This is a genomic window from Helicobacter marmotae (genome assembly GCF_003364255.1).
Classification (GTDB): Bacteria; Campylobacterota; Campylobacteria; order Campylobacterales; family Helicobacteraceae; genus Helicobacter_C; species Helicobacter_C marmotae.
In genome coordinates this window covers 1-83,453 of record NZ_NXLR01000007.1, presented here as the reverse complement: position 1 = coordinate 83,453, position 83,453 = coordinate 1, and the positions used below count along the sequence as shown (strand labels likewise).

77 protein-coding genes and 1 pseudogene are annotated in these 83,453 nt (G+C 39.5%); 43 read left to right on the top strand and 35 right to left on the bottom strand.

Going from position 1 to position 83,453, the window contains the following annotated elements:
* A pseudogene (locus tag CQA63_RS05085) lies at window positions 1-1,195 on the bottom strand (methyl-accepting chemotaxis protein); the annotation flags it as partial.
* Window positions 1,196-1,612: 417 nt separating this feature from the next.
* On the bottom strand, window positions 1,613-3,469 hold the full coding sequence (gene htpG / locus CQA63_RS05080) for a molecular chaperone HtpG (RefSeq protein WP_104700591.1): 1,857 nt from the start codon (window positions 3,467-3,469) through the stop codon (window positions 1,613-1,615).
* A gap of 230 nt (window positions 3,470-3,699) precedes the next feature.
* Between htpG and CQA63_RS05075 the strand changes: the two genes are divergently transcribed.
* The 9 genes from CQA63_RS05075 to efp all read left to right on the top strand — a co-directional run bounded on the left by CQA63_RS05075 (window position 3,700) and on the right by efp (window position 13,532).
* Window positions 3,700-4,932, top strand: a complete 1,233-nt coding sequence (locus tag CQA63_RS05075; RefSeq protein ID WP_104700592.1) for a patatin-like phospholipase family protein — start codon at window positions 3,700-3,702, stop codon at window positions 4,930-4,932.
* Complete coding sequence (locus CQA63_RS05070) at window positions 4,929-5,840, top strand: radical SAM/SPASM domain-containing protein (RefSeq protein ID WP_104700593.1); 912 nt, start codon at window positions 4,929-4,931, stop codon at window positions 5,838-5,840. The genes CQA63_RS05075 and CQA63_RS05070 overlap by 4 nt, the downstream gene beginning before the upstream one ends.
* A gap of 137 nt (window positions 5,841-5,977) precedes the next feature.
* On the top strand, window positions 5,978-7,114 hold the full coding sequence (locus tag CQA63_RS05065; RefSeq protein WP_104700594.1) for an Opr family porin: 1,137 nt from the start codon (window positions 5,978-5,980) through the stop codon (window positions 7,112-7,114).
* 20 nt (window positions 7,115-7,134) lie between these two features.
* Complete coding sequence (locus CQA63_RS05060) at window positions 7,135-8,409, top strand: hypothetical protein (protein ID WP_104700595.1); 1,275 nt, start codon at window positions 7,135-7,137, stop codon at window positions 8,407-8,409.
* Window positions 8,410-8,586: 177 nt separating this feature from the next.
* Window positions 8,587-9,027, top strand: coding sequence for a protoporphyrinogen oxidase HemJ (gene hemJ, locus CQA63_RS05055; protein ID WP_104700596.1), 441 nt, complete (start codon window positions 8,587-8,589; stop codon window positions 9,025-9,027).
* Window positions 9,028-9,036: 9 nt separating this feature from the next.
* Window positions 9,037-10,461, top strand: coding sequence for an argininosuccinate lyase (gene argH, locus CQA63_RS05050; RefSeq protein ID WP_104700597.1), 1,425 nt, complete (start codon window positions 9,037-9,039; stop codon window positions 10,459-10,461).
* 13 nt (window positions 10,462-10,474) lie between these two features.
* Window positions 10,475-11,206 (top strand): bifunctional demethylmenaquinone methyltransferase/2-methoxy-6-polyprenyl-1,4-benzoquinol methylase UbiE, encoded by a 732-nt coding sequence (gene ubiE, locus CQA63_RS05045; RefSeq protein ID WP_104700598.1) that lies wholly within the window; start codon window positions 10,475-10,477, stop codon window positions 11,204-11,206.
* A 189-nt stretch (window positions 11,207-11,395) separates the two neighbouring features.
* A complete protein-coding gene (gene mqo / locus CQA63_RS05035) occupies window positions 11,396-12,880 on the top strand; it encodes a malate dehydrogenase (quinone) (RefSeq protein WP_104700600.1) in 1,485 nt (494 codons plus the stop codon).
* Window positions 12,881-12,968: 88 nt separating this feature from the next.
* On the top strand, window positions 12,969-13,532 hold the full coding sequence (gene efp, locus CQA63_RS05030) for an elongation factor P (protein ID WP_104700601.1): 564 nt from the start codon (window positions 12,969-12,971) through the stop codon (window positions 13,530-13,532).
* A 40-nt stretch (window positions 13,533-13,572) separates the two neighbouring features.
* On the opposite strand, the gene CQA63_RS05025 is transcribed toward efp, so the two are convergent.
* Window positions 13,573-13,881, bottom strand: a complete 309-nt coding sequence (locus tag CQA63_RS05025; protein WP_104700602.1) for a hypothetical protein — start codon at window positions 13,879-13,881, stop codon at window positions 13,573-13,575.
* A 136-nt stretch (window positions 13,882-14,017) separates the two neighbouring features.
* Here CQA63_RS05025 and rpmE point away from each other — a divergent pair, with 136 nt between their 5' ends.
* The 10 genes from rpmE (at window position 14,018) to CQA63_RS09795 (ending at window position 21,116) form a co-directional block, all read left to right on the top strand.
* Complete coding sequence (gene rpmE / locus CQA63_RS05020; protein ID WP_034369766.1) at window positions 14,018-14,221, top strand: 50S ribosomal protein L31; 204 nt, start codon at window positions 14,018-14,020, stop codon at window positions 14,219-14,221.
* 14 nt (window positions 14,222-14,235) lie between these two features.
* Window positions 14,236-15,081, top strand: coding sequence for a 16S rRNA (cytidine(1402)-2'-O)-methyltransferase (rsmI, locus tag CQA63_RS05015; RefSeq protein WP_233706672.1), 846 nt, complete (start codon window positions 14,236-14,238; stop codon window positions 15,079-15,081).
* Complete coding sequence (locus CQA63_RS05010; protein WP_233706673.1) at window positions 15,078-15,776, top strand: TrmH family RNA methyltransferase; 699 nt, start codon at window positions 15,078-15,080, stop codon at window positions 15,774-15,776. The genes rsmI and CQA63_RS05010 overlap by 4 nt, the downstream gene beginning before the upstream one ends.
* On the top strand, window positions 15,766-16,863 hold the full coding sequence (locus tag CQA63_RS05005; protein WP_104700605.1) for a hypothetical protein: 1,098 nt from the start codon (window positions 15,766-15,768) through the stop codon (window positions 16,861-16,863). The genes CQA63_RS05010 and CQA63_RS05005 overlap by 11 nt, the downstream gene beginning before the upstream one ends.
* Window positions 16,857-17,669 (top strand): hypothetical protein, encoded by an 813-nt coding sequence (locus tag CQA63_RS05000; protein WP_104700606.1) that lies wholly within the window; start codon window positions 16,857-16,859, stop codon window positions 17,667-17,669. The genes CQA63_RS05005 and CQA63_RS05000 overlap by 7 nt, the downstream gene beginning before the upstream one ends.
* Window positions 17,670-17,691: 22 nt before the next feature.
* Window positions 17,692-18,900: an LL-diaminopimelate aminotransferase gene (locus CQA63_RS04995; protein ID WP_104700607.1), complete on the top strand. Its 1,209-nt coding sequence runs from the start codon at window positions 17,692-17,694 to the stop codon at window positions 18,898-18,900.
* 9 nt (window positions 18,901-18,909) lie between these two features.
* Window positions 18,910-20,211 (top strand): homoserine dehydrogenase, encoded by a 1,302-nt coding sequence (locus CQA63_RS04990; RefSeq protein ID WP_104700608.1) that lies wholly within the window; start codon window positions 18,910-18,912, stop codon window positions 20,209-20,211.
* A gap of 4 nt (window positions 20,212-20,215) precedes the next feature.
* On the top strand, window positions 20,216-20,545 hold the full coding sequence (locus CQA63_RS04985; protein ID WP_104700609.1) for a YraN family protein: 330 nt from the start codon (window positions 20,216-20,218) through the stop codon (window positions 20,543-20,545).
* 21 nt (window positions 20,546-20,566) lie between these two features.
* Complete coding sequence (locus tag CQA63_RS09450) at window positions 20,567-20,788, top strand: hypothetical protein (RefSeq protein ID WP_147288729.1); 222 nt, start codon at window positions 20,567-20,569, stop codon at window positions 20,786-20,788.
* Window positions 20,789-20,972: 184 nt separating this feature from the next.
* Window positions 20,973-21,116 (top strand): hypothetical protein, encoded by a 144-nt coding sequence (locus CQA63_RS09795; protein WP_170128376.1) that lies wholly within the window; start codon window positions 20,973-20,975, stop codon window positions 21,114-21,116.
* Between the two features lie 158 nt (window positions 21,117-21,274).
* On the opposite strand, the gene CQA63_RS04980 is transcribed toward CQA63_RS09795, so the two are convergent.
* The 9 genes from CQA63_RS04980 to acnB all read right to left on the bottom strand — a co-directional run bounded on the left by CQA63_RS04980 (window position 21,275) and on the right by acnB (window position 32,837).
* On the bottom strand, window positions 21,275-22,423 hold the full coding sequence (locus tag CQA63_RS04980) for a hypothetical protein (RefSeq protein ID WP_104700610.1): 1,149 nt from the start codon (window positions 22,421-22,423) through the stop codon (window positions 21,275-21,277).
* Window positions 22,424-22,575: 152 nt separating this feature from the next.
* Window positions 22,576-23,136 carry a GTP cyclohydrolase I FolE gene (gene folE / locus CQA63_RS04975; protein WP_104700611.1) on the bottom strand — a complete coding sequence of 187 codons (561 nt, stop codon included), beginning with the start codon at window positions 23,134-23,136 and terminating at the stop codon, window positions 22,576-22,578.
* 22 nt (window positions 23,137-23,158) lie between these two features.
* Complete coding sequence (gene htpX, locus CQA63_RS04970) at window positions 23,159-24,088, bottom strand: zinc metalloprotease HtpX (protein ID WP_104700612.1); 930 nt, start codon at window positions 24,086-24,088, stop codon at window positions 23,159-23,161.
* 128 nt (window positions 24,089-24,216) lie between these two features.
* Window positions 24,217-25,146, bottom strand: coding sequence for a catalase family peroxidase (locus CQA63_RS04965; RefSeq protein WP_104700613.1), 930 nt, complete (start codon window positions 25,144-25,146; stop codon window positions 24,217-24,219).
* 234 nt (window positions 25,147-25,380) lie between these two features.
* Window positions 25,381-27,537 (bottom strand): flagellar hook protein FlgE, encoded by a 2,157-nt coding sequence (gene flgE / locus CQA63_RS04960; protein ID WP_115511833.1) that lies wholly within the window; start codon window positions 27,535-27,537, stop codon window positions 25,381-25,383.
* A 115-nt stretch (window positions 27,538-27,652) separates the two neighbouring features.
* Window positions 27,653-28,345: a hypothetical protein gene (locus tag CQA63_RS04955; RefSeq protein WP_104700712.1), complete on the bottom strand. Its 693-nt coding sequence runs from the start codon at window positions 28,343-28,345 to the stop codon at window positions 27,653-27,655.
* Between the two features lie 52 nt (window positions 28,346-28,397).
* Window positions 28,398-29,390, bottom strand: a complete 993-nt coding sequence (gene selD / locus CQA63_RS04950) for a selenide, water dikinase SelD (RefSeq protein WP_104700713.1) — start codon at window positions 29,388-29,390, stop codon at window positions 28,398-28,400.
* A gap of 76 nt (window positions 29,391-29,466) precedes the next feature.
* Window positions 29,467-30,084 carry a sulfurtransferase-like selenium metabolism protein YedF gene (gene yedF, locus CQA63_RS04945; RefSeq protein ID WP_104700714.1) on the bottom strand — a complete coding sequence of 206 codons (618 nt, stop codon included), beginning with the start codon at window positions 30,082-30,084 and terminating at the stop codon, window positions 29,467-29,469.
* A 173-nt stretch (window positions 30,085-30,257) separates the two neighbouring features.
* Window positions 30,258-32,837 (bottom strand): bifunctional aconitate hydratase 2/2-methylisocitrate dehydratase, encoded by a 2,580-nt coding sequence (acnB, locus tag CQA63_RS04940; protein WP_104700715.1) that lies wholly within the window; start codon window positions 32,835-32,837, stop codon window positions 30,258-30,260.
* Window positions 32,838-33,123: 286 nt separating this feature from the next.
* On the opposite strand from acnB, the gene CQA63_RS04935 reads away from it, so the two are divergent.
* The 4 genes from CQA63_RS04935 (at window position 33,124) to CQA63_RS04920 (ending at window position 39,477) form a co-directional block, all read left to right on the top strand.
* The gene (locus CQA63_RS04935) at window positions 33,124-34,548 is read left to right on the top strand and encodes an aminotransferase class V-fold PLP-dependent enzyme (protein ID WP_104700716.1); all 1,425 of its coding nucleotides are present in this window, start codon (window positions 33,124-33,126) and stop codon (window positions 34,546-34,548) included.
* A gap of 85 nt (window positions 34,549-34,633) precedes the next feature.
* The gene (gene typA / locus CQA63_RS04930) at window positions 34,634-36,436 is read left to right on the top strand and encodes a translational GTPase TypA (RefSeq protein ID WP_104700717.1); all 1,803 of its coding nucleotides are present in this window, start codon (window positions 34,634-34,636) and stop codon (window positions 36,434-36,436) included.
* Window positions 36,437-36,464: 28 nt separating this feature from the next.
* Window positions 36,465-37,088 (top strand): NAD(P)H-dependent oxidoreductase, encoded by a 624-nt coding sequence (locus tag CQA63_RS04925; protein WP_104700718.1) that lies wholly within the window; start codon window positions 36,465-36,467, stop codon window positions 37,086-37,088.
* Between the two features lie 13 nt (window positions 37,089-37,101).
* On the top strand, window positions 37,102-39,477 hold the full coding sequence (locus CQA63_RS04920; protein WP_104700719.1) for a ribonucleoside-diphosphate reductase subunit alpha: 2,376 nt from the start codon (window positions 37,102-37,104) through the stop codon (window positions 39,475-39,477).
* Between the two features lie 168 nt (window positions 39,478-39,645).
* On the opposite strand, the gene CQA63_RS04915 is transcribed toward CQA63_RS04920, so the two are convergent.
* From CQA63_RS04915 to rpsT, 3 genes are read right to left on the bottom strand one after another with little or no spacing between them, the layout of a single operon-like run.
* Window positions 39,646-40,653: a glycosyltransferase family 10 domain-containing protein gene (locus CQA63_RS04915; protein WP_104700720.1), complete on the bottom strand. Its 1,008-nt coding sequence runs from the start codon at window positions 40,651-40,653 to the stop codon at window positions 39,646-39,648.
* Window positions 40,654-41,718, bottom strand: a complete 1,065-nt coding sequence (gene prfA, locus CQA63_RS04910; RefSeq protein ID WP_104700721.1) for a peptide chain release factor 1 — start codon at window positions 41,716-41,718, stop codon at window positions 40,654-40,656.
* Window positions 41,719-41,761: 43 nt separating this feature from the next.
* A complete protein-coding gene (gene rpsT, locus CQA63_RS04905) occupies window positions 41,762-42,034 on the bottom strand; it encodes a 30S ribosomal protein S20 (RefSeq protein WP_104700722.1) in 273 nt (90 codons plus the stop codon).
* 87 nt (window positions 42,035-42,121) lie between these two features.
* Between rpsT and glmM the strand changes: the two genes are divergently transcribed.
* From glmM to CQA63_RS09790, 8 genes are all read left to right on the top strand, one after another.
* On the top strand, window positions 42,122-43,477 hold the full coding sequence (gene glmM / locus CQA63_RS04900; protein WP_104700723.1) for a phosphoglucosamine mutase: 1,356 nt from the start codon (window positions 42,122-42,124) through the stop codon (window positions 43,475-43,477).
* Between the two features lie 9 nt (window positions 43,478-43,486).
* A complete protein-coding gene (lspA, locus tag CQA63_RS04895) occupies window positions 43,487-43,975 on the top strand; it encodes a signal peptidase II (RefSeq protein ID WP_233706678.1) in 489 nt (162 codons plus the stop codon).
* 266 nt (window positions 43,976-44,241) lie between these two features.
* Window positions 44,242-44,658 carry a hypothetical protein gene (locus CQA63_RS04890; protein ID WP_147288728.1) on the top strand — a complete coding sequence of 139 codons (417 nt, stop codon included), beginning with the start codon at window positions 44,242-44,244 and terminating at the stop codon, window positions 44,656-44,658.
* Window positions 44,659-44,750: 92 nt separating this feature from the next.
* Complete coding sequence (locus CQA63_RS04885; protein ID WP_233706679.1) at window positions 44,751-45,722, top strand: restriction endonuclease; 972 nt, start codon at window positions 44,751-44,753, stop codon at window positions 45,720-45,722.
* A gap of 49 nt (window positions 45,723-45,771) precedes the next feature.
* A complete protein-coding gene (locus CQA63_RS10215) occupies window positions 45,772-51,054 on the top strand; it encodes a type ISP restriction/modification enzyme (RefSeq protein WP_115511832.1) in 5,283 nt (1,760 codons plus the stop codon).
* A gap of 124 nt (window positions 51,055-51,178) precedes the next feature.
* Window positions 51,179-51,301 (top strand): hypothetical protein, encoded by a 123-nt coding sequence (locus CQA63_RS10400; RefSeq protein WP_280524191.1) that lies wholly within the window; start codon window positions 51,179-51,181, stop codon window positions 51,299-51,301.
* Between the two features lie 184 nt (window positions 51,302-51,485).
* Window positions 51,486-51,761 carry a hypothetical protein gene (locus CQA63_RS09445; protein ID WP_147288727.1) on the top strand — a complete coding sequence of 92 codons (276 nt, stop codon included), beginning with the start codon at window positions 51,486-51,488 and terminating at the stop codon, window positions 51,759-51,761.
* Window positions 51,704-51,880: a hypothetical protein gene (locus CQA63_RS09790; RefSeq protein ID WP_170128373.1), complete on the top strand. Its 177-nt coding sequence runs from the start codon at window positions 51,704-51,706 to the stop codon at window positions 51,878-51,880. The genes CQA63_RS09445 and CQA63_RS09790 overlap by 58 nt, the downstream gene beginning before the upstream one ends.
* 186 nt (window positions 51,881-52,066) lie before the next feature.
* Here the strand turns inward: CQA63_RS09790 and CQA63_RS04875 are convergent, their stop codons facing one another.
* The 11 genes from CQA63_RS04875 to CQA63_RS04825 are packed head-to-tail and all read right to left on the bottom strand — an operon-like array spanning window position 52,067 to window position 61,114.
* A complete protein-coding gene (locus CQA63_RS04875; protein WP_104699689.1) occupies window positions 52,067-52,264 on the bottom strand; it encodes a DUF5408 family protein in 198 nt (65 codons plus the stop codon).
* Window positions 52,261-53,073 (bottom strand): metal ABC transporter permease, encoded by an 813-nt coding sequence (locus tag CQA63_RS04870; protein ID WP_104699688.1) that lies wholly within the window; start codon window positions 53,071-53,073, stop codon window positions 52,261-52,263. The genes CQA63_RS04875 and CQA63_RS04870 overlap by 4 nt, the downstream gene beginning before the upstream one ends.
* Complete coding sequence (locus CQA63_RS04865; protein WP_104699687.1) at window positions 53,074-53,904, bottom strand: metal ABC transporter ATP-binding protein; 831 nt, start codon at window positions 53,902-53,904, stop codon at window positions 53,074-53,076. It lies immediately after the preceding gene.
* Between the two features lie 2 nt (window positions 53,905-53,906).
* Window positions 53,907-54,767, bottom strand: a complete 861-nt coding sequence (locus CQA63_RS04860) for a metal ABC transporter solute-binding protein, Zn/Mn family (protein WP_104699686.1) — start codon at window positions 54,765-54,767, stop codon at window positions 53,907-53,909.
* Window positions 54,764-56,113 (bottom strand): SH3 domain-containing C40 family peptidase, encoded by a 1,350-nt coding sequence (locus CQA63_RS04855; RefSeq protein WP_104699685.1) that lies wholly within the window; start codon window positions 56,111-56,113, stop codon window positions 54,764-54,766. The genes CQA63_RS04860 and CQA63_RS04855 overlap by 4 nt, the downstream gene beginning before the upstream one ends.
* 8 nt (window positions 56,114-56,121) lie before the next feature.
* Window positions 56,122-56,496: an arsenate reductase family protein gene (locus tag CQA63_RS04850; RefSeq protein WP_104699684.1), complete on the bottom strand. Its 375-nt coding sequence runs from the start codon at window positions 56,494-56,496 to the stop codon at window positions 56,122-56,124.
* A 46-nt stretch (window positions 56,497-56,542) separates the two neighbouring features.
* Window positions 56,543-57,022, bottom strand: a complete 480-nt coding sequence (locus CQA63_RS04845) for a low molecular weight protein-tyrosine-phosphatase (RefSeq protein ID WP_104699683.1) — start codon at window positions 57,020-57,022, stop codon at window positions 56,543-56,545.
* A complete protein-coding gene (gene mqnF, locus CQA63_RS04840; protein WP_104699682.1) occupies window positions 57,019-58,278 on the bottom strand; it encodes an aminofutalosine deaminase family hydrolase in 1,260 nt (419 codons plus the stop codon). Before mqnF ends, CQA63_RS04845 begins: the two co-directional genes overlap by 4 nt.
* Window positions 58,278-59,093, bottom strand: a complete 816-nt coding sequence (mscS, locus tag CQA63_RS04835; protein WP_104699681.1) for a small-conductance mechanosensitive channel MscS — start codon at window positions 59,091-59,093, stop codon at window positions 58,278-58,280. The genes mqnF and mscS overlap by 1 nt, the downstream gene beginning before the upstream one ends.
* A gap of 32 nt (window positions 59,094-59,125) precedes the next feature.
* The gene (locus CQA63_RS04830) at window positions 59,126-60,355 is read right to left on the bottom strand and encodes a metal-dependent hydrolase (RefSeq protein ID WP_104699680.1); all 1,230 of its coding nucleotides are present in this window, start codon (window positions 60,353-60,355) and stop codon (window positions 59,126-59,128) included.
* An 18-nt stretch (window positions 60,356-60,373) separates the two neighbouring features.
* The gene (locus tag CQA63_RS04825; RefSeq protein WP_104699679.1) at window positions 60,374-61,114 is read right to left on the bottom strand and encodes a cytochrome c biogenesis CcdA family protein; all 741 of its coding nucleotides are present in this window, start codon (window positions 61,112-61,114) and stop codon (window positions 60,374-60,376) included.
* A 159-nt stretch (window positions 61,115-61,273) separates the two neighbouring features.
* On the opposite strand from CQA63_RS04825, the gene CQA63_RS04820 reads away from it, so the two are divergent.
* Window positions 61,274-62,824: a DEAD/DEAH box helicase gene (locus CQA63_RS04820; RefSeq protein WP_104699678.1), complete on the top strand. Its 1,551-nt coding sequence runs from the start codon at window positions 61,274-61,276 to the stop codon at window positions 62,822-62,824.
* Window position 62,825: 1 nt separating this feature from the next.
* Window positions 62,826-63,413 (top strand): hypothetical protein, encoded by a 588-nt coding sequence (locus tag CQA63_RS04815; protein ID WP_233706582.1) that lies wholly within the window; start codon window positions 62,826-62,828, stop codon window positions 63,411-63,413.
* On the opposite strand, the gene CQA63_RS04810 is transcribed toward CQA63_RS04815, so the two are convergent.
* The 4 genes from CQA63_RS04810 to CQA63_RS09785 all read right to left on the bottom strand — a co-directional run bounded on the left by CQA63_RS04810 (window position 63,414) and on the right by CQA63_RS09785 (window position 67,717).
* Window positions 63,414-65,315, bottom strand: a complete 1,902-nt coding sequence (locus tag CQA63_RS04810) for a motility associated factor glycosyltransferase family protein (RefSeq protein ID WP_104699677.1) — start codon at window positions 65,313-65,315, stop codon at window positions 63,414-63,416.
* A 10-nt stretch (window positions 65,316-65,325) separates the two neighbouring features.
* Window positions 65,326-66,870, bottom strand: a complete 1,545-nt coding sequence (locus tag CQA63_RS04805; RefSeq protein WP_104699676.1) for a flagellin B — start codon at window positions 66,868-66,870, stop codon at window positions 65,326-65,328.
* A gap of 130 nt (window positions 66,871-67,000) precedes the next feature.
* Complete coding sequence (locus CQA63_RS09440) at window positions 67,001-67,408, bottom strand: hypothetical protein (protein ID WP_147288726.1); 408 nt, start codon at window positions 67,406-67,408, stop codon at window positions 67,001-67,003.
* A 102-nt stretch (window positions 67,409-67,510) separates the two neighbouring features.
* Entirely contained in the window at window positions 67,511-67,717 is a 207-nt protein-coding gene (locus CQA63_RS09785) for a hypothetical protein (protein ID WP_170128372.1), read from the bottom strand.
* Window positions 67,718-68,036: 319 nt separating this feature from the next.
* On the opposite strand from CQA63_RS09785, the gene topA reads away from it, so the two are divergent.
* The 3 genes from topA (at window position 68,037) to CQA63_RS04790 (ending at window position 71,848) form a co-directional block, all read left to right on the top strand.
* Window positions 68,037-70,262, top strand: a complete 2,226-nt coding sequence (gene topA, locus CQA63_RS04800; protein WP_104699675.1) for a type I DNA topoisomerase — start codon at window positions 68,037-68,039, stop codon at window positions 70,260-70,262.
* 123 nt (window positions 70,263-70,385) lie between these two features.
* Window positions 70,386-70,997: an outer membrane beta-barrel protein gene (locus tag CQA63_RS04795; protein WP_104699674.1), complete on the top strand. Its 612-nt coding sequence runs from the start codon at window positions 70,386-70,388 to the stop codon at window positions 70,995-70,997.
* Window positions 70,998-71,242: 245 nt separating this feature from the next.
* Complete coding sequence (locus tag CQA63_RS04790) at window positions 71,243-71,848, top strand: outer membrane beta-barrel protein (protein WP_104699673.1); 606 nt, start codon at window positions 71,243-71,245, stop codon at window positions 71,846-71,848.
* 30 nt (window positions 71,849-71,878) lie between these two features.
* Here the strand turns inward: CQA63_RS04790 and CQA63_RS04785 are convergent, their stop codons facing one another.
* Both CQA63_RS04785 and CQA63_RS04780 read right to left on the bottom strand, forming a co-directional pair.
* Complete coding sequence (locus tag CQA63_RS04785; RefSeq protein ID WP_104699672.1) at window positions 71,879-72,766, bottom strand: YihY family inner membrane protein; 888 nt, start codon at window positions 72,764-72,766, stop codon at window positions 71,879-71,881.
* A gap of 9 nt (window positions 72,767-72,775) precedes the next feature.
* On the bottom strand, window positions 72,776-73,621 hold the full coding sequence (locus tag CQA63_RS04780) for a biotin synthase (protein ID WP_104699671.1): 846 nt from the start codon (window positions 73,619-73,621) through the stop codon (window positions 72,776-72,778).
* A 99-nt stretch (window positions 73,622-73,720) separates the two neighbouring features.
* Here CQA63_RS04780 and xseA point away from each other — a divergent pair, with 99 nt between their 5' ends.
* From xseA to CQA63_RS04750, 6 genes are all read left to right on the top strand, one after another.
* Window positions 73,721-74,989, top strand: a complete 1,269-nt coding sequence (gene xseA / locus CQA63_RS04775) for an exodeoxyribonuclease VII large subunit (protein WP_104699670.1) — start codon at window positions 73,721-73,723, stop codon at window positions 74,987-74,989.
* Between the two features lie 36 nt (window positions 74,990-75,025).
* The gene (locus CQA63_RS04770) at window positions 75,026-76,150 is read left to right on the top strand and encodes an FAD-binding protein (protein WP_104699669.1); all 1,125 of its coding nucleotides are present in this window, start codon (window positions 75,026-75,028) and stop codon (window positions 76,148-76,150) included.
* Between the two features lie 62 nt (window positions 76,151-76,212).
* Entirely contained in the window at window positions 76,213-76,887 is a 675-nt protein-coding gene (locus tag CQA63_RS04765) for an outer membrane beta-barrel protein (RefSeq protein ID WP_104699668.1), read from the top strand.
* A gap of 10 nt (window positions 76,888-76,897) precedes the next feature.
* Window positions 76,898-77,737 (top strand): outer membrane beta-barrel protein, encoded by an 840-nt coding sequence (locus CQA63_RS04760; RefSeq protein WP_104699667.1) that lies wholly within the window; start codon window positions 76,898-76,900, stop codon window positions 77,735-77,737.
* Window positions 77,737-78,954, top strand: coding sequence for a CCA tRNA nucleotidyltransferase (locus CQA63_RS04755; RefSeq protein ID WP_104699666.1), 1,218 nt, complete (start codon window positions 77,737-77,739; stop codon window positions 78,952-78,954). Before CQA63_RS04760 ends, CQA63_RS04755 begins: the two co-directional genes overlap by 1 nt.
* 117 nt (window positions 78,955-79,071) lie before the next feature.
* A complete protein-coding gene (locus tag CQA63_RS04750) occupies window positions 79,072-81,414 on the top strand; it encodes a TonB-dependent receptor (protein WP_115511831.1) in 2,343 nt (780 codons plus the stop codon).
* 90 nt (window positions 81,415-81,504) lie between these two features.
* On the opposite strand, the gene CQA63_RS09780 is transcribed toward CQA63_RS04750, so the two are convergent.
* Complete coding sequence (locus CQA63_RS09780) at window positions 81,505-81,675, bottom strand: hypothetical protein (RefSeq protein ID WP_170128371.1); 171 nt, start codon at window positions 81,673-81,675, stop codon at window positions 81,505-81,507.
* Between the two features lie 40 nt (window positions 81,676-81,715).
* On the opposite strand from CQA63_RS09780, the gene CQA63_RS04745 reads away from it, so the two are divergent.
* Window positions 81,716-82,168 (top strand): hypothetical protein, encoded by a 453-nt coding sequence (locus tag CQA63_RS04745; protein WP_104700243.1) that lies wholly within the window; start codon window positions 81,716-81,718, stop codon window positions 82,166-82,168.
* 182 nt (window positions 82,169-82,350) lie between these two features.
* On the opposite strand, the gene CQA63_RS04740 is transcribed toward CQA63_RS04745, so the two are convergent.
* Both CQA63_RS04740 and CQA63_RS04735 read right to left on the bottom strand, forming a co-directional pair.
* On the bottom strand, window positions 82,351-82,785 hold the full coding sequence (locus CQA63_RS04740; RefSeq protein ID WP_104700242.1) for a hypothetical protein: 435 nt from the start codon (window positions 82,783-82,785) through the stop codon (window positions 82,351-82,353).
* A 173-nt stretch (window positions 82,786-82,958) separates the two neighbouring features.
* Window positions 82,959-83,438: a hypothetical protein gene (locus CQA63_RS04735; RefSeq protein ID WP_104700241.1), complete on the bottom strand. Its 480-nt coding sequence runs from the start codon at window positions 83,436-83,438 to the stop codon at window positions 82,959-82,961.
* Window positions 83,439-83,453: the final 15 nt, after the last annotated feature.

The window sequence follows — 83,453 nt, the reverse complement described above, 5'->3', positions numbered from 1 at the left end:
CTACAGATTGTTCTACGGCTTTGGCATCTTGCTCTAAGCCTATTTTGGTTTGTTGTATGTTTTCATTAATGGCTAATCCCATTTGACCAAGTTCGTCTTGGGCTATAATCCTTAAAGGCTCAGGTGGTGTTTGTCTCTTATGATTAAGGTAATTAAAGAATTCAAAGAGTGTGTGGGAGATTTTATTCATACGATCAACAAGAGTGCGATTAACAAAAATATATGTGATAAACAGAATGAGTAAGAAAGTGATAAGCGCAGATATAAAAATGGTGAGCGTGATTTCAGTTGATGGTGCAAAAATAGAAGATTGAGGAGCAGATATAATAACACTCCAATAGCTATCAAGCCCGCGCCATATTTCAAATGTAGAAATAGCAGTTAAGGCATCTAAGTTTTTGAGATTTGTTATTTCAAAAATGCCATCGGTGCGATTTTTTTGTGCGTTGGCGATATTTTGTGCTCTAGGGTCTGCATTGACTTCTACAAAACCTTTCCCAAAGAGATCCATATTCTCATGGACAGCCACGGTGGCATTGGGTGCAAGAATGCCGATGTAGTCATTTTCAAAAATGCTATTTTCTTTGTTTCTCACAATGTTATTAATAATTAAATCTAAGTTTATGCTAAGCCCGAGTATGCCTATTAGCTTACTTCCTTGAAATAATGGAACAACAGCATTCACACTATAGAAAGTTTCATTATTTAATGTAATTTTTACAGGTATGCCAAAAATGGATTTTTGCTCTTTAATGGCATGAATCACTGCAGGGAAATCTAATATCGTAGATTCGGTTTTAATAGCACTTACCCCGCCAGCGTTGCTTACATCACCATCGTGGTATATGGTGAGATAGCCGCTCATACCATTTTTAGAGACATAATTGGCTTTATTGCCATTAGGCATAAACGATTCTAGCATAAAGACATAGGCATAATTTGCCCAATTTGAGCCATCAAGGAGGGTTTTCATACCGCTATCTATTGTCGCGGGGTCTAGGGCTACACCAGCATTGAGAAAGTTGTTGATTATGCCTTGTGTGTTTTCTAAAATCGCAAAACTTTCATTGAAAATGGGAGAAATTTTGTTTGCTTGACGTTGGGCGGCGTTGATTAAAAGCATTTTTGCCTCTTTTTCAAAGGCATTACGCGATTGTTTGGTAATAATCATTGCCATAGCACCAATACAAACCAAAACAATTAATGAAAGAACAATATTTAATTTGATTCCAAATTTTAGATGAGAAAACCACGATAGCATTATAACCCTCCGTAATGAGAAATTAAAAAATGAAAAAAGTGAATTTGTTGCTGATTTGAGTGATAAAACAAGGAATTCTATTTACTTTTTTGGTAAATTATCTATAAAATGAATGTAATTTTCATAGAATTATTGATTTTTGTTACAAAATATAACATTAATAAAAAATTAACACTTTAAAAATGAGAATAATATATAAAAATGAGGTTTTTGCATTGAATTTTGCATAATTATAAATTAATGCTTCTCTCTAAATAGCCTCTATTAGGCTTATACTAGGCAAATGTAGAATCAAAAAAAAAAAAACAGAATGATAAATAATAAATAAAAGGTAAATATGCTCAAAGCCTATTAAAGGCTTTGAAGAATGAGCTCATTTAGATTTGTGCTAAAGGCTTTTGCATTTTCTGGAGTTCCTCCCTCTAGCACAAGTGCAGCTCCAAAAAGCAAGAGGGCAGTTTGTGTGATTTTTTGACTTTCTGCGTTTTTAAGTTTCTCAAAAATGGGGTGGGTGATGTTAAGCTGAAGTGTGGGCTTAGATTCTGGCATTTTTTGCCCCATTTGTGCCATAAGATTTGCCATCATTGGATTAGCATCTTCTTTGATAAGTGCTAGAGGAGCATCTCCAAGTGAAGAGAGCTTAATATCAGCAATTTGCTCTCCCAAGGCTTCTTTAAAGCTTTGTATGAGTGGTTCAAAAGCTTTCTGTGTGGCTTCGTCTATGCTGTCCTCTCCTAGCTCCTCTAGGGCTTCTTTGGAATTAATGCTTCGCAAGGGCGTTTTGTCAAATTCGCCTATCATTGGTATCACTACCCCGTCAATCTCATCGCTTAAAAGCAGCACATCAAAGCCCTTTTGTGCGAATTTCTCAAGTAATGGGGCATTTTTAAGCGTTTCTTTATTTTCGCCTAGTATATAGTAAATGCTTTTTTGCTCGCTGCTCATGGCATTTTTATAGGCTTTGAGTGAGAGGTTTTCTCCCTTAAAGCTATCAAAGCGTAAAAGCTCTAAAAGCTTTTCTTTATTTTCATAGTCGTTGTATAAGCCCTCTTTAAGCACTTTGCCAAATTGCTCATAAAATGCTTTATATGCCTCCTCATCTTTAGCGATAGAGGCAATTTCACTGAGAATCTTCTTTGTCGAGGCGGATTTGATATTGGCTAGGATTTTGTTTTGTTGGAGGATTTCTCGGCTTACATTAAGCGGTAAATCTTCACTATCAATCACACCGCGCACAAAGCGCAAATATGGAGGCAATAGCTCCTTGTCATCATCGGTAATAAATACGCGCTTGACATAGAGTTTTACCCCTGATTGATAATCTACGCGGTATAAATCAAATGGTGCTTTTTGCGGGATATAAAAGAGAGTGGTGTATTCAAGATTACCCTCAACTTTAGTGTGAATCCACCGCATAGGTTCGTTATTATCATGCGAGAGGGTGGCGTAGAATTCTTTATAGTCCTCATCTTTAAGCTCCGCTTTTGGGATTTTCCAAAGAGCTTTAGCTGTGTTAATTTGAGAGGTTTTGTCTTCTTTGATTTCCTTTTTATCATCACCCTCTCCTTCAAAGCGGGATTCACTATAATGGAGATAGATAGGAAATGCGATATGCTCTGAATATTTATGGATAATGCTTTCTATCTCCCATCTTTGGGCATAGTGGAGCTCGTCTTCGCGGAGATAGAGTGTGATTTGTGTGCCTTGAGATTCTCTAATACATTCACCGATTTCATATTCTCCCTTGCCCTCGCTGACCCAAGCATAGGCTTTGTCTTCTCCTGCTTTTTTGCTTTGCACAACTACGCGGTGGGCTACCATAAATGCCGAGTAGAATCCTACGCCAAATTGCCCAATGAGAGCAGAATCTTTTTTCTTATCGCCACTTAATTGTGCTAAGAAGCTCTTTGTGCCTGATTTAGCAATAATCCCTAAATGCTCTTTCATATCTGCTTCATTCATACCTATGCCATTGTCTTCTATGGTTATGGTTTTTTTTGCTTCATCAAAATATATATCAATACGTGGGGTAAAAGAGAGGGATTTAAGCTTCTCGTCTGTAAGCGTGAGATAAGAGAGTTTATCAAGTGCATCAGAAGCATTACTGATAAGCTCTCTTAGAAAAATCTCTTTATGAGAATATAAAGAATGAATCATCAAGTCTAAAAGCTGTGTAATTTCGGTTTGAAATTGATGTTTTGTTGCCATAAGTTCTCCTTAAGGTAAGTTTAAAATTAGCAATCATAGCAGATAAATTTAAATTTTGTATAAAGTTTATACTAATATTATAAAGTTTAGTGAGTTTATATATATAAAGAAATCTTAGTATATTAAGCTAATTTAAGAGTCTTTTTGCTTGTGGCTTGCTTCATTTAAGATGTGTTATAATCCTTGCTTTATGCCTTGTGTTGGGTAAATTTGGATTTGAAAGGAATGATATGAAGAGGGCTATTGTGCTTGGTGGGGGTGGCTCAAAAGGCGCGTATCACATAGGAGCGTGGAAAGCCTTAAGAGAGCTTGGAGTGGAGTATGAGATTATCACAGGGACAAGCATAGGGGCGTTTAATGGTGCTATGATGGTGCAAGATAGCTATGAAGAGGCGTTATGCTTATGGAATGCAATTGATATTGATAAAGTCGCACTTAATGGACTAAATCTCCGCACAGATTTAAATTATTATAGAGAAAATAGCGATAAACTCATTCCCTTTCTTAAAAGCTATGCTAATAATAAGGGTATGGATATTACGCCGCTTAAAAATATTATAGAATCTGCAGTGCATTCATCATTTTTTACCTCTAGCGTTGATTACGGGTTGGTGAGTGTGAAGTTTCCTTCTTTTATGCCTGTCCAAAAGCCTAAAAGTGAGCTTAATATGGATAATCTTGCGTTGTGGTTACTTGCTTCTGCCTCGTGTTTCCCTGCTTTTCCTGTATGCAGAATTAATGGAGAAGATTATATTGATGGGGGTTATTATGATAATTTACCCATAAACTTTGCTTTTGAGCTTGGAGCAGAGGAGGTAATAGCCATAGCGCTTAATCCCAATCCTCATATTTATAGCACACACCCGCTTGTGAGGACGATTCAGCCTATAATGCCCTTAGGGGGTATGCTTGATTTTGATAAAGCAAGTATGAGTGAGAATATGGAGCTTGGCTACCTTGATGTGTTAAAGAGTTTTGGGAAGTTGTGGGGCAGGGCATATAGCTTTCATATCTCTCAAACATTTATGCAAAAGTCTGCCTTTGCAATTAAGAGGGCATTTTGTGCCTTATTGCATAATGAGTTATCAAATGCTAAAGCTTTGCCCTTTAATCTTCATAAGGCATTTGAGATTTTTACTCCTGCCTTACAGGATAGAATCTTAAAGCTTTTAAGCGGAGATTCGCCTTATATCTCGCATATTGAGCGCTTATGCACAGAGGAGAGGGATAATATCCATAACAACAGCCCTTATCTTTTAAGCCTGCATTTAATAGAGCGCGTTATGGAGTATTTTGGAGCATATAAACACCATAGAATCTATGAATTTGAAGAGGTGTGCCAAACTTTGAGTAAATGTGATTTCGCCCCCTTGCTTTCTTTGAAGGAGAATGTCCAAAATGATGATAAAGCATTGCTTGGTGCGTTTTTCGCGCTTTTTTTAAGCTATCTTTATAAGAAATGAAAGCATTTGAGAAAATTTATATTGAAATAAGTGATTATTGTGCCCTCTCTTGTGGGTTTTGCCCAAGTAGCGAGCGTAAAAGCCATAGAGGAGTTATGCCTTTAGCACTTTTTGAATCTATTTGTGCGCAGATTCAAAATGATGTCAAACGCGTATGCTTGCATGTGTTGGGAGACCCGCTTAGTGTGGCAAATTTTGAAGATTATGTGAAAATTTTAGAGCATTATCATTTAAAGGTAGATTTAGTAACTACGGGCTTGTTTTTAAAGCAGCGGCATTTTGGACTTTTAATGCAAAAGCCATTTGTGCAGATTTCCTTTTCTTTAAGCGCATTTTTGGCAAACCCCGCTTCGCTCCACAATGCGCATTTATATAGAATCTTAGAGTTTTGTAAGTTTCATATGCGCTATAAATCATCTCCCTTTATTAATCTGCGCTTTCATCAAAATGATATTGCTAAAGATGGCACTCTATATAAAGAGATGATGGCAACTATTGGCGCATTTTTTGATATAGAGCCTGCTTTTTTGCTTGCGAATTTAAAACATAAACGCATAAGACTCGCGCCAAAGATTATCCTTAAACCGATGCCCTCTTTTGAGTGGGAGAGCACAAATCCCAAACAAGAGAGCATAAAAGATAAGGGAGAGTTGAGCGGCTTTAAGGATAATAAAAGTGAGAGAATCTTCTGCTATGGGGCTTTGAAGCAATATGGGATTTTGAGTAATGGTGAGCTAGTGCCTTGCTGTATTGATTATGCTGGGAGGGCGAGCTTTGGCAATGTAGGGGAGCAGAGCATAAGAGAGATTCTGCAATCTGTAGCTTTTAGGGAGTTTGGAGCGCAGCTTAAAAGGGGGCTTGCTCCGTGTGAATTATGTGAAAAATGTGGTTATAGAATGATTTTATAATATTTACTGCGAAGAGATGTTTTAGCATAAAGCCCTTTAGGTTGATGAGTGGAATTATTTTTGCTAAGTTGGTTTTGGTATGTGCATTCCTTAAAAAAGAGATAATGCAGGGATAGCTTTGATATAAAAGGGATTTTATGAGAAGAATATTTTTCATTTTTGCGTATGTGCTGGGTTTGCTTGGGCTTTCATATGCAAATGATATATCTCGTTTGCTACTCACAGGAATGCCTAGTGGGCATATGGGGCTGTATTATCAAGGTATGACAGGCGGGGCTCCTAGCTTTGTAGATGCAAATGTCTCATTAGCGTATAAAACTCAACGTCTTAGAGGTATTGGCTTTGGGACTTCAGTATGGGCGGCGACAAAGATATTTCAATCCCATGTGGGGGACTTTGCTAAAGTGAAGGATAATTTTGTTTTCACAGAATTATATGCGAGCTTTGAGAATCCTAATCGTATCAGTATGTATGCGGGACGTTTTAAGACAGATACAGAGTGGATTAAATACTACACGCAAGGGGCGATGGTAAAATATGAAGATATAGAAAATGTAAAGATTGATTTTATTTGGGCAAATAAGAATGCGTATGTAACAAATTATCGTATGGATGGTTTTTATAATCCTTTTGGGAGTATAGGGGTTATTTATTTGGGAGCGACTATTGTGCTGCCAGATTCTCCATTGCAAATTACGCCTTATTTATATGCAGCTCCCAATGACTTCACTTCATTTGCCCTTAAAGTGCTTGTGGTAGTCCCTGCAGGGAATGCGAGATTGTATGGGAAAATGCATTTCCTCTCATTTGTGGGGAGAAATGATAAGGAGATTGATCATTCTGTAACAGATGGAGATGGGGGGTTTGTATGGCTAGAGGGTGGAGCGAAGTGGCTTGGAATGAATGTCGGTGGAGGGGTGATTTCTGTGGCTTCAAATGGTGCTAGGGGGATTGATTCTTTTGGGCAGAGTAGCTATTTTGAGAGGCGCGAAGGGCTATTTTATAATAATGCGACAACGCTTTATGGGTTTTTGGAATATGATTTGAGGCGATATGTGCAATTTGATTCGGCTATTCGCTATACATCTATTGGGAGTCAAAATATTTTCAATTGGGAAGCGGGATTTGTCTCAGAGCCGCAAAAAGATATAAAAATAGGCATAAAAGCTATAGGAATGATAAATAATGCCGATTTCACACTTGATAATTCTATTTTCGCCAATGACGGCAGGAATTATTTACTAATCCGTCTTTTTGGGCAGGTTAGTTTTTAACTTAAAATAAGGAGCAGTTCATGAAAAAGCTTTATGTTTCATTTGCACTCGCTGGTGCTTTAGCCGCAAGTGCAAGCGCAGTGGAGGTAACACCCTTTGGTCATTTGGGTGCATTCTATCATCAAGGGTTTGGCGGATTGCCTACACATGATAAAAATGGTAAAGAAGTGCAAGCCGCTTATGGTGATGTCAATGCGAGAATTGGTATTGAAATAGGCTTAGGTTCAAATGTGAGTATAGGTGTTGGTGGCTGGGGTGGCTATCCATTCTATAGCACAGGCAATAGCGACTTAGGTGATGTGGGCGATAAGGCTTTCCCTAAAAAAGGTGATGTATCTGATGCGTATTTCCGCTATGATGGAGGAAGACTTAGCTTTGTGCTTGGACGCTTTGATATAGGGCAATTCTATCTTGGCAAAGATGGGAAAAACTATACCGGTGTAGATTGGATTTATGGTAATGTGCAAGGTGGTGCGCTTAATGTCGATGGTGGGTCTGTAAGCTTATGGGCTTATTGGAGAAATTCTCAACTTGGCACTTCACAAGCATATAATAGACAAGGATATGAGCTTTCAAGCTTTGATACTTATCAAAACTATAAAAACACTAGCAAGATAGGTGAGCTTTTTAGCGGTGGGATAGATTTAAATTTCGGCGCATTTAAGCTTTCACCTTTTGTAGCATTTTTGACAGATGCAAATACTGAAGATGAAAATTTGAGCAGAACAGAAGATATACTCAATGCTGGTGCGAAAGCTCAACTTGACTTAGGCAGTGGTAGTTTGAGATCAATCACTACTTTAAGGGCAGTGTATGGTAAAAGCAATCTTATCAGCGATAAGGATGGCACAGATGGCTTAACTTTATGGGCTGATGAAGAAATCCGCATTGATGAAATTTGGAAAATCGGTGCAGGGTATATTAGTTTAGAAAAGACTACTAACTCAAAAGCTCCAAATCTCCTTAACTTTGGTGATAGAGCGAGATTCTATGGCTATCGTGGAGGTTTGAGCGGTCCTCATAACTTTGGCGCTGATTTAGGCAATGCAGAATCAACTTGGTATGTATTTGGTGGAATGGACGCTAAACGTGTAGCTATTGATCTTCTCTATGCAGGTGGAGACTATGAAGAAATGTCTGCGGTGGGCTCACTTAAAGTATGGGAAGGAAGTAATGATATGTACTTCACACTTGGGGCTGGATATGTAGGCACAAAAGCACAAAGCCGCACTGGCTATGTTAAGCCTGATGCGTATCAACACTCTGCCTTTGCTTTTGCTAAATTTGGATTCTAATCTCTAGAGCCAATGCTAGGGGTTAATCCTCTAGCAGCTTTTACTCTCTTTCTACATTTTTAAACGCATTTAAACACAACTCTTCACTTATTTAGCACTTGGTACTTCCTAAAACTTCCTCAAACTTAATGTATAATAGCGGCTTATTTAGATTATATTTAGATTACAGGAGCAGCTATGGAGTATATGTATATTAAAGCCTTTCATGTGATTGCATTGGTTTCTTGGATGGCTATGCTTTTTTATCTCCCCCGCTTATTTGTCTATCATGCTCAATATAGCGATAATAAAGCCTATATAGAGATTGTTAAGATTCAAGAGATTAAGCTTTATAAATATATAGGCACTCCTGCTTTAGTGCTTACTTTGCTCACAGGTTTAGTGATGATAGTACTTCACCCTAGTTTAATGAAAGTGGCAGATTCTGGTGTATGGCTACATATAAAGCTTGTATGTGTGATTATGCTTGTGGTATATCATATATGGTGTGGATACTTTATAAAGACATTGGCTAATGGCTCTTGTGAAAAAACTCATAAGTTTTTTCGCTTTTTTAATGAAATCCCCACATTGCTGCTTATAGTTATTGTAATCTTAGCAGTGTGCAAACCACTATAGGAGTGAGAAATGGCAAAGTTATGGGGAGGGCGATTTAGTTTAGAATCAAGCTCACTTTTAGAGGAATTTAATGCGTCTATATTTTTTGATAAAGCCTTATGGCGTGAGGATATAGAAGGCTCAAAAGCCCATGCACAAATGCTAGGCAAAATTGGTGTATTAACACCTACAGAAGTGGAGAGTATCATTAATGGATTAGACCAGATTGCCTCTTGTATCCAAAAGGGTGAATTTACCTTTAAGGCGAGTGATGAGGATATACATATGGCTATAGAATCTGCCCTCATAGAACGTATTGGCGATGTGGGGAAAAAGCTTCATACCGCGCGAAGTCGTAATGACCAAGTAGCACTTGACTTTCGCCTCTATGTCTTGAGATATAATCGCAAGATACGCACCTCCCTTTTGGAGCTTATGGAGATTCTTTTAGGCATTGCAAGTGAGCATACTCAAAGCATTATGCCGGGTATGACACATCTTCAGCACGCTCAACCTGTGAATTTTGGCTTTCATTTGATAGCGTGGGTGTGTAATTTTAAGCGCGATATAGAACGTCTAGAAGATGACTATAAGCGCAATAATTTTTGCCCTTTGGGAAGTGGGGCATTGGCGGGGACGCCTTATAATAATGATAGGATTTATCTTAGCCAAACTTTAGGATTTGCCGCTCCTACGATCAATGCTATGGATTCTGTAAGTGATAGGGATTTCGCACTTGATATGCTCTATAGTCTCTCTATGATAATGATGCATATATCTCGCATAGCCGAAGAACTTGTGTTATGGAATACGCAGGAATTTGCCTTTATTAGCTTAAGCGATGCGTATGCTACAGGAAGCTCCATTATGCCACAAAAAAAGAATCCCGATGTGCCTGAGCTTTTACGCGGAAAAAGCGGGAGAGTGTATGGCTCTCTTATGGGGTTATTAGCGGTGATGAAAGGCTTGCCTTTAGCGTATAATAAAGATACACAAGAAGACAAAGAAGGTGTCTTTGATGCACTTAAAAATGTCAGTATATGCTTGCAAATTGCAAAAGAATGTTTAAAGAGTATGACTATTAGAGTGGATAATATGTACAAAATGGCAAAACGTGGGCATTTGAGTGCCACGGATTTGGCGGATTTTTTAGTACGCCAATGTAATGTGGCATTCCGTGATGCACATCATATTACCGGGCAGGTGGTGGCTTTAGCTGAAGAGAGAGGAGTGGATATTAGCGATTTGGAAGAAGAAGAGATTATGAAAGTAGATTCCCGTATTAAGGCGGGTGTAAAGGCAGTTTTATCTTTAGAATCTTCAATGAACGCAAGAGATACACTCGGAGGCACTTCATCTAAGCAAACACAAGCACAAATACAGGTATGCAAGGACTTTATACAACAAGCCGCTTCAAGGCTTTGTGAGAGTGAGAATCTATCTAAAGGGGCTTAAAGGGGAGTATATAATGAGCGAGAAGCAAGAAAAAATTGTAAATATGTTTAATGCAATTGCGCCAAGCTACGATAAAGCCAATCGTGTGATGAGTTTAGGTATAGATGTAAGCTGGCGTGTAATGGCATGTACTAAGGCGTTTGAGGCATTAGGTAAAGATAAGATAGAGCGCGTGCTTGATGTGGCTTGTGGCACGGGTGATATGCTCTGGCATTGGGATAATCAAGCCAAAAAGATGAATAAAAGCATTACCCATTTGCAGGGTATTGACCCAAGCGATGGCATGCTAGGGGTAGCAAGGGAGAAACTAGCTCCTTTGCTTACTAAGGAGCATTTAAGCCTTGAAAAAGGGGAGGCAAAGCAATTAGGAGTAGAAACTTGTAGTGTGGATATTGTATCTATTGCATATGGTCTGCGTAATGTTGTTGCCCTTGATTGCGCATTGAGTGAGTTTGCTCGGGTACTAAAAAGCGGGGGAGTGCTTGTGATTTTAGAGTTTATGAATAATCAGCATAAGGGTATTTTAGCCCAAATGATGAGATTTTATACGCGTAAGATTCTGCCTTTAGTTGGGGGATTGCTTTCACGTAATTATGCTGCATATAAGTATCTGCCAGATTCTATCAAGGATTTTGTGAGTATTGAATGCCTGCAGGCAAAGCTTGAGGGGCTTGGGATTAGGAGTTATTTTGTTAAAGGATATAGTGCGGGTATTTCTACACTTTATGTGGGTGTCAAATCTTAATTATTGCAAAGAATGTAACATAAAGGATAAAAAAAATATTTTTGATAGCAAAGTATCATTTTATTTTACTTTTTATAGGGAATATTTACAAAAATCTTTTACTATAGATTGCAAATTAAAGCGAGGATTTTTGGATTTAAGCCTAATTGTGCGATTTGTATGGATTTGTATGAAGGAAGGAGAAAGCAAATGAATGAAGATTCGGAAATAGTTTTGGTTGGTGGGGGCGTGATGAGCCTTACTTTAGCTGCGATGTTAAAGGAGCTTCAACCTTCTGCACATATTAGTATTTATGAAATGCTTGATGATGTCGCACTGGAGAGTAGTATGACATGGAATAATGCAGGGACAGGGCATCAAGCCTTGTGTGAGCTAAACTACACGCCTAAGCAAGCAGATGGAAGTATTAATATTACAAAAGCACTAAAAATTAACCAACAATATGAATTAAGCAAGGAGTTTTGGGCATATTGCGTCCAACAAGGTATTTTAAAGTCTCCTCGTACTTTTATTAACCCTGTGGCGCATTTGAGTTTTGTCGTGGATAATATCGTGCCCTATTTGAAGCAACGTTATCAAACATTGCAAACTTCGCCACTTTTTACGAATATGCAATATTCTGAAGATAGAGAGCAGATTAGGCAATGGGCGCCACTTTTGCTAGAGGGTAGAGATGAGAAGCAACAAATGGCAGTTACCTATATGGAAGAGGGAAGTGATGTTGATTTTGGTGAAATTACTCGCCAATTTAGGGATATGCTAAGTCAGAAAGATAATTTTAATGTCTATCTTCATCATAAGGTATATGATCTCAAAAAAGAGGGCAGTAGCTGGCGTTTATATATACGAGACACAAAAAGCGGTGAGAAAAAGCAAGTCAAGGCAAAATTTGTATTTTTAGGAGCTGGCGGTGGCTCATTCCCATTATTACAAAAAAGTGGCATACCTGAGGGTAAAGGTTATGGTGGCTTTCCCGTTGGCGGTTTGTGGCTTGTGTGTAAAAATCGTGAAATCATTGATAAACATCATACAAAAATATATGGTAAAGCCTCCATTGGTGATCCGCCAATGTCTGTTCCACATTTAGATACGCGTATCATACAAGGCAAGAAAGAATTACTTTTTGGTCCTTATGCGGGGTTTAATACGAAATTTCTCAAACATGGGAGTTTGCTTGACTTTCCTTTATCGGTTCGTTTGAGTAATTTTACTCCTATGCTTCAAGCAGGGATAGATAATGTACCCCTTACGATATATCTTATTAAGCAAATTTTGATGTCAAATAACCAACGTATGGATAAACTCCGAGTGTTCATACCTAATGCAGAGCTTAAAGATTGGGAAGCGAAATTTGCAGGGCAAAGAGTGCAGATTATTAAAAAAGATGCCAAAGGAAGAGGGAGTTTGCAATTTGGCACAGAAGTTATCACTTCTCACGATGGCTCTTTAGCTGCACTTCTTGGGGCTTCACCGGGGGCTTCTACGGTTGTGGATATTATGCTACAGGTTTTAGAACGTTGTTTTGGTCAAAATATGGCTTCAGATGAATGGAAGGCAAAATTAGCTCAAATGGTACCTTCTTATAAGCGAACTTTAGAAGAGAATATCGCTCATTTTAATCAATGTCGTTTAAAAACAGCCCAAACATTGCAAATGCCATTTCATAGCATTTAGGGATTGAAGGATTTGTTTGAGTAATACCCTCTTTGTGCGGGGTTGTTTGCTATAATGGCGACTTTATTTTATTCATAAAGGAAATATAATGGCAATTGGAATGAGCGAACTCAAAAAAGGCTTAAAAATAGAAATTGATGGGATTCCATACAGAATCACAGAATATCAGCATGTCAAACCCGGTAAAGGTGCTGCGTTTGTGCGAGCAAAAATCAAGTCTTTTATCGATGGCAAAGTGATTGAGAAGACATTTCATGCGGGTGATAAATGCGAAGAGCCAAATTTACACGAAAACACTATGCAGTTTCTTTATCATGATGGTTCTACATTTCAGTTTATGGATACAACGACTTATGAGCAAATTGCTTTGAGTGATGAGCAAGTGGGTGATGCTGCAAAATGGCTTATTGATGGGCTAAATGTGCAGATTCTCTTCCATAATCAAAAGGCGATTTCTGTTGATGTACCCCTTGTTGTTGAGCTTAGCATTGTTGAGACTGCCCCTAACTTTAAAGGCGATACAAGCAGTGGTAGCAAAAAACCTGCTACGCTTGAGACGGGAGCGGTTGTACAAGTGCCTTTTCATGTCTTAGAGGGTGAAAAAATCAAAGTCAATACTGAAACGGGTGAATATCTCGAGAAAGTGAAGTAGTGTAAGAAGTTATTGTAGCCCGATATAGGGCTTACAATAGTTATTTTTTCTGCGATTCATAAATAGCAGAGCCTATGCCGCCTGTTGTTTCTTGGTCAATTTCTTTTAGCTTTGTTTCTGCCTTTTCTTTCGTGGTAGTTTTGATGTTTTCTTTCACATTTTCTTTTACTTCATCTAAACTTTTACCTTGTATGAGACCAATAGTAGCTGCTGTGGTGGCTTGATTGATAATATCTTGCCCTTCTGCCTGTATGCCCGCTTGGTTTATTGAACCTGCTTGGCTGCAGCCAAATAAGCCAAAGCCAAAGATTCCAGCAAAGAAAGTATTGCGCATAAGTGTTTTATACATGATGATGTCCTCCAAACTAATTTTGTGAGTGCAATTATTAAGTTTTTTAGCTTACAATTTGCTGTAAGCGGGAATTAAAGCAGGGCTTGCTATAATCAATGCTTTTATTTACACACAAATACACAAAGGATAGTTTATGAAAAAAGGCATTCACCCAGAATATGTCCCATGTAAGGTAACTTGCGTAACAAGTGGCAAGCAAATTGAGGTATTAAGCACTAAAAGCGAGCTTCGTATTGATATTTCAAGCTTTTGCCATCCATTTTATACAGGGAGCGATAAAATTACAGACATTACAGGGCGAGTTGAAAAATTCCGACAAAAATATAATATGAAATAATCGTGCTAATCCTTGTGCCAACCCCGATAGGGAATCTTTGGGATATTACCCTTAGGGCGTTAGAGAGCTTTCAAAATGCAGAGATTGTTTTATGTGAAGATACGAGGGTAACGAAAAAACTCTTCTCTCTTCTTATAGAGCGGGGCATTTTAAATACCCAAGGTGTAGAGGGCAGAGATTTTATAGAATCTAAGCAATTTCAATCTTTTCATTCGCATAATCAAGAAAGCTTCATAGAGAGTATAAGCAAGGATATGTTTGATAAAAATGTAGTCTATGTCAGCGATGCAGGAATGCCTTGCATTAGCGACCCGGGCTCTAAACTTATCTCATATGCGATTAGGCATGATATTGCTTTTGATGTTTTGCCCGGAGCATGTGCCCTTAATGTCGCCTTTGCAAGTAGCGGCATAGAATCTACCCCCTTTATTTTTGCAGGATTTTTGCCACATAAGCAGCAAGAGCGTCGCACAAAGCTTATCTTGCTATCTCAACTTGATATTGGAGGGGACTATAGCGTGATTTGTTATGAAAGTCCTCATAGAATCTTAGATACCCTTAAAGATATAGCGAGTCTTTTGCCTTCTGTGTTTATAAGCGCACACAAGGAGCTTACAAAACTTCATCAAAAACGATATGAGGGCAGAGCAGAGGATATAATAGCTAGACTTGAGGGGCATAATCTTAAGGGAGAATGGGTGATTGTGCTAAAAATCGCAGAGAGTATCAAGCAAAAGCAGGCACTTAGCTATGAAGAAGTGCTTATGCTTGATATTCCACCTAAGATTAAAGCCAAGATTCTAAGCAAAATAAGCACTAAAACGATCAAGCAGTGTTATGAAGAGCTACTGCAGAAGTGAGGGCTAGAGTGATCATATATGGTAAGCAACCCGTTTTTTATGCCCTGCATACATGCCCATCGCGTATAGAAGAGATTTATTTCACTAAAGAAGTGCCAAAAGATATATTTAAGCAATTTGCGAGCTTAAATAAACCCATAAAAAGGCTTGATTTTAAAAAGGCTCAAGCTATGGCACATGGGGGGAATCATCAGGGTATCCTTGCATATATCAATCCCCCCTTACCCATGTGTTTAGATGAGTTAAAGCATTTAAAATCCCTTATTGTGCTTGATGGCGTAAGTGATGTGGGGAATATTGGCTCAATTTTTCGCACGGCTTATGCTTTGGGCGTAGGGGGTGTGGTGATTTGTTTGCCAAGTCTTAGTCAAAAAGCGTTACAAAGTATCGCCCGTCTCTCTAGTGGTGCCTTTTTGCATATGCCTTATGGAATCTTTGCGCGTCCTTTTGATATTCTCAATGAGTTAAAAAACGCTCACTTTACGCTTATAGGTGCAGATATGAATGGCTGTGGTGAGCTTAGGGTGGGAGAAAAGTGGGCTTTATTTTTAGGAAGTGAAAATCAAGGTTTATCAGGTCGATTGAAGCACAAACTTGATACAATATTTTCTATTCAAATGGCACATAATTTTGATTCACTCAATGTGGCTGTGGCTACAGGAATTTTAATAGATAGGATTAATCATGCAAGATAAAATAAACACTCAATTACTCGATTCAGAACTTAGTAAATTAAAAGCTATCGGTTTAAAGGAAATGAGCAAAAGCACGAAGTTAGCAAGCTCAAAGATTGAAGATATTTTAGAAAAACGTTTTGATAAGATTGATAGAGTGAGGGCGAAAGGCTTTATTGCCATTATTGAGAGGGAATATAATGTAGATTTGCGTGATTGGATTGCCTTGCAAGAGCAGACTCAAAAGCAAAATATAAGGAGCGTTTCTGAAGTCATTAGTAGGCAAGATGAGGAGCAACGTAGCAAAAGATTAGAAGAGAATATCCTCAAAGAGCAAGAAATTGCCAAAGAAAGAGAAGAAAAAAGAAACGCACAAAAAAAGCGCGACACGCAAGTGCTTGATTTAGCCCTTAAAAATAAACCCATAAATAAATCCAATGCAGAAACTTATACTTGGTTATATGTGGTGTTAGTGGTGATACTTCTTGTTTTGATAGGGTATTTTGCATATAAGGCTTTTATCCAAGATTATCAAGGAGATATACCTAAAACTCCGACAATAGAGGCAGATTCTCAAGGAAATAATGAAGAAAATACCTATGATGGTATGTTTTTTGACACGACTAATCCCCAAGATTCTCAAACTCCCCAACAAAGCATAGAGGGCGGCATACAAGAGCGCACACAAGATGAGAAGCAAACGCAAGAGATTACATCTTCAGACATACTCCAGCCTAAGATAAATGTAGAACGTTCGCAAAATTCTCCTGAGGGGAACTTTTTCTTCAAGCCTCCTTATGGCAGCACATCGGCACAAACTATCAATGATAATATCTTGCATATTCAATCTGAGCATGAATTATGGTTAGGCGTAATTGATTTAGAAAAGGGCACTAAGGAGCAATTCTCCTATAAGAAAGAATATGACGTAAAACTTAGTAACCAAATGCTATTGATTATGGGGCATAGCAGCTTTAAACTCACTCTTAATGGTAAAGAAATCCCCCATAGCACAAAGCACCCTGTGAGAATGTACTATGATGGCACAACTTTAAGTGATATAGGCTATGGGCGCTTTAAGCAACTTAATGGTGGCTTAGAATGGTGAGATACCTTATACTTGCCACTCTTTTATGCGTTTATATACACGCTGATGTATTTGATGATAAAGTCCGCAATCTTATGGGCGAGCAAAATTATCAACTTAATGAGAACTTTATTAATAGAATCTTTGCCAATAAAACGATGTATTACACAAATGGGCGTCTCCATATAGCAAAGATTATCTACGCACTTAAAAGCAATGGCTTGCTTGAATCGCGCTTTGGTCAGCCTAGCGAAGTGAAATTAAACTTTTCTGCCCGCACAAGCCCTGTTTTGCTTACAAAAATTACAAATGGCATTCTTACCACCATGGGATATTCTTACTTTGTCATCTCTAAGGCAGAGTTTTCTCAAGGTTTATCAAGTGTGGAATTTTCTTTTAATACCGAGCATAGCCCAGATATTGGCATTATTATTGATGAATTAGAGAAAAGAGGATTTACATGCCTTGATATTAATCGCCTAAACGCGCGTCATTGGGAGTATGTTTTAGAAATCAATGAGCCACGACTAGCAAATACAAAATTCCTCTCTAAACGTGCCGTGCTTGATTTACGCGAGGTATCTGGAGAATATTGGCTTACTTTAAATGCAAGCGGGGAGCTGCAAGTGCATATGAGCAATTTTGCTCGGTGGAATCCCCGTGTAGTTCTTTATGATAAGAATCTAAGAATTGTGGATATGGTGAGTAATACAGGCTCAAATAGCACATTTAAGATGAAAGTACCCCAAGGTGTGAAATTTGTAATGATTACAGATTATGACAATCAAGAAAACCTAAAAACCGGTATTTCTGTTACTCTAAAGTAATCCCCAAATAGAAGGAGAGTGAATGTTTGATGAAATTGAATTTGACAAAATAAAACGTTTGCCCAAATATGTCTTTGCTGCGATTAATGAAATTAAACTTGAAATGCGACGCAATAATGAAGATGTGATTGATTTTTCTATGGGTAATCCCGATGGCAAAACACCAGCCCATATTGTCAAAAAGCTTTGTGAAGCAGCGCAAAAAGAGAAAAATCAAGGCTATTCTGTTAGCCGTGGAATCTATAAGTTGCGTTTGGCTATTTGTAATTGGTATAAACGTAATTATGGCGTAGAGCTAGACCCAGAGAGCGAAGCGTGCGTAACAATGGGAAGTAAAGAGGGGTATGTGCATCTTGTGCAGGCAATTGCAAATCCGGGTGATAATGCCATTGTAGCCGAGCCCGCTTATCCGATACATTATTATGCCTTTATCCTCAATGGAGCGAATGTTTCTACCTTTGGCTTGAAGTGGAATGAGCAAATGGAGCTTGATGTTGAAGATTTTTTTAGTAATCTTAAACGCGTGCTAAGGGAGGTTATGCCTCGTCCAAAATTTGTTGTTGTGAATTTCCCTCATAATCCTACAACCATTGTCGTATATAAGGAGTTTTATGAACGTCTTGTAGCAATGGCAAAGCAGGAAAGATTCTATATTATTTCAGATATTGCTTATGCAGAGTTGTGTTTTGATGGGTTTAAAACCCCAAGTATTTTGCAAATACAAGGGGCTAAAGATGTCGCAGTGGAAAGCTACACACTCTCAAAAAGCTACAATATGGCTGGTTGGCGTGTAGGCTTTGTAGTGGGGAATAAAAAAATCATTCAAGCCTTGCAAAAGATTAAAAGCTGGATTGATTATGGTATCTATACGCCATTGCAAATTGCTGCAACTATCGCACTTGAGGGTGATCAAAGCTGTGTTAGGGAGATTACATCTCAATATGAAAGACGCATGGAAGTGTTGATTAAAAGCTTTGGTGAGGCAGGTTGGGAAATGCACAAGCCAAAGGCAAGTATGTTTATTTGGGCGAAACTTCCTGCATGTGTGGGGAATATGGGGAGTTTGGAATTCTCTAAAGCACTTCTTAAAGAAGCAAAGATTGCAGTAAGCCCCGGAGTAGGGTTTGGCGCATATGGTGAGGGGTATGTGAGAATAGCACTGATTGAAAATGAAAAACGTATCCGCCAAGCTGCACGGAATCTCAAAGTATTTTTGAAGCAATTTCAATAGGAATAAAGTATGTCAAAATTAATTGTAGGTATGGTTGGCTTTGGTGTAGTTGGAAGCAGTGTATGCAAGACATTGCTGCAAAATCGCGCCATTATTAATGCAAGGGCAGGCAAAGAGATTGTTTTAAAAAGTGTTGTTGTTCGAGATAAAGCAAAGGCAGAAGAGAAACTCAAAGCATTAAATGCACAGCAGGTGAAAGTCAGTGATAATATAGATGATATTTTAGAAGATAGTGAGATTGAAGTAGTGATTGAACTTATGGGCGGTGTGGAGTTTGCCTATCAAATCGCTCAAAAAGCCCTTTTAGCAAAGAAAGCTTTTATCACGGCTAATAAGGCAATGCTGGCATATCATCGTTATGATATAGCTCCGCTTGCAAAGGGCTTGCCTGTGGGCTTTGAGGCAAGTGTTTGCGGAGGGATACCCATTATTCGCGTGCTTAAGGATGGCTTGAGTGCAAATCATATTATCGCCATTGCTGGTATCTTAAATGGGACAAGTAATTATATCCTCACTCAAATGCAGCAGCATAATAGAGACTTTCAAAAGGCATTGCTTGAAGCCCAAGCGCTTGGCTATGCGGAGGCTGACCCCACGCTTGATATTAATGGAGGTGATGCGGGGCATAAACTCCTTATACTTGCTTCTCTTGCATATGGAATCCACGCTATGCCTGAGGATATTCTCATTGAGGGTATTGAGGGTATTAAGCCTGATGATATAGCATTTGCTAAAGAATTTGGCTATGTGATTAAGCTGCTTGGCATTGCTAAAAAGCAGGATAATCAAGTAGAGTTACGCGTTCATCCTTGTATGATTAAAAAGGGTGCGATGATAAGCAAGGTTGATGGTGTGATGAATGGCATTAGTGTAGTGGGGGATTGCTTAGGGGAGAGTATGTATTATGGTGCTGGAGCTGGAGGTGAGGCGACTGCAAGCTCTGTAGTGAGTGATATTATAGCCATTGCTAGGGGTGAGAGTGCCGCAATGCTAGGGTTTGAGCGCACACTTGATGATACCAATCATCTTAGGCTGAAAAATAAAGATGAGATTTACTCGCGCTACTATATACGACTTTATGTGAGTGATAAGCCCGGGGTGCTTGGGCAAGTCTCACAAATTTTAGGGAAGCATAATATTTCTATTAGCACATTTTTGCAAAGACAGAGTGATGAGGAGCAAAATAATGTAGCAAAAATGCTTTTTTCAACGCATCATTGCTATGAAAAGGACATCAATGGCGCACTTGCTGAGCTTGTAAAATTTGATTTTATCATACAAAATCCCTATAAGATACGCATTGAAGACTAAGTAAATGAGCAGAGAGAAAGGCGCACTTGCTGAAGAGAGGGCATGTGAGTTTTTAACCCAAAAAGGCTTTGAAATAGTAGAGCGGAACTTTTTTGCTCGATATGGTGAGATTGATATTATTGCTTCTAAAGATAATATCTTGCATTTTATTGAAGTAAAGAGTGGTGCGGGCTTTGAGCCTATTTATAACATTACTCGTGCTAAGCTTAGCAAACTTGAGAAAGCTATTAACTTTTATTTAATGACGCATAATATTACTCAAGCCTTTTGCCTTGATGCACTGATTATTAAAGATGATAAATATGAATTGCTTGAGAATATTACCCTCTCTTAAGGGGTAGAATCCCCCCTCAAAATGACTGATAATTCTACTCTTGTTATTCTTCGCCCCTTATCAGGGGTTCGTGATGACAACAAAACCCACGTGCATAGGGAGTCCAAAGAGTTTCTGTTGGAATCACCAACAACTCCGTTAGTTTGTCATGTCCGGCAAAGCCGAAGAATTGCTCTCCAAATCACTAGAAATGCTTTTAGATTCTTTTTTTATAAGGCGGAGGGGCTTAGCAGAGTTTTATAAAATAATTGGGTTCATAGCTTGGCTTGTGTGCGAAGTCTAACATATAATTAATGCTCTTGCCCCTTATATATCCCCCACAAGGGCAGCGCTTTTAAGGGTGGTACTTTGTGCGATTTAATTTTATCTTAGATGAGAGTCTCACGGACAGAAGACGTTGGGGACTTCCTCCATAGGGGTAATGAGTTTGTCATGTCTAGAGGGAGCACGAAGTGGAGGCGAAGAATTTCTGTGGGAATCACTAGTCGCACTTTTTGGTAATTCTAAGGGAGATTTTTTGCTTATTTGCGAAAGTAAAGAAGCGATAATAAGCCTTCTTAAAGAAAGCTAAGGAGATATGCAAATGCTCTTATATGGGCTTTGAAAATTATGTGAAAGGGGGATTGGGTAATGCTAGGCTTTATAGGGTAAGGGAGCTTCCCCCTAGCAATTCAAAATAGTAGGGGGAAGCGAGTTATTCTTTAAAAGATACTTAAGAGACATTTAGGCTTAGAAGTCCCATTTTACTCTCACGCCAGCTACAACACTCCCTTGCTTATTGCCTCCATTTACTAAGTTTGAAGTCTTTTTGCCTTGTGTGTTGTAGTAGGCTACTTGAGGAGAGAACTCAAGATTTGCATTTGCCTTGTAGGGGAGCTGTAGGAATGCAGCATAACTATGGATAGCCCCGCTGTTGTCATTTGTCCCATCATTAATTTGATTTGTTCCTTTGAAAGTGGCTTGATAGCCCGCCCCAAAGATAAAGGATAGCTCATTGCTTAGCTTTGAGCCAAATTCTATCTTTGCCCCAGCGATTTGTGCATCTAAGCCCACTACACTTGCTGAATTACCATGTGTATAGCCTCCCTTGCTATATGCCCCAGCGGCTTGCTCGCCATAGAGGTAGCCGTTTTTGCCATATTGGGCTACAAGTGAGATAAATGTATTGCCAAATGTAGGACGCAAGCCCGCCCATATATGATACGCACTTGTGCCAGCGGGAGCTACATTGTTTGTAGTTGAGGCGTTGTTGTAGTATTTATATGAGCCGGCGATTCTGAAAAATGGCTGATTTTTTTCATTATTGATCGTGTAGTTGGCAGCAATACGAGGTGATTCTTGATTAGTATTGGCATTCCAACCATCGAGATTAGAATCTTCAAGCACACCTATGCTAAAGCCAGCAATGCTGTATTGGAATTGAACATGACGTTTTGCTGTAACGACGCCACCAAAGCCCACCATACCGCTATCGATATTAAGCCAGTTGCTAGAAAAGGCATTATCAAAGCTTGGGGAATTGGTTTTCCCAAAGAGAAATACTCCATACCCACTATCATAAGAACCCCAATATTGTCTATAGGGAGTTGTGCTTTGAGCAGTGCCTGCATATGGCACAGCATCAGCCTCTCTTGCACCAAATTCTATATTCGCCTTGAACTTACCTGATTGCACTCTTACACCAAATTGTGAGTTACTTTGCAAGCCAAAGAGATAGCCCGCTTGATCCCCAGCTCTTGTACTTTCACCATAGCCCATAAAGCCGCGAATTGAGGCATATATCTCTGCTTTTGTTTCATCAGCATTATAAATTTCTAATGCTTGCCCCGGTATAGCGAGCATACTCGCCAAAGCACTACTTATAGCTAATTTTTTCATTTTAACCTCCTAAAAGTTGTACGTTCTATTGAAAGATACGTGCTGCATTGTGAATGAAATAGTGAAGTTAGTCAATAAAAAATTTAAACCATAGGATAATAAAATATCTAGTGAGTGTAGAAATAACTCAATTTGTTACTTTTTGATAATATTTATTCTTTGATAAGTTGCATAAATTCGAATCTTGTTTTTGAATCTCTTTTAAAAAGCCCTAGCAATGTGGAAGTGATAATATGGGACTGCCTTTGCTCTCCTCTCATTTCAAGGCAGAGATGTCTTGCCTCACATACGACCATAACACCCTTTGGCTTGAGCTCTGCTTCAATAGCATGGGCGATTTCCTGGCATAATCGCTCCTGAATCTGCAGGCGATGTGTGAAGATTTCAGCGAGTCTTGCTAAACCACTAATGCCTGCAAAATGCTTATTGGGGATATAGCCAATCGAGAGAGTGCCAAAAAATGGCAATAAATGGTGCTCACACATAGAATAAAATGGCAGCTTTTTAAGCACTATCATTTCATCATACGCCCCCTCTTCAAATACACTCCCTAAAGCTTCTTTGGGGCTTTTAGTGTAGCCATCAAGCATTTGAGTAAAGCTGGTAGCAATACGTGAGGGGGTTGTCTTTAAGCCCTCTCTATTTATATCTTCACCTATCTTTGCGCATAAAGCTTTAAAAAAGCCTTGTGAGAGTTGCTCTAATGTCTGCATATAAACACCTTGAAAAGATTTACTAAAAGTGCATACCCAGCAGGGATTTAATGCGATTTTGTGTGCTAGGGTGCGTGCTTAGAATCTCCCCCATATCAAAGAGATAGGCGTTTGCGCGTGTGGGGTTAGATTCTTTAAAATCATTTTGGGCATAGCTTTGAGTGATTTTTTGCAAGGCAAGAATCATTGGCTTGCTATCCCTCATTAAGTATGCCGCTCCAGAATCTGCCATATACTCGCGATTACGACTAATAAAAAGGCTAAGCACAAGTGTTAAAAGGGGGAGGATAAATTGTAGCGCTAAAAGTATGCTACGTGCTAATCTCGCTCCTTGTGAGTTTGACTGAGTAAAAAAGAAAGCAAAGATATTCACTCCTAAAAGCATAATATTGCTTAAAATCCCTACACACATCGTAAGCCGTACATCTCCGTGCCGTATATGGCTAAGCTCATGGGCTACTACAGCCTTAAGCTCATCTTCATTGAGATTATCAAGCAAGGCTGAAGTTACTGCTATCATGGAATTTTGGGGATTCCACCCGCTGGCAAAGGCATTCATATAAGGAGCTTCCATAATATAAAGTGCTGGCTCAAAGGGGCAATTGGCTCTTTTTAGTAGGTCTTGGAGGATTCCATAAAGGCGAGATTCCTTACGTGAGAGGACCACAGAGGGATTTATGCGTTTGTATTGATTACCACTAAGCATAATGCGGGAGGATTGAGAGAGGCTAAAGATAATAATCACGCAAGCAAGCAAGCTTGAAAAAAAGGTGATAAAAGGGAATTGTTTTAGTGTAAGTAAGCTATACAATCCTCCCTCTAATGTGGGGGCATTAAGGCGGATAATATCAGCTAAAAGTCCAATAAAGAGAAAAATCATCACATATACACATAAGACCGCATAGGTTTTGTATTGATTATAAGCAATGATACGTTCAAAGCGGGAAGTCATATACACTCCTTTATTGTTCTCTCTACTATTATGGCAGAGTTTTGCTAATTAATATTTGAAGCAAGGGATAAATGAGTATGTGCTGATTAGATAGAAGCATAAGGCTCTAGCCTTATGCGTGTAAGGGGCTATTGTCTTCTACCAAAAGTAATAGCATAAGTGCTATCACGCAAGCCAAATAATGGATCTTTTGGTTCTCCTATACCGCTAGGGAGTGTGCCGGGCATAAATACATCGCCATTGCAGTCTGTGCCATTGTATTTACTTACTTTTAAAGTCCCAATTTCAAGCTCTTTATGCTCTCCGCTCCAAAGCGCGGTGGTATCATCAAGTTTATCATTAGTATTAGCAAATACCAGCACAAGCTTGTATTCTATAGGCTTTTTAGCTACCTTAGCCTTGAAATCAGATGCTAAAAAATCATCTCCAAGTTTGCTAAGCTCTTCTTGTGTGAGATATGCTACACCATTTGTGGGCACAAACTTAAATCGCGCAGGAAGCATTTTGCCATTTTTGCTATCTTTAAAATAGAATGTATGGATACTATGATAGAGAGTATTTGCCACACTGCCTGTAATGCCTATTTTGCTTAAATATGCCTCAAAATTTGCATACGATGGCACTTCTTTTGTACGTTTTTGGATATTTTTATTATCTACCTTGCCATTTTTAGGCACTTTCATAGCAAAAAATTCATAAAACTCCTTAGGATTTTTAGCAAAGTTAATTTCAGTATTAAGCATAACTAATTCCCAACTCTCACTCTTACCCTCCATTTTGATAGCAATGCCTCTAGGCTTTGATTTATCGCTTGCTTGGGGATTACCTCCACCTAAGGAGTAGCGGATTTGTGCGGGGATAGAGCTTTCCTTGAGTAGGGGGATTTGAAGCTTTTGGGTGATATTTTTTGCGGGCTTAAATTCACCAATGGCACAAAAGCCCTTAGCGTGGTTGATTTTTTTATGAGGGTTGTTTGTATCTCCATTGAGTGCGTAGAATACATCAGCTATTTTTTCAGCGTCATATTCACTCTCTTTGGTTTGAGCTTGTAAAAGCATGGCAGATGAGCATATACTGAGTAGTAGTATTTTTCGTATGTCCTTTAGCATTTTCTTTCCTTATTGTGAAATAGGGCAGAATGCTAGAATTTTTATGTAAATATTATCTAAATATAAAATTTTCATTTTTATGCTTCAAATGCCTTGTGCAAGGGGGACAAGGAGGGAATGGTAGGGAATCTATATCCATAATGCTAGGGCTAACCCATAGCCTAAGCTAAGGGTTATAAGAAATTATTGTTTAAGGTTAAGGAGTGTGTTTAGAATTTGGTCTGAAGTGGTTACGGCTTTGGAATTAGCTTGGAATCCTCTTTGCACAACAATGAGTTGCGTTAAGCTACGGCTTAAATCCACATTGCTCATTTCAAGCTTAGAGCCAGATACACCGCCTCTTCGCCCTGTATTTGCCGCTCCAATCATCGGCTCTCCAGAGTTTCCTGTGCGTGAATACACATTCCCGCCCTCTGATTGCAAGCCTGTGTTATTAGCAAAGTTTGCAAGAGCGATTTGAGCAAGGGCTAGAGAGCGCCCATTGCTAAATGCCCCAAGGAGCGAACCATTACTATCAAAGCGAATATCCATTAAATCTCCTGCTTGATAGCCATTTTGATTAATCGCATAAGTTTCTGAGATTTTATCCACGCTTGTTAATCCCCCAAAGCTCTCATTTGCCCCGAAGTTAAGCTCAAGCCTCTGCGGTCCTTTACTTCCATTTTTAGGGTCAAACTGCAAGACGGGAGGATTCATACCTGAGAGCGAGCCATCACTATTAAATGTCGCCCTCCCACCTTCAAATACATTAAGACGACCGGGTGAGCCTCCTATAAATTGCGCTGGTTCGGGGACAACAGCCCTCCAACTCCAAACCGCATCTCCTGTTTTCCAAAATTCAAAACGGATATTATGCTTACTCCCTAAGCTATCTACAATATCTACACTTGTGGCGTGAGAGGCTTTGACAATCTTACTTGTGCTTACAGATGAGCCACCCTCAATAAGTGAAGAAGTATTGAGGGCTTTCATTGTCTCTTTAAAGAGCACATTGTTTGTTACATTATCAGAGAAATGGCTTGTAACAAAAAGGCTAAGGTTGCGTTGCTCATCATCGGCATCATCGTGATTTGTGATTTCAAACATACCCCAACGATTGAGCGTTACCCCAACAGAAGCGGTGCTTTCATAATAGGCTTTTTCTGGGTTTTTAATCATATTTGCATCATATTGCATAAGTGCGCGTAAATCCTCGGTAGTTCTAAATTGCCCTGTGGTGGAATCTGCATCTTCAGACTTTGTGTAGCGGTATCTAAAGGCAGTAATGTCTTCTTCACCTTTTACGAAGTTTTGAAATACACCTGTGCCATCTGCGGTAATGCGTATGTTTTTAACCTTTTCTCCACCATCCATTTGATTGCGATTTTCAAGTCGAAGCTGCCCTGCATCGACATAGGCGTGAATGCCTATTTTGCTACTTATGGCATTAATGGCATTTTGTGCTGCTACAGCAGAGCTTACACCGGTAATAGCGGAGTTGTTTGTAAAGCTTATTTTCTCACCATTAAGCCCAATGGTACTCACTTCATCAGTATTAACGGGGTCATGTCGTATCGTGGCTGTTTTATAGCTTATCCAAATCCCTTGATTTTCATTTAATGCAAATGCGTTGCCATCATCATTAAAGAGTATGCCCATATCTTCACCTACTTGTGTAAGCACACCTCGCGAGTCATATACAGGAGTAATGCCATCTGCAGATGTACGTGTGGTGGAATCAAGGGCAGCAACATCTTGCATTTGCTCGATATGTCTTCCTGCATTGAGATTGGCACGTAGTGTAATGGTATTAGTCGCACGTGCAGGCATTACCATACCCGGGTCTATTTGGATATTTCTTACTGGTCCTGTGTTATCTACTTTAAAGAAGTCAAAGTCGCTCATGGTGCTAGATTCTGCGTTTTCTAGTGGTGGGCGCACCCAGCCTTGCACGACATATCCACCTGTGGTTACGAGATTCCCATTTGCGTCAAAGAGAAATTCGCCATTACGTGTGTAATTATGCGTTATACCCCTATCTGGTGAAATAATAAAGAATCCATCGCCTTCAATGGCAATATCTGTTTTGACATCGGTATTTTGTGTATTGCCTTGTGAAAATACTTTAGTTGTGGCATTAATGCCAACGCCTAAGCCGATTGAGAAGTCATTTTGCCCTCCTAATCCGTTTTTATAAGGAGAGCTTGCAATAAGCTTGATTTGTGAGAGCATATCCACAAAAGAAGCCCTTGAATATTTGAATCCCACCGTATTAACATTAGCAATATTATTACTTTCCACATCAAGTGCGATTTGATGTGCTTGCATACCGCTCACACCTGACCACAGAGATCTTAACATATCGTATCCTTTCTCAATAAAATCTGCGATTTATCATTACAAGGATAAGCAATATATATTCCAAAATATGAATACTAGAAGTAAAAGTTGAAGATAAAGAGGAGTAAGCTTGTGCTTAATGCACACCCCCCACAGAGGTAAAACGTGTCTTGCTGCGAAAGGCTGGAATGGCATTCCAAATAGAGAGGAGGAGGAATTTATAGGCATCTTGAGGCTCTATGAAATGATATTGAAGGAGCACTTGAGAGACAAGAAATTCATAATATGACTTGCCTATGCCCTTATCATCAAGGTATGCCCTCTCAAAATCTCCGCCAAAATACCGAGCTACATTACTTATGCTAATTTCTTTACTGCTGAGTGTTTTGAGGTAATCTTTAGGCGAGGTATTGCTAGGGAATTTGCTTACACGTGAGGTAACAAAAGTGAGGAGTTTATCTTGGAGATTCTCTATAAGTTCTAAGAAATGCACGCTATTTTTATCAATATGTTCTCTTGTGTGGATAGCCTTTTGCAGAGCTTGGGGTTTGGAGCCATCAAGGAGGATAAGGGCAATTTGTGTCATTTTGGGCTCAGAGAGAATGTTTGTAACACTTTGTTTTTTGCTTGGAGTGCTTGTGTAGGCATGCTGGATATAATCAACAGCCTTTTGTATATCATCAGATTCAAGTATCATATTTAGCATCTCAAATTCTTCTTGTGATAAGAGATGTTCTAAATTTTTGAGATAAGTTTGATTAGCTATAAAACCCTCTTCTTTTAATATAAACAACTTCCGCACTAACGTATTAAGCATATTAAACTGCATAAACACCCCTTAGAATAATATTAAGGATATATCGGTAAAACGCCTATAATGCTTAGCCTAAAATAATCGCCCTCTGGGCTTTGGGGACAATCTCACCTATAATACTTGCTTGCTCTATGCCGGCTTGATGAAGGCTATTAATAAAATCTTTTACTTGCTTAGAGGGGAGGGCAAAGAGCAAACCCCCTGAAGTTTGCGCATCATAATAAAAAATATCATCTTCTAGTGTGCATTGCAAGGCGACTTTATCTTGGAGAGATTTTTTATTTTCATAAGAGCCACCGGGGATAATGCCATTTTGCGCAAGTGTTTGTACGTGATGAAATAATGGAATCTGCTGGGTATAAAAGAGTATGCTTTTTGGGGGAGTATGCTTTAGCCCTTCACACATTTCAAGCCCATGCCCTATTAGCCCAAAGCCTGTAATGTCAGTGCAAGCGTGGATTTCATATGCTTTGGCTATATTAGCCGCATAGAGATTTAGCGTTTGCATTGATTGGATAACCTCAGTGCTCTCTTTAAGCATATCTGCTTTAATTGCAGTCGTTAGGATACCGCTTCCTATGGGCTTTGTTAAGACTAATACATCACCAATTTGCCCCGTGTGGTTACGCCATATATGAGATTTATGCACCATACCATTTACAGAAAGTCCATATTTTTGCTCTTTATCTTTAATCGTATGACCACCAAGTAATAATGCCCCTGCCTCTGTGATTTTATCTAATCCCCCTCTAAGGATAGCATTTGCTATGTTGGTATCAAAATGCGCATTATCCCACATTAAAAGATTGAGCGCACTTATCGCACTCCCACCCATGGCAAAAATATCGCTTAAGGCATTGGCTGCAGCAATTTGCCCATAGATATAAGGGTCATTAACCACAGGTGTGATGAAATCCACGCTTGATAGCATAACATTTTCACTTTGGTTTGATAAAAGCATAGCCCCGCAATCTTCATTACTCTCAAAGCCCGCTATTAAAAGAGGGTTTGGCTTTTGCTCAAGTCCGCTAGCAATTTGTGATAAGTCTTCCAGACCCACTTTAGCGGCTCAACCTGCGCATTGAATATATTGGGTGAGTTTGTGCTCTTCCATAACTTACCTATCTATAGTTTATTTAGAGGGAGATAAGATTCTCACTTGATAGCATATTTTGTATGCCCTCTAACGCATTGCCTATCATACCGACCTTCACTCGCTCTGTTAGGGCAAAATAGCTTAGACATGAACCACACGAATATATTTCAACTCCTTGTTTTTCAAGCTCTTTGAGTGCTTCGACGATTTCGGTATTATCTACTTCATCATTATCTGTTGTGAGGAGCACACCGCGATTAATAAATAAAATTTTTTGTGGGAGCACATCAGAATGTAGCAAGGCTTTAATAAAGCCATTAGTAAGCATACCCCCTAACTCTCCCTCGCCCACTCTATCATTTTTAAAAAGCATCATTTTGGGCACTATTTTATCTTTACCTATTTTGCCATCTTTGCTTGTTTTACCCTTAAGGATAATCATAAATTGCTCATCTCGTCCAAATCCCACTTCAAACTCAAAACCCTCTGATTTTAAGAAACGCGAGAGATTCTCTTTAGAAGAAGATGTATTGCCAATAATTTCATAAGAATGGAGTCTTAAGGAATGTTCATTTACACCCAAAAGTGCTTGTTTTGCCTTAATAACCGGCTCTGGGCAAGGTAAATCGCGCACATCAATTTGTATAGTGTTATTCATTATGTGTCCCTTAGCGTGAGTTTCTAAGATATGAAAGCATACACGTATGATAATACACTCTTATGAATTAAAATTTCTTTAAGAAATGCGTAGTTAAGCTTAAGAGATTATGAGGAGGTTTAGCCCCCTCCTTAAAAATAAGCAAGGCTTAGTATGAGGAGGGGGAGGAGGTGTTAGAGTGTGAAGTCTGGCATAAGATTGAAGTTAAGATAAGTATAAATATTATCTTTTTTAGATTCAATCTTCTTTGGAGCGATTTCAAGATATTCTTGCGTAGTTGGCAGGCGTCCTAGCATTGCACATACACCGCCAAGCTCTGCACTTCCTAAATATACCTGTGCTCCTTTACCCATGCGGTTGTCAAAATTACGTGTTGAGGTAGAAAACACTACAGCATTATCCCTTACACGTGCTTGATTCCCCATACATAAACTACAGCCGGGTGCCTCTAGTCTTGCGCCTGCAGCACCAAAGAGTGAGAGATACCCCTCTTTTGTAAGCTCTTTTTCGTCCATTTTGGTGGGAGGGGCAATCCAAATTTGTGTTTTGCTTTGTCCTTCATTTTTGACAATTTCACCAAATGCTCTAAAATGCCCAATATTTGTCATACAGCTACCGATAAACACTTCATCGATATTTTTTGGACGTTTGGGATTAGCATGAATTTCACTAAGTGTAGCGACATCATCTGGGTCATTTGGACAAGCCAAGATAGGCTCTTTAATATCAGCTAAATCAATTTCAATAATAGCTGCATATTCTGCATCACTATCTGGCTCTAAAAGCACAGGATTAGCAATCCACTCTTTCATTTTATCTGCTCTTCTTTGCAAGGTTTTTGCACTTTGGTAGCCATTGGCAATCATAGATTCTATGAGTTTAATATTTGAGCTTAAATACTCTATGATAGGCTCTTTGTTGAGCCTTACACTACATGCTGCTGCACTTCTCTCTGCGCTTGCATCGCTTAGTTCAAAGGCTTGCTCTACTTTTAAGTCTCCTAAGCCCTCAATTTCTAAAATCCTTCCGCTAAAGATATTTTTCTTGCCTTTCTTTTCAACCGTTAAAAGTCCTTGCTTAATAGCATAATATGGAATGGCATTGACTAAATCACGCAAGGTAATGCCGGGATTGAGTTTGCCCTTAAAGCGCACAAGTACAGATTCTGGCATATCAAGGGGCATAGAGCCTGTAACAGCCGCAAAAGCGATAAGCCCACTCCCTGCTGGGAAGCTAATGCCAATAGGGAATCTTGTGTGAGAATCTCCACCTGTCCCAACGGTATCAGGCAAACACATACGATTAAGCCATGAGTGGATAACGCCATCTTTAGGATGAAGTGCCACCCCGCCACGTTCAGATATGAAGTTTGGTAAAGTTGCATGTAAGCTTACGTCTGCTGGTTTTGGATATGCTGCTGTGTGGCAGAAGCTTTGCAATACAAAATCTGCACCAAAATTAAGTGCAGCAAGCTCTTTAATCTCATCGCGCGTCATCGCACCTGTGGTATCTTGACTACCAACGGTTGTTGTTTTAGGCTCACAATATGTCCCCGGGCGCACACCTTCTACGCCACAAGCCCTGCCTACCATTTTTTGCGCTAATGTATAGCCTTTTGTGCTAGAGGCGGGTTGTTTTGCTTCTTGGAAGACATCGCTTTTGCCAAGCTTTAAATATTCTCTTGCTTTAGCAGTGAGACCTCTGCCTATGATGAGCGGAATTCTCCCGCCTGCACGGATTTCATCAGCAATTGTGCGAGGGTTTAGCGTAAATGTGGCGACCACCTTTCCATCTTTACTAATCTCACCTTTATTGGTATTAATTTCAATAATATCGCCATCTTTAAGCTCGCTTACATCAGCGACAATGGGCAAGGCACCGCTATCTTCACAAGTATTGAAGAAAATAGGCGCAATCACACTTCCAATGACAATACCGCCACTTTTTTTATTAGGGATATAGGGAATCTCTTTACCAAAGTGCCACAAAATGGAGTTACACGCGGATTTACGGCTACTACCTGTACCGACAACATCGCCCACATACGCCACTACTGCGTTGTGTTGTGCTGCCTTTTGCTTGGCAGATTCTATACGTTGCTCAAAGTTCTCAATACGGCTTTTCAGCATGGCTTTCGCATGGAGTGGAATATCACTTCGTGTAAAGGCATCACCTGCTGGGCTTAAATCATCTGTGTTAGTTTCGCCATCAACTTTGAACACACATACCTTAATCACTTCACTCAAGCCCTCTTTATTTTTAAACCACTCTGCATCTGCCCAAGATTGAAGTATTTCTTGTGAAAGCGGGGTATTAAGTGCAGTGATTTTCTCAAAGTTATCATAAATTAAGAGTGTATGTTTAAGGGCTTGTGCGCAAGCTTTTGCAAGTGTGCTATCACTTAAAGAAAGCCCTTGAACGAGTGGTAGGACATTATATCCTCCAAGCATGGTACCTAGATATGTTATGGCTTCGATGGGTGTGAAACCCCAATCAAGCTTATTGTTAAGCAAAATGTCTCCAAAAAACTCTGCCTTGAGTTTTGCTGAAGCATCAACGCCGGGATTTACCCTGTGTATAAGCAGCTCTTTGGCGAATGCTTTTTGCTCATCATTTAGGCTTGAATCTTTACACATATTGATAATACATTGTGTCTGCGATACATTCAGCGCTAGAGGTGGCACTCCTTGAGCGGCTCGCTCTTCTACATGTGTCTTATAGTCTTTAATGAATTGTTCATACTCTTCCCTCATCGTGTTCTCCTTGCTAGTTTGTGATTTATTGTTGTTATAGAAACCAAAACCCTATATAATGGTTTGCTTCAATTGTATAATAAAAATACTAAATGGGATAGAAAGTAAAATGAAAGTTGTCTAATTTTCTACTTTGAAACTTCCCAATGACAAATATATTTTTAGTTTTTCTTGTTTTGCATACTTCGCGGAAAGATAGCATATAAGGGAATCTTGCCAAGATATTGCTTCTTAAAAGATACATAAAGTAACAACTAGGGGCATTATTTTATTTTGAGGAGAAATTATGTCTGTTATATCATCAAAGAGTGAGAAACTTATCAATCGTTTTTTTGCTCCATTACTTGATAAGGTAGATAGTAATGATGATATACTCTCTAGCGTTCGCGCAAATACCATTCTTGCACCCAAACACTATTATTTTGACTTTACCGCTTCAGGGCTTGCTTATAGGGCGATTAACAAACGTATAGAATCTATTCTGCCTTATTATGCAAACACGCATTCTAAAATCTCTTCAAGTGCTGCATTGATGAGCACACTTTATGAATATGCAAAAGAACGTATAGCCCATATACTGGGTTTAGGCGATGATTTTGTGCTTATTAGTGGAGGAAGTGGGGCGAGTTTTGGTATTAAAAAGTTTCAAGAGCTTATGGGTATTTATATATCGCCGCATTCTTTGGGGCATTTGGGGGCTTTGATTGAGCCATATTGCACACAAGGCATACATAAGGATACTCAAGGCTTATTGCAAGGGATAAAAGCCTATGATGTAGCGACAAATGCACTAAATCTCCCTCATGTGCTGATGAGTGGCTTTGAACATCATTCCAATGAAATTAGTTATAAAGAGGGGCTATGCCATGTGCATAAAATTGCCTTTGATAAGCAAGGTTTGCCAGATTCACAAGATTTAGCCCAAATCTTAAAAACACTAAAAGGTAAAAAAATCATCGCAAGCTTGAATGTGGCTTCTAATGTTACGGGGATTTTCACACCTTTAGAATCTTTTTCAAAAATATTGCGTGATTATAAGGCGATAATCGCCCTTGATATGGCAAGCTCCTCGCCTTATATGGTTGTGGATAGTTCTTATTTTGATTCAGCCTTTCTTGCTCCTCATAAACTTTTAGGAGGGGTTGGGGCATGCGGGATTTTAGCTATACGCAAATCATTGCTTGATAGCACCTTACCGCCTAGCTTTAGTGGGGGAGGTGTGATTGAATATGCTAATGATGATATACATTACTTCATTGATGATATTACTTTGCGCGAAGAAGCTGGAACGCCCCCTATTTTGGGCTTACTTTATGCGGCATTAGCCTATCAATTACGTGATGAGATAGGATTAGATTTTATTATGCGTAGGGAGAAAATACTCACAGAAGTTTTTTTACATGAATTAGCCAAGATACCAGCGGTGAGTATTTATGGAGATTTATCGCTAAATCGATTAGGTATAGTGAGTTTTAATATTGGCTCTATTTCTCCCCTTGATTTATGCGCACTTTTGAGTAAAAAATATGGCATACAAACGCGCGCAGGTTGCAGTTGTGCGGGACCATATGGGCATTATTTGATACCTGATGGCTCATTGCAGAAAAAGCCCGGATGGCTACGGGTAAGCATTCACTATAGCCATAGCGTGGCTGATATAGAGTATTTGATCGCTTCCATTAAAGCATGTGTAAAAATTTTGCGCGGGTAATATTTATAGCATATAAAGATAGTTTTAAAGATAGGATTTATATAATCGCTTCTTTTTTAATCCCAAATAAAGCAGAGAACTCCCCATGCAAAATATACGAAATATAGCTGTTATCGCCCATGTCGATCATGGAAAGACCACTTTAGTCGATGGGCTCTTAAGCCAATCAGGCACATTTAGTGAAAGAGAGCAGGTTGATGAGCGGGTTATGGATTCTAATGATTTAGAAAGAGAGCGGGGCATTACTATACTTTCTAAAAACACAGCCATTCACTACAAAGGCACAAAGATTAATATCATCGATACTCCCGGGCATGCTGATTTTGGCGGTGAAGTTGAGCGTGTGCTAAAAATGGTCGATGGCGTGCTTTTGCTTGTAGATGCGCAAGAGGGTGTTATGCCTCAGACAAAATTTGTGGTCAAAAAGGCTCTAAGCTTTGGAATCCGCCCCATTGTGGTAGTAAATAAAATTGACAAGCCTGCCGCAGAACCTGATAGAGTGGTTGATGAAGTGTTTGATTTATTTGTAGCTATGGAGGCGAGTGATTTTCAATTAGATTTTCCTGTGATTTATGCAGCAGCCCGTGATGGCTATGCGATTAAAGAGCTAGGAGATGAGAAAAAGAATCTTGAGCCCCTCTTTGAGGCGATTTTAGAGTATGTACCTGCCCCTAGCGGAAGTGCGGATAATCCACTGCAAATGCAAATTTTCACATTAGATTATGATAACTATGTGGGGAAAATCGGTATAGCTAGGGTGTTTAATGGTGTGATTACAAAGGGTGCGAATGTTATGCTTGCTAAAAGTGATGGCGAGAAAGAAACTGGGCGCATTAGTAAGCTTATAGGCTTTTTGGGCTTAGCACGTACGGAGATAGAATCTGCCCAAGCCGGCGATATTGTGGCAATTGCTGGATTTAATGCCATTGATGTTGGGGATTCTATCGTGGATATAAATAATCCTATGCCCCTTGATCCTATGCATTTAGAAGAGCCCACGATGAGCGTGTATTTTGCGGTAAATGATAGCCCTTTGGCAGGCTTAGAGGGCAAGCATGTAACAGCAAATAAAATTAAAGATAGGCTTTTAAAAGAAATGCAAACCAATATCGCTATGCGTTGTGAAGAAATGGGCGAGGGGAAGTTTAAAGTAAGTGGGCGAGGGGAGTTGCAAATTACTATTTTGGCAGAGAATTTACGAAGAGAGGGATTTGAGTTTAGCATTTCTCGCCCTGAAGTGATTGTTAAAGAAATTGATGGCGTGAAATGCGAGCCTTTTGAGCATTTAGTGATTGACACGCCACAAGATTTTAGCGGGAGCATTATAGAGAAGCTCGGACGTCGCAAGGCAGAGATGAAAGCCATGAATCCTATGAGTGATGGCTATACGCGTTTAGAGTTTGAGATACCTGCACGTGGGCTTATTGGCTATAGAAGCGAGTTTTTAACCGATACAAAGGGCGAGGGTATTATGAATCATAGTTTTTTAGAGTTTAGAGCCTTTAGCGGCAGTGTGGAATCTCGTAAAAATGGTGCGCTTATTAGTATGGAAAATGGTGAGGCAACGGGCTTTTCACTCTATAATATCCAAGAGCGTGGGGTGCTGTTTGTCTCTCCGCAAACTAAAGTATATGTAGGTATGGTCATAGGTGAGCATAGCAGGGATAATGACCTAGATGTGAATCCTATTAAAAGTAAGCATTTGACTAATATGCGTGCTAGCGGGAGTGATGATGCCATTAAATTAGTGCCACCAAGAGAGCTGACATTAGAGAGGGCGTTAGAATGGATAGAAGATGATGAAATCCTTGAAATAACGCCCCTAAATGTCCGTGTACGTAAAAAAATTCTAGAGCCTAATATGCGCAAACGTGCTAAGGCAAAATAAAGATTAAAATCAACAAAGGAGTATGAATATGAATCAATTTTTAGAATCTGTGCATTTTCGCCATGCGTGCAAGCTTTTTGATGAGAGTAAAAAGATCCCTAAAGAGACTTTTGAAGAAATCTTAGAAGTTGGGCGACTTGCTCCTAGTTCTTTTGGTGTAGAGCCTACAAGGCTTATTGTTGTACGTAGCGATGAGGGTAAAAAGGCTTTGCGTCCATTATGCTGGGATCAGCCTCAAATTACTACAGCAAGCGAAGTGGTGGTTTTTAAGAGTTTGCAAAATGATGTCATTCCTCCAAGTGAATACATTAAGGCAAACACATTTAGACGGAAAATGAATCTTAATGGCTATGAAACTTTCTGTAATCGTTTGGGCGGCTATCTTCGCACACGTGGGTTTGTGGAGGATAAAATTGCCCATTGGAGTGCATTGCAAGCTTATATTATGGCGACTTATATGGTCGCTTATGCAAGTTATTTAAAGATTGATACATGCTATATCGAAGGCTTTGATAAGCAACAAGTAGAGAAACTTTATGGCTTAGATCCATTTAAAGAGCAAGTAAGTTTGATTGTTTGCTTTGGGTATCGTGCAAAGCCCCAACAAGAGAGATTTAGAATTCAATTAGATGAATTAGTGCAATACAAATAATAAGGAAAGAGGTATGCTAGATACGATTACGGTTACAAAAAGAAATGGGCGCATTGAACCGCTCGATATTGCAAAAATACAAAAACACACTCATGCAGCCGTGGAGGGACTAGAAGGGGTGAGTCAGAGTGAGCTAGAAGTAGATGCAAAGATTCTTTTTAAGGATAAGATTACAACTGAGGAAATTCAGCAAACACTTATTAAAACTGCAGCGGATAAGATAGATGTGCATACTCCTAACTGGACATTTGTAGCGGCTCGATTGTTTTTATATGACTTATATCATAAAGTAACAGGCTGGACAGGATATAAAAAACTTGAAGATTACTTTATACAAGGCGAAAAAGAGGGCAGACTTGTATCTGGTTTGAAAGAAAAATATGATTTGAATTTTTTAGATTCTCATATCAAGCCCGAACGTGATTTGCAATTTACATATTTGGGTATTAAAACGCTTTATGATAGGTATTTATTGAAAGATTCTCATAATCACCCCATTGAATTGCCTCAGCATATGTTTATGGCTATTGCGATGTTTTTGGCTCAAAATGAGCGTGATTGCAATGGCTGGGCGGTGAAGTTTTATGACATGATTTCAAAGTTTGAAGTGATATGTGCTACCCCGACATTAGCAAATGCAAGGACACCACGACATCAGCTAAGCTCTTGCTTTATTGGAAGCACACCAGATAATATCGAGGGGATTTTTGACGCCTATAAGGAAATGGCGCTTTTAAGTAAATATGGTGGTGGTATAGGCTGGGATTTTAGCCGCGTGAGAGGGTTAGGAAGCTATATTGATGGGCATAAAAATGCTGCGGGTGGGGTTGTGCCATTTTTGAAGATTGCAAATGATGTGGCTATTGCCGTAGATCAGCTAGGTACGCGTAAAGGAGCGATTGCTACTTATTTGGAGATATGGCATAACGATATTAATGACTTTATTGATTTGCGTAAAAATAGCGGTGAAGAGCGAAGACGCACACATGATTTATTCCCTGCGATATGGATTTGTGATTTATTTATGAAACGCGTTTTGGCAAATGATTTTTGGACACTTTTTGACCCTTATGAATGCCCAGAGCTTACAGAGCTCTATGGAGAGGAATTTGAGAAAAAATACATAGAGTATGAGCAATCAGATGCTATTTTAAAGTCTCGTGTTTTGGCAAAAGACTTGTGGAAAAAGATTTTGATGAATTATTTTGAAACCGGTTTGCCCTTTTTGTGCTTTAAAGATAATGCAAATCGTGCTAATCCTAATGCGCATGCAGGTATTATTAGAAGTTCAAACCTCTGCACAGAGATTTTTCAAAACACAAGCCCTAATCATTATGTAGTGGAAGTGGAGTTTGAAGATGGCTCAAAAAGCATATATAATGAGGGTGATAAGGTTTTGCTTGATAATGGCATTACTAAAGAGGCAAAGAAAATCACAAGTATAGATTCTATTGGTGGCAAGAGAGTTTTTATGACTTCTCGCAGCCCACAAGGCGGAGATACAGCGGTATGCAATCTAGCAAGTGTGAATTTAAGCAAGATTCACACAAAAGAAGATATAGAGCGAGTGTTGCCTATTGCTATAAGAATGCTTGATAATGTCATTGAGCTTAATTTCTATCCTAATCGTAAGGTTAAGGTTACCAATTTGCGTAATCGTGCGATTGGCTTAGGCATAATGGGTGAGGCTGAAATGCTAGCAAGGGCGGGCATTGTCTGGGGGAGCGATGAGCATTTGTGTAAGATCGATGAGATTATGGAGTTTATTAGCTTCTATGCGATTGAATCAAGCTCAAACCTCGCGGCTGAAAAGGGAGTGTATCCTCAATTTGAGGGAAGTAATTGGAGCAAGGGGATTTTCCCCATAGATTTGGCAAATAAAGAGACTTTAAAGCTTGTGGATAGGGGAGGGCTCTTTTCGGATCATTGTGATTGGGAGGGCTTAAGGGCAAAGGTAAAAAAGCAAGGTATGAGAAATGGCTATCTTATGGCGATTGCCCCTACGAGTTCAATTAGCATTTTGGTAGGCACTACGCAGACTATCGAGCCAGCATATCGCAAGAAATGGTATGAAGAAAATTTAAGTGGGCTTATCCCTGCGGTTGTGCCTCATTTGAATCTTGATACATGGAAATACTATGTATCAGCATACGATATTGACCAGACTTTAATTATCAAAGCCGCTGCAGTGCGTCAAAAATGGATAGACCAAGGGCAGAGCATAAATATTTTTATGAGGCTTGATAAAGTAAGCGGTGGAATATTGAATGATATTTATATGCTCGCGTGGAAATTAGGGCTAAAAAGCACATATTATTTGCGCTCTCAAAGTCCAGATGCCCAAGAGCAAGTAATGGATAGAACGATAGAATGCGTGAATTGCCAATAAAGGCGATTCTACACTTTAAAAGCATCTTGATAAGAATCTTTAGCGTTTTGTTTTTTGAAATTGACAAACTTTGTTGCGACTTAGAGTTGGGGGTGTGAATGCTTTTGCTTGGAATAGCAAGAGGGGGGTTTGGATTCTTAAAGAGGCTATATGGGATGGCTTTATGTGCTATTTTAGCCATTGATAGCATAATTTAAATGGTTTGAATACCTTTTTGAAGCTATTTGCAATGGTATTGCTTATTTTGCGAGTTTTTTGAAACTTACAATAACGTTTTTCAAGATTACATCGCCATTGCCCAAAACCTCTACGATAAGCTAATTCAATGGGTTGATTAAAAATATTAAGTAAAAACGATTCAAGCTTATTATCAAAATATACTTCATGTGTGTCATCTAAGAAGCTTGGTTGTGAGAGCATATCTAAATACGCTTGCTCATTTTCATCAAGGTATTGGATTACTTTTAGAATCTCTTCAAAGCTCTCATAATTATGGCAGTTGATAAAAGCCCTTGGATTTATGCCACCGCCATTAGATTCCAAAGGTTTGCTTACTTGTGTATCTCCCCAATAAATAGGTATAGTTTGCGCACCAAGGGCTTGGATTAGCTTTTCAGTGGTGTAGCCATTTGTGCTTGAATTCTCAAATGCGATATTAAACTTCCCCTCTTGGAGAAAGGCAAGTTTATCCTTCACACGCTTGCCTATGTTGTTTTGATAAGCTCCACCGCTATGGACTTTTTTATATTTAGAGAGAAAGGTAAAAAATTGTGCGCGTTTTTCATCTGCTTTGCCATTACTTACTACAAAAGTGCAAAAACGCGTTTTGCTTTTAAGAGTCTTAGCATTAATATTGCGGTGTTTATTGCTAGCTTTTGCCATTTCTTCTTCATTATGCAAATAGAGCGGGTAGCGCAAATATCTATCTTCAAATTGCATATAATCAAAGCCAATAGCATAATCACAAAAGTTAAAATCAGCCCGCACATTCTCACCGCAGCTAAAGATTCTAATGCCCTTATAATTGATATGCTCCTCTCCCATAACGGAGTAGAATACATAATCAGGGTCTTTTTGCGTGTATATGAGCTCATAGTGTTTGGAGAGTATTTTAGGGATTTTCCCCTGCAAGGCACCATCGCAAAAATACACTTTCTTAATGGGTTTATGTGCCATTTATTCTAATGCTCCCATAACTTGGCTTTGCGCATGGGCAATAAGCGGGTTAATCACTTCATCAAGCAAGCCACCTAGCATAATTTCCTCTAAACTATAGAGTGTTAAGCCAATGCGATGATCTGTAAGGCGATTTTGTGGGTAGTTATACGTGCGGATTCTCTCGCTCCTATCCCCGCTTCCTACTTGTGTTTTACGAGTTTCTTTATTTTGGGCATTTTGTGCTTCAAGCTCAGCTTCATAGAGACGTGCTTTGAGAATCTTAAGGGCTTTGTCTTTGTTTTTATGCTGGGATTTCTCATCTTGCATAGATACGCTAATACCTGTGGGGATATGCGTAATCCTCACAGCTGAATCTGTAGTATTAACGCTCTGTCCCCCGTGCCCTCCACTGCGGAATACCTCAATTTTTAAGTCATTGGGGTTAATGTCTATTTGCACATCATCAACTTCAGGCATAATCGCAACGGTGATGGCTGAAGTATGGATACGACCTTGAGATTCTGTCTCGGGGACGCGCTGCACGCGGTGAGTGCCTCCCTCGTATTTGAGCTTAGAATATGCCCCTTGCCCCTTAATAAGGGCGATGATTTCTTTATAGCCGCCTACATTATTCTCACTTGAGCTCATAATCTCTACTTTCCACTTTTGTAAATCTGCATAACGGCAATATGCCTTAAATAAATCCCCTACGAAAATCCCCGCTTCATCTCCTCCCGTGCCTGCGCGAATTTCTAAATAAATGTTTTTCTCATCATTGGGGTCTTTAGGGATAAGTAAGATTTTAATTTCTTCTTCTAAAAGATTTTTTTGCGTTTCTAATTCTTTAAGCTCTTCTTTTGCGAGTTCGCCTAATTCTTTATCTTCGAGCAGGGCTTTGTTGTCTGCGATATGTTGGAGGATAAGGAAATAGCTTCTAGCTTTCTGTACGATTGGCTCTATGTCGCTTTGTTCTTTGCTGAGTTGCGTGAGCTGCTTGACTTGAGAGAGGGTAGATTCTAAAGTGAGGAGGTTTGAAATCTCATCATAACGTGCCACTATGGGCTTTAGTTTATCGACAAGCATTCAAAACTCACTTGCAAATCTCACTTATGTATTAAAAAGAGTGCTATGCACCTTGAGCGATTTTTTTCACACTCGCATTTAAACGTGATACTTTTCTTGCGGCAGTATTTTTGGTTAAAATTCCTTTGCTGACATATTTATGCAATTCTTTATTGGCAATTTTCAGTGCTTCTTGGGCTTTTGGGAGGTCTTTTTGAGCGAGCGCTTCTCTCAAGTTACGCACGATATTTTTAATACGCGTTTTATAGTAGCGATTGCGTTCAGTTCGGGTTTTGGTTTGTCGGATACGTTTTTGCGCGGATTTGTGATTTGCCATGCTTTGTTAGTCCTTTTTAAAAAAAATTAAGGCAAAATCATGCCAAAAGTTTATTTAAATGCAGTTTAAAGCCTTTAAGGAGTGGGTATGAAAGAAAAGAGAGCAAAGCTTTTTGGAACCGATGGTGTAAGAGGACGTGCAGGAGAGGTTATTACGCCATCAAGTGTGATTGCTTTAGGTGCGAGTGCGGGCATACACTTTCGTAATCACTCCCTTACAAATAAAATCTTAGTAGGCAAAGATACCCGCCGCAGTGGCTATATGATAGAAAATGCCCTTGTCTCTAGCTTTACATCGGTAGGATATGATGTAATACAAATTGGTCCTATGCCCACACCAGCGGTTGCCTTTCTCACAGAAGATATGCGCTGTGATGCAGGGGTAATGATCAGTGCGAGCCATAATCCTTATGATGATAATGGCATTAAATTTTTCAATCATCGCGGTTATAAGCTTGATACACAAGAAGAGGAGAGTATAGAATCATATTATTATGATAGTAATGCCCTAAGTGCTGCGCTAAAAAGTGGGCAAGATATAGGCAGCTCTAAACGTATTGATGATGTCGTGGGTCGCTATATTGTGCATATTAAAAGCTCCTTTCCAAAGCACCTTACCTTGCATGGGCTAAGAATTGTATGTGATTGTGCTAATGGTGCAGCATATCGTGTCGCCCCTGTGGTGTTAAGGGAGCTAGGGGCTGATGTGATTGTTATTAATGATGAGCCCAATGGCTTTAATATTAATAAGCAATGCGGGGCAATGCACCCTGAAGGCTTAGCTCAAGAAGTGCGCACATATCGTGCTGATGTGGGATTTGCCCTTGATGGTGATGCAGATAGACTTGTTGTAGTGGATAATGAGGGGAATATTGTTAATGGTGATAAGCTTATTGGTGCGCTGGCTTTGTATCAAAAAGAGCGAAATATGCTTAAAAATAATGCCATTGTCGCTACTTTGATGAGTAATTTAGCCCTTGAAGAATTCCTCAAGGCTCATCAAATAGGCTTGTATCGATGTAATGTTGGTGATAAATATGTATGGGATATGATGCAAGAGCATGAGCTAAATTTTGGAGGAGAGAATAGCGGGCATATTATTTTTAGCGATTATGCAAAGACAGGAGATGGCTTAGTCAGTGCGTTGCAGGTTTTGGCACTTTTATTGCAAAGTAAGCAAGATTCACATAAGGCACTTAATCCCTTTGAAATTTATCCTAGCGAGCTAGTCAATCTTAAAGTGAATTACAAAAAGCCCCTTGAGCAAATCCCCGCCTTGCAAGAGAAGCTAGATAGCATTAGCAAAAGTGGAAATCGCCACCTTGTGCGCTACTCTGGCACAGAGAACAAGCTCCGAATCTTAGTAGAGGGCAGGGATAAAAAGCTTGTTAGTTCGCAGGTGAAAAAGCTTGTTGGATTTTTCCAACAACATTTAAGTATGTAATTTCTGCTTATGTTTATGTATGTGTATCATCTCAAAAAAAGCCAGATTTTCCTATCCTTTGTGCTTTTTGTGCTAAGTGTGGGCTTTGACCAATATATCAAGTTTATTATGCTTGGGGGCTTTGCGTGGGAGAGTGAGGCTCTCACTATAGGCGGGCGGGCGCTTGTCTATAATAAGGGCGTGGCATTTTCTATGTTTAGCTTTTTAGATGAATATTTGAAATATTTGCAAATTGCGTTGCTAGCTATAGTGCTTTTTTTGGCTTTATGGAGCGATTTTTTTAGCAAACATTATGCCCCGCTAGGTATTTTACTTGGCGCTGGGGTATCAAATATTATTGACCGCTTTATCCATGGGGGTGTTGTGGATTATATATATTGGCATTATTGGTTTGATTTTGCCATTTTTAATGCCGCTGATGTGCTGATTGATATAAGTGTCGTGTGGATTTTATGGCAAATGCTACAGCGCCAAAAGTTGGAAAAACGCTCTTCATAATTTTAAGGGGTAAGATAGGTTACCTCCTCTTGGGGGCGGACGTAGCGAAGGCAAAGAATTGCTTTACAAAGCCACTAGACAATCCCAATCCTATTGTCATGTCTAGAGCCCCCATTACAGAGGGCGAAGAATCTCTGCCCGAATCACCAGCGACTCCGTTATTTTGTCATGTCTATAGCGAAGCGAAGAATCTCTTAACGAGTCACTAGTCGCCAACAGAGATTCTTCGCCTGCTATGCAGGCTCAGAATGACAAAATAATTTCCCTTGCGGGTAGCCAAGTTTGTCATTCTGAGGGAGGGCGTGAGAGCGACCGAAGAATCTCTCTCATTTACTAAAGACTCTTTAACAGAATCGCTAGAAAGGCAGTTAGTTTGTCATTCTAAGCCCCCAATAAAGGGCGAAGAATTGTTTTCAAAAACACCAAAAGGCACGACTAGTGATTCTTGCAGAGATTCTTCGGTCGCTACGCTCCCTCAGAATGACAACGGGATAAAATCTACTAGAAATCCAAAAAGAGATGATTCACAGAAAGCCCACAGAGATTCTTCGGGGCTGAAGCCCCTCAGAATGACAATAAGTCTGACCCGCAAGAGAAACCCACACATAATAAACACCTATAAAGCAAAGAAGTTTGTCATATTCACGCTTTGCAAAGCCAAAGAGCCTCTGTGGGGCTTTTGAGTGAGTAGTGAGTATAAATTAACTTTGATATGAAAAAGCGAGGAGTTAATAAAAGTTTGCTATAAAGCTAAACTTTACTTTGAATGAGAGTTATGGAGGAAATTATGGGATTTGCTGAAGTGGTGAATGCGTTATTGAGTGAATCGCAAAGTAATGCACAGCAGGGAAAGAAGTTTGAGAAGTTGATTAAAGCCATTTTGCAAAGGGAAATGGTGTTGCAAAATACATTTCATATTAAAAAAGTCTATTTATGGAGTGAATTTAGCGATAAGTATCATATTAATCGAGCTGATTTTGGCATAGATATAATGATTGAGACCCATAATGATGAGTTTATTTCTGTGCAGTGCAAGGCGTTTAAGCCAGAACATACGTTAAGTCTTGGTGATGTAAAGAATTTTTTAGGCATTAATAGCATTCTTAATAATAAGGGCGATGCAGTGATTAAGATTTCTCAATCTCTGCTTTTTTGCACTTGCAAAGGTATAAGTAATGAAGTGTTAAAGGCATTAGAAACTAATGCAAACGCCGATAAAGCCAAGGGGCAAGCTTATGGCTATAATGAACTCCAAAATTTAAGTATTAATTGGGAGGCTTTGGAGCTAAATAATATTGAAAATAGCATACAAATTAAAGGCAAAAAATCGCTACGTCCTCACCAACTTGAGGCGTTTGAAGCCATTAAAAGCCATTTTTTAGAGCAAGAAAATGAGCGAGGCAAGGTTATTATGGCTTGTGGCACGGGTAAAAGTTTGCTTGCTATTCGTAGCATTGATTATATAGTCCAAAGTGGCGAGATAGCACTTTTCCTCACGCCAAGCTTGGCTTTGACTAACCAAATAATCAAAGAATTTTTCTCCCAAAGTGAAAGTAAGCATTATGAAGTATTTGCCGTATGCTCTGATAAAAAAGTAGGTTCAAAGATAGATAATGAAGATGCAAAGAGTAATGAATTATGTATTGCTCCTACAACAAACGCCCTCACTCTAGCAAATAAAATAGCGCAACTAATCCCACAAAACACCAACCACAAGGAATTTATGCCCCCCCCCCCATGTATCTAAAAATAATAACGCTTTAAAGCAAGAAACTAGCGATCTAAAACCCCCCAAAATTATCATCTTCTCTACCTATCAAAGTATAGATGTACTCATAGAGGCGCAAAAATATTTTAAACACCAAATTAAGTTTATCATTAATGATGAGGCTCATCGCACCGCAGGCGTGCAAAAGCTTGATGGAGAGGGAGAGAAGCGCGAAATAAGCGTATGGCAAAAAACGCATAATAATGCCCTCTTAAACGCCAAATACCGCCTCTACCTCACCGCCACACCCAGAATCTACTCCCCAGAAGCAAAAAACAAAAAAACAGACCAAGATTTACTCCTTTTCTCAATGGATGATGAGAAACTCTTTGGAAGTGAAATTTATAATTTAAAGTTCTACCAAGCCATACAAGAGGGGCTTTTAAGCGATTTTCGCGTGGTTATAAGCTATATCAGTGAAGAATATATAAGCAAATTTCTAAGCGAGTTATCAAAGCAATCAAAATTAGATGAGCACAAAAACCTAGACATAGAGCGGACCGGAAAATACGTAGCCCTAAGCCACGCGCTTAAAAAGCAAAATTTGCATTTTATTAACACCGATGGCACAAGAGAGGAGTTTAAAGAAGATGGCATTCCCTTAAAACGTGCTATAGCCTTCCACCGCTCTATTAGAGATTCTAAAATTATGGAAGAGCACTTCCCTAAGGTATCCCCGGAGATAGATGTAAAGCATATCGATGGCACATTTAATGCCTATGAGAAGGCTGAGAAACTTGCGTGGCTAAGTGATGGGGGCAAGGGCTGCTTAGTGCTAAGTAATGCCAAATGCCTAACAGAGGGCATAGATGTGCCAAATTTGGATGCTGTGTGCTTCCTTGATAAGAGGGATTCTGTGGTGGATATAGTCCAAGCTGTGGGACGTGCGATACGCAAGAGTGAGGGTAAGAAATATGGCTATATTATCTTGCCCATCCTTTTAAGTGAAAAAGAAATTCAAAATTATGACGCCACATTAAGAAACAACAAAAAGTTTAAAATCGTGTGGGACGTCCTAAAAGCCCTAAGAAGCCACGATGAGCGACTTGTAGATGAAGCACGTATTAATGAAGTATTAATGGAAGCTTATATGCCACAAGAAGCAAATATGCCAGAGGGTGGGCTATTTGGGCTAGATGAGCTCCTAAGTGCTATGCACAATGCCATTCCCAAACACTTAGGTGATTTGCAATATTGGGAGAATTATGCCCCTGATGTGGGTGATAGTATAGAACGCTTAGGTCTAAGGATCACCACACTCACGCAAGAAAATGCCAATATCAAAAAGCTTTTTACGCATTTTTGTAAATCATTGCAAAATAGCTTAAATGCCAGCTTTGAGGAGAGTGAAGCTATCGCCCTTATAGCCCAGCATATCGTTACAAAGCCTATTTTTGAGCATATTTTCCCTCATGTGAATTTTGCGACCTTTGATAAAGTGAGTGCTGAGCTAGAAAAATTCTATGAAAAGCTCCTAGCTATGGGCTTAGGTGCCGAGAGGGAGAGCCTAGAGAAATTTTATATGAATGTAAAGAGTAGAGCGGAGTTTGCCCAGAGTGATAAAAGCAAGCAAAATCTCATTAAAAACCTCTATGATACACTCTTTAAAAAAGCCTTTAAAAAGGATCAACAAAAGCTAGGTATCGTCTGTACGCCACTAGAGGGTGTGGATTTTATTATCCACTCTATTGCCTACGCGCTAAAAAAGCATTTTAATAAAAATTTAAGTGATAACAATGTGCATATTTGTGATCCTTTCACAGGCACAGGGACATTTATCACGCGCTTAATTCAAAGCGGCTATTTGGATAGTAATTTAGAATCAAAATACAAAAAGGAGCTATGGGCAAATGAAATAACGCTTTTAGGGTATTACATTGCACAGATTAATATAAGCGCTAGCTACCATGAACGTCTTTTAAAACTTAGGGAAACTTCAGCTTTGGGTAGGCATTCAAGCGATTTAGAAAATTTTGAGGGTTCGCAGGCACACAGCCTAGCCTCACCCCCAAAATTTTCTAAAAACCCTCAAAGCCCCACCGCAAATCTTAGAAGCTTAGAATCACAAGCAGTTTTGCAAAGCAAAGACTTTCCACTTGAGCAACACAACCCCAAAAATTCATCTACAACCTTAGAATGCCAAAACATTAACGAAATGAACTTGCATGATTCTCAAAGCCCTTTTTGTCATTCTAAGCATTGCGAAGAAACTTCGCCCGAATTACCAGCGACTCCGTTAGTTTGTCATTCTGAGCGAAGCGAAGAATCTCTCTCTGAATCACTAGTCGCTAAAAGAGATTCTTCACCCCTTGCAGGGGTTCAGAATGACAAAATAATTTCCCTTGCGGGTAGCCAAGTTTGTCATCACGAGGGCGGGCGTAGCCCAACCGAAGAATCTCTCTTATCTACTAAAGACTCCTTAACAGAAACACTAGAAAGGCGGTTACTTTGTCATTCTGAGCGAAGCGAAGAATCTCTAAAGGAATCACTAGTCGCCCACAGAGATTCTTCGGTCGTTTCACTCCCTCAGAATGACAATAGTGGCAGAGTTTCTAGCAATCCTAAAAGCAATTCTTCGCTTGAGAATCAAGCGAAGAATGACAAAATCCCTAACCACATAGGAGACTTGGATAAAGCAAATCCACAAGAGCAAGATTATATCCTTATGGATAATCTCCTTTTTACCGACACTTTTAATACCTACACGCCAGATTCTAAGGGCTTTAAGGTGCATATTGCTAAGCGAGAGAGTGAGAGTTATCAGGGAGAATATTTTAAAAAAAATTATCAAAAAATCACAGAATTTAAAAACACCGATTTTAAAGTCTTTGTAGGGAATCCTCCATATTCGACCGGGCAAGAAAGTGCCAATGATAATAATCAAAATACAGAATATCCATATTTAGAGCAAAGAATCGCAGAGACTTATCAGCAAGAATCTATTGCAACAAGCACAACAAATGCAAGTTATGATAGCTTTAAACTTGCTATACGTTATTGTAGCGATAGAATTGGTGAGAGCGGAGGGATTATAGGCTTTATCACAAATGGTAGCTTTATTGATAACAACACTGATGATGGCTTTAGGGCGTCTTTAGCATCTGAATTTGACTATATTTATATCTTTAATTTACGGGGGAATGCAGGAACAGCAGGTGAGCTTAGAAAAAAAGAGGGAGGAGGATTCTTTGATTCGGGCTCTAAGACACCTGCGGCTATTGTGCTACTTATTAAAAGTGGATGCGAAGAATTGCTATTTGATTCACCAGAAATTTTCGAAGTTTGTGATTCTTCGCTTTCACAAGAAAGCGAAGAATCTCTTAAAGAATCACTAGTCGCTAAGAGAGATTCTTCGGTCGTTTCACTCCCTCAGAATGACAAACTTTGCTACCCGCAAGGGAAATTACTTTGTCATTCTGAGGGCTTTATGCCCGAAGAATCTCTACCCGAATCACTAGTCGCCAACAGCAATTCTTCGCTTGATTCTCAAGCTCAGAATGACAAAATGACGAGCCATTCTAAGGGAGTACCTCATTCCAAAGCAGCAATTTATTACTATGATATTGGGGATTATAAATCTAGGGAAGAGAAACTAAATACTTTAAACACCCTTAAGTCTATAGAAACTTTAGATACGCAAGGGCTTTGGAGTAAAATAGAGCCCAATAAAGATTATGATTGGATTAATCAGCGAGATTATAGCTTTATGGCATTTATGCCTATAGGGAATACTGATAGCAAACTCAAATCTCTGCAAACACTTAAGAATATAAAGAATAAAGATAAGCTAGATTCTGAACTCTTGCAAGAGGATTATGTAGATATTTTTGAAATGTTTTCTGCTGGTGTTAAAAGTAATCGCGATTCTTGGATATATAACTTCTCACGCAAAGAACTAGAATCTAATATGCGTTTTATGATAGCAAATTACAATGCGGAGGTAGCTAAAAGGGAGCAAGATGCTGGTTATCAGCCAATTATGGATGAGACAAAGATTAAATGGACAGATAATCTTAAAAGCAGCTATAGTAAGAATTTTAGAATTGTGTTTGATTCTGAAAAGATTCAAAGTTCATTTTATCGCCCATTTTGCAAAATGCCAACATATTATGATAAAAGTTTATTTCATAGCACCTACAAAATGTCCCTCTTGTATCCTAGTTGTAATTTATTAAATTTAACTATTTGTGTAGTAGGCAGAGGAAGCAATAAAGAATTTTCGGCTCTTATGACTAGCTATATAATAGAATATGCTCTTTTGCAAAATTCCCAATGTTTCCCCCTCTATTATTATGAAGAGCTTGATTCTATAATCTCTAAAGAAGAAGCTTTGCTTAAGGGCATAAGTGAGGCTACATACAAGCAAATGCAGGATAATCCACAATCAAGCTTTTATCACCGCAAAGACGCGATAAGAGATGAGGCGTTAGCTAGATTTAGGGAAGTGTATAAAGCATTTTGGGAAATTCACCCAGAGTATAAAGCACCTTGCAATGCAGGGGATTCTACTTTGCTTTTATCACAGATGAGAAATTGTAGTTTTACTAAAGAAAGCAAAGCTTTTCAAGCTCGAGGCGAAGGGAGTTTAGTAAGCCTAAATGACCGAGCCGAGAGTGCAGAATCTGCAATTTATCGCTGTGAGATAAGCAAAGATTCTATATTTTATTATATTTATGCCTTGCTTAACCACCCCACTTATAAGGCAAAGTATAAAGATAATTTGAGCAAGATGCTGCCTAGAATTCCTTTTATGAAAGACTTTTTTGGCTTTGAGAAAGCAGGGAGGGAGCTAGCAAGCCTGCATTTAAACTATGAGGCTTGGGTAGAAAAGGGCGATTTTAGCGCTCCTTGTGGGGCTTTTGCGTGTTTGGCAAAGGATTTAAGAGAATCAAAAGAGAGTGCTAAGGGGCTATTTGCTAACAATGTGAGAGAGATGGCAGCAGCAGAGTTAGCGAATCTAGGCGAGAATGACTTTAGGATAGATAAGTTGAAATTTCGCACAAAAGGTATCACAGATACTATTCTCTTTAATGAGAAAATTGCTATTGTGAATATCCCCCCAAAGGCGTATGAATATGTAGTGAATGGCAAAAGTGCGATAGAGTGGATAATGGATCGCTATGCAGTGAGTGTTGATACTAAAAGCGGGATAGTTAATGACCCGAATTTATATGTGAGCCAAGAGGGGGCATTAGCTGGGCTAAAAGGCGGGAGATATGCGCTTAACTTGCTTTTAAGCGTGATAGAGATGAGTGTAAGGAGTGTGGAGGTGATAGGGGGTATGCCTAAATATGAGGTGCTTGAAGTTTAAAGGGGGGAAACTTCAGCTTTGGGTAGGCATTCAAGCGATTTAGAAAATTTTGAGGGTTCGCAGGCGCACAGCCTAGCCTCACCCCCAAAATTTTCTAAAAACCCTCAAAGCCCCACCGCAAATCTTGGAAGTTTTAGAATCACTAGAAAGGCAGTTATTTTGTCATTCTGAGCGTAGCGAAGAATCTCAGCCCGAATCACTAGAAAGCCCACAGAGATTCTTCACCCCTTGCAGGGGTTCAGAATGACAAAATAATTTCCCTTGCGGGTAGCCAAGTTTGTCATTCTGAGGGAGGGCAGAGCCCGACCGAAGAATCTCTCTTATCTACTAAAGACTCCTTAACAGAACACTAGAAAGGCAGTTAGTTTGTCATTCCAAGCCCCCAATAAAGGGCGAAGAATTGTTTTCAAAAACACCAAAAGGCACGACTAGTGATTCTTGCAGAGATTCTTCGGTCATTACCACTCCCTCAGAATGACAATAGTGGCAGAGTTTCTAGCAATTCTAACAGAGATTCTTCGCCTGCTATGCAGGCTCAGAATGACAATAAGTCCAATCTGCAAGACAAAATTACCTTACAAAGGAAATTAGTTTGTCATTCCAAGCATTGTGAAGAAACTTCGCCCGAATTACCAGCGACTCCGTTATTTTGTCATGTCTCGCGGGCGGGCAAAGCCCAACCGAAGAATCTCTACCTGAGTCACTAGTCGCTAAAAGAGATTCTTCGGCTTTTACAAAGCCTCAGAATGACAATAGTGGCAGAGTTTCTAGCAATTCTAAAAGCAATTCTTCGCTTGATTCTCAAGCTTTAGACATGACAAACTAACAGCCTTTACTAGAAAGCCCACAGCAATTCTTCAGGGCTGAAGCCCAAAGATATGACAATGAATCCAACAATTCTAACAGCAATTCTTCACCCTCTTGCAGGGGTTTGTGATGGCAAAGAGGTGGAGTCGCTGGTGAATTTAGCAAAGATTCTTCGCTCGCTACGCTCCCGCTAGATATAATCATACTATTGCTGGCTTTTGTTTTCACTGGTATTTAAGCGCTCTTGCAAGGTTTTAATTTCTTTGCTCATCGCGGCTGTGGCGGTAATTTGGTTAATAAGCACATAAAGTGTGATAAGGCTTAAAAGCAATGTAGTAAAAACGCAAAATAATGCGATTTTCACAGCCCTTTTGGCGATTTTTGAACTTTCTTCTTCTTTCATTTTGCACTCCTTGTGTATTTGTGGATTATTATAGCAATGCCCATAGCAAGGCTAAGAAGCACTACGATACACGCTCCAATGCTTACATTACACCAATAGGCTACAAAGAATCCTGCCCACATAAAAGTAAGTGAAATAAGCCAAGAGAAGCACATCATCATAGCAAGGCTATGGCAGAAGAGATTGGCTATATATGCGGGGATGGAGAGAATGGCTAAAACTAAAATGAGCCCGCCAACACTCATTGAGAGTACTACCCCTATGGCAATGCACACAAAGATAATGCTTGTCCAAACATAGACATTTAAGCCCTTAAGCGTGCAAAACTCACTATCATAAAATAAGGCTAATATCTCATAATAATATAAAGCGATAAAGCCAATTAAAAATACATCAAAGCACATCATAGAAAGCATATCCCCAAAGCTTACAGCAAGCAGTGAGCCAAAGAGATAGCTTGAGATGTCATTATTGTATCCGGGAGTTATGTCAATAAGGATTACACCTATTGCCATACCTAAAGCCCAGCTAGCCCCCACATACGCATCAAGGCGTTCTTGTTGGTATAAAAACGCATAAGCAAGAAATAGCGCCATAATAACGCCAAAAAGCATAGCCCCAAGTGTTGTGCTAAAGCCACAAAATAGCGCCAAGCCCACGCCACCAAAGGCACTATGGGCTACACCTCCAGCGACAAAGACATTTTTATTTGCCACGATGATAGAGCCAATGATCCCCGCACAAATACTCACAAGAAAGGACATAAATAGCCCCATCCATACAAATTGATATGAAAATAATTCAGCCATTTATTTACCTTGTGTGGGCTTAGAGGGAGGGTAAGACACAGGGGAATCTATGGGGGAACTGATAGCAGAATGCCCAGATGAAACTCTCAGTATATCTTTAATGGAATCTTTAGTGCTAATGGCAGGATTTTGCCCAAAGGAAGTGAGCAGATCAATTTCACAAATATGCCCTGTATTGTGAATCTCACAGGGTGGGACATTATGGCTAATGGCATATTTATTGATATATAAAACCTTGCTTGCATAGCCTAAGGTAAGGGTAATATCATGGCTTATAACGATTATGCCTAGAGTGCTATTTAGCTTTATAAGTAAGTCATATATATCTTTTTGTGCTTTGACATCTACATTTGCAGTGGGTTCATCAAGGATAAGCAGTTTAATATCATTGACAATGGCACGCGCGATAAGCACCTTTTGCCTCTCGCCCCCGGAGAGGGCGTATAGGGGCTTTTTGGCAAGATGAGTGAGAGATAGCTCCTCCATAATGTGATGTATCTTTGCCTTATGTTTGCCAATCTTAAAGCCTAAGCTCTGAGGTTTAAGCAAGCCTAGCGCGATTACATCTTCAACGCGAATGGGGAAGTTGAGATTGTGGTTGGTATTTTGCGGGACATAGCCTATCTGGCTTTTCTGCAGAGATGAAGTGAAGTGAATCTCCCCACTTTGGGGCTTTAATAAGCCTAAGAGGAGCTTAATAAATGTGCTTTTGCCTCCACCATTTGGTCCAATAATTGCCCAAAACTCCCCCTCTTGCATACTAAAGCACACATTTTCTAATACATTTGTTTTAGCATAGGCAAAGCAGAGGTTTTTTACATCTAAAAGCATAATTAGTCTTTAAAATATGTTTGCATACAGCTAGATACCTCATCTAAAGCAAGAGAAAAGGCTATCTGGCAGGCATTACTTTGAAGTGAGAGAAGCCATGATTGAGAGAGTGGATCAAGGCTAAGGATGCGGAGATTTAAAGCATTAGCAAAGCTTTGAATGCGCGAAGAGGCAAATTGAGGCTGGGTAAAAATCACTTTGATATGTTTTTCTTTAATGTGAGTGAGGAGTTGATTAAGCCCTTGGGCTTTTAGCTCTTTCCCATCATGCTCAAAGCTATATTCATATAAGCCAAAATCTCTAGCAAATTCCCCAAAGGCAGGGTGATAAGTGATGAAATGCTTTTGTGCTATGGGTTGGGCAAAGAGTGTATGCGTTTGCTGCGTGATACGCTCTAGCTTGCTAAGAAGCTTTGTGCTAGCTTGTTTAAATGCCTCTGCATGGAGTGGGTCTATGCGACTTAAGAGTGATGAGATAAGGCTAATTTGAGGCTGCACACTTTGTGCGGAGAGCCAAATATGTGGGTTATGGCTGTGATTATGTGCATTTGTGGGGTTTGATAGATTGTGATAAATAAGTGTGGGGTTTATGTGTGTAAAACGTTTAAGCCAAGTTGCTTCAAAGGGCATACCCACGCCAAAGAATACTTGTGCTTTCGCAATATGCTTCATTTGCTCTATATTGGGCTCATAGATTTCAGGGGACTTTGCAGGTGGGATTAACACTTCCACTTCTATATGCTCTCCACCAATAAGCTCTAGCATTTCCTTTTGAGGGAGGACGCTCACAAGCACTTTAATAGGTGCAGATTGCACATAATAACACAGGAGGCAGAGTAGGCTAAGGATTTTGTAGCATTTCATTTGCTTTCCACTATTTTATTTGCGATATTTGAGAGGTTAGACATTGCTTGGATTTTATCAATCAATAATGGCGATTTGGCAAAGATTCCATTATGCTCTCCTCCTGCATAAAGAGAGGTGATTACTACTCCACCTAGCATATTTTCATAATATTTGCCGCTTGTTACACTCCATGCACTATGGGCGATTATCACTCTGCCTTGAAAGTGCCCAAGATAGAGCATAATATGCCCATTCTGCCATAGTATGCTTTGATAAGGTGTGGCATTAGCGATGATAAATGCTTCTTTTTGCTTGCGATTAAATTTGCTTAAATCGATACTATTTTGCCCATATTGCACTTGTGCTTTTGAGTTACGAGGGAGGTGCAGGGCATATTGGGTGAAAATATCGCGTATAAAGGCTGAGCAATCGCGATTTTCAAGTAAGCCACCCCAGCCATATCGTTGCCCTATCATCGCATTAATGCTATGGGCGATATTTTGGGGATTTAACTTAAGCGGAAAGGGAGCAAACATCTCTTTTGGGGCGTATATCAGCTCTTGCTTTAGCTTGCCATTAGGGAGGCGACTATAGTGGATAAGTGTAAGCTTTGTGCCATCTTTATGCTTAATGGGGAAAAGCTGCCCAATGCGGGCATACATTACAAAGTCATTTTGAGCATCATAGAGGGGGATATTATCTTTAATGGGTGTAGCATAGTCTTTAAGGGCTTGCAATGCCTTTATTTGAGACTCTTCGATAATACCTACATGCGCACTTTGTATCCAGCCATATACAAAGCTAGATTGTATATGCACCCATGCCTTATCTTGGCTTATATGAGTGATTAACACTGGTGTATTGGCAAAAATAAGCGAGTTTTGCCATCTATCAAATGGATAGCCATTTGCTTTGTTAAACATAGGCTTTAGAGTGGGCACAGCACGGACATGAGTGGTTGTGGTAATAATCGCCTTTGCGTTAAGCTTGGGATAAGATTCAATCTGCATAGATTCTAAAATCTCTTCTGTGTAAGAGAGCGGATTTTTTTGCAAATGCTCTCCGAATCCGGGGGCTTTAATCAAAGAGGGCTTAATCCAAAATACTTCATTGACATTGGGGTTTGGCTTTTCCTGCCATGGGGAGTAATACTTCTGCAAATAGTCGTTTTTGAGTTTTTGCAGAGCCTTTTTACTTTCTGGCTCATCTGCCTTATCCTCCAGCATAGAATCTTCGAGGTAAAAAAGCGCATCTTGAGGTAATTGCACTAAGTCTTTTACTTGTGTGCTAGGAATGACCTTAGGCGCACAAGCATTGAAGATAATCAGCAAAGCACATATAGCAATAAAGTGAAAAGCTTTCATTATGCCTCTTAGAATCTTTGGTTTTGATATGTTTGTATAAGCTCAAGTATGCCCGATTCATCATAGCCAATGATTAGGGTATTTGGGGCGGTGATGATAGGACGTTTAAGGAGGAGTGGGTATTGCTTAAGGAGGGATATTTGTGCTTTTATGTCAGTTTGCTCATCTGTGATTATGCCCTCTTTTTTAAGCTTTTTATATGTAGTGCCCTTGTTATTTAACACGATAGCAATACCCTTTTGCTTTATCCAAGATTGTATTAGGGAATCTTGCAGGGAGTGGGTTTTTAGGTCAATGAAATCAAAGGGAATGCTGTGTTTATCTAAAAGTGTGATAGCCTTTTTCACACTGCCACAAGTTTTAATGCCATAGAGGGTTATCATTTTTTCTCCTATCATTTTTATATTTATCTCCTATATTTTTGGGGAGCTAAGAATGCGGGGATTCTATCACGGGATAGTGTATAGAGAGTAGATTATGCACGCAAAGGTGTATCATTTGATAGATTTGTTCAAAGCCTTCTTCATCTTTATATTTATACGGGTCGGGAATATCTGCGCCCTTTAGCCCAAACTCACCAAGCTTTTTTAGCTTCTTTTTCTCAAAGCCAAGTGAAAGCAGGTCTGCATAATTATGTCTATCAAGGGCTATTATGAGATCAAAGCCACAATCAGCATATACATTAATGCGTCTGCCTTTGAGTATATCTATATTAATGCCATGCTTTTTAGCTATATTGCGTGAGCCCGCACATGGTGCTTCATCAATATGCCAGCCGCTTGTCCCTGCGGAATCTACCTTGAGATTGAGATTATGCTTTGTGGCAATATCGCGTGCGATACCTTCAGCCAATGGCGAGCGGCATATATTCCCTAAGCACACAAACAATATACTCTTTGGGGTATTCATAAGACAGCCTTTGTGTTGATATAGAGACGCGAGGGCTTTTGAGAGTGTAGGATAAAGTGCAGTGCAGAGCGGGAGAGAGCTTCACCTTGGCTAACAAGTGGCTTTATAAAGTCAAAAAGTGCAAAATCCACACTTTTACCCTCCTGTAATGTGCCATTATTTAGCCCTAAAGCCTTCGCTCCATAGAGTGTAGCGCTTAAAATCAGCCTGCAAGCAAGTTTGTTCATATCTTCATTAGGGTAGGCATAAAGGCTCGCTCTTAGCTCATCTAGGAGATTGACATTATTATTTGAGCTTTTTCCATCTGTACCAATGGCTAAGGGAATATCTGTATGCCTAATGAGCTTATGGGGAAAAAAGCGGTTATTTAAGAGGCGATTACTTCTAGGGCAGGTAATGATAGCTCCTCCTAATTTGTCTATAAGCCTTGCTTCTTCTTCTGTGATATAAAGGCAGTGTGTGAGTGAGAGATGTTTAATGGGGGAGAGCATTTCTAAAAAGCTTTGTGGTGTATAGAAGCTTTTTAGACTTTCTAAGCCGGCAAGCCTTTGGAAAAAGCCCTTAAAGTAGCCACTACTTTGCGTAAGCCACTCTCTCTCATGGGAAGATTCTAAAAAATGCGCACTTAAAGGGTAATTCTCTTGTGTGGCTATAGTGATAAGCTTTTGTGCCATAATGGGGTGAAGGGAGTAGGGTGAATGCAAGGCAAGTGCGGGTATAAAGCGACTTGAGGCAAGAGTCTTTGATTCTTCTAGGCGAGAGATGAGATTTTTATAAAGAAAGTCAATGGCACTTGGATTACTGCCTATGGCTTCATTGAAATACACTACTCTTAAAGGGCTTTTGGCAAGGGGGAGCATATCATTCCCATAGCTGCTTATAGCCCCTACACTGCCTACTCCTGCCTCTACTTGCTCTTTGATACCTTGGGTGATTATAGATTCTATACCATCTCCTAAAAGCGCATCTCTTTTTTGCATAAGGCTATCAAGCCATACGCCAAAATCGCCATAGCTAAATTCTGCAAAATGCGCACCGAATTCAAAATGTATGTGTGCATTAATGAGTGCGGGGAGCAGTACTCCATTGGGGAGGAAAGTCCTTTGAGCGTGCGGATAGAGTGCGCAAAGCTCCTTATAATCTCCTACCTTAATGATACTATCTTGCCCCTCTTCAAAGGCAATAGCACCATTATGGATAATGCTAAAATTTTCATCACACTTAAAAACTAGCCCCGCACCAAAGATTTGCAGCATTAACTTGCCTTTGTGATATTAATATCAAGCTTATTGTATGGAATCTCAATGCCATTTTCATCTAAAGCTGCCTTGATAGATTCTAAGACTTTGCTTTGTGTGTTGATAATGCCATATTCAAGTTTTACCCAAAAACGCAGTGTGAAATTTAGCGAGCTTGCGCCAAATTCAGTTAAGCCAATAAAATGAGACTGCCCCAAATCCACTTCGGGGGTGCTTTGCAATATATCAGCGATAATTTTTTTAACAGATTCTACATCACTTTGATAGCCCACTCCAATAAGTAGCTCTATGCGCCTTTGGTCATTAAAGGTCGTGTTAATGATATTTGCTTTAGCGATATTGCTATTAGGGATAATGGCAAACTTGCCATCGGTTAAGCGCAATTCTGTTGTGAAAAGATTAATAGCCTCCACATTGCCTGTCATACCGCTAATTTCTATCAAATCTCCCCTTTTAAATGGGCGGAGGATAATAAGTATAATCCCACTTGCCACAGATGAGAGGGAATCTTTAAGTCCTAGTGCGATAGCCACGCCTGCTGTGCCTAGCACGGCGATAATGGAATTTGTCTGCACGCCAATAGTACCAAGCGCGGCAATAATCATCACCACAAGAGAGAGGATAAAAATCACTTGAGAGATAAAACGTCCTAATATTTCATCTCTTTTTGCAATGGCTTTAGAGACTTTCGTGCGTATGAAACGTGATACATAATAGCCTAGCACAAGGATAAGAAAAGCTTTTGTAAGGGCGATACCAAGCTGTTCAAGTTGGGGCATATAGCCTAAGAAATGTGTTTGCATATCTTGCATAAATCCTCCTTTGATGGCAAGTTTAGGGTGAATTAGGGCAAATAATGAAGTGTTTGATGTGAAAGTAGGGCTTCTACTTTCGCATAGAGCTTATGTCCATTATAGGGCGAGAAATTATCATTAAAGTAAAAATGCGCCTTAGGATCTACGATGATAAGCTCAGCGATTTTCCCCTCATTTAATGCACCCTTATTGAGTTTTAGAATCTGTGCGGGCATATAGCTTGTGAGCTTTGATATAAGCTCTAAGGGGATATTGTGCTCTTTATAGAGATACGTATAAAGGAGTGAGAAATACACTTCAAGTGCGTCTATGCCAAAGCTTGCTAACTCAAACACTTGGTCCTTTTTTGACTTAAAGTCCGCACATTGGAGGCTTGTAAGAAGCTGTATTTTATTATGCTCTAAATCTTTTAGCATTTGTGCCCTCTGTGTTTCATCTACAAGTGGGGGGTTAATTTTAGCAGCGGTGTTATAGCCCTCACATAGGCTTTCATTAAGGATAAGGTGGTGAATGGAGCTTTGAGCGAAAAATGCCGCTTGCATGGGGTAAGAATCCTTAAAGTGATGAAGTATCTCTAGGCTACGAGGATATGTAAGTGTGTCAAAAATAAGCTTAATGGGGAAGTCTTTAAGCATTTCAGCGATTTTGGCTACTTCTTTGGTTTGACTATATGCAGGGATTGAGGGTAAGCCAAGAGAAGCGCTTAAAAGCCCCTCATTCATAACCCCCTCACTCAAAGTTTTATCTTGACAGAAGCATATAAGGGGAATATCTAGCATTTGCGCATATTGGGCAATGCTTATTAGCGTATGGGCATTCATATCACTTCGTGCAAAGATTGCCCGCCCGCCACTGCTGTGCAAGGTGCTTACATCAATAAGCTTATGCTCTGCATTAATGGGGCTAATAGCGGGCAGGAGGTGGATAGGGGATTGTGCATTGAGGCTTTTAATAAGCTCAATAGTGCCGCTTTCATTACAGGCGGGGGTAGTGTGTGGGTAAAGGAGCATACTTCCTATACCGCCTTTTAGGGCTTTTTGCGCAAGTGAGAGGAGGTTTTTTACACAAAGGGAGAGGCTTTTAGGTGATACATTTAAATCAATCATAGCCGGGAGGAGGAGTTTATTTTGTAAATCAATGACTTCTTCATTATTTTTGGCAGAAAGTGAGCCTATTTGCGTGATAACGCCATTTTCAGCGCGCAAGTCGCCCTCTCTTATCCCTTGATAATCACAGAGTGTCGCATTTTTAAAAAGCATAGTAGTCCTTTAGCAGCATTATAAAAGTAAAAAGTCTGTTTTTTGCATAATAATAAGCACGCCAATAAGCATAAGGAGCACGCCAGAGATGACTTCCACAAAGCGTAAAAATGCGGTGAGTTTTTTAAGAAAATATAGGCTTGTATCAATAAAAATACCAACGAGCATAAAGCACAAGCCCAACCCCGCACAATAGCTTAGCATAAGGTAGAATGCTATATTTGCTTGAGAGGCAGAGAGGGTGAGGATTGAAGCAAGGATTGGACCCACACATGGGCTCCAGCCAATACTAAAGCCTACCCCTAGCACAAAGGGAGAGAGTAAGCTAAGGCTTGTATGTGCTCCCTCCCTAAATTTGAGATTACTAAGGAGATTGTTAAGATTCCAATATCTATATAAAAAGCTAAATTTAAACGGAAAGAGAAAGTGAATGCCAAAGAGGATAATCACACCCCCTGCGATATAACGTAACCAAGCAGAGGCAAGTAAAGAGCCCAACATAGAGCCCGCAAAAATGCCAAGAGTGATAAAAACAAAAGCAAATCCAATGACAAAAAGGAAAGAAGTAAGCACAATCTTCCCCCTATGTTTTGTGCCATTATGCTCTAGCTCATATATGCTTACACCAGAAATATAAGAAACATAAGGAGGGATAAGCGGGAGGAGGCAAGGGCTTAAAAAAGTCAGAATCCCAGCAAGGAAGCTTGCCCCAAAAGGCATGGAGTGATACAGACTTAAAAGTGTGCTATCAAGATTCACTGCTATCCTTTACTTATGCTTAAACTTGGGTTTATGGGAATATGGGGATTATATCTAAGAGGGACAATAATTTTGTAAATTACACCCATAAAGTCTAATTTTATTATATAATCTCACTCTAGCATAACACACACAAATACATCACAAAGGTAAGCTTCTATGAATAAGACAGATACGACAGAAAGCACAAATAATGCACTTGAAGAATACATATCAAAGCATACAAAGAAAGAGAAAGAAAATGATGAGAGAGCAGGGAGAGGATTCCAAGATTTTGGGTTAAAAGATTTCGTGCTTAAGGGCATTAAAGAAGCGGGCTTTAGCACGCCATCCCCTGTGCAAAGCCAAAGTATTCCTATTATTTTGAAAGGGCGGGATTTGATCGCCCAAGCTCAGACAGGTACGGGTAAAACGGCGGCATTTGCTATACCGATTCTCAATGCCCTTAGTCGTAATAAAGAGATAGAGGCGCTTATTATCACACCTACGCGAGAGCTTGCTATGCAAATTAGCGAGGAGATTCTCAAACTTGGACGTTTTGGCAGGATTAAAACCATTTGTATGTATGGTGGGCAAAGTATCAAACGTCAATGTGATTTACTTGAGAAAAAGCCTAAAGTGATGATAGCAACCCCCGGGAGATTGCTTGATCATTTGCAAAATGAGCGCATAGCTAATTTCCTCCCTAAAATCGTAGTCCTTGATGAAAGTGATGAAATGCTAGATATGGGGTTTTTAGATGATATTGAAGAGATTTTTAAATTCCTGCCTAATTCTCATCAAACTTTGCTTTTTTCAGCGACTATGCCAAAGCCCATTCAAGCCTTAGCGATGAAGATTCTCAATAACCCCGCATTTGTGAAGATTACCCCCGCAGATGTAACAAACCAAGACATAGAGCAGCAATATTATATTATCAATGAGGGTGAGAGAGATGATGCGATTGTGCGCCTTATAGAAACACAAAATCCCACAAAAAGCATTATCTTTACACGTATGAAAAAGGAAGCCCAAGCCCTCGCTACAAGGCTCACTCAACGCGGTTTTAAGGCTATGGCATTGCATGGAGATATGGAGCAATGGGAGAGACGCGAGAGTGTGAAGGCTTTTAAGGAAAATAAAATCGAGCTGCTTGTAGCTACCGATGTCGCTTCACGGGGGCTAGATATTAGCGATGTAAGCCATGTGTTTAATTATCATATACCGCTTAATCCAGAGAGCTATGTACATCGCATTGGTCGCACCGGGAGAGCAGGCAAAAAGGGAGTGGCTATTACATTAGCTACACCACTTGAATATAAAGAGCTAAGCAAGATTAAACAGATGACAAAGGCTAAACTCACTTTATGCGAAATAGTCCAAGAATATAGCGATGATACCCTCTCACAAGAAATTGCACGTACAAAGGTCAGTGATAAGTCTATTATGATTTATGAAAAGCTAAAAGATAAGATAGATACTACACAGCTCTGCTTAAAGCTGATTTCAATTCATTTAGAGAAAAATGCGAATGCTCAAATTGGCTTTACAAAGGAGCAAATCGCCCAGCTAGAATCTCAAAATGAAGAATCTGCACTCAAAAAAAATAAAAAATATAACTCCAATACAAAAAACAAAGATGGTAAAAATAAAACTAGCAAGACAAGAGGTAAGAAAAAATATGATGATATAGATAGGAGCGAATCCTATATGGGGAGCATTTGGGGGTAAAGTGAGAGATTTAATGCCTTTATTGCGCACTGCTATTTTGTGTATGTTTGCACTCTCATTTTCTACTTCTTTATATGCTATTGATGTTGCTTCTAAACATACTTTCGGGGCTTTCTCTATAGGTGGCGTTTATAGCCAGATTGCTTCAGAAAATACGGGGCTTAATAATGCAGGAGAGTATCAAAGCAAGCGCGGGGGAGTGCTTTTTGGCTTAAAAAGAGGTGTGGTATTTAAAGAAAAATATCTTTTAAGTCTCTATATTGATGGCACAGCAGGGAGAGAGCATAAAAATGGGCTTTTTAGCTTTGCTTTAGGTGCTCAAGGCGGGTTTAGGCTCTTTGGCGGGCGTCTGCTAACTCTCATTGGTGGTGGTTTTGGCGTGAGTAATCTTGCTACATCTCTTAGTGAGCAATACAATATCTATGGCTATCACGCAAAATTAGAGCTTTTTATTGATATTACTAAGGGTTATGGGTTGAGTATAGGCTATATGTATGGCTTTAATTATGAGAGCAAACCCACTTTACCTAAACACTTTGATACTTCAAGTATTATGCTAGCTTTTAGTTTTTATGACTTTAACATATAGTTAGCTATCCCAAGTTTTTAACGCCTCTTTAATCACTTCAATGACCACATCCATACCTCCAGCAAGCGAGAAGAGCCAGTATTTATGTGCATAGATTAATTCTGTTTGCTTAATAAGCTTATCTTCTTGGTTATGTGTTGGTTTAACAAGTATGCGTGCTATATCCATTTCTTGATGAAATATATATGATTGTATCGCGTCCATAAAGCATTCGCGGAATCGCCTTTGTTCAAAGAGTTGCTTGACTTCTTGGATTCTATCTATGCAATCTTGGAGTTCTTGGCTTTGGAGCTCTTCTAGTCGTCCCTCTTGATTATAGAGCTCTAATCGTTCTATAAGGGCGGCTACTTCTAAAAACACTTCTTCAACAAGCGCTTTGTCTTTTAAACCAAATTCAATCCATTCATCGACTTTTTGCTTGATTTTAAGGAAGTTCTTTTCATACATTGCTTTGCTGGGATAAGAGAGGGTAATAGGTGATTTTACTTGTGTTTTATCAATAAGCTTCACTACCTCGCTAAAGGGCATTTCTTTCGTGCCAGCAATTCTTGCCCCACCTTCTGTGGCATTGATTACTTCAATAGGGTAGGGGGTATTGGCTATATCTCGCTCATAGAATCGCAAAAAGAGCTCCCATATCTTTGTGGATTGGACTTCTCCTCCTCCGCCATATTTTTCTAACATCACTTTTTGACCCTTTTTTTCTATTGTTTGTGGGTTGATTTCATTTGCTCCATATATCGCATTTTGTGCGTGAGAGTTGCCATTTTCTGCAAAGGCTAAATCCTGCCCTATGATGATACATCGCTTAAAGCGTGCATGAACGATAAATTCATACGCCATATTTGCCGCACTCATACCAATACCCAAATAGCCATATTCTGGTATTTCAAAGTAATTTGTATATCCAAAAGGGCGCAAGGAGTATTGCACTAAATCCCCCTTTAGGGCATTTTTAAGCCGCTTATGGACAATAGAAGTAATAGCAAATATCACATCTTTATGCGCCTCTTTGGGTGTGTCTTCATAAAATTTTGCCGTAGGCTCTACGCGCTCGAGGGAAAAGACAATATCAGGCTTAATGCCCTCTCTTGTAAGGATAGGAAATGACGCATCAATGCAGAGAATCGTTACATAATCTTGTATGCTTCTTAAAAGTGGAATCTGCTTGCTGAGACTAGGACCAGTGGCTACAATCACGGCATTTTCTCTGCCTTTGACTTGGGCTATAAGCTCAAGTAGAGTGGGAGATTTAATCACATCGGGAAGGTTTGCTATATGATGAGAGATACCAATAATAGAATCCTTACTATCATTGCCAACGCTTATTACACTATGCTCAATAGCACGGATAAAAAGCTGATTGATATGTATATAAAGCGCTGAGTAGGCATTATAATATGGGCTAAAAAGATGTAAATCATAGACTTTTGAATAGATTTTGGCATCTTTATTGGTAGTAAAAAGTGCATCAAGTTGAGTGAAATCACAATTTGTCGCCTCAAGGAAGATAATACGCTTTTTTAGAATCTCCGCACTAAAGTCCATAAAATGCAGTGCGATAAAAAGTATTTCAAGCTCTGGCTCAATGATGACTATTCTTTTAAGCAGTTGATTTTGTAGTAAAAGCTTATAAAACACCCCATTGCCTACGCCAAAAAAATACAAATATGGATAATGGGAGTAGTCCTTAAAATCCGTGATTTTTTGATTAATTTCTTCTATGGGGTTTTTGCTAAAAATGGCTTGATTTGAACGCTTATCAATGATATTAATATTAAGCGGATCATCACCAATAAACACTTCATAATGTTCATTTGGGACAAAGGTTTTGAGTTTTAGCGCTAAAGCAGGGGCATACACTGCTAGCGCAGAGAGATTAAGGCTGAAAAAATCTTGCATTAGCGTGAATCTATTGGAGTAGTCTTAATACATTTTGTTGTACGGCATTGGCTTGAGCCATAGCGAAGCTTCCGCTTTGGGCAAGAACATTATGCTTAGAGAATGTGGCTGATTCTTCTGCGAAATCCACATCGCGGATTTGAGATTCTGCAGCTTTGACATTCACTTGTGTAACAGATACGTTGTTAATGGTAGAGACAAGCTGGATTTGGGCTGAACCAATATCTGCACGTAATTTATCAAGCTGGATACGAGCAGATTCTGCCATATCCATAACGACCATAGCACCTCTAAGGCTTGTAACACCCGCTCCTATGCCATCAAAGTGCAGATTTGCTTGTGCGACATTTGCATTTGCTCCGCACGCTGAAGCGATATTAGCGTCCATTTCTCCACGTACCGAACGCAAGTTAGCAGTGTATTCAGATATGCCTTGAGCGGAGTGAAAGCCTATATGGCTATAATTTAATCCACTTACAATAATATCTCTTGCATCTGTCCTTATAAGCGTTAGACGCCCTACAATCGCATGATCTGTGCCAGAAATCCCCGCGAAATTCCCTCCGCCAAAGACTTGCCCGCTATCACCCTCTGTTTGTATGGAAATTGCCCTTCCATCAACGCTACGCAAATTGATACGACCCGTGATGTCTGTATAAGCCTCACAGCCTGTACGTTCTTTAATAGAGTTAATGGCATTAATTAATCGCCCATCAGAATCATTTTTGCGCACATCATTAACCGTCCCAATCGTTACGCCATTTATCACTAGCCCTCTCACCGTGCCAGAGAGGACAGGCACATCACCTGTTGCCATAATATTCCATGAAGCCCTAACTCCTAAGGTATCAGCATATTTATTAATGACTTCTGCAAGCACGCCAATGCCTGTGCCTGCAGAAGTTGAGATTTTAACGGTTTCAGTTTCATAATCATGCTTGCCATCAACTTGGCGGAATTTCAGCATAACTTCAGTGAGATTTGAAGCTGCACCAGAGGCTAGCATACCAATGCCAGAAAATGAACTACTCTCCATACGCACATGCCCGATTTTATCCGAGCTTGTAGGACCAATGGAGGCTTTAATAGTAGTGTTTGAGTATGCACCAATTTGAAATTCTTTATTAGAAAACGCACCAGAAAGCATTTGTTGCCCATTATAACTTGTGGTATTAGCAATATTATCAAGCTCTTCTAAAAGACGTATAATGTCGCTTTGGAGGGCTTTGCGCGTTTCGTTACTTTGCCCATCTTGTGCGGCTTGAATGGCTTTAGTTTTAATAGTATCAAGGATTTTTAGCTGCTCATCCATTGCTTTATCTGCTACTTGTATCATACCAATAGCGTCATTGGCATTTCGGACAGCTTGCCCTAAGCTTTCACTTTGACTTCTAAGACTATCTGCGATTGCCATACCAGAAGCATCATCTGCAGCCTTATTAAGCCTTAGCCCGGAGCTTAATTTCTCAAGCGCATTATGCAAACTTCGGTTATTCTGCACGCCGATAGTGTGGGCAGTGAGAGCCGAGATATTCGTATTTATCCTAAAACTCATATTGCATCCTTTGCTAAAATTTTTTGCTTTATGCCGATTAAGCAAATGGCATTCCATATTTAGAGGCATTGAGTTTTAGTATTACAGAAGTGTGGAAGTGATAATTGATGCGGGGCAGAAAATATGTAGTTTATTTATCTAGCGACTTTGGGGGCGGAGAATCTCTGCAAGAATCACTAGTCGTGCTTTTTGGTGTTTTTGAAAGCAATTCTCTAGCGGATAAGAGAGATTCTTCGCCTCCATTTCGTGCTCCCTCAGAATGACAAACTAACGGAGTCGTTAGCGATTCTCTTTTTTCTTTTTCTATAAGGGGGAGGGGCTTGAATGTGCAAAGTTTTATAAAATAATGGGGGCAAGAGCTTCGCTCGTGCAGGCAAGCTCCAACCCCATAATAATATTCTTGCCCCCTTATATATCCCCCGCCCCGACGACGCTTTAAGAGGTGGCACTTCGTGCGATTTAATTTTATCCTGTGATGAGAATATATCTCACTGCTGAAAGACATTTGGGATTTATTGTCATGTCTTAGGCTTTGCAAAAGCCGAAGAATCTATTTTGGTGACTAGTGATTCGGGTAGAGATTCTTCGGTCAGGCGTTGCCTTCCCTCAGAATGACAAACTTGGCTACCCGTAAGGGAAATTATTTTGTCATTCTGAACCCCTGCAAGGGGTGAAGAATCTCTGTGGGCTTTCTAGTAAATGTTGTTAGTTTGTCATTCTGAGCCTGTGAAACAGGCGAAGAATCTCTTTTAGCGACTAGTGATTCGTTTAGAGATTCTTCGGGGCTGAAGCCCCTCAGAATGACAAAATAACGGACTCGCTGGTGATTCGGGCGAAGTTTCTTCACAATGCTTGGAATGACAAAATAACTTCCTTTGCAGGTGTTTATTATGTGTGGGTTTCCCTTGCGGGTAGCAAAGTTTGTTATATTCAGAGAGCATAGCGACCCAAATATCTCTATAAGAATTACTAGAGACTTAAAAAGCGATTTTAGCCTTATTATATAGAGGGCAAAGACATAACAATAATTTTAACCTATAGACAAAATTACCTTACAAGGGAAATGAGTTTGTCACGTTGAGGGGAGTTTGATAACGACAAAGGTATATTATTTGGAATCTGTGCTACAATCCTAGCTTCAAAAATAAGGCATACAAGGGTTGTATATGAAAGATTTGATTATTGTGGAATCACCCGCTAAGGCTAAAACGATTAAAAACTTCTTAGGGGATAATTATGAGGTTATCGCTTCTAAGGGGCATATTCGTGATTTACCCAAATACAGCTTTGGCATTGAGATTAAAGATAAACATTTTCAACCCCAATATAGCATTGATAAAGACCATGAAGAGATTGTAAGCAAGATTAAGAGTGCAAGTAAAAAAGCAAAGACTACTTATATCGCTACCGATGAGGATAGAGAGGGGGAAGCTATAGGCTATCATATCACCCAAGCCCTTGAGCGCCCTTATAAGGAGTTCCCGCGCATTGTATTCCATGAGATTACTAAAAATGCCATTACACATTCTTTGCAGAATCCTAAGGAAATTGATATGGCAAAGGTAAATGCCCAGCAAGCTCGGCGATTGTTAGATAGAATCGTGGGCTTTAAACTTTCTCAACTGATGTCTTCTAAGATTCAAAAGGGCTTATCTGCGGGGAGAGTGCAAAGTGCGGCATTAAAGATTATTATTGATAGAGAGAGGGAGATACGTGCTTTTAAACCAACCATTTATTTTAATATCAATGCGCATTTTGCCCTAAACACAAAGGAAAAAGAACAGATAGAGGCTGAGCTTGTATATTATGATAAAAAGCTAGAAAAGCTCTCCTTGCAGGATAAAAATGAAGTGAAAGAGATGTGTAAATACATTGAAAACACGCATTTTTTCATTAAAGAAATCAGCAAAAAAAGTAAAAAAACTTCCACCCCTCCGCCATTTATGACCTCTACTTTGCAGCAGAGTGCTTCAAGCCTTTTAGGATTCTCTCCTACGCGCACGATGAGCATTGCCCAAAGGCTCTATGAGGGTGTAAAAACAAATGCGGGCACAATGGGGGTTATCACCTATATGAGAACAGATAGCTTAAATATAGCCAAAGAGGCTAAAGAGGCAGCGAGAGCGGTACTTTTAGAGACTTATGGGGAGCAATATGTCCCTAAAACTCCTAAAAATTATGCTACCAATGCCAAAAGTGCGCAAGAAGCACATGAAGCCATACGACCCACTAATCTTGCTTTCACCCCAGATGTGGCAAGTGCGTATTTGAGCCCTGAAGAGCATAAACTCTATAAGCTTATTTATAATCGTTTTTTGGCTTCTCAAAGCACAGATGCGCTTTTTGAGTTACAAAGTATTACTTTTGGCAATGAAAGCACAGAGCATACAGTTGAGTTTAAGGCAAATGGGCGCAGGCTTACTTTTGATGGATTTTATAAAATTATGGGGAATGATGATAAGGATAAGCTTTTGCCTGCGTGTGAGGAGGGCTTGAAAGTAAGCTTATGTGAGCTTAAGGCATTAGAGAAATCCACAGAGGCTCCCCCAAGATATAATGAAGCAAGCATTATTAAAAGTATGGAATCTTTAGGTATAGGGCGCCCTTCTACTTATGCCCCTACCATTTCTCTACTCTTAACAAGAGAATATGTAAAAGCAGAGAAAAAGCAGCTCGTGCCAAGCGAGAGTGCTTTTAAGGTAGTAGAAATGCTTGAATCACATTTTAATGAAATAGTGGATTCTCATTTTAGTGCAGCCTTAGAAGATAAGCTTGATGATATAGCACAAGAGAAGATTGACTGGCAGAGTATGCTATGGGGATTTTATGAGCCATTTATATCAAAGGTTGAGTTAGGCAAAAAGGACATCGCTTCCCAAAAGCTCGCCCTCCCCACAGGTGAGATGTGCCCAAAATGTGGCAAGGAGCTTGTACAAAGGCAGAGTAAGTATGGTTTATTTGTCGCTTGTAGCGGCTACCCTAAATGTAAATACATTAAACCCAGTGAGCATAAAGCAGAGCAAGAAGAAGAAGGAGTGTGTGAGAAATGTGGCAAACCTATGGTGAGGAAAAGAAGTCGCAATGGTGAGTTTCTTGCTTGTAGCGGCTACCCTGAGTGTAAAAATACTAAATCTTTGCAAAATAAATCTGCTCCTAAAACTCTCCCCAATGTAGCCTGCCCGGAATGTGGCGGAGAGATTGTGCAGAGATTTAGCCGCAAGGGGGCGTTTTTTGGCTGTAAGAATTATCCAAAATGTACTTTTATTTCAAAATTTGCACCCGTTGCAGAGAAATGCCCAAAATGTGGTGGGGCGATGTGTGAGAGGGAATATCGTAAAAAACAAATATACGAATGCCTTAAATGTAAAGAAAAAGTCGAAATAAATCCTTAGTGCTACATTTTGTAAAACTTCATATAAAATTCAAACAATCATATAGGCTTTGGAATAAAGGAAAATCTATTGGTTATACAATCAAAGTGCAGTAAATGCAAATTTATTCTATAAGGAGTCATTATGAAAAGAATTTTTATAAGCTCAGTTGCAGCATTAGCTATGGCAAGCTCTATAACTCTAGCAGAAGAAAATGGAATATTTATAGGTGTAGGATTAGGCTATAATGGCACTCAACATAAGATGGAAGGACCAGCAGATGATGCAGGCGGGACTTTCTCTGATAAATATAACTTCGGCGGTTTGAGTTATGAAATCATAGCTGGATATAAGCAATTCTTCACCCCTAAGTTTGGTGCCCGCTATTATGCGAACTTTGCCTATGCAGATACTAAGAAAAAGATTGAAGATGTAACGGAAAAAATCAAAGTTATGGACTTTGGTGTGAATGCTGATGCACTCTATAACTTTGTATCAAGCGAGAGACTTGATTTTGGTGCATTTCTAGGGCTTGGGCTTGGAGCTAATAACTATAAGGTTGTAGGAGGCGACAAGAAAACAGGCTTTAATGTAGCTATCAATGTAGGCTTGCGCACTCTTATTGCTCAGCATCATGGCATTGAGCTTGCCGCAAGAGTGCCATTCCTCACTACTACTATTACAGACAAAGATGGCTATAAAGAGCAAGCAAGGCAAACCTACAATGTAGGCGTGCGCTATGTCTTTAACTTCTAATTTATCCTTACCCCTTTTTAGGGGTGAGACCCCCTTTTTTAATCTCTTAAATCCAAATACTTTGGTAAATTTGTAGCAAATGCTAACTAATTTTTTTTATGTTTAGATACTACTAAGTTGTTACATTGGGTAACTATTTTAAGCAATAATACACTTTTTTTACAGATTTCAAAAGAACAATTTCATTATAATGGAGAAGCGTTCGTAAGACGTTCGCATTATATTAATGATTTTAGGAGACTTACATGAAAACAAAATTAATTAGTTCAGCTCTTGCTTTGGCTAGCTCTTTAGCAGTAGCAGAGGAAAATGGAATATTTGTAGGTGTGGGGCTGGGCTATAATAGCTCTCATGTCAAAATAGAGGGAGCGGCAGATAGTGCGGGTAGCTCTTTTTCGGATAAATATAAATATAATGGTTTAAATTATGAAATTATCGCAGGATATAAACAATTTTTTACTCCAAAATTAGGGGCACGCTATTATGTGAATTTCGCATATGCAAACACAAAAGGAGATATGGGAGAGAATAGCGATAAGCTTAAGGTTATGGATTATGGCGTGAATGCTGATGCGCTTTATAACTTCATCTCTAATTATTCCCTTGATCTTGGTGCATTTTTAGGGCTTGGACTAGGAGCGAATACTTACAAGCTTGATAATGGCTTAAAGAAAACAGGCTTTAATGTAGCCCTTAATGTTGGTTTGCGCAGTGTGATTCATAAACATCATGGTATTGAAATCGCCGCACGTGTGCCATTTATGAATACTACATTAGAAGATGTGGATTCTTCTAAAACCACAGCACGTCAAAATTACAGCATAGGTGTGCGCTATATCTTTAACTTCTAATTTTATTCCGCCCCTTGTAAAAGGGGTGGCTTATATTTCAGCGGTGCTAATGCCGTATTTCTCTTCAAGTGTTTTGCCAAAATTTGTAGCAAACCCTTCACAGAATCTCATACCATAAAGCAACACAAACCAAGATATATAAATCCACAACATAAGAAAAAGAAAGATTGAAATAGGTCCATACACGCTTTTATAGGTTTGATTATAGAATACATAATACACAAATGCCCATTTTGTTAAAAGCCACACAGCCGTAGTGAGGATACTTGAGCTAAGAAGTGAGAGGAGCTTTAAGGGCTTATTTGCAGAGAGCTTAAAAAGCAAGAAAAACATAGCCCAAGTAAGGATATAAGGGATAAAATCAAGCACCATGCTTATATCACTCGCACCTTTTAGGGTTTTTTGCACTTCTGTGCTGAAATAGATAGAGAAAGCCAGCACCACGGGGAAAAGTGTAATCATCGTCCAATACATCACTAGAGAATCAAAAAACTTGCGCGGTGTGGAGTTGAACATCTTAGCTGCGATATATTCATAATTACGAAAAAACATCACCGAAGCTACAAGCGTATAAGCAAGCCCCATCATTCCTAGTGAAGAGCTATTTTGCATAAAGGTATCAAGATAGCTAGAAATCACATCTGTATGCGTGGGGAGGATATTTGAGAGGATAAGCTCGCGAATTTGTGCAACTTGAGATTGAAAATTAGGGAGATTAATAAAGATTGAAAATACAATGAGCAAAAGCGGCACTATGGCAAAAATCGTATAAAAGCTGAGTGAGGCAGCATAAAAGCTTAATTCCTTATCTGCGACAAAGTCCCATATACTTTTAAGCCTATTCCATAGTGCAAAAAATATGTTATGCCCTTTTACCCAAAGGATTTGTATGAGCCGCTCTTTTTGTGTTTGTGGCATATTTTTCCTTTAGTGGCAGCTTTGTGCGGGTATGTAGCCATAAGATTCTATCATCGCTACATCATCTCTAGGGGCTTTACCATCGGTAGTGAGATAGTCTCCTAGCACCACAGCATTAATACCTGCTTCAAAAAGGGGCTTTTGATTATCACCAAAGACCGCTTCTCTCCCGCCTGCTATCATTAAACGCGCATTGGGGAGGTATTCTCTAGCGAGTATGACACACTCAAGCGCTTCATCTTGGCTTAGAGTTTGCATAGGCAAAGGCAGGGCTTCATTGGCGATATAGAAATTAATAGGGGAGCTATGCGGAGAGAGAATCTGTAAATGTTTTAAAAGCTCGATTCTATCATTCCAGCTCTCTCCTATGCCAAATATCCCCCCGGAGCAAAGCCCTAGCTCGGCTTTAAGCGTGTTTTCACAAGTTTCAAATCGTTCAATCCAAGTATGAGTGCTGCAAATTTTGGGGAAGTATTCTTTAGAAGTTTCTAAATTATGATTATAGCTATCTACGCCGTGCTTTTTAAGGTATTTTAGGGAATCTAAATCCGAGCTCCCACAGCAAGCAATGATATGCAAGCCCAAATCTGCCTTTTTAATCGCACTTGCAGCTTCTGCAATATACTCGCATTTATCAGAATCTAGCCCCCGCCCCGCCGTTACAAGACAAAAGCCCAGCGCCCCATATTCACGCAAGGTTCTTGCTTCTTGCAAGATTTTATCGATTTTTTTGTATTTATATCTTTGTATCTGCGTGCCATAATGCGCGCTTTGTGTGCAGTATTTGCAATCTTCTGGGCAGTCTCCAGAGCTGACATTACAAATGCTGCAGAGAAATATTTCATTATTTGACATACTTGCCTTCCTATGTTGTAAAATCACTAAGGTTTGAGATTGTAGCAAAAAGTCTTTAAGTTATCTATGCTAGAATCTTGCTTTTGAGAAAGGAAGAGAATGAAGCCATTAGCCATAAGCGAGCTCAACGCACAAATTAAGAGTATTTTAGAGACTACCTTTATGGATATTTATATACAAGGTGAGATTAGCACGCTTACTCTCCATACAAGTGGGCATATTTATTTTAGTTTGAAAGATGAGCACTCAAGTGTGCGTTGTGTGATGTTTAAAGGGAATGCAAAAGGGCTTAAAATACAGCTTGAAGTGGGGCAGAATGTCCAAGTTAATGGCTCTATTAGCGTTTATGCTCCTAAGGGGGAGTATCAAATCTTATGCAAAAGTATTACGCTTGCTGGCATAGGCGAGCTTATGCAAAATTATGAAGCCCTAAAGGCAAAACTTCAGGCAAAGGGATATTTTGATAGCTTGCATAAAAAGCCCTTGCCTCCTTTCCCTAAGCGGATAGCACTTCTTACTTCTGCTACAGGAGCGGCAAAGGCAGATATGCTAAAAATCGCCAAAAAACGTTGGGAAAATGTGCATATTGTGCTTTTTAATACGCTTGTGCAAGGCACAGAGGCAAAAGATTCTATTGCACAAAATATCAAACTCGCAGATAGCTTTTATGGCACAAAAGATGCCTTTGATGTGCTTATTGTAGGTAGAGGCGGGGGAAGTATGGAAGATATGTGGGCATTTAATGAAGAAATTGTAGCCGAAGCGATTTTTGAAGCAAAAACGCCCATTATCTCGGCAGTGGGGCATGAGATTGATTATTTCATTAGTGATTTTGTAGCAGATATGCGCGCCCCCACACCATCAGGGGCAATGGAGCTACTTCTACCCGATAAAGATGAATACCTCCGCACCCTTGATGAAATGGCAAATCATCTAACCGCTATGCTAAAGCGCCATATTGCCCATAAAGAGCAGCTTTTAACACAGATGTTTGATTACTTTCATCATTATAATTTCACTTCTCAATATAATGCTAAAAATGAGCAGATTAAGCATTTGGAAATGCTTTTGGTGCGGAGTGTTGAATCAGTGCTACAAAACAAAGCCACACAACTCCAAGATATAGCCCCGACTTTAAAACATTGCATAGAAGAGAGGCTAAATAGAGCACATTACCAAGCACAAACCATCCTCCAAGCCCTCACTGCTCGCAATCCAAGCTTGTTGTGTGCTAATGGCTATGCCCAAGTGAGTCAGCATAACAAGCCTCTTATGTTAAAAGACTTGCAAAAGGGTGATGAGTTTGAGCTCCAAGACATAAGCCACACGATAAAGGCTATATGCACACAGAGCTTCAAAGACTTGTGATACAATGTGCTTTGATTTTGGATTATAAGGGCATATATGGAGAATGCTAAGGATTTAGGGCGATATGATATAGCCATTATCGGAGCGGGGGTAGCAGGGAGTAATTTAGCTAGCTTGCTTAAATCTCATTTAAAAGTCATAGTGATTGATAAAAAGCTAGAGAGCGGAGATTGCTTTGATAGAGGTTTTCATAAGCCCTGCGGGGGGCTTTTAAGCGAGGGAGGGCAAAAGGCTCTAGCCAAGCAAGGGCTGAATCTCCCTCTAAAACTTTTGGTCAATCCCCAGATTTTTGCTATTAATACCATTGACTTTGGATATAAACACGCTTCATATATACAAAAGGGCTATATCAATATGGAGAGACATCGCTTTGATTTATGGCTAAAGTCTCTTATCCCTGCTTATGTGAAAGTTTATCATAATGCCCATTTTAAGGATTTGATAAGGCAAGAGGATAGTTATAAGCTAAGTTTTAAGCAAAATGGGGCGTTTTATACACTTAATGCACGCATTGTGGTCGGGGCTGATGGCGCGAAAAGCCATATTCGTAATGTGCTTTACCCTAAGCTTAAGATAAAAAGTCTTGTGTGTATTCAGCAGTGGTATAAAGAGCATAATACGCCTATGCTTTCTTGCATTTTTGATAAAGAGCTTACCCCAAGCTATAGCTGGAGTATGTCAAAAGATGGTTATTTTATCTTTGGCGGGGCATATCCTCACAGGGGGGCTAAAGTGGCTTATGAGAGGCAGATTGAGCGATTGAAGAGTGTGGGCTTTACTTTTGAGGAGCGCATTAAACGTGAGGAGTGTTTCGTGCTTCAGCCTAGTAAATGGCGGGATTTCCCGCGCGGGCATAGCGGGGTGTTTCTCATAGGTGAGGCAGCAGGATTCATTAATGCAAGCACACTGGAGGGCATTAGTGGGGCGTTGCATAGCTCGCGGATTTTAAGCGAGGTACTCAATACGCACTATAGGCAAGATAGAGATTATCAAAGCCTACATAAGCATTATAATAGGGCTACGCGATTATTAGTGCTAAAGACACTTTTTAGGCATTATGTGCGCTATCCCTTTATGTTTATTACTCCCTTGCGTCGGGCGATTTTGGCTTTAGGGATTCTTCGTGTGCGCAAGGCATTATCGCAAGGTAAGCTTGTTTAAAGAGGCTTGTTTAAGTATAAGTGCGATATATAGGCATACATAAGCTATAAATGGAGGTTTGAATGAAAAAGATACTTTTTACTTTACTTTTAGCACATTGTGCTTATGCAGGGCAGAGTGGGGTATTTGTAGGCGGGAGTTTGAGTTTGAATAATACCTTTTATCAGGGGTTATATAGTGTGGAAGAAAATGGCGCTACCACAGAATATCCACATAGCAATTATTCTCCTAATGCGCTTGGTTTGTCTCTACGCGTGGGGTATCAAAAGTTCAGCTCTGATGCAAAATTGGGTGCTAGAATCTACTTAGAATACAACAATAATGGCTATGGAAGCTATAAAGATGAGCTTGGTAGAACATATAAAATGGATATGTCGGGTTTTGATGTAGGCGCGGATTTGCTTTTTGAAGTTCTGCAGTTAGAGAGTGCTACATTTGGTATCTTCGCAGGTGGGGCGGTGGGCTTTAACTCTCATAAATTTACCAATGCCCAATATAGCATTTACCAAAGCACACTGACTACTCCAGCAAAGCTTGAGGGCTATGGGCTAAATGCCCACTCTGGGGTCTCTCTCACATTTAAGGGCAACCATAGAATCGAGCTTGAATTACAATATGCTAATTTTGTGAGTGATTATGATTCGGGGATTATCCGCTCTGCAGATAAGGCAGAATCTTTAAAGCTTGAAGCACAAGGATTCTTAAAGTATCGTTTAAATTACTTTTATGTGTTTTAAGGAGTTGTAAATGAATGCAATAAAAAAGCTTGTTTTTATTTGTTTTACCTGCTCGATTCTTTTTGCTCATGAAAAAAGTAGTGCATTTTTTGCCATAGGGGGAAGTTATGTGCCTAAATTAGCCTATGAATTTCACGCAGATAAGCCTACTGCGCCGCTTTATGGCGCGGGGGTTAAATATGGTGCGAAGTATTATTTTAATAATGCTCTAGGCTTGCGTTTGTATATCCCTATTCAGGCTGGATATGCTCATTTTGGCAAGACTTATAATCCCTCCAATACAAGCTTTATCTCCGCTGGTATGGGTGGTGATGTACTTTTAGATCTTGGCTCATCAAAAAGCAGCATAGGGCTCTTTATGGGCGGTGAGGTGCATTATGCGTATTATTGGCTAGGTGAGAGTAATCCTGCAGGAGTGCAAACTCAAGTGCATGCAGGGCTTGCTTTGAATCTTAACCCAAACTTTGCCATCAATATGGGCATTAAGCGCTTTATTAATCGCCCAGAGCATAGGCATTCCAGCCTTAGAGATTCTCTTAGTAAATATGGCGTATTTGTAGATTTTCTTTTCATGCTTGATAATTCTCAAATCTCAAGCCAGCAAGTGCGTAATCAGCAGCTTAAAGAGCAACGTCGGGCGCAAAGAATGGAAGAAGAAAGACAAAGACTGCGCAACTCACAATCTATTTATTTCACTCGTGATCCCGTCTATAGCACAAATAATAACGGCTCTCTTGGTGCATTTTTTGGTGGATTAGTAGGTGCGTCATTTGGAAGTGGAATCTTTAGGTCTCAAGCTCCTTCAAATCCCCAGCCCGCTCCCTCTGCCCCGATATTAAAAGCCCCATAATGGGTAAGGATTCTAAAGCATTTCCCTTACCCTTAGATGTGCTTCATATCTTGGAAGTGCTGCATAATGCCGGGTATGAGGCATATATCGTAGGTGGCTGTGTCCGCGATATGCTTTTAAATAAGCTTCTTTCCTATCACATAAATATACATGATTATGATATAGCCACTTCAGCCCTCCCGGCTGAAGTTTGTGCTCTTTTCCCCCGCACTATCCCTACAGGGCTTAAGCATGGCACTATAAGCGTTTTATTACATTCTAAAACTTATGAGATTACGACCTTTCGCATTGAGGGGAGTTATAGGAATCATCGTAGCCCAGATAGTGTGCGCTTTACTTCCTCACTAAAGGACGATTTAAAACGTAGAGACTTTACTATCAATGCTCTCGCTTATGCTCCGCATTGTGGGGTGGTTGATATGATGGGCGGAGTGCAAGATATACTTAAAAAACGCATTATATGCGTAGGAGAGCCAAAGGCTCGATTTAGTGAAGATGCCTTGCGTATTTTGCGGGCTTTGCGCTTTAGTGCTACATTTGGCTTTGAGATAGAATCTTCCACAAAGCAAGCACTTTTTAGCCAAGCTCCCTTGCTGCAAAATATAGCCAAAGAACGCATACGCATAGAGCTAGAGAAGCTTTTATGCGGGGATTATGCCTTGAGTGTGATTGAAGAATTTAGAGAGATTATTAACCTCCTTGTGCCTTTAAGGGGTGATGTGAGCATATTAGGGCATTTAAGTGTGCGTAAAGCCCCTATCGTGTGGGTATGTCTGCTTTATGGAGTGAGAGATGAGGCTTCAAATATATTAGAGCATTTGAGATTTGATAAAAAAAGCAAGGCATACATTCTTACTTTGCTTCAATACTATGAATTCCCTCCACTTATGGATAAAAGCGCGCTAATAGCGATGATTGTCCATTTAGGGGGGCGAGAGGGGGCAAGGGAAATACTGCAAGATCTTTTTATCATATATCAAGCACAGAATGCAGAGGCAATTAAAAGCTTGCAATCTAGCCTTGAAGCGATTTTCAACTCAAAGCTCCCCTTAAGTCTAAAGGAGCTTTATATTAATGGTGATGATATACTCCAAATGGGCATACAAGGCAAAAGAGTAGGGCAAATACTGCAGCAAATCTTTACAGCAACACTTACACACGAACTTCCCAATGAACGCGAAATCTTACTTCAATACCTGAATACTCATTTTCTTTAATTAATAATGATAAATCTTATCATTAAGTTATATTTAAAAATACTTGTATTATAAATCTAAAATTAAATTATAGGAATTGTTACTATAATTTTGACTTCACCAAAAAGGATCATAAACATGACACACTTTCATATAATCCCCCCCCCCCATAGCCCTAAAAGAAGCTTAATTCCAGCTTTCTCGCGCTATAAACTTTTCTTTTGCGCAACTTGTGCTGCAAACCTCTTTTTTAGCGCTTTATGGGCTGATGAGCAAGGCTTAAAAAGCAAAAAACTCGATGCTATTGTCACTTCAGCAACCGGATTTGACTTACCACTTGTAGATGAGTCTAAAAATATCCTACTCATTGAAAAAGATGATTTAGAAAATAAAGGCTATCAAAGCCTAGAGCAAGCCTTGCAATACCAGCCTTTAATTACTTTTAGCAATTCTGGCTTTGGGCAAAATATTGATTTAAGAGGGCAGGGTGCTGATGCGAATCGTGCTGTGAAGATTCTACTAAATCGTGTACCCATCTCCTTACTTGATACCAGTCATGGCGTGCCTCCATATAGTAATATCGATATAGAAGATATTCAAAGTATTGAGGTTATCCCCGGTGGTGGGGCGGTGGTCTATGGCAGCGGTACAAGAGGCGGGGTGGTAAATATCGTTACCAAAGCCCCAAGCAAGGACTTTACGAGGGTTGTCCTTAAAGCTACAAGCGGAGAGGAAGAGGGCTTACAAGGAGGCTCCCTAAGCCTAGCAACAGGTAAAAGGATAAGCCCAAGCCTATTTATTAGGGCGGATTTAAGCGGGGGCTACACACCTGGCACTCGTAATGCCGCCTCCCAAGATAAGCAAACAAAGGCTTTTAGCAATGATCATACGACAAACACCTATGCCGCATTCCAAACACTCTACACCCCAAATGAATCAAGCAAACTTGATTTTAATATCAGCTATTCACATTTGTGGCGCTCCTATCCCAGGACGTATTTTACCCTAGCTACAGGGAGTGGCACTACAGCTAGCCCCTATGTGGAAAAGTCTTTAAGCCAATTAAGAAGTGAGCGCAATTATGCTCATGCTGATACGTATAAAACAGAGACAGACGCCTTGCAAAGCTCTCTTAACTACACGCAAAATTTTAGCGAGAGCCTTGATTTTGACGCCCTTGCTTTTTATCAATTCTCTCTTTTAAAATACACCAAAGATAGCCATACAACTGCTACTTTACAAAATAATGGCTCTAATGGCAAAGCAGGATTCCAAAACCATGGTGGAGGGCTTAATTTAAAACTTAGGCACAAAACGGAGAAAAATACCTTTATTGTGGGCTTAGATAATGTCTTAGAGTATTCAAAACGAAGAAATCTTACAGATCATATTTTAAATTTGAGTTTTAATATCCAACAAAATGCTCAAAGTATAGTCTATGCCTATGCTGCAGATGTCGATAATACCGCCCTTAAACTCTCAAACTCCCTCTATGCCTATGATCGCTATAACTTCAATGATAGCTTTGATCTAAGCGGGGGCGTGAGAGTGGAGTATTCAAATTATTGGACAGATAATAATCAGGCTTTTGATAGTCTAGGAACTTGTACTGGAACTATGTGTACCGTTTTAATGAGAAGCTTTCCAACTTTAGATCAAAGTGAAAAGTTTGACCTCCACAAAGAGCGTTTAGGCTATGCTGCTGAACTTACACCAAATTATAAATATAGCGATACAGGGAATATTTATGCAAAAGCAGAGTTAGGATTCATTAGCCCCAGTGCGTATCAGATGATTAATGCCGACCCAAGCTCGAGTGCAAATAGTGGTCGTCCAAGCGGAGGGATATTCTTAAATGAAGAAAATGGTGTCAAACCAGAGCAATACCTCACAGGTGAGCTAGGCTGGAGAGATAGCTTAGGGGGTAGTTACTTGAGTGCTACTTTATTTTATACCCATACCTTTGATGAAATTTTTGTGAATTCCATTTCTCATGGCACGGCATATACGTATAGCAATTTAGGAGAAACACAAAGGGCGGGCGTAGAGCTTATAGCCGCTCAAGAGCTCTTTGAGAGTGAGTGGCTGCGCTTAAGCGAGAGTGTGGCGTATCTCTATACAAATATCCTTAAAAGCAATACCGCCAATGCTACCTTAAAGGGTAATAATGTCCCATATGTACCCTCTCTTAAGGCGACTTTAAATATCGAGGCAGATGTATTTAGGAGCGAGAATCAGTTTTTGAGCGTATTTCTCAATAATGCGTATTTCTCAAAAAGTATAGATAGCACCGCTAGAACAATGAATAAAAATGGCTATGTGCTCAGTGATTTAGGCTTGATGTATGGGGTTTCTGACTTTAAAGTCAATGTAGGCGTAAGGAATCTTTTTGATAGTTGGTATAGCACTTATCAAGTGTATCCTAACTATTATGCAGGCTTTGGACGCAGCTATTATGCGGAGTTACGTTATAGCTTTTAATAGCCCTCTAAGGGCTTTACTTCTCGCTCTCTAGGGGTGGCAAATTTTGCCTCCTTGCAGGGAGTAGGTTTAATTTCTTGCAAAAGGAAGTTAGTTTGTCGCCTCTAGCGGGAGTGGTAATGACCAAAGAAATTCTGTTAGAATCGCCAGCGACTTTGCTCTTATTGTCATTCTAAACCCCAGCTCAGAATCTATTATTACTAAACCTAAAGCCAGCAAATAACCCACACAAGCCCCGCTTGACAAAGCAATAAAAAACAAATAATATCCTTAGCCATACATAAAGTGAGGAGACTTCATAATGGATAAAAATATAATTAAAGAGCAAGAGTACGTTCGCGTAGATGAAGCACCCAAAACAATTACCTATGAGGGTGAAAATGGAGGGGAAAAATATGTGAGATGTGATACCATAGAGCAGGATTTAGAGGCTTGCAAAATTCGTATGAAAGAGATATTAGAAACATATCCACCATTTGTGAATGCGAAGTTTTCACCAATAGCAGTGAGATTACTTTGGGGAAATAATGCTTTTTTTGTCATTAGAAAGTTTGAGTTCAACCCAAATACAAAGTTTGGTAGTTTTGGGGCTTGTGTAACCACCAGTCTTAAAACAAAAATAGCACATTTATTTTCAAGTTTTAATGCGAGATATAAAGATGTGAGTTATTTAAAGAGAGGCGAAACCCCTGAGGGGAATGAAATTTGGGAACTTGGGTACCAAGCTGTATTTAGAAATAAAAAACCAAAATGATAGAACAAGAGCTACAACTTAAGTAGCTCTTGTTATTGATTTGACGCTATTTTCAGGCTCGATTTTATTTAGTTATCTATCGCTGCAGTGTTTCAATCATTGATAACCTTAAGTTTTGTATTTTCTTCTATACAAGAAGCATTAGAGGTAAGAAAACTACCGCCGTCGCTAAGTTTTGCATTTTATTTAGTTTTCTTAGACACAGCTTGGATATTAAGCTCCCATTTCTCATATCCATCCTTGCCATCACCCCTGCTTGTAAAACTCATATCGTTATATTTCCAACCAAAAGTTGAAAAACCTCCAACTAACTTACTCCTAAACGTGCTCATCGCGTATAATTTAAATTGTCTTACTTTTGTGTTTGGATTAAATATTAACTCTTTAATGAGAAAAAAGGCACTGCCATTTAATATTCTTATTCTTATTGGAGAAAATTCTATAACAGCTGGATTATTTTGTAAAATCATCTTTATATAATCTTTACAATCTTGCAAATCTTTTTCAAAATCATCACATCTCACATATTTTTCCCCATTGTGGGTAATGTCTCTAGGTAATTCTGACTCCTCATCTATTCGAACGTATTCTTGCTCTTTAATTATATTTTTATCCATTATGAAGTCTCCTCATTTTATGTATGGGCTAAGGATATTATTTGTTTTTTATTGCTTTGTCAAGCGGGGCTTGTGTGGGTAAGGTTTAAGGGAGCTTAAGATTGTATTTTCTTTTATGTATCAGAGACAAGCGGTAACACTACTCCCTGTCTCTAAGAGTAGTGCTAGGTATTTCATTTAGTTTTAGAAATTTTATTTCTAGGTTGCGTTCTTAAAGCACAATCAGCTACTATATCATACTTTTCATTACCTGATGACGTATTGCTCATTTTATTAAATTTCATCATTCCACTCACTCCCTCATTCCTACTAAGAGCTCGCACAAATCTAGGTCTAAAATACATATCTATAAAATCTCTAAAATCTTCTTCTCTTGCCTTACTTAAGTCAAATTCTACATCCCGTGCTATAAATGTAATCATATTCCCATTAGTAATTTTGTGCTGAATGACGGGATTAAAAGATACTACACCAGAGCTTTTTCTAAGGTTTGATACTATGCTCTCTTTTAGTTCGTTAATGCGGTCTTCAAAGCTATCACATCTTACATATTTTTCCCCTCCATTTTCACCCTTATAGGTAATTGTTTTGGGTGCTTTTGGCTCCTCATCTATTCGAACGTACTCTTGCTCTTTAATTATATTTTTATCCATTATGAAGTCTCCTCA

Excerpts from the sequence above, each read along its gene's own strand:
- htpG (WP_104700591.1), bottom strand. The coding sequence starts at position 3,469 with ATGGCAACAAAACATCAATTTCAAACCGAAATTACACAGCTTTTAGAC.
- CQA63_RS05075 (WP_104700592.1), top strand. The coding sequence starts at position 3,700 with ATGAAGAGGGCTATTGTGCTTGGTGGGGGTGGCTCAAAAGGCGCGTAT.
- CQA63_RS05070 (WP_104700593.1), top strand. The coding sequence starts at position 4,929 with ATGAAAGCATTTGAGAAAATTTATATTGAAATAAGTGATTATTGTGCC.
- CQA63_RS05065 (WP_104700594.1), top strand. The coding sequence starts at position 5,978 with ATGAGAAGAATATTTTTCATTTTTGCGTATGTGCTGGGTTTGCTTGGG.
- CQA63_RS05060 (WP_104700595.1), top strand. The coding sequence starts at position 7,135 with ATGAAAAAGCTTTATGTTTCATTTGCACTCGCTGGTGCTTTAGCCGCA.
- hemJ (WP_104700596.1), top strand. The coding sequence starts at position 8,587 with ATGGAGTATATGTATATTAAAGCCTTTCATGTGATTGCATTGGTTTCT.
- argH (WP_104700597.1), top strand. The coding sequence starts at position 9,037 with ATGGCAAAGTTATGGGGAGGGCGATTTAGTTTAGAATCAAGCTCACTT.
- ubiE (WP_104700598.1), top strand. The coding sequence starts at position 10,475 with ATGAGCGAGAAGCAAGAAAAAATTGTAAATATGTTTAATGCAATTGCG.
- mqo (WP_104700600.1), top strand. The coding sequence starts at position 11,396 with ATGAATGAAGATTCGGAAATAGTTTTGGTTGGTGGGGGCGTGATGAGC.
- efp (WP_104700601.1), top strand. The coding sequence starts at position 12,969 with ATGGCAATTGGAATGAGCGAACTCAAAAAAGGCTTAAAAATAGAAATT.
- CQA63_RS05025 (WP_104700602.1), bottom strand. The coding sequence starts at position 13,881 with ATGTATAAAACACTTATGCGCAATACTTTCTTTGCTGGAATCTTTGGC.
- rpmE (WP_034369766.1), top strand. The coding sequence starts at position 14,018 with ATGAAAAAAGGCATTCACCCAGAATATGTCCCATGTAAGGTAACTTGC.
- CQA63_RS05005 (WP_104700605.1), top strand. The coding sequence starts at position 15,766 with ATGCAAGATAAAATAAACACTCAATTACTCGATTCAGAACTTAGTAAA.
- CQA63_RS05000 (WP_104700606.1), top strand. The coding sequence starts at position 16,857 with ATGGTGAGATACCTTATACTTGCCACTCTTTTATGCGTTTATATACAC.
- CQA63_RS04995 (WP_104700607.1), top strand. The coding sequence starts at position 17,692 with ATGTTTGATGAAATTGAATTTGACAAAATAAAACGTTTGCCCAAATAT.
- CQA63_RS04990 (WP_104700608.1), top strand. The coding sequence starts at position 18,910 with ATGTCAAAATTAATTGTAGGTATGGTTGGCTTTGGTGTAGTTGGAAGC.
- CQA63_RS04985 (WP_104700609.1), top strand. The coding sequence starts at position 20,216 with ATGAGCAGAGAGAAAGGCGCACTTGCTGAAGAGAGGGCATGTGAGTTT.
- CQA63_RS09450 (WP_147288729.1), top strand. The coding sequence starts at position 20,567 with ATGACTGATAATTCTACTCTTGTTATTCTTCGCCCCTTATCAGGGGTT.
- CQA63_RS04980 (WP_104700610.1), bottom strand. The coding sequence starts at position 22,423 with ATGAAAAAATTAGCTATAAGTAGTGCTTTGGCGAGTATGCTCGCTATA.
- folE (WP_104700611.1), bottom strand. The coding sequence starts at position 23,136 with ATGCAGACATTAGAGCAACTCTCACAAGGCTTTTTTAAAGCTTTATGC.
- htpX (WP_104700612.1), bottom strand. The coding sequence starts at position 24,088 with ATGACTTCCCGCTTTGAACGTATCATTGCTTATAATCAATACAAAACC.
- CQA63_RS04965 (WP_104700613.1), bottom strand. The coding sequence starts at position 25,146 with ATGCTTTTACAAGCTCAAACCAAAGAGAGTGAATATGACGCTGAAAAA.
- flgE (WP_115511833.1), bottom strand. The coding sequence starts at position 27,537 with ATGTTAAGATCTCTGTGGTCAGGTGTGAGCGGTATGCAAGCACATCAA.
- CQA63_RS04955 (WP_104700712.1), bottom strand. The coding sequence starts at position 28,345 with ATGCAGTTTAATATGCTTAATACGTTAGTGCGGAAGTTGTTTATATTA.
- yedF (WP_104700714.1), bottom strand. The coding sequence starts at position 30,084 with ATGAATAACACTATACAAATTGATGTGCGCGATTTACCTTGCCCAGAG.
- acnB (WP_104700715.1), bottom strand. The coding sequence starts at position 32,837 with ATGAGGGAAGAGTATGAACAATTCATTAAAGACTATAAGACACATGTA.
- CQA63_RS04935 (WP_104700716.1), top strand. The coding sequence starts at position 33,124 with ATGTCTGTTATATCATCAAAGAGTGAGAAACTTATCAATCGTTTTTTT.
- typA (WP_104700717.1), top strand. The coding sequence starts at position 34,634 with ATGCAAAATATACGAAATATAGCTGTTATCGCCCATGTCGATCATGGA.
- CQA63_RS04925 (WP_104700718.1), top strand. The coding sequence starts at position 36,465 with ATGAATCAATTTTTAGAATCTGTGCATTTTCGCCATGCGTGCAAGCTT.
- CQA63_RS04920 (WP_104700719.1), top strand. The coding sequence starts at position 37,102 with ATGCTAGATACGATTACGGTTACAAAAAGAAATGGGCGCATTGAACCG.
- CQA63_RS04915 (WP_104700720.1), bottom strand. The coding sequence starts at position 40,653 with ATGGCACATAAACCCATTAAGAAAGTGTATTTTTGCGATGGTGCCTTG.
- prfA (WP_104700721.1), bottom strand. The coding sequence starts at position 41,718 with ATGCTTGTCGATAAACTAAAGCCCATAGTGGCACGTTATGATGAGATT.
- rpsT (WP_104700722.1), bottom strand. The coding sequence starts at position 42,034 with ATGGCAAATCACAAATCCGCGCAAAAACGTATCCGACAAACCAAAACC.
- glmM (WP_104700723.1), top strand. The coding sequence starts at position 42,122 with ATGAAAGAAAAGAGAGCAAAGCTTTTTGGAACCGATGGTGTAAGAGGA.
- lspA (WP_233706678.1), top strand. The coding sequence starts at position 43,487 with ATGTTTATGTATGTGTATCATCTCAAAAAAAGCCAGATTTTCCTATCC.
- CQA63_RS04885 (WP_233706679.1), top strand. The coding sequence starts at position 44,751 with ATGGAGGAAATTATGGGATTTGCTGAAGTGGTGAATGCGTTATTGAGT.
- CQA63_RS04875 (WP_104699689.1), bottom strand. The coding sequence starts at position 52,264 with ATGAAAGAAGAAGAAAGTTCAAAAATCGCCAAAAGGGCTGTGAAAATC.
- CQA63_RS04870 (WP_104699688.1), bottom strand. The coding sequence starts at position 53,073 with ATGGCTGAATTATTTTCATATCAATTTGTATGGATGGGGCTATTTATG.
- CQA63_RS04865 (WP_104699687.1), bottom strand. The coding sequence starts at position 53,904 with ATGCTTTTAGATGTAAAAAACCTCTGCTTTGCCTATGCTAAAACAAAT.
- CQA63_RS04860 (WP_104699686.1), bottom strand. The coding sequence starts at position 54,767 with ATGAAATGCTACAAAATCCTTAGCCTACTCTGCCTCCTGTGTTATTAT.
- CQA63_RS04855 (WP_104699685.1), bottom strand. The coding sequence starts at position 56,113 with ATGAAAGCTTTTCACTTTATTGCTATATGTGCTTTGCTGATTATCTTC.
- CQA63_RS04850 (WP_104699684.1), bottom strand. The coding sequence starts at position 56,496 with ATGATAACCCTCTATGGCATTAAAACTTGTGGCAGTGTGAAAAAGGCT.
- CQA63_RS04845 (WP_104699683.1), bottom strand. The coding sequence starts at position 57,022 with ATGAATACCCCAAAGAGTATATTGTTTGTGTGCTTAGGGAATATATGC.
- mqnF (WP_104699682.1), bottom strand. The coding sequence starts at position 58,278 with ATGCTGCAAATCTTTGGTGCGGGGCTAGTTTTTAAGTGTGATGAAAAT.
- mscS (WP_104699681.1), bottom strand. The coding sequence starts at position 59,093 with ATGCAAGATATGCAAACACATTTCTTAGGCTATATGCCCCAACTTGAA.
- CQA63_RS04830 (WP_104699680.1), bottom strand. The coding sequence starts at position 60,355 with ATGCTTTTTAAAAATGCGACACTCTGTGATTATCAAGGGATAAGAGAG.
- CQA63_RS04820 (WP_104699678.1), top strand. The coding sequence starts at position 61,274 with ATGAATAAGACAGATACGACAGAAAGCACAAATAATGCACTTGAAGAA.
- CQA63_RS04810 (WP_104699677.1), bottom strand. The coding sequence starts at position 65,315 with ATGCAAGATTTTTTCAGCCTTAATCTCTCTGCGCTAGCAGTGTATGCC.
- CQA63_RS04805 (WP_104699676.1), bottom strand. The coding sequence starts at position 66,870 with ATGAGTTTTAGGATAAATACGAATATCTCGGCTCTCACTGCCCACACT.
- topA (WP_104699675.1), top strand. The coding sequence starts at position 68,037 with ATGAAAGATTTGATTATTGTGGAATCACCCGCTAAGGCTAAAACGATT.
- CQA63_RS04795 (WP_104699674.1), top strand. The coding sequence starts at position 70,386 with ATGAAAAGAATTTTTATAAGCTCAGTTGCAGCATTAGCTATGGCAAGC.
- CQA63_RS04790 (WP_104699673.1), top strand. The coding sequence starts at position 71,243 with ATGAAAACAAAATTAATTAGTTCAGCTCTTGCTTTGGCTAGCTCTTTA.
- CQA63_RS04785 (WP_104699672.1), bottom strand. The coding sequence starts at position 72,766 with ATGCCACAAACACAAAAAGAGCGGCTCATACAAATCCTTTGGGTAAAA.
- CQA63_RS04780 (WP_104699671.1), bottom strand. The coding sequence starts at position 73,621 with ATGTCAAATAATGAAATATTTCTCTGCAGCATTTGTAATGTCAGCTCT.
- xseA (WP_104699670.1), top strand. The coding sequence starts at position 73,721 with ATGAAGCCATTAGCCATAAGCGAGCTCAACGCACAAATTAAGAGTATT.
- CQA63_RS04770 (WP_104699669.1), top strand. The coding sequence starts at position 75,026 with ATGGAGAATGCTAAGGATTTAGGGCGATATGATATAGCCATTATCGGA.
- CQA63_RS04765 (WP_104699668.1), top strand. The coding sequence starts at position 76,213 with ATGAAAAAGATACTTTTTACTTTACTTTTAGCACATTGTGCTTATGCA.
- CQA63_RS04760 (WP_104699667.1), top strand. The coding sequence starts at position 76,898 with ATGAATGCAATAAAAAAGCTTGTTTTTATTTGTTTTACCTGCTCGATT.
- CQA63_RS04755 (WP_104699666.1), top strand. The coding sequence starts at position 77,737 with ATGGGTAAGGATTCTAAAGCATTTCCCTTACCCTTAGATGTGCTTCAT.
- CQA63_RS04750 (WP_115511831.1), top strand. The coding sequence starts at position 79,072 with ATGACACACTTTCATATAATCCCCCCCCCCCATAGCCCTAAAAGAAGC.
- CQA63_RS04745 (WP_104700243.1), top strand. The coding sequence starts at position 81,716 with ATGGATAAAAATATAATTAAAGAGCAAGAGTACGTTCGCGTAGATGAA.
- CQA63_RS04740 (WP_104700242.1), bottom strand. The coding sequence starts at position 82,785 with ATGGATAAAAATATAATTAAAGAGCAAGAATACGTTCGAATAGATGAG.
- CQA63_RS04735 (WP_104700241.1), bottom strand. The coding sequence starts at position 83,438 with ATGGATAAAAATATAATTAAAGAGCAAGAGTACGTTCGAATAGATGAG.